Raw genomic sequence first — 92285 nt, 5'->3', positions numbered from 1 at the left:
GAGGGCATCGACATGGGCCCGTCCCCCACGGACGCCGCCCTGGCCGCCGACCTCGCGCTGCCGATCGAGGAGCTGGAGCTCACCGTTCGGTCGTACAACTGCCTCAAGCGTGAGGGCATCCACTCCGTGGGTGAGCTGGTCGCGCGTTCCGAGGCCGACCTCCTCGACATCCGCAACTTCGGTGCGAAGTCGATCGACGAGGTCAAGGCGAAGCTGGCCGGCATGGGCCTGGCCCTGAAGGACAGCCCGCCCGGATTCGACCCGACCGCTGCCGCCGACGCCTTTGGCGCCGACGACGACGCGGACGCGGGTTTCGTGGAGACCGAGCAGTACTGATCTCCACAGCCTCCGGGGTTCGCGTCGGCGGACCCCGGATCTCCGACAGGCAAACCCGCCTGCTCGGATACTGACCCCGGTACCTGACACGGCCAGGGCAGACACACAGGAGAAGAACAATGCCGAAGCCCACCAAGGGTGCCCGTCTGGGCGGCAGCGCCGCGCACGAGAAGCTGCTCCTCGCGAACCTCGCGAAGGCGCTCTTCGAGCACGGTCGTATCACCACCACCGAGGCGAAGGCCCGCCGTCTTCGTCCGTACGCCGAGCGTCTGGTCACCAAGGCGAAGAAGGGCGACCTTCACAACCGCCGTCAGGTGCTCCAGGTCATCACGGACAAGAGCGTCGTCCACACGCTCTTCACCGAGATCGGCCCGCGCTACGAGAACCGTCCGGGTGGCTACACCCGCATCACCAAGATCGGTAACCGCCGTGGCGACAACGCGCCCATGGCCGTCATCGAGCTGGTCGAGGCGCTGACGGTGCAGCAGAAGGCCGTGGGTGAGGCCGAGGCCGCCACCAAGCGCGCGGTCAAGGAGGCCGACGAGGCCAAGGCCGCGGAGACCACCGAGGCTCCGGCCGAGGAGGCCGCTGCCGAGGAGTCCAAGGACGCCTGAGGCTCTGCCTGACGTGAAGCGGGTTCGCCCTTCGGGGCGGGCCCGCTTTCACGTTTTTTCAAAGAGCACTGCCTTGAGAGGATTTCCACGTGAGCGATGAAGTACAGCCCGGGAACGTCCGGGTGCGCCTGGACATCTCCTACGACGGCTCCGACTTCCATGGCTGGGCCAAGCAGGCCGGCGGCAAGCGGACCGTGCAGGGCGAGATCGAGGACGCGCTGCGCACGGTGACGCGGTCGAGGGAGACGTACGAGCTGACCGTCGCCGGGCGGACCGATGCCGGGGTGCACGCGCGTGGGCAGGTGGCGCATGTGGACCTGCCCGAGGGGGTCTGGCGGGAGCACAACCAGAAGCTGCTCAAGCGGCTCGCCGGGCGGCTGCCGAAGGACGTGCGGGTGTGGGCCCTCAGGCCGGCGCCGAGCGGCTTCAACGCCCGTTTCTCCGCCGTCTGGCGCCGGTACGCCTACCGGGTCACCGACAACCCCGGGGGAGTGGATCCCCTGCTGCGGGGCCACGTCCTCTGGCACGACTGGGCGCTCGATGTCGACGCCATGAACGAGGCCGCGCGGCACCTGCTCGGCGAGCACGACTTCGCCGCGTACTGCAAGAAGAGGGAAGGGGCCACCACCATCCGGACCCTTCAGGAGCTGAGCCTCACGCGCGGGTCCGACGGGATCGTCACCGCCACCGTGCGCGCCGACGCGTTCTGTCACAACATGGTGCGCTCGCTGATCGGTGCGCTGCTGTTCGTCGGGGACGGGCACCGCGGCCCGGAGTGGCCCGGGAAGGTGCTGGCCGCGGGGGTGCGGGACTCCGCCGTGCATGTCGTACGGCCGCACGGGCTGACCCTGGAGGAGGTCGGCTACCCCGCCGACGAACTGCTCGCCGCGCGCAACAAGGAGGCGCGGAACAAGCGCTCGCTTCCGTCAGCGGGGTGCTGCTGAGCTACCGGTTCGCCGCCGCGGACGCCTGGGACTGGCCGCGGCGGTAGATCTGGTTGAAGGTGAACTGCTGCAGGTCGTCGCCGACGCGGAAGACCTTGGTGTCCTTGTTGGTGACGTCCTTGCCGTTGAGGAAGCCGCCGGTCGTGAAGTAGACGTAGCGGCCGACGGCGTTCGTGGTGGTCAGGCAGACCGCGGAGTCGCAGAAGTTCCCGATGCCCTTGCCGGGCAGGGAGCGCACCACGGCCTTCTTGGCGGCCTGCGCCTTGACCTTCGCGGCCTGTGCCTGGTCGTCGAAGACGGCGACGCCGACGGTGATCGCGATCCCGCCGCCGTTGGTGTAGGTCGCGCGGATCAGGCGGGTGCAGCGGTTGGCGTCGAGGATCTTCGGCAGAGTGCCGTTGGCGGCGGTGGCGCACTTCGTGGTGTCGTCCGTGGCGCCCTTCTTGTACACCGTGTCACCCATGGTCAGCTGCGTGCCCGGGAAGAGGCTGTCGGCGCTGAGCGGGGCGGTGTCCTTCTTGGCGCTGGAGATGAAGTCCTTCGGGTTCAGCGGCGGCGGGGCGCTGGTGGGGGCGAAGGACGGCGTGGCCGAGCCGCTCGGCACGGAGGCGCTGGCCGGCAGGTTGGTGGGGGTGCCGTTCGCGTTGTCGCTGCTGTTCGCCGAGACGACGGCCATGGCCACCGCGGTGCCTATGGCGACCGTGGCGACCGCGCCGCCGCCTATGAACAGCAGCTTGCGGCGCTTGTTCCGGGACTCCGAGGCCTCGGCGAGCGCGGCCCAGTCCGGGGTCCCGTCGTCGTCGCCGCTGCTCCAGGGCTGCTGGGAATGCGGTTTCCAGGGATCCCACTGAGACTGGGGTCCCCCCTGCCCGTAACTCATGGGGCGCATCTTAGACGGGGCGCGGAGGGTGCCGGAGCGTGTCCGGCGGCATGCCACGTTTGTCCGCCGGTGTGAGCGGGAAGAGCGTCGTTTTGACCCGTCCGGGGCGCTGCAGGTACGCTGCTTCTTCGTTGTGTATTGGCTTGCTCATTCTCACGGGACGGGCCCTTACACCGGTCCGCCGGGCCGATGACCAGCGACCAGCACGCGGTTTGCGTCACCGCGGTGCGGTCAAGGCTGTCGTGATCGTTTCGGTGACCTGTTCAGGACCATTCACTCGAAGCGAAGGCTACGAACCGTGCGTACGTACAGCCCCAAGCCCGGCGATGTGACGCGCCAGTGGCACGTCATCGACGCTCAGGACGTTGTCCTGGGCCGTCTCGCCACCACCGCAGCGACCCTCCTCCGGGGCAAGCACAAGCCGATCTACGCCCCCCACGTCGACGCTGGTGACTTCGTCATCATCATCAACGCCGACAAGGTGCACCTGTCCGGCAACAAGCGGACCCAGAAGATGGCGTACCGCCACTCCGGCTACCCGGGTGGTCTGCGCTCCGTCCGCTACGACGAGCTGCTGGACAAGAACCCCGAGAAGGCCATCGAGAAGGCCGTCAAGGGCATGCTCCCCAAGAACACCCTGGGCCGTCAGATGCTCTCCAAGCTGAAGGTCTACCGCGGCGAGAACCACCCGCACGCTGCCCAGCAGCCGGTTCCGTTCGAGATCACCCAGGTCGCGCAGTAAGTCCGGCCACCCCCTAAGACTGAAGAGAATCTGAGGAGAATCGTGGCCGAGACCACTGCCGAGCAGCCGATCGAAGAGATCGAAGACATCGAGAGCTACACCACCGAGTCCGAGGTTCCGGTGGAGGGTGAGTACACCTCCGAGTCCCTCGCCTCGCGCTTCGGTGAGCCCCAGCCCGCCGCCGGCCTGGGCCGCCGCAAGAACGCCATCGCCCGCGTCCGGATCGTCCCGGGCACCGGCAAGTGGAAGATCAACGGTCGCACCCTTGAGGACTACTTCCCGAACAAGGTGCACCAGCAGGAAGTCAACGAGCCCTTCAAGGTGCTCGAACTCGAGGGTCGTTACGACGTCATCGCCCGCATCGCGGGTGGCGGTGTCTCCGGTCAGGCCGGTGCGCTCCGTCTCGGTGTCGCCCGTGCGCTGAACGAGGCCGACGTCGACAACAACCGTGGCCCGCTGAAGAAGGCCGGCTTCCTGCGCCGCGACGACCGCGCGGTCGAGCGGAAGAAGGCCGGTCTGAAGAAGGCCCGCAAGGCTCCGCAGTACAGCAAGCGCTAAGCTTCGCTGCCTGCTCGTACGTATCACGGGCTCCGGCCCTACGTACTCCGAACGCCCCGGCGGCACGCCACTTGTGCCGTCGGGGCGTTCGTTTATACCGGTCAAGGGCGTATAACGACAAAAGACGCTCAGAGGCTGGTGTGATCGGATGACCCGGCGTCTGCCACCATGCATGGCAGCAAGGACGCTTCCTCAGGAGGACAAGTGGGACGACTCTTCGGTACGGACGGCGTGCGCGGTGTCGCCAACGCGGACCTGACGGCCGAGATGGCGCTCGGCCTGTCCGTGGCGGCGGCCCACGTGCTGGCCGAAGCGGGCACCTTCGCGGGCCACCGGCCGACGGCGGTGGTCGGGCGGGACCCGCGGGCGTCCGGGGAGTTCCTGGAGGCGGCCGTGGTCGCGGGCCTGGCCAGCGCGGGTGTGGACGTGCTGCGGGTCGGTGTGCTGCCGACCCCGGCCGTGGCCCACCTGACCGGCGCGCTCGGCGCCGACCTGGGCGTGATGCTCTCCGCCAGCCACAACGCCATGCCGGACAACGGCATCAAGTTCTTCGCCCGCGGCGGCCACAAGCTCGCCGACGAGCTGGAGGACAGGATCGAGGCGGTGTACGAGTCCCACCGGCACGGGGAGCCGTGGGAGCGGCCCACGGGCTCCGGCGTGGGGCGCGTACGGTCGTACGACGAGGGCTTCGAGCAGTATGTCGGCCATCTGCTGGCCGTTCTGCCCAACCGGCTGGACGGGCTGAAGATCGTCCTGGACGAAGCGCACGGCGCGGCCTCGGGGGTCTCGCCGGAGGCGTTCTCCCGGGCGGGCGCCGAGGTCGTCACGATCGGTGCGGCGCCGGACGGGCTCAACATCAACGACGGGTGCGGTTCGACCCATCTCGGCCAGCTGAAGGCCGCGGTCGTCGAGCACCGCGCGGACTTCGGTGTCGCGCACGACGGCGACGCCGACCGCTGCCTGGCCGTGGACCACACCGGCGAGGAGATCGACGGCGACCAGATCCTCTCGGTGCTGGCACTGGCCATGCGGGAGCGGTCCGCGCTGCGGGCGGACACGGTGGTGGCCACCGTGATGTCCAACCTCGGGTTCAAGCTGGCGATGGAGCGGGCCGGGATCCGGCTGGTGCAGACGGCCGTCGGTGACCGGTATGTGCTTGAGGAGATGAAGGAGCACGGGTTCGCCCTGGGCGGCGAGCAGTCCGGGCACGTGATCATTCTCGATCACGCGACGACCGGTGACGGCACGCTGACCGGGCTGCTGCTCGCGGCGCGGGTCGCGGAGACCGGACGCTCGCTGCGGGAGCTCGCCTCTGTGATGGAGCGGCTGCCGCAGGTGCTGATCAATGTGCCGGATGTGGACAAGGCGCGTGTGCGTACGTCTGCCGACCTGGCCGCGGCTGTTGCCGAGGCCGAGCGGGAACTCGGTGAGACGGGGCGGGTGTTGCTCCGCCCCTCGGGTACCGAGCCGCTGGTGCGGGTGATGGTCGAGGCCGCGGATATCGAGCAGGCTCGGTCCGTTGCCGGGCGGCTGGCCGACGCTGTGAAGTCGGCGTTGGGCTGAGATCCGGGTCCGGGGCGCCGGGAACTGTGCGTTGCGGGCCGCGGGTTCGTCGTGGTTTGTCGCTCCCCCAAGTTCTCGACTTCGCTCGAACCCGGGGGGACCCCATCGCGGCGGAGCCGCAAATCGACACAGTCCCGGGCCCCTGGGCAGTTACAGCTTGCGTAGCCTCAGGCGCTGCACCTTGTGGTCCTGGCCCTTGCGGACGACGAGGGTGGCCCGGCCCCGGGTGGGGGCGATGTTCTCGGTCAGGTTGGGCTTGTTGATGGTGCGCCAGAGGGTGCGGGCGTAGTCGAGGGCCTCCTCCTCGGAGACCTGGGTGTACTTGCGGAAGTACGAGTCCGGGTTCTGGAAGGCGGTCTGGCGCAGCTTCTTGAAGCGGTTGAGGTACCAGCGCTCGATGTCCTCGGCGCTCGCGTCGACGTACACGCTGAAGTCGAAGTAGTCGGCGAGGCCGACCCGGGTGCGGCCGTCCTTGCCCGGCAGGGCGGGCTGCAGGACGTTGAGGCCCTCGACGATCAGGATGTCGGGGCGGCGGACGACGAGCTTCCTGTCCGGGACGATGTCGTAGATGAGGTGGGAGTAGACGGGGGCCGTGACCTCGTCCTTCCCCGCCTTGATGTCGGCGACGAAACGGGTGAGGGCCCGGCGGTCGTAGGACTCGGGGAATCCTTTCCGCGACATCAGGCCGCGGGCCTCCAACTCCTTGGTGGGCAGCAGGAATCCGTCCGTCGTGACCAGCTCCACGCGCGGGTGTTCCGGCCAGCGGGACAGCAGGGCCTGCAGGAGACGGGCGACCGTGGACTTTCCCACGGCCACCGAGCCGGCGACGCCTATGACGAACGGGGTGCCGGACTGGGAGCCCTGCTCGCCGAGGAAGGTGTTCAGGGCGCCTCTGAGGCCGTCCGTGGCGCCGATGTAGAGGTTGAGGAGCCGGGAGAGCGGGAGGTAGATGTCCCGCACCTCGTCCAGGTCGATCACATCGCCCAGACCGCGCAGCTTCTCCACCTCCTCGGCGGTGAGCGGCAGCGGCGTCTTGTCACGCAGCGCGCTCCACTCGGCGCGGGTGAGGTCGACGTAGGGAGTCGCCTCCGGCCTGTGCCGGTGGGCGCTCCGGGGCATCGAGGAGACCGGTGAGATCACATTCCATTGTTAACGGAGTTTGAACTCCGTGGTGGGTGGGGTCCGTCACGCGGCCCTGTCACGCGACTCCGGCCACCTGGGCGTCGACCCCGGCGCACAGGGCGTCCAGAGCCGCTTCGACGCGCTCGTGGTCGCCGGTGATCAGCAGATCGGCCTGGAGGCTGGAGAAGGCGCTGTTGAGGAGGGTCGCGCAGGTCAGGGCGGCTGCGTCCGACAGGCCGCGGTGGACCAGGCAGGAGGCGACGAACTCGGCGTGGCCGCGCACGAAGCCGGGGTGCGGGAGGGTGAGCCGGCCGGACGCGGCGAGACCCTCGATCTCCCGGATGAGCCGGGTCATGCCGAGTTCGCCGGGGCTGAGGTTGCGGTGCCAGGCGGAGCGGACGACCTCGCTGACCGGGACCGCGGGGTCGTCCCAGCCGGTGGTGGCGCGCAGCGCCTCGTGCTGCCGCTCGTCCAGCCGCTGGAGTACGGCGGTGAGCAGGGCGTTCTTGTCGGCGAAGTGATGGGTCAGGACCCGGGTGCTCTGCCCAGGACCCTCGGCCGGCGTGCGCAGCCGGAGGATCCGCGATGCACGATCGGCGCCCGCGCGGTGCCGCTGCGGGTGCGCTGGGAGCCGAGGGAGCCGCGCGTACGGCCGTGTTCGCCGTTCGTATGGCTGTGGGAATTTCCGAATTCGGGCAGGAGGAAGCGTTTTCTGACGCCGAACGAGCCGTAGGCTGCGGCTCATGTGCGGAATCGTGGGATACGTAGGGTCGCAGTCGGCGCTCGATGTCGTGATGGCAGGGCTCAAGCGGCTGGAGTACCGGGGGTATGACTCGGCGGGCGTCGCCGTCCTCGCCGACAGCGGACTGGCCGCGGCGAAGAAGGCGGGGAAACTCGTCAACCTGGAGAAGGAACTGGCCGAACGGCCGCTGCCGACGGGCGCGACCGGCATCGGCCACACGCGCTGGGCCACGCACGGCGGCCCCACCGACGCCAACGCCCACCCGCATCACGACAACGCGGGCAGGGTCGCCGTCGTCCACAACGGAATCATCGAGAACTTCGCGCTGCTGCGGGCCGAACTGGCCGAGCGCGGCCATGAGTTGACCTCCGAGACGGACACCGAGGTCGTCGCCCATCTGCTCGGCGAGGAGTTCTCTCGCACCGCCGACCTGGCGGAGGCCATGCGGCGGGTGTGCCGGCGGCTGGAGGGCGCGTTCACGCTGGTCGCGGTGCACGCCGACGCGCCGGACGTGGTCGTGGGCGCGCGCCGGAACTCGCCGCTCGTGGTCGGTGTCGGCGAGGGCGAGGCGTTCCTGGCGTCCGACGTCGCCGCGTTCATCGCCCACACCCGCTCGGCGATCGAACTGGGCCAGGACCAGGTCGTGGAGCTGCGCAGGGACGGTGTCACGGTGACCGGCTTCGACGGCCGCCCGGCCGAGGTGCACAGCTACCACGTGGACTGGGACGCCTCCGCCGCCGAGAAGGGCGGCTACGACTACTTCATGCTCAAGGAGATCGCCGAGCAGCCCAAGGCGGTCGCCGACACGCTGCTGGGCCGTATCGACCCGTCCGGCTCCCTCACCCTGGACGAGGTCCGCATCTCCCCGTCCGAACTGCGCGAGATCGACAAGGTCGTCATCGTCGCCTGCGGTACGGCCTTCCACGCCGGCCTGATCGCCAAGTACGCCATCGAGCACTGGACGCGCATCCCCTGCGAGGTCGAGCTGGCCAGCGAGTTCCGCTACCGGGACCCGATCCTGGACGGCCACTCCCTGGTGATCGCCATCTCCCAGTCCGGCGAGACGATGGACACCCTGATGGCGCTGCGCCACGCCCGCGAGCAGGGCTCCAAGGTGCTGGCCATCTGCAACACCAACGGCTCGACGATTCCGCGCGAGTCGGACGCGGTGCTGTACACGCACGCCGGGCCCGAGGTCGCCGTGGCCTCCACCAAGGCGTTCATGACCCAGCTCGTGGCCTGCTATCTGGTGGCGCTGTACCTGGGCCAGGTGCGCGGCACCAAGTGGGGCGACGAGATCCAGGCCGTCATCAAGGACCTCTCCCGGATCTCGGAGGAGGTCGAGCGCGTCCTGGAGACGATGGAGCCGGTGCGGGCTCTGGCGCGGACCCTGGCCGCGAAGAACACGGTGCTGTTCCTCGGCCGGCACGTGGGCTACCCGGTCGCCCTCGAAGGCGCCCTGAAGCTCAAGGAACTCGCCTATATGCACGCCGAGGGCTTCGCGGCGGGCGAGCTGAAGCACGGCCCGATCGCGCTGGTCGAGGAGGACGTGCCGGTGGTGATCGTCGTACCGTCGCCGCGCGGCCGCTCGGTCCTGCACGACAAGATCGTCTCCAACATCCAGGAGATCCGGGCCCGCGGGGCGCGCACCATCGTGATCGCGGAGGAGGGCGACGAGGCGGTCGTCCCCTACGCCGACCACCTGATCCGCATCCCGGCCACCCCGACCCTGCTGCAGCCGCTGGTGGCGACGGTCCCGTTGCAGGTCTTCGCCTGCGAGCTGGCCACCGCCCGCGGCAATGACGTGGACCAGCCCCGCAACCTGGCGAAGTCGGTGACGGTGGAGTGACAAACCCCTCGGGGTGAGAAAAAGGGGCGAACGGCCGACCGCCGTTCGCCCCTTGAAGTCTTTGCTCAGTGGACCGAGAAGCCCCCGTCGACGAAGACCGACTGGCCCGTGACATAGGCGGAGGCGCGGCTCGCGAGGAAGACGGCCGCACCCTCGAAGTCCTCGGCGAGGCCGTTGCGGCCGGTCATCGTGCGCGCGGCCAGCGCCGCCACCTTCTCGGGGTCGCTGGACAGCCGCTGGTTGAGCGGGGTCATCACGAAGCCCGGCACCAGGGTGTTGACGGTGACGCCGTACGGCGACCAGGCCTCGGCCTGCGAGCGGGCCAGCGACTCCAGTGCGCCCTTGGAGACGCCGTAGGCCCCGCTCTGCACGAAGGCGCGGTGGGCCTGCTGTGAGGTGATGTGGATGATCCGGCCGAAGCCGCGCTCCGCCATGCCGGGCCCGAACCGCTGCCCCAGCAGGAACGGAGCCTGAAGGTTCACGGCCATGGTGGTGTCCCACACGTCCTCGCCCAGCTCGCCCAGCGGCGGCCGCAGGTTGATCCCGGCGGAGTTGACGAGGATGTCGGGCTCGCCGAACACACCGGCCGCCTCCTCGGCCGCCGCGCGCACGCCGGCACGCGTGCCGAGATCGCCCGCGACCCAGGCGGCCGTGCCGCCGGCGTCGGTCAACTCACCGACGGTTTCCTCCAGGTGTTCCTTGCCGCGGGCCACGACCACCACCCTCGCGCCGGCCCGCGCGAGCGCTTTGGCGATGGCCCGGCCGATGCCGGAGCTGCCTCCGGTCACCACGGCGGCACGGCCGTCCAGCGAGAACAGGTCGGAGAGGTAGGCCTGGGACGTCATGGGCGGAGCGTAGACGGCACGTACCGAGCCCGGCAGCGGGATTTCAGCAGGTGGACGGGGAGCGACCGTAGGCTGCCCGGCATGAGCATCATCGGAGTGGGGATCGACGTCGCCGAGATCGACCGGTTTCGCGCGTCGTTGGAGCGGACGCCCGGCATGGCCGAGCGGCTGTTCGTGGAACGGGAGCTGTTGCTGCCCAGCGGGGAGCGGCGCGGGATCGCCTCGCTCGCGGCCCGGTTCGCCGCCAAGGAGGCGCTGGCGAAGGCCTTGGGCGCACCGCCCGGCCTGCACTGGACCGACGCCGAGGTGTGCGTCGAGGACAGCGGACAGCCCCGCCTCCGGGTGACGGGCACCGTGGCAGCCCGGGCCGCCGAACTGGGCGTACGGTCCTGGCACGTCTCACTCAGTCATGACGCGGGGGTCGCCTCGGCCGTGGTGGTGGCCGAGGGCTGAGCGTTCCGGGTGTGGGCGGTGGGGGGTACGGGGCAGACTCGGTGCCATGCGTAGTGCGTACAGCGTGGAGACGGTGCGGGCGGCCGAACGGGCCCTGATGGCACGGCTGCCGGAGGGCGCGCTGATGCAACGGGCCGCGGCGGGGCTGGCCGCCGCCTGCGCCGAGTTGCTCGGCCGGGTGTACGGCAGCCGGGTGGTGCTGCTCGTCGGCAGCGGCGACAACGGCGGGGACGCGCTGTACGCGGGGGCGCGGCTGGCACGTCGGGGGGCCGGGGTGACGGCCGTACTGCTCGCGCCGGAGCGGGCGCACACCGGAGGGCTGGGCGCGCTGCGACGGGCGGGCGGCACGGTCGCCCCGGCCTCGGCCGATTCCGCCGTGGGGCTCATCGAGTCGGCCGATCTCGTCGTGGACGGGATCGTCGGGATCGGCGGCAAGGGCGGGCTGCGGCCCGAGGCCGAGGCCTTGGCCGGGGTCGTGGAACGGTCCCGTGCCGCCGTGGTCGCCGTTGACCTGCCCAGCGGGGTCGAGGCCGACACCGGTCAGGTGCGGGGGGCCGCGATCCGGGCCGACCTCACCGTCACCTTCGGCACCTACAAGCCCGGACTGCTGATCGATCCGGCGCGCGAGTACGCCGGGGTCGTACGGCTCGTCGGCATCGGTCTCGAACTGCCCGCCGAGGGTGAGCTGCAGGCCCTCCAACACGCCGATGTGGCACGGCTGTTGCCGGTGCCGGCTGCGGAGAGCGACAAGTACCGGCGCGGAGTCGTGGGTATCGCCGCCGGATCCGCGCGCTATCCGGGCGCCGCCGTGCTCGCCGTCTGTGGGGCGCTGCGCGGCGGAGCGGGGGCCGTACGGTACGTCGGGCCGGCCGCGGAGGCGGTCATCGCCCGCTTTCCGGAGACGCTCGTGTCCGACCGGGGACCGGCGAAGGCGGGGCGCGTACAGGCCTGGGTGGTCGGACCGGGCGCCGGGGACGACGCGGCGACCGTGGCCGAGGTGCTGGACACGGACGTGCCGGTGCTTCTCGACGCGGACGGGCTGCGGCTGGCCGAGCGGGACGCGGTGCGCGGGCGTACGGCGCCGACGCTGATGACCCCTCATGCCGGGGAGGCGGCCGCGCTGCTGGGAGTGCGCCGGGAGGAGGTCGAACAGGCCCGGCTGGCCGCGGTGCGGGAACTGGCGGCGGTGTACCGGGCGACGGTGCTGCTGAAGGGGTCCACGACACTGGTCGCCGGCGCGGGGGGCGGGGCGGTGCGGGTCAACGCCACCGGGACCTCCTGGCTGGCCACGGCGGGGAGCGGCGACGTGCTGTCGGGGCTCGCGGGGTCCTTGCTGGCGGCGGGGCTGTCGGCGCGGGACGCGGGGAGCGCGGCGGCGTATCTGCACGGGCTGGCCGGGCGGTTCGCGGCGGACGGGGCACCGGCGGGGGCGCATGACGTGGCGGCGCGGATCCCGGAGGCGTGGAGGGACGTGCGGGACTGAGTCCGTGCGGCGCCCTTCGCTGTAGCCGGGCGGGGGTTGGGTCGCCTGCCTGCGCTTGCGGGGTGCCTCTCCCGGAGGGACGCCGGCTCCATGGCACCGGGCAGAGATGCGCGCGTCCCCCCTCGCGCGCGGTGGCGCCCGGCCACTCCGGGTGCGGCGGCGCGTCGCCGCGGGGAGTCGCGCCAGCCGCACGCGGCGCGGGCGGCGCGGCCCAGACCCTTTCCGCCGGTCCGTACACGGCCGGCGAGCGGAGGGGGTAGGTACCCCCAGCGCCCGTCATCGCCGCCCCGGCGGCACGACTGCCCGCGGCCACGGCGCGGACGCGGGTGCGGCGGCCGCGACTTCCCAGGGGCGTGGGGACTGCGCGACCAGCCACGACGGCGCCGCAGACGAACAACTGCACCCCTCGGGTGACCCTCCCGCGCGGCACCGTCGATCCGGCGGAGCCGCACGTTTGGCTGATCGCATGATCAGCAGACGAATCGCGTCCCGCGGTGTCGCGGTACTGCTCGCCATGACGGCTGCCCTCACGACCGCCCACGCAGCGGCCGGCGCTCCCGCGCCGCCGGCTCCCGCCCCCGCCCCCGCCCCCGAACTCGACCTGGTCCCCGGTGTCGCTCCCGGGCCCGGCCAGCCCTGGCAGATCGACACGCCCGACCAGGCGCTGCCGCCGACGGTGTACACGCCGACCGAGTCGGAGGACGCCGTGGAGCCGAAGGACGCGGCGCCGGGGGCGTACGACCTCATCGAGTACGTGCCGCTCGACGACGCCGTCTCCAAGGTCAGTTGCAGCAAGAAGACCGGGCCCTATCAGCGGCAGGTGGAGCGCTGGCTGAAGCTGAAGGCCGACGGGAAGCAGTCGGCCGCCGACTGCGAGGCGATCCGCGACTTCCAGACGAAGCACAAGATCAAGCCCGCCAGCGGGTTCGCCGGTCCCGTCACCTGGTCGACGATGATGCTCATCGGTGCGAAGAAGGACCCGAACGCCGCCAAGAAGTGTCCCGTCCGGTCGTACAAGGTCGCCTGTGTCGATCTGGACCGCCAGCTCACCTGGGTCCAGGAGGACTCCAAGGTGGTGTTCGGACCGGTGCCCATGCGGAGCGGGCGCACGGGGCATCTCACCCGCAAGGGCTGGCACACCGTCTACTGGCGGCACAAGAACCACGTGTCGACCCTGTACGACGAGCCCATGCCGTATGCCCAGTTCTTCGACGGCGGCGAGGCCTTCCACGCCATCTACGGCAGCATTTACACCACGGTCGGCTCCTACGGCTGCGTCAACATGAAGCTCGATGACGCGCGCAAGCTGTGGGACGTCCTGAAGAAGGGCGACCACGTCTACGTGTGGGGGAAGCGACCGGGTAGCTGAGACTGGGACCGGGGCCCTCGGGGCCCTCTGAGAGACTGGGGGCGCGATGAGTGAGACTGCGACTGTGCCGACCGCCCCCCTGCGCGCCCGCGCCGAGATCGATCTGGGCGCCCTGCGGGCCAATGTGCGCGCCCTGCGCGCCCGGACGCCGGGCGCGGCCCTGATGGCCGTGGTCAAGTCCGACGGCTATGGCCACGGGGCCGTGCCGTGCGCCCGCGCGGCCCTCGCCGCGGGCGCGACCTGGCTCGGCACCGCCACCCCCGAGGAGGCCCTGGCACTGCGCGCGGCCGGGCTGCCGGGCCGGATCCTGTGCTGGCTGTGGGCGCCGGGCGGCCCCTGGCGGCAGGCGATCGAGGCCGACCTCGACATGTCCCTGAGCGGGATGTGGGCCCTGCGCGAGGTCGTCGCGGCGGCCCGCGAGGCCGGCCGCGCCGCGCGCGTACAGCTCAAGGCGGACACCGGGCTCGGCCGCAACGGCTGCCAGCCCGGCCCCGACTGGGCGGAACTGGTCGCCGCGGCCCTGCGCGCCGAGGCCGAGGGGCTGGTCCGGATCACCGGGCTGTGGTCGCACTTCGCCTGCGCCGACGAGCCCGGGCATCCCTCCATCACCGCCCAGCTGGAGCGCTTCCGGGAGATGCTGGCGTACGCCGAGGAACAGGGCGTGCGGCCCGAGGTGCGGCACATCGCCAACTCGCCCGCCGCGCTCACCCTCCCCGAGACCCACTTCGACCTCGTCCGCACCGGCATCGCCGTGTACGGCATCTCGCCCAGCCCGGAGCTGGGCACGCCCGCCGACTTCGGGCTGCGCCCGGTGATGACGCTCAGCGCCTCGCTGGCCCTGGTCAAGCACGTCCCGGGCGGCCACGGCGTCAGCTACGGCCACCACTACGTCACGCCCGGCGAGACCACCCTCGGTCTCGTCCCGGTCGGCTACGCGGACGGCATCCCGCGGCACGCCTCCGGCACCGGTCCTGTGCTGGTCGACGGCAAGTGGCGCACGATCGCCGGGCGGGTCGCGATGGACCAGTTCGTGGTGGACCTCGGCGGGGACGAGCCCGCGGCGGGCAGCGAGGCCGTGCTGTTCGGGCCGGGCGACCGCGGTGAGCCCACCGCCGAGGACTGGGCGCAGGCCTGCGGCACGATCGCCTACGAAATCGTCACACGCATCGGGACCCGGGTTCCTCGCGTCTATGTGAACGGGGAAGAACTCGGGTAAGCCGTTCGAGAGCGACCGGGCTCACCTGTGACACCCGTCGCAGACCCGCCTGCGACGCCCGTTGCACCGGCACCATCGGTTTCATCCGTTTCACCACCCAGGCGAACTGCAGTACGGCGAAGAGGAGCGGTACGTGAGCGAGAGCAGTGCGGAGGCCGTGGCGGACGCCGTCGCCTCGGCGGCCGCCGCCTCCGCCGCGGGGGCGGCCGGGAGCTGGCGCAGGGCGACCGGCATCGCGGGTACCGCGATAGGTGTGCTCGCCGCGGGCGCGGCGGCCGGCGTCGCCATCGAGCGGATGACGGTGGGCCGGGGCATGCGCAGAAAGGCCCGGCTGGCGCTGGACTCCGCGGGCCCCTACGGCACCCTGCGCGGCACCCCGGGCAAGGCCCAGGCCGACGACGGCACCGAGCTGTACTACGAGGTCGACGAGGTCGAGCCCGAGACGGGCCCGAACGTCTCACCGCGCAGGCGCAGGCTGTTCGGCCGTAAGGCGCCCGCCCCCGTCACCGTCGTCTTCAGCCACGGCTACTGCCTCAACCAGGACTCCTGGCACTTCCAGCGGGCCGCCCTGCGCGGGGTCGTCAGGACCGTGCACTGGGACCAGCGCAGCCACGGCCGGTCGGGGCGGGGCGTGGCCCAGACCCGGGACCGGGTGCCGGTCACCATCGACCAGATCGGCCGCGATCTGAAGGCCGTCCTCGACGCCGCCGTACCGGACGGGCCGATCGTGCTGGTCGGGCACTCGATGGGCGGCATGACCGTGATGGCCCTCGCCGCCCAGTACCCCGAGCTGATCCGGGACCGGGTCGTCGCCACCGCCTTCGTCGGTACGTCGTCCGGACGGCTCGGCGAGGTCAACTTCGGGCTGCCGCTGGCCGGCGTCAACGCGGTGCGCCGGATCCTGCCCGGCGTGCTGAAGGCGCTCGGACAGCAGGCGGAGCTGGTCGAGAAGGGCCGCCGGGCCACCGCCGATCTGTTCGCCGGGATCATCAAGCGGTACTCGTTCGCGGGCCGGGACGTCGACCCGGCCGTGGAGCGGTTCGCCGAGCGGATGATCGAGTCCACACCGATCGATGTGGTCGCCGAGTTCTACCCGGCCTTCACCGACCACGACAAGACCGGGGCGCTCGGCTGTTTCCGTGACATGCCGGTGCTGGTGCTGGCCGGCGTCCAGGACCTGGTCACGCCCAGTGAGCACAGCGAGGCCATAGCCGACCTGTTGCCCGACGCCGAGCTGGTCCTCGTCCCGGACGCCGGGCACCTGGTGATGCTGGAACACCCGGAAGTGGTCACCGACCGCCTCGCCGACCTGCTCACCCGCGCGGGTGCCGTGCCCGCAGGGGCTACGGTTATGGGCTATGGAAGCACCAGCAGCACCGCAGGACCCCGCTGAGACCCGGCTGACGATCACCTCGCCCGAGCAGATGCGGGAGCTTGGCCGCACGCTGGCCAAGCTGCTGCGCGCGGGCGACCTGGTGATGCTCAGCGGTGAGCTGGGTGCCGGCAAGACCACGCTGACCCGCGGGCTCGGCGAGGGCCTCGGCGTGCGCGGCGCGGTCACCTCGCCGACCTTCGTGATCGCCCGGGTGCACCCCTCCCTCGGCGACGGCCCGCCCCTCGTGCACGTCGACGCCTACCGGCTCGGCGGCGGCCTGGACGAGATGGAGGACCTGGACCTCGATGTCTCGCTGCCCGACTCGGTGATCGTCGTGGAGTGGGGCGAGGGCAAGGTCGAGGAACTGACCGAGGACCGCCTCCAGGTCGTCATCCACCGCGCGGTTGGAACCGCGGCATCGGGGGACACCCCAGAACCCACCGGCACCGACGAGGTACGGCATGTGACGCTGACCGGGCTGGGGGAACGCTGGGCCGAGGCCGGCCTGGCGTCGCTCACCGCCTGAGCGCGGCCTCCGTATCAAGATTCCGACAGGCAGCAACATATTGCGCAGGACGTCCCGGGCGTGGTCACATGGTACCCAGCCCGTAGTTAGGTGTACCTAACTACTCCCGCCCCCGCACCACAGGAGGCGTCCATGTCCGCAACCGGTCCCACCGGCGTCTCCATGCACGACCTGCTGGCGGCATGCGCGGCAGCGGAGGTGGTTTCCCGGCCCCCGCAGCGCCCCGAAGAGACGCCGGCGGAAGGGGAGCGACCAGCCACAACGGCCCCGCGGGCGGCCGGTGACCGGTCGACGCGCCCCCGAGTCGCCGCTTAGCGAATCACCATCACCCGCACCCCGATCGTCGCGAAGTCCCACATCGCGTCGCCGTTCAGCCGCGTCTCCCGGATCCCCCCGCTCCGCACCACCGGGTCGCCCGCGGAGTGCGCCGCGCTGCCCACCGCGGCGCTGAAGCCGACCGCCAGCCCGTCCACCTCGGTGAACCGCACGACATGCTCGATGGGGGTGCCGTCGGTGCCGGTGATCGCGTTCGAGCGGGACGTGACCCAGTACGTGCCCGGCGACGGGTCCACGCTGCCCGGGGAGACCCTGAAGGTGCGCTCCAGCTGGTTCGTGCGGCTCACCAGCCAGACCCGGTTGGCGCCCAGCGAGTACACGACCCGTTCCCCCGCACCGGATCCGCCCGGCAGGGCCGTCGAGGTGGGGTCGTAGCTCGGCGTGCTCGTGGCGGTCGTCGAGGGGGACGCGCTCGCCCCGGCCCTGCCGCCCAGGCCCGCCGGTACGGTCGCCTGGGCCTGGAGGGCGAGGAAGCCGACGGTGCCGAGGGCCGCCGCGGTGAGGCCGGCCACGATTCCCGAGCTGGACCCTGCCACGTGCGCTCACCTCTGACTCGTACTGTCTCGTGTGATATGTCGTACTTCGTACAGACGGTAGCAGTCAGTGACCGTACGACCCGGACGGCGATGCGTGAGCCGTCGGCGCCGTAGGCTGTTCGCGTGCTCTTGCTCGCTCTGGATACCGCAACGCCCGCCGTCACCGTCGCGCTGCACGACGGCACGGACGTCATCGCCTCGTCGAGTCAGGTGGACGCGCGCCGGCACGGAGAGCTGCTGCTGCCGGCCGTGGACCGTGTGCTCGCCGAGGCCGGACTCAGACTGGACGCCGTCACCGGCATCGTCGTCGGCATCGGGCCCGGCCCCTACACCGGCCTGCGCGTCGGCCTGATGACGGCCGACACCTTCGGCCTCGCGCTCGGGGTCCCGGTGTACGGCGTGTGCACGCTGGACGGCCTCGCCTACGCCGCCGACATCGAGAAGGGCCCCTTCGTCGTGGCGACCGACGCCCGGCGCAAGGAGGTCTACTGGGCGACGTACGCCGACTCCCGTACCCGGCTGACCGGCCCCGCCGTGGACCGGCCGGCCGACATCGCCGAGCGGGTCGCGGGCCTCCCGGCGGTGGGTGCGGGCGCGCTGCTCTACCCGGACACGTTCCCGAGCGTCCATGAGCCCGAGCACGTCTCCGCCGCCGCCCTCGCCTCGCTGGCCGTCGAGAAGCTGGCCGCCGGCGAGGAGCTGCCGGCACCCCGGCCGCTGTATCTGCGCCGCCCGGACGCCCAGGTCCCCAAGAACTACAAGGTGGTCACCCCGAAGTGACCGTACGACTGCGCGAGATGCGCTGGTGGGACATCGACCCGGTCCTGGAGCTGGAGAAGGACCTGTTCCCCGAGGACGCCTGGTCGCGGGGCATGTTCTGGTCCGAGCTGGCCCACGCGCGGGGCGCCGAGGCCACCCGGCACTATCTGGTCGCCGAGGACGAGCCCGCCGAGCCCGCCGAGCCCGCCGAAACGGGCGGGACCCGCCGGATCGTCGGGTACGCGGGCCTCGCCTCCGCCGGCGACCAGGCCGATGTGCAGACCATCGCCGTCGCCCGCGACCTCCAGGGCACCGGCCTCGGCGGACGGCTGCTGGAAGAGCTGCTGCGCGCGGCGACCGCGTTCGAGTGCCACGAGGTGCTGCTGGAGTGCCGGGTCGACAACGTCCGCGCCCAGAAGCTCTACGAGCGCTACGGCTTCGAGCCCATCGGGTTCCGCCGCGGTTACTACCAGCCGGGCAACGTGGACGCCCTGGTCATGCGTCTGATCACCAACCAAGCCACCGAAGAAGCAACCGAAGAGAAGAACCATGGCTGACGAACCCCTCGTCCTCGGCATCGAGACCTCCTGCGACGAGACCGGCGTCGGCGTCGTCCGTGGCACCACCCTGCTGGCGGACGCCGTCGCCTCCAGCGTCGACGAGCACGCCCGCTTCGGCGGCGTCGTCCCGGAGGTGGCCTCCCGCGCCCACCTGGAGGCGATGGTCCCCACCATCGACCGCGCGCTGAAGGAGGCGGGCGTCCGTGCGAAGGACCTCGACGGCATCGCCGTGACCGCCGGTCCCGGTCTCGCGGGCGCCCTCCTCGTCGGTGTCTCGGCGGCCAAGGCGTACGCCTACGCCCTCGGCAAGCCCCTCTACGGCGTCAACCACCTCGCCTCGCACATCTGCGTCGACCAGCTGGAGCACGGCCCGCTGCCCGAGCCGACGATGGCCCTGCTGGTGTCCGGCGGCCACTCCTCCCTGCTGCTGTCGACGGACATCACCTCCGACGTCCGGCCGATGGGCTCGACCATCGACGACGCGGCCGGCGAGGCCTTCGACAAGATCGCCCGGGTACTGAACCTGGGCTTCCCCGGCGGCCCGGTCATCGACCGGTACGCGCGCGAGGGCGACCCGGAGGCGATCGCCTTCCCGCGCGGCCTGACCGGCCCCCGTGACCCGGCGTACGACTTCTCCTTCTCCGGTCTGAAGACGGCCGTGGCCCGCTGGATCGAGGCCAGGCGCGCGGCCGGCGAGGAGGTCCCGGTCCGTGATGTGTCCGCGTCCTTCCAGGAGGCCGTCGTCGACGTGCTGACCCGCAAGGCCGTCCGCGCCTGCAAGGACGAGGGCGTCGACCACCTGATGATCGGCGGCGGCGTCGCGGCCAACTCCCGGCTGCGCGCACTCGCCCAGGAGCGCTGCGAGGCCGCCGGCATCCGGCTGCGCGTGCCGCGCCCCAAGCTGTGCACGGACAACGGCGCGATGGTCGCCGCGCTGGGCGCCGAGATGGTCGCCCGCAACCGGTCCGCCTCCGGCTGGGACCTGTCGGCCGACTCCTCCCTGCCGGTCACCGACCCGCACGTCCCCGGCAACCACGACCATGTGCACGAGGTCAGCAAGGAGAACCTGTACTCGTGACCGTCGCGTTGATGTGGGAGGCCCGGGCGGCCGCGGGCCGGGGCGAGGAGCTGCTCGCCTGGGTACGGGAACAGCCGCTGGCCGCCGAGCCGCTGCGCCGCGAGACCTTCCGGGCGCCGCAGGACCGGGTGCTGGTCATCACGTGGTGGGACGCGTCGTACGACGCCGAACTGCCCGAACTGCCCGAGCCTGACGGCGAGTTGGTGAACCGGGCCGTGCACCGCTGGCGGTTCGAGGCGGTGGCCGGCGGCTGAGGTTTGGCGTACCCGGCCCGACTGGGCTATGATCATCACACAGCGAACGGCCGGAACCGAGAAATCGGAAACCGCCCCCGGACGCAGTGCGTTGGTGGTCCAAGGAAAGACGTCCCGCTTCCTGCGGGGAGATGCAGGTGCAAGGCCTGCCCGGCGCTCCACTCGAAACCCGCCCCGGTTGTCCGGGGCGGGTTTCGCCGTTACCGGTGCCCGGCTCGTTGCGGCTGGACCGTCTCCGCCTCGGGACCCGCGAACTCCGGAGTGGCCGCCGTCCGCCGCTCCTTGAGCTGCGCGTAGGCCATCAGACCGAACAGCACCGCGAGCAGCACCACCGAGGAACCGAGTGTCCCCAGATCCAGACCGCCCTTGGCGACCGGCTTGGTCAGGAAGTCGCCGGCCGTGGCGCCCAGCGGGCGGGTCAGCACGAACGCGATCCAGAACAGGAGGACGTTCGGCACCGCCGGGACCTTCATCAGGGCGACCAGGACCAGCAGGACGCCGGTCACCAGGGACGCACCGCCCAGATAGCCGAGGCCCGAGCTGTCGGACAGGAAGTCGCCCATCGAGGTGCCGAGGGTGTTGGAGACCAGGATCGCCGCCCAGAACAGGGCCTCGCCCCGGAAGGTGACGATCTCGGTGATCTGGAAGGTCATCCCGCTCAGCTTCCAGCCGAGGAAGATCAGCAGCAGGAGGGAGATCAGGATCGCGGCGCCCTCCGGGTAGCCGAGGCCGAGACCCTGAGGGCCCCAGCCCAGTTTCGTCGCGCCGTTCGAGAGGAACTTCGTGCTGGCGTCCCGGTTCATGAAGTCGGACATCGTGGTGCCGGCCATGGAGGTCGACAGGATGACGGTCCAGTAGAAGAACGGGTTGTAGTGCGACGAGCGCAGCTGCACCACCAGCGTCACCACGAACACCAGGAACAGCGCGATGGTGGTGAGGAAATAGCCGAGCTTGAGCGTCTGGGCGAAGAGGTCGCCCGCGGTCTCGCCCAGGGTCGTCGCCGCGATCTTCATGATCCAGAACGCGAGGGTGACCTCAGGCAGCTTCTTCATGACGGACTTTGTCGTCGTCAAAGGTGCTCCTGCCGGGTGTGGGGGGTGATCAATTACGGCCCGACCCTGCCAGGGGCAATCTGAACGCATCCTGAACGCCCGAGTCCTGGGTCTTGCGGAAGGGGGCTTGCTGTGCTTCCGCCGTGGCTCAATACGTTCCACCCGCCCGCTGCCGTTCAATCAGCGCCCCGGGAGACCTCCACATCGCACCGCAGCCGCCGGTCCGCGCCCACCACCCGCACCGGTCCGGTCAGCCGGAGCCGGACCGTGTGCCGTACGTCCGTGCTCGACGCGGACAGCCGCAGCTCCAGCGCGCCCGGCTCCACCACCGGGGCGCCCGTGCGGTCCGTGAAGGCGGACAGGTCGGCGTGGAAGCGGAAGGTCAGCCGGCGGGACTCGCCGGGGGAGAGCGTGATGCGCCGGTACCCGATCAGCCGTACGTCGGGCCGGGTCACGCTCGCCACCGGGTCGTGCAGATACAGCTGGACGACCTCGGCGCCCGCGCGGTCACCGGTGTTGCGGACGGTCAGGGAGAGGTCGCAGGAGCCGTCCGTCGGGATCTCGGGCCCGGGGCCGCGGACGTCCTCCCAGACGAACGTCGTGTACGAGCGGCCGTGCCCGAACGGGTACAGCGGGGTCGGGTCCAGGCTGCTGACCTCTCCGGCCAGGCCCAGCGGGGGCTGGAGACAGGTCCAGGGCTGGCCGCCGGGCGCGCGCGGCACGCTCACCGGGAGGCGTCCGGAGGGGTTCACCCGGCCGGACAGCACCCCGGCCACCGCCCGGCCGCCCTCCTCGCCGGGGAAGAAGGCCTGGACGACCGCGCCGAGCCGGCCGTGCCCAGCGCATACGGCCGGCCGGTCAGCAACACGAGTATCACCGGGACGCCCGTCGCCACGACCGTGTCCAGCAACTCGGCCTGCACACCGGGCAGTCGGAGGTCGGCCACATCGCAGCCCTCGCCCGAGGTGCCCCGGCCGAACAGGCCCGCCCGGTCGCCGAGCACCGCCACGCACACGTCGGCCTCCGCCGCCCGGGCCACCGCCTCCGCGAAGCCGGCGGTGTCCGGGCCGGAGACTCCGCACCCCGGGGCGAACGTGACCTTGGCGTCCGGGAGTTCGGCGCGCAGTGCGTCCAGCAGCGTGGGGATCTCGATACCGAGCGGGACCTCGGGGTGGTGGGTGAGGACGTGGGAGGGGAAGGAGTAGCGGCCGAGCAGGGCGAGCGGATCCGCCGCGCGCGGGCCCACGACCGCGATCCGGGTGCCGTGGGCCAGCGGCAGCAGGCCGTCCGGGTTGTCCAGCAGAATCACCGACTCCTCCGCCAGACGCCGGGCCAGGGCGCGGTTGGCCGCCGAGTCCAGGTCGACCGGGCCCGCCGGCTCCGGCCGCCAGTCCGGGTCCAGCAGGCCCAGCTCGCACTTCTGCGTCAGGACGCGCCGGGCCGCCCGGTCCACCAGCGCCTGAGGGATCCGGCCCTGGCGTACGGCGGTGACGAGCGGGGTGCCGTAGCACTTCAGGGTCGGCAGTTCGACGTCGATGCCCGCGGCCAGCGCCAGATGCGCCGCCTCCGCCTCGTCCGCCGCGACCCGGTGCAGGGTCTCCAGGAAGCCGATGCCGTAGTAGTCCGCGACCACCGTGCCGGTGAAACCCCACTCCTCGCGCAGCAGTTCGTTCAGCAGGCGTGGATCGGCGGAGGCGGGCACGCCGTCGGTCTCGGTGTAGGCCGCCATCACCGAGCGGGCCCCGCCCTCGCGCACCGCCATCTCGAAAGGAGGAAGGGTTACGTCCGCGAACTCCCGTACGCCCGCCCGGACCGGGGCCAGGTTCCGGGCGCCGGCCGAGGACGCGTACCCGGCGAAGTGCTTGAGCGTGGCGACGACCCCGGCCGACTCCAGACCGCGTACGTACGCCGTGCCGATGGTGCCGACCAGGTACGGGTCCTCGCCGATCGTCTCCTCGACCCGCCCCCAGCGCGGGTCGCGGACCACGTCCAGGACCGGCGCGAGGCCCTGATGGACGCCGACCGCGCGCAGGTCGTGGCCGATGCGCCGGCCCATCTCCTCGACCAGCGCCGGGTCGAAGGCGGCGCCCCAGGCGAGCGGCACCGGGTACGCCGTCGCGCGCCAGGCGGTGAAGCCGGCCAGGCACTCCTCGTGGGCCATGGCCGGGATGCCGAAGCGGCCGGCCGCGGCGATCCGGCGCTGGGCGCGGGCCAGGGCCCGCGCACCGAGGGCCGGGTCCACGGGAGCGGTGCCGAAGGAGCGGGTCAGCTGGCCCGGACCGAGCGAGACCAGCTCATCCCAGCCGTGGTCGGCGGTCATCTCGCGCTGCAGGGGAGCGACCCCGTCGCCGTCCGTGGCGGCGCCCACCCATACGCCGTACAGCTGGGCGGCCTTCTCCTCCAGGGTCATCCGGGCGAGCAGATCGGCCACGCGGGCGTCGGCGGGCAGGGCGGGGTCGCGCCAAGGAGCGATGGTCATGGAACTCCCGTCCGGCTCTGCTGGGGTCTGCCTGACTCTGCTCGCGAATGTTTCGGCCTGTATCTCGAATGTTCCGGGGAACCTATGGCGCATGGGGGCCTTCGTCAAGGGGTGCGGCGGGGATACGATCGCCCGCATGAAGCCTTCGAAGCCCGCAGAGACGCAGACGGCGACCCTCGCCGAGATCGCCCGTGAGGCCGGGGTGTCGGCTCCGACTGTTTCGAAGGTCCTCAACGGCCGTGCCGATGTCGCCCCGGCGACCCGTACCCGCGTCGAGGAGCTGCTGCGCACCCACGGCTACCGGCGCCGGCGCGCCGAGACGTCCCGCTCGCCGCTGATCGACCTGGTCTTCCACGAGCTGGAGAGCGCCTGGGCGCTGGAGGTCATCCGGGGCGTGGAGAACGTGGCGCGGGCGGCCGGGCTGAGCGTCGTACTGTCCGAGTCGGCCGGCCGGCTCACCCCGGGCCGGACCTGGGCCGACCAGGTGGCCGCGCGCCGCCCGCACGGCGTGGTGCTGGTGCTGTCCGGGCTCGACGAGTCCCAGCGGGCGCTGCTGACCAGCCGCTCCGTCCCGTTCGTGGTGATGGACCCGGCCGGCGACCCGGGCCCGGACGTGCCGTCCATCGGCGCCACCAACTGGCAGGGCGGACTCGCCGCCACCCGTCATCTGCTGGAACTCGGCCACACCCGGATCGGCGCGATCAGCGGCCCGTCCCGGATGATGTGCAGCCGGGCCCGGATCGACGGTTACCGCGCCGCGCTGGAGACGGCCGGCCTGCCCGCCGACCCCTCGCTCGTCGCCGCCGGCGACTTCCACCACGACTCCGGCTACCGCCTGGGCCTGGAGCTGCTCGGCCGCCCCGGCCGGCCGACGGCCGTCTTCGCGGGCAACGACCTGCAGGCGCTCGGGCTCTACGAAGCCGCCCGCGAGCTGGGCCTGCGCATCCCGGAGGACCTCAGTGTGGTCGGCTTCGACGATCTGCCGGTGGCCCGCTGGGTCGGCCCGCTGCTGACGACCGTACGGCAGCCGCTGACCGAGATGGCCGAGGCGGCGGCCCGGCTGGTGCTGGAGCTGGGGAGCGAGCGGGAGGAGCGGGCGGCCACCCGGGTGGAGCTGGCGACCAGCCTGGTGGTGCGGTCGAGCACGGGCGTGCCCCCGGTGCTTCAGCGGTAGCTGTATTGACGGGCGCCGAGGACCGCCCCACACTGCTCCGAAGCCAGTCGGTCAAACAACCGAAACTTTCGGAGGGCACCCGCATGAGATCTCTGAGAACCGGCTCATCCCTCGCTTCGCTCGTGACCGGCGCCGCGCTCCTGTTCACGGCGCCCGCGGCGCATGCCGCCGACACCCCGCTGCGCGACCTCGCGGCGGCGAAGGGCAAGCTCATCGGCACCGCCGTCACCGGCCCAGGCTCACCGGAACCTACGGCGACATCGCCGGAGCCCAGTTCAGCCCGCTGACCCCCGGCAACGCCATGAAGTGGGGGACCGTCGAGCCGGCCCGGGGCAGCTTCGACTGGACCGAGGCCGCCCGGATCGTGGCCTTCGCCCAGGCCCACCACCAGCAGGTGCGCGGCCACACGCTGGTCTGGTACAGCCAGAACCCCGGCAGGCTGACGAACGGCAGCTGGACGTCCGCCCAGTTGAGCAGCCTGCTCCGGAACCACATCAGTACCGAGGTCGGCCGCTACAAGGGCAGGATCGCCGCCTGGGACGTGGTCAACGAACCCTTCAACGACGACGGCAGCTACCGCTCGACGCTCTGGTACAAGGGCCTCGGCTCCGGCTATGTCGCCAGCGCCCTGACCTGGGCCCACGCGGCCGACCCGAACGCGAGGTTGTACATCGACGACTACAACGTCGAGGGCGTGAACGCGAAGTCCGACGCCCTGTACAACCTGGTCAGGTCCCTCAAGGCGCAGGGTGTCCCGATCGGCGGCGTCGGCCTGCAGGGGCATCTGATCCTCGGCCAGGTGCCGAGCACGCTCCGGCAGAACATCCAGCGCTTCGCCGACCTCGGCGTGGACGTGGCGATCACCGAGTTGGACGTCCGCATGCAGCTGCCCGCCGACAGCGCGAAACTCGCCCAGCAGCAAGCCGACTTCAAGTCCGTCGTGGCCGCCTGCACGGCGGTCGCCCGCTGTGTGAACGTCACCATGTGGGGCTTCACCGACGCCGACTCCTGGGTGCCGGGCACCTTCCCGGGCTACGGGGCGGCGACCCCGTACGACGAGAACTACCGGCCGAAACCGGCGTACTACGGCATCGCACAGGCGCTGGGATGAGAATTTCCCTGAGCTGTGGGTGTCCCTGCGCTGACCGGAGCCATCCGGAGCCGGGCCGGAGCCGGCCGGGAAAAATCCGCGGGAAATTTCTCGCGAGGGTGTCGATCCCGGTGTCTGCCGTTCGACGCATGGGGTGAGCGGCCGGGGAACGGCCCCGCCGCCCCCACCGAAGGAGTCACCATGCCCCGGTATCTGTCGATCGTGCACATCGACGAGTCCTCCGCCCCCGCCGAGGGGCCCAGCGAGGAGCTGATGCAGCGGATGGGCCGGCTGATCGAGGAGGTCACCAAGGCGGGCGTCATGCTCGACACCGCCGGGCTGACACCGTCCGCGCAGGGCACCACGGTGCGCTGGCAGGGCGGCAGGATCTCCGTCACCGACGGGCCCTTCACCGAGTCCAAGGAGGTCATCGGCGGCTACGCGATCATGCAGTGCAAGGACAGGGCCGAGGCGCTGGAGTGGGCCAAGCGGTTCCTCCAGGTCCACGAGGACTACTGGACCGTGAGCTGCGAGGTACGGGAGATCGCCGAGGGCTGAGTGCGCGCTGGCCCCGTGGCCGCCGGGGGTGTTGCATGGTGGGCTGTGGAACCACAGCCCACCCCAGCGCGGCCCGGCATCCCCGGCTCTGCCGCGGCGCACGCCATCGAGACCGTCTTCCGCCTGGAGTCGCCCCGGGTCGTCGCCGGTGTCGCCCGGATCGTCCGGGACCTCGGCATCGCCGAGGAACTGGCCCAGGACGCGCTGGTCGCCGCCCTGGAGCGGTGGCCCCGCGACGGCGTGCCCGACAATCCCGGCGCCTGGCTCATGGCCACCGCCCGGCACCGAGCCGTCGACCTGATCCGGCGCCGCGAGACCTACGCCCGCAAGCTCGCCGAGATCGGCCGGGACCTGGAGACGGCCCCGCCCTCGTACGACGCGCCCGCCGACCCGGACGACATCGACGACGACCTGCTCCGGCTCGTCTTCACCACCTGCCACCCGGTGCTGTCCGCCGAGGCCCGCACCGCGCTCACCCTGCGCCTGCTCGGCGGTCTGACCACGGCCGAGATCGCCCGCGCGTATCTCGTCCCGGAGCCGACGATCGCCCAGCGCGTCGTCCGCGCCAAACGCACCCTGGCGAAGCAGAACGTCGCCTTCGAGGTGCCCTACGGCCCCGACCGCGAGGCCCGCCTCGGCTCCGTCCTCGACGTCATCTACCTGATCTTCAACGAGGGGTACGCGGCGACCACCGGCGACGACCTGCTGCGCCCCGGCCTGTGCGAGGACGCGCTGCGCCTGGCCCGAGTCCTGTCCGCGCTGATGCCCAAGGAACCGGAGGTGCACGGTCTGACCTCACTGCTGGAGTTCCAGGCGTCCCGCACGGCCGCCCGCACCGGCCCCGACGGCGCGCCCGTCCTCCTCAAGGACCAGAACCGCCGCCGCTGGAACCGCATGCTGATCGCCCGCGGCATCCGCGCCCTCGACCGCGCCGGCGCCACGGCGACCGGCGCCCCGGGCCCGTACGCCCTCCAGGCGGCCATCGCCGCGTGCCACGCGCACGCCCACGCCTACGAGGAGACCGACTGGCGCGCCATCGCCACCCTGTACGGCCTGCTGGCCGCCCGTGCCCCGTCCCCGGTGGTCGAGCTGAACCGCGCGGTCGCCGTGGCGATGGCCGACGGCCCGGCCAAGGGCCTCGAACTGGTGGACGCCCTGGCCGCCGAACCAGCCCTGCGCGACTACCACCTGCTGCCCAGCGTCCGCGCCGACCTGCTGGCCCGGCTCGGGCGTACGACGGAGGCGCGGGCGGAGTTCGAGCGAGCGGCCGGCCTGGCACGCAACGAGAAGGAGCGGGAACTGCTGCTGCGCCGGGCGGCGGAGACACCGGACAGGCCCTAGGCGGGCCGCCCCACGAGCATCGTCGGCGCCCCGGCGACCCGGGTGAGGAACACGGTCGCCGCGTTCGGCCCCTGCGGCTTGACCTTCTTCCGCAGTTCCTCCGGCTCGACGGCCGACCCACGCTTCTTCACGGTCAGCGTGCCGACCTCGCGCTCCCGCAGCAGGGCTTTCAACTTCTTGACGTTGAAGGGGAGTTGGTCGGTGATCTCGTAGGCCGAGGCATACCGGGTGGGCCGCAGCTCGTCGGCGGTGACGTACGCGATGGTCGCGTCGACCAGCCCGCCGCCGACCTCCTCGGCCACCTCGGCGACCAGATGGGCGCGGATGACGGCGCCGTCGGGCTCGTACAGATACCGCCCCACGGGCCGGACCGTGGGATCGGGCAGCCGCTTGCCGAGGAGCGTGCGCGGCCCGGGCAGCAGCGTGGCGCGTACGGGGCCCGCCCCGGTCCCGAACCACAGCACCGCCTCCTTCACGTCCCCGCCGTCCGAGATCCACTCGGCCTCGGCGTCGGCGGGCACGGCCTCGTGCGGAATGCCGGGCGCCACCTTCAGCGCCGCGTGCGGTGCCCCGCGGGCGGCCTCGATCGCCCAGGAGAGCGGCGGGGAACAGGCCTCCGGGTCGAAGATCCTGCCGCGTCCGCCGCGCCGGGCGGGGTCGACGAACACGGCGTCGTACCCGCCCGTGTCCACCTCCGTGACGTCCGCCTCCCGCACCTCGATCAGCTCGCCCAGCCCCAGCGCCTCGGCGTTCGCCCGCGCCACGGCCGCCGTCAGCGGATCCCGGTCCACGGCGAGCACCCGGATCCCGGCCCGGCCGAGCGCGATCGCGTCCCCGCCGATCCCGCAGCACAGGTCGGCCACGGAGGTCACACCGAGGCCCTTGAACCGCTCCGCGCGGTAGCTCGCCACGCTGGTCCGGGTCGACTGCTCGACCCCGTTCGGCGTGAAGAACATCCGCCCCGCGTCCGCGGCGGTGAACTTCGCCGCCGCCCGCTGCCGCAGCCGGGCCTGGCCGAGCGCGGCCGACACCAGCTCGGCGGGGTGGTCACGGCGCAGCCGGGTGGCGACGGCGAGTTCGTCCGCCGGGGCGGTGTCGCGGACCTCGTCGAGGAGGGCACGGCCTTCGGGGGTGAGGAGCAGAGCGAGGTCGTTCACCGGGTCATTGTGGGCCAGTCGGTGGATCGTGCGCCTTCCGGCGGCGGTGTCGGCCCAGGGGCCGGGCCCCGGGCTGGGAGGATCCGGCACCATGCGAGCGGTCGTACAAAACGATGAAAACGCTAAAAGATCGTGCCGTAACGGGTGTCGGAGGCGGTCGCGTCTCGGGCGTCTGGTAAGGGGCTGCGGAGCCGTCGCGCTGGCCTCCGCCGCCCTCCTCTCCGGCTGCGCGGGCCCCTCCGGGACCCGCCCCGTGCCCGGCCGGGGTGGCCCCGGGCAGCCGCCGAGCCCCCGGGTCCGCCAGACCGCCGAGCAAGCCCGGCTGGTCGCCGCCGCCCGGCGCTGGGGGCTGGACCGGGTGCCGCTGACGCCCCCGGCGCCGCCCGTGAAGAAGCCGGACATCACCGCCCGGACCGGCTTCGAGGTGGCCCACCAGGAGGACTGGGACCTGCCCCCGGTCTTCACCACGATCCCCACCAAGCAGAAGATCGTCTTCCTCACGATCGACGACGGCTCGGAGAAGGACCCCAGGTTCCTGCGGATGATGCAGGACCTGAAGATCCCGTACACCGCCTTCCTCAGCAACTACCTGATCGAGGACGACTACGGGTACTTCCGCAAGATGCAGTCCCAGGGCCACACCCTCGACAACCACACCCTGCACCACCCCTACCTGCCGGGCCTGTCCTACGAGGGGCAGAAGACCGAGATCTGCGACATGCAGGACATCATGGAGAAGCAGTTCGGCAAGCGCCCGACGGTCTTCCGCCCGCCCTACGGCAACTACAACCAGGACACCCTGCGTGCCGCCAAGTCCTGCGGCATCAAGTACGCGCCGATCTGGAACGACGAGGTCTTCGTCGACCACTGGGAGTACCGCGAGGACGACCAGAAGATGCGCCGCGGCGACATCGTCCTCACCCACTTCCGCGGCCGCTCCGAATGGAACGGCACGATGGTCGACGACATGCGCCGCTTCCTGAACAAGATCACGCGTGAGGGCTACGCCGTGGCCCGCCTGGAGGACTACCTGTGAGGCCGGGGAGGAGCCCGCGGACGGAGCGCGCGAGGACCGGCCGCGGGCGGCGCCCGTACCGGTCCCTGGGCGCGCTCCTCGCCTCGGCCCTCCTCCTCGCCGGCTGCGCCCAGTCCGTCGACCCCATCGAACGCCTCGGCAAGAAGGCCGCCGAGGGCGTACACCCGCACGGCCCCACCCCCGACCAGAGCTACCGCCGCTGGGGCCTGGCCGAGCCCCTCGCCCGCCCGCCGCGCCCCGCCGCCCGCGCCCTGGCCCTCGCCCCGCAGACCGGCGGCCGCGCCCTGCCCCGCGTCGTCGACCACGTCCCCACCCGCGACCGGGTCGTCTTCCTCACCTACGACGACGGCGCCGAGAAGGACCCCCGGTTCGTCGACATGGTCCGCGAACTCCGGCTGCCGGTCAGCATGTTCCTCACCGACAGCGCCATGGGCCCCGGCTACGGCCACTTCGCCCGCCTGCATCAGCTGGGCGCCGGCATCCAGAACCACACCCTCGACCACCGCACGCTGGCCGGACTGCCGTACGCCGCACAGCGCGCCGAGATCTGCGGCCAGCAGAGCAGGCTCAGATCCCGTCTCGGCGTACGCGCCCGCCTCTTCCGTCCGCCGTACGCCTCGTACGACACCACCACCCTGCGTGCGGCGGCCGACTGCGGCATCTCGACGGTCGTCCTGTGGCGCGCCGCGATGACCCCGACCGACGTCGTCTACACCCGCGGCAAACCCCACCTGCGCCCCGGCGACATCATCCTGGTCGGCCCGGACGAGACGACGGGAGTGCCCTTGCGGGAGCGCACGACCCTGGTGCTGCGGAGGGTGCAGCAGCGGGGGCTGACGGTGGGCCGGCTTGAGGACTACCTGAACTGATCGGTGCTGGTCGGCGTCAACCAGTGCCGCCACGAGCAACCCCGCGCCGGCAATCTTCGGCCGACGCGCCGCGGGCATTGGCACTCCGCTTGACCGAGTGCTAATCGCGGTCATAGTCTCGGCTCTGGCACTCCCCGAGTGAGAGTGCCAAAAAAGCGACGGGCAGGTCCGGCACCCGCGACGACGGATCGACCTGGTCGCCACCTCAGACAGTTAACCCCGTGAGATCTCCGAAGGGGGAGGTCGGATCGTGACGACCACCAGCTCCAAGGTTGCCATCAAGCCGCTCGAGGACCGGATCGTGGTCCAGCCGCTCGACGCCGAGCAGACCACCGCCTCTGGCCTGGTCATCCCGGACACCGCGAAGGAGAAGCCCCAGGAGGGCGCCGTCCTCGCCGTGGGTCCGGGCCGCTTCGAGAACGGCGAGCGCCTTCCGCTCGACGTCAAGGTCGGCGACGTCGTCCTGTACAGCAAGTACGGCGGCACCGAGGTGAAGTACAACGGCGAGGAGTACCTCGTCCTCTCGGCTCGCGACGTGCTCGCGATCATCGAGAAGTAGTCACCTCGAGCATTCCTTTGCTCTTGAGCTGCGCCCCTGGCCCCCGCGACCGATAACGAAGCCGGGCGTCCGGGGCGCAGTTGTCTTTCCACCCATTAGCTTTCCGAGAGGGCTCCCGCTGTCATGGCGAAGATCCTGAAGTTCGACGAGGACGCCCGTCGCGCCCTCGAGCGCGGCGTCAACAAGCTGGCCGACACGGTGAAGGTGACGATCGGCCCCCGGGGCCGCAACGTCGTCATCGACAAGAAGTTCGGCGCCCCCACCATCACCAACGACGGTGTCACGATCGCCCGCGAGGTCGAGATCGAGGACCCGTACGAGAACCTCGGCGCCCAGCTGGTGAAGGAGGTGGCGACCAAGACCAACGACATCGCGGGTGACGGCACCACCACCGCCACCGTGCTCGCCCAGGCGCTGGTCCGTGAGGGCCTGAAGAACGTCGCCGCCGGTGCCTCCCCGGCCGCCCTGAAGAAGGGCATCGACGCCGCGGTCAAGGCCGTCTCCGACGAGCTGCTCGCCACGGCCCGTCCGATCGACGAGAAGTCCGACATCGCCGCCGTCGCCGCTCTGTCCGCCCAGGACCAGCAGGTCGGCGAGCTGATCGCCGAGGCGATGGACAAGGTCGGCAAGGACGGTGTCATCACCGTCGAGGAGTCCAACGCCTTCGGTCTGGAGCTGGACTTCACCGAGGGCATGGCCTTCGACAAGGGCTACCTGTCGCCGTACTTCGTGACGGACCAGGAGCGCATGGAGGCCGTCCTCGACGACCCGTACATCCTCATCAACCAGGGCAAGATCAGCTCCATCCAGGACATGCTGCCGCTGCTGGAGAAGGTCATCCAGGCCGGCGCCTCCAAGCCGCTGCTGATCATCGCCGAGGACGTCGAGGGCGAGGCCCTGTCGACCCTGGTCGTCAACAAGATCCGCGGCACCTTCAACGCCGTCGCGGTGAAGGCCCCCGGCTTCGGCGACCGCCGCAAGGCGATGCTGCAGGACATGGCGGTCCTCACCGGTGCCACGGTCATCTCCGAGGAGGTCGGCCTCAAGCTCGACCAGGCCGGTCTGGACGTGCTGGGCTCCGCCCGCCGCGTGACGGTCACCAAGGACGACACGACCATCGTCGACGGCGCCGGCAAGTCCGACGACGTGCACGGCCGTGTCGCCCAGATCAAGGCCGAGATCGAGAACACCGACTCCGACTGGGACCGCGAGAAGCTCCAGGAGCGCCTCGCGAAGCTGGCCGGCGGCGTGTGCGTGATCAAGGTCGGCGCCGCCACCGAGGTGGAGCTGAAGGAGAAGAAGCACCGTCTGGAGGACGCCATCTCCGCGACCCGCGCCGCGGTCGAGGAGGGCATCGTCTCCGGTGGTGGCTCCGCGCTGGTCCACGCCTCCAAGGTCCTTGAGGGCAACCTCGACAAGACCGGCGACGAGGCCACCGGTGTCTCCGTGGTCCGCAACGCGGTCGTCGAGCCGCTGCGCTGGATCGGCGAGAACGCCGGCCAGGAGGGCTACGTCATCGTCTCCAAGGTCAAGGACCTGGAGAAGGGGCAGGGCTACAACGCCGCCACCGGCGAGTACGGCGACCTGGTCAAGGCCGGCGTCATCGACCCGGTCAAGGTGACCCGCTCCGCCCTGGAGAACGCCGCCTCCATCGCCTCCCTGCTGCTCACGACCGAGACCCTGGTCGTCGAGAAGAAGGAAGAGGAAGAGCCGGCCGCCGCGGGCCACGGCCACGGCCACGCCCACTGAGCCGAGCGCTCCTGAGCGAAGGCCCGGTTCCCCTTGCGGGGTGCCGGGCCTTCGCCCTGTTGGGGCACTAGTGCTCCAACTCGTCCAGCGCGCCCAGCTGTTGCATCAGCCCGAGCTGGTCGTGCTGCCACCAGGTCTCGGCGATCTTGCCGTCGCCGCGGAACCGGAACAGTGTCATCCCGGTCATGTCGACCTGCCGTCCGGTGGCCGGGATGCCCAGGAAGTCGCCCTTGTGCGTGGCGTTCCACGTCCAGCGCGCACAGGCCCGGTCACCCAGTGCGAGCACATCCTCGACGGTGAAGACGAAGTCGAAGGCACCGCGCCACATGCCGTACTCGATCAGGGCGTTGTCCAGCCCGATGGTGTCCTGCGGGTTCACCGGATCGTGGCTGTGGATGTCCTCGTCCAACAGGTCGTTGAGCGGCGGCAGTTCACCCGGGGTCTCAAGCGCCGCGAAGAACCGCCGTACGGTGTCCTCGGCCAGCCGCTCGTCCCGTACGACGTCCAGATCGGTGAACGTCGGCGTCTCGTCGCACAGGGCGGCCATCCCCTGGAAGATCTTGTCGGTCTCCGGGAAGCCCGAGTTCCGCATCGCCTCTTCGTAGGACGGGAACTCCACCACCTCGACGATGTGCGACGCGTCCGAGCGGTCCTTGCCGACCAGCGCGTGCGTCGCCGTCCGCTTCCCCTTGGTCTGCGCGACCCAGTCGTCCATGAGCCGGTTCATCTCGTCCAGCCGGCTCGTCCTGCACTCGATGAGCTGTACGAAGGTCATGACGCCGCCTCCCGGCCCCCCTGGCCCGGTTGTCCACCCTCATTTTCGCACCGGGGCGGCAGCGCCACCCGTCCGCTACTGCGGCCCGTACTTGCGCCCGGTACGGGAGGAGATCCCGCCCATCAGCCCGCGCGGGGTGACCTTCACCAGGCCCATCAGCGCCTTGTAGCGAGGGTCGGGGATCGACAGCGTCTTGCCGCGCGCCAGGTCGGCCAGGGCCGCCGCGACCAGCTTGTCGGCGTCGAGCCACATCCAGCCCGGGATGTTGTCCGTGCCCATCCCGGCCCGCTGGTGGAACTCGGTGCGCACGAAGCCGGGGCACAGCGCCATCAGCCGGACCCCGCTGCCGGCCAGGTCCTTGGCCGCGCCCTGGGTGAACTGCACGACCCACGCCTTGGAGGCGCCGTAGGTGCCCCGCGGCACGAAGGCGGCCACGGAGGCGACGTTGACGACCCCGCCCCGGCCGCGCTCGCGCATCGCCTCGGCCGCCGCCGAGGTCAGCCGGAGCACCGCTTCGCAGTGCACCTTGAGCATCCTCAGCTCGTCGGCCATGGGCACCTCAAGATAGCGGCCCTTGTTACCGAAGCCGGCGTTGTTGACCAGCAGGTCGACCGGGTTCTTCCGGTCGCCGAGGCGGTCGGCCACCGTCTCGATGCCCTTGTCCTCGGACAGATCGGCGGACAGCACCTCCACCTCGATGCCGTGCCGGTCGTGCAGTTCGGTCGCCTGTTCGCGCAGCCGCTTGGTGTCCCGGGCCACCAGGACCAGGTCGTGCCCGTCAGCCGCCAGCCGCCGCGCGAACGCGGCACCGATCCCCGCGGTCGATCCCGTAATCAGAGCCGTTGTCATGGCCCAAGGGTAGTGACCCGGAGCCCAGGCCCTGCCTGGCGCGTCCGCCGTCCGAGGGCCCGGGCGGCCGCTCGGCCGACGGCCTTTCAGCCCTCCTGCCGGGCCGCGTACTTGCGTGCCGCCGCCAGCGTCTCCGCGTGCAGTGCCTCGCCCGCCGCGAGCAGGCGCGGCAGCAGCTCCCGTTCGGTGGTGACCGCGCGGAACTGCATCGCGACCGTCACCCCGTGATCCGGCCGGTGCACGATCTCGATCGGGTCACCCGCCCGCAGCTCGCCCGGTTCGATCACCCGGAGGTAGGCGCCCGTTGCGCCCTTCTGCGTGAATCTCTTGACCCAGCCGCGCTCGCCCAAATGGCCCTGGAACGTGCGGCACGGGATCCGGCCCGAGGTCACTTCCAGCACCACGTCGGCGCCGATCCGCCAGCGCTCGCCGATCAGCGCCCCGGACAGGTCCAGGCCGTCCGTCGTCAGATTCTCCCCGAAGGAACCGTTGGCCAGCGATCTGCCGGTCTCGCGCTCCCAGTCGTCCAGGTCCTCGCGCGCGAAGGCGTACACCGCCTGGTCGTCCCCGCCGTGATGCCGCAGGTCGCAAACGGCGTCCCCGGCCAGCCCGCTCGCGCCCACGCCCTTGGGACCCGGCGCCGTCACCCGCACCGGCCCGTCGGCCGGCCGCTTGTCGATGCCCGTCACTCCGTCCGGCTGGTCCGTGTACGCCACCGGCTGCGGTCGGCCCAGATTGACCGAGAGAAGCTTCATGTCCGCACGGTACGACACCCCACCTCAAAGCGTCGAGCGAATATCACGCACCATCTCCAAGTTGGCCTTATGCTTGAAGGGTGATCGAGGCCCGTCATCTCCGCGTCCTGCGCGCCGTCGCCGCCACCGGTTCCTTCTCGGCGGCGGGACGTGAACTGGGCTGCACCCAGCCCGCCGTGAGCCAGCAGATGAAGGCCCTGGAGAGTTCGGTCGGCACCCCGCTGCTGGTCCGCAACGGCCGCGAGATGCGGCTGACCCAGGCCGGGGAAGCCCTGGTCAGGCACGCCTCCGGCATCCTCGCCGGGCTCACCGCGGCCGAGGAGGAGGTCGCCGCGATCGCGGGCCTGCGCGCCGGCCGGGTCCGGCTGGTCTCCTTCCCCAGCGGCAGCTCCACCCTGGTCCCCACTGCCCTGGCCGCCCTGCGAGCCGCCCACCCCGGCACCCGCGTCTCCCTGGAGGAGGCCGAGCCCCCGAAGTCCGTGGAACTGCTCCGTGAAGGCGACTGCGACCTGGCCCTCGCCTTCCGCTACGAGGGGGCGGCGGTCGCCGAGGACTGGGACGACCTGGTCGTACGGCCTCTGCTGACCGACCGTCTGGTCGCCCTGGTGCCCGAGCGGCACCGCCTCGGCCGTGCGGAGACCGTCGCCATCGGCGAGCTGGCCCAGGAGCCCTGGATCGCGGGCTGCCCGCGCTGTCGCGGCCAGCTGGTCGAGGTGTGCGAGGGGGCCGGTTTCACCCCGCGCATCGACTTCGCCACGGACGACTACCCGGCGGTGGTCGGCCTGGTCGGCGCGGGCCTCGGAGTCGCCGTCCTGCCGCAGCTGGCGGTGGAGTCGGTACGGCCCAGGGGCGTGCACACGGTCCGGCTGGAACCGGCGGTGCGCCGTGAGATCGTCGCCCTCACCCTGCCCGACCTGGCACAGGTCCCGGCCGTGGCGGCGACGCTGGAACAACTGGCCCGCGCGGCCGGCCGCGCCTAGAGGTACGCCTGGTACGACGGGCAGCATGCCCTGAAGGCAACACGCCCTGAAGGGGGAGTGCGCCCGGCGAGGGGTGGCGGCAGAGACGAGGGCACGCGCGTGGTGATGCGGCGTGCCCTGGTGGCGGGAAGGAGCGCATCCGGCGTACCGGAGGTTGCAGAAACGTTCCTTCAGTGGTTCGGGGCGATGTCCGCGCCGGTGGCCGAAGCCGTCACCAGGCGGTTGCGCGCACGCCCCATCAACTCCTCGCGCTCGTCCTCGGTCAGGCCGCCCCATACGCCGTACGGTTCGCGCACCGCCAGCGCGTGCGCCGCGCACTGCGCGCGGACAGGGCACCTCATGCAGACCTCCTTGGCCGAGTTCTCGCGAGCGCTCCGAGCCGCCCCGCGCTCGCCCTCCGGGTGGAAGAAGAGCGAGCTGTCCACACCGCGGCAGGCAGCCAGGAGCTGCCAGTCCCACAGGTCCGCGTTCGGTCCGGGAAGGCGGGAGAAATCTGCCATTACGTGACCCCTTGTAGCCGTTCTGAGCGGATACGGTGCCATCGACCGTACATCTCCGGTCTAAGGAGATGAAAATATGACTCATTGCGAATCTAGCCTCGGACACCAAGAAACGGGAAGAAAAGCGGCCAAATGGGGCATAGTTGTGATGAAAAGTTGAGGGTCTGTCGGCCATGTCTGCACCGTGTCGAGACCCTCACGTAGAGTGCCGAAGACGGCATGTAGCCCCGTAACTCTTTCGAGTGACCGTCGTTGAGAGTGCGGAGGCGGTTGAAAACACAAGCGCTCGGGCAGGCGTCCGAGACGGTCGACCGCACAGGTGACGATTCCGTACCAGCCTGGAGGCTCAAGGTGACGCGCATCAGCTGCGGAGGGCGGTCATGACATCCGTCCTCGTCTGCGACGACTCCCCGCTTGCCCGAGAAGCGCTCCGCCGCGCGGTGGCGACCGTGCCCGGCGTCGAGCGCGTGACGACGGCGGCCAACGGCGAGGAAGTCCTCCGCCGCTGGGGCGCCGACCGCTCCGATCTCATCCTGATGGATGTGCGCATGCCCGGCCTGGGCGGCGTGGAGACCGTGCGCCGACTGCTGTCCGCCGACCCCGGCGCACGCATCATCATGCTCACCGTCGCCGAGGACCTCGACGGTGTGGCCCTGGCGGTCGCCGCCGGCGCCCGGGGCTATCTGCACAAGGACGCCTCGCGCGCCGAACTGCGTGCCACGGTGACGCAGGCCCTCGCCGACCCGACCTGGCGGCTGGCCCCGCGCCGGCTCCGCTCGGCCGAGATGGGCGCCGCGCCCACGCTCACCGCGCGCGAGATCCAGGTCCTGGAGGGCATGAGTCACGGCCGCTCCAACGCCGAGATCGGCCGCGAGCTGTTCCTCTCCGAGGACACCGTCAAGACGCACGCGCGTCGTCTGTTCAAGAAGCTCGGCGCCTCGGACCGGGCCCACGCCGTGGCGCTCGGCTTCCGCTGGGGACTGGTCCGGTAGGCGGTGTCCAGCCCTGCGGGGCAGGCGGGACCGGCCGCCACCGGGCACCGCGCCCGGAGCGGGACGCGCGTCCGCCTGACCAGGCAGCAGCCGGGCGCCGCGTCGGCGCCCGTACCGCTCACGGAAGCAGACCCGGCACACCCCACGGGGTGTCCGGGCCGTCCGTCGACCCCCACCACGACCGGCTCACCCGCCCACGCCACGGCGCCCGGCTCTTCCCGGAGCCGGCGGGCCCGGGCTCGGCCGGGTACGGGCACGGGCTGCACGAGCACACCCCTCGGCTCCAGGGGTGCCGACGCGCCATGGCGGCGTGTCGACGTGCCCTGGCCGTGCGCGGGGTCGAAGTGCACTGTGGCGCGGGCGGAGGTGTCCTGCGGCTCCGGGGTGCGTCGGCGCGTCCCGGCCGTACGCGGGCTGACCGCGCGCGTCCCTCGGCTCCGGGAGCATGCCGGCGTGTCCGGCGGCGTGCGCGAGAGCGGCCGCGGACGGTCCTCGGCCGGGACGCCGTACCGCCGCGTCCCGGTCCGCCCGACCGGGCGCCGCACGCGCGCGTGCCGCGGGAGCGTCCTCGTCCGCCGCGGAGGTGGGTGCCGGTGAAATGCCTTGACGGGTGTTCCGGTTGCCCGTGGACGCGGCCGTGAGGGGCCTTCGAGGGGTGGACCCGGTCACACTCGGGGTGCCCCACGGATGGCCGTCGGCCGGGTGCGCGGTCGCACGCGGGCACGGAGATCCACATGATGAACACCCGTGGTCGGCGCCGCGCGACGAGTGCCGGGGCGCCCGCGGGAGGGCTGTTCGCGCCCCCGGCGTACGACTGCGTCGGACGCTTCGGCGGGCGTCGGGCAAGGCGGCCCGCCGGACGCGCGATGCTCGTTTCGGCGCGGATGCCGCATCCTTGAGATGTGGAGTCTCTCGGGGACAAGTCGGTCGAGGTGAAGGGGAGGGCGCAGGGGATGAGTGCCGGCGCGCCTGCTCATAACGCTTCGGTGCACAACCACGAGCACGATGCGACGGACCGGACGGCCGCAAGGCACCATGGACCGATGCGCGGTGACGAGGCGGGCACGGCCCACGGGGCGATCGGTGCGCTCGTGCATCGCGCCGTCGACGGGGACGAGCAGGCCACGCACGATCTGCTCGCGCATGTCCACCCGCTGGCGCTGCGCTACTGCCGCACCCGGCTGTCCCGGCTCCCCGGCGACGCGCGCCACTTCGTGGAGGACCTCGCCCAGGAGGTCTGTGTGGCGGTCCTGCTCGCGCTGCCCCGCTACCGCGACACCGGCCGCCCCTTCGAGGCGTTCGTCTTCGCCATCGCCTCGCACAAGGTCGCCGACCTGCAGCGCGCCGCCATGCGCCACCCGGGCTCCACGGCGGTGCCCTCGGACGAGATGCCGGAGCGGCCCGACGACTCGCTCGGCCCCGAGGAGCGCGCCCTGCTCAGCAGCGACGCCGCGTGGGCCAAGAAGCTGCTCGCCAACCTCCCCGAGAACCAGCGTGAACTGCTCCTGCTGCGCATCGCCGTGGGCTTGACCGCGGAGGAGACCGGGCAGATGTTGGGAATGTCACCCGGCGCGGTCCGGGTCGCCCAGCACCGAGCGCTGAGCCGCCTGAGGGCACTCGCCGAGCAGTAACCCCCTTGAGCGGAGCCTCTGAAGCTCCCTTTGTTGAACAGGCATGCTTCCGTTCCCGTACGAACATACGAAGCCTGAACTGACCCCCTACCGTGGAATTTGCTAGCGGTGCTTCCCGTTAGCATGGACATCCGCACCGATCAAGGCCATTTGGGGAAGGTGTCATGACTGCCAACGTCGACGGAGTGCCCGGTAAATTCGCGACACTCGGGCTGACCTACGACGACGTGCTGCTGCTGCCGGGCCCGTCGGACATGGCACCCGACGAGATCGACACCGCCTCGTACGTCTCCAAGAACGTGCGGGTCAACATCCCGCTGCTGTCCGCCGCCATGGACAAGGTGACCGAGTCCCGCATGGCGATCGCGATGGCCCGCCAGGGCGGCGTCGGCGTGCTGCACCGCAACCTCTCCATCGAGGACCAGGCCAACCAGGTCGACCTGGTGAAGCGCTCCGAGTCCGGCATGGTCACCGACCCCATCACCATCCACCCGGAGGCCACGCTCGCCGAGGCCGACGCGCTGTGCGCCAGGTTCCGCATCAGCGGCGTCCCGGTGACCGACGGAGACAAGAAGCTCCTCGGCATCGTCACCAACCGTGACATGGCCTTCGAGAGCGACCGCAGCCGCCGTGTGCACGAGGTCATGACCCCGATGCCGCTGGTCACCGGCAAGGTCGGCATCTCCGGCCCGGAGGCCATGGAGCTGCTGCGCAAGCACAAGATCGAGAAGCTCCCGCTCGTCGACGACAAGGGCGTCCTCAAGGGCCTGATCACCGTCAAGGACTTCGTCAAGGCGGAGCAGTACCCGAACGCGGCGAAGGACGCCGACGGCCGGCTGCTGGTCGGCGCGGCGGTCGGCGTGGCCGGTGACTCCTTCGAGCGCGCCCAGGCCCTCATCGAGGCCGGCGTCGACTTCATCGTCGTGGACACCGCGCACGGGCACTCCCGCCTGGTCGGCGACATGATCGCCAAGATCAAGTCGAACCACTCCGGTGTCGATGTCATCGGTGGCAACGTCGCCACGCGCGACGGCGCCCAGGCCCTGGTCGACGCGGGCGCCGACGGCATCAAGGTCGGTGTCGGACCGGGCTCCATCTGTACGACCCGCGTGGTCGCCGGCGTCGGTGTCCCGCAGGTCACCGCGATCTACGAGGCCGCGCTCGCCGCCAAGGAGGTCGGTGTCCCGGTCATCGGTGACGGCGGTCTGCAGTACTCCGGCGACATCGCCAAGGCCCTGGTCGCGGGCGCCGACACGGTGATGCTCGGCTCGCTGCTCGCGGGCTGCGAGGAGTCCCCGGGCGAGCTGCTGTTCATCAACGGCAAGCAGTTCAAGTCGTACCGCGGCATGGGTTCGCTCGGCGCGATGCAGACCCGCGGCGACCGCAAGTCCTTCTCCAAGGACCGCTACTTCCAGGAGGGCGTCGCCTCCGACGAGCAGCTGATCCCCGAGGGCATCGAGGGCCAGGTGCCCTACCGCGGCCCGCTGGCCTCCGTCGTCCACCAGCTGGTCGGCGGTCTGCGCCAGTCGATGTTCTACGTCGGCGGCAGCACCGTTCCGGAGCTTCAGACGAACGGCCGGTTCGTGCGGATCACCTCGGCGGGCCTGAAGGAGAGCCACCCGCACGACATCCAGATGACGGTCGAGGCGCCGAACTACAGCAGCAAGAGGTAGTTCTCAGGGACGGCAACGGCGCATCCACGCGCGCGTGAAGCCGTTCGAGGCGTGATCGAGGGCGGCTCCGGAGTATCCGGGGCCGCCCTTGTCGTAGCCGTCGGCGATACTGGGAGACGCTGAAACGCATCAGGGAAAGGCCAAGACGTGACTGAGATCGAGATCGGGCGCGGCAAGCGCGGCCGCCGGGCGTACGCCTTCGACGACATCGCCGTCGTCCCCAGCCGCCGTACGCGGGACCCGAAGGAGGTCTCGATCGCCTGGCAGATCGACGCCTACCGCTTCGAGCTGCCGTTCCTGGCCGCCCCCATGGACTCGGTCGTCTCGCCGGCCACCGCGATCCGCATCGGTGAGCTGGGCGGCCTCGGCGTGCTGAACCTCGAAGGCCTCTGGACGAGGTACGAGGACCCGCAGCCGCTGCTGGACGAGATCGCCGAGCTGCCCGCCGAGCAGGCGACCCGCCGCCTCCAGGAGGTGTACGCGGCGCCCATCAAGGAGGAGCTGATCGGCGCCCGCATCAAGGAGGTGCGCGACGCCGGTGTGGTCACGGCGGCCGCGCTCTCCCCGCAGCGCACCGCCCAGTTCTCGAAGGCGGTCGTGGACGCGGGCGTGGACATCTTCGTCATCCGCGGTACGACGGTCTCGGCGGAGCACGTCTCGTCCTCGCACGAACCGCTGAACCTGAAGCAGTTCATCTACGAGCTGGACGTCCCGGTGATCGTCGGCGGCTGCGCCACGTACACGGCGGCCCTGCACCTGATGCGCACGGGTGCCGCGGGTGTGCTCGTGGGCTTCGGCGGCGGCGCGGCGCACACCACGCGCAACGTGCTGGGCATCCAGGTCCCGATGGCGACGGCGGTCGCGGACGTGGCGGCGGCCCGCCGTGACTACATGGACGAGTNNNNGCCCGCCGTGACTACATGGACGAGTCCGGCGGCCGGTACGTGCACGTGATCGCGGACGGCGGTGTCGGCTGGTCCGGCGACCTGCCCAAGGCGATCGCCTGCGGCGCCGACGCGGTGATGATGGGCTCCCCGCTGGCCCGCGCCACGGACGGGCCCGGCAAGGGCCACCACTGGGGCATGGAGGCGGTCAACGAGGAGCTGCCCCGCGGCAAGAAGGTCGACCTCGGCACGGTCGGCACCATCGAGGAGATCCTCACCGGCCCCTCCCACACCCCCGACGGCTCGATGAACTTCTTCGGCGCCCTGCGCCGCGCGATGGCCACCACCGGCTACAGCGAGCTGAAGGAGTTCCAGCGGGTCGAGGTGACGGTCGCGGACAGCCAGCACCGCCGCTGACCCGCCCACGGGAGCAGTACGACGCGAAGGGCCCGGCCACCTTCAAGGGTGGCCGGGCCCTTCCGGCTGTTGGACGTACCTTGGTGCGGACGTGCCTTGAGCGCCCTTACGCGCCCTACGCGGCGGCCTTCTTGGCGCCGGAGAACGCGGCGAACGCGGCGATGGCGAAGAAGAGGAAGGTCATCGGATCGGCGTCGTCCTTCCACGCCTGCTGGACCAGGTCGAAGTGCTGGAAGAACACCTCGTTGAAGCCCCGGTGCACCGCGTCGGCGCCGATCATGGCCTCGCCGACCAGCTGGCCGAGGTACACCGAGCCGAGCGCGAGGATGACGCTCACGACGGGGAGGGCCGGGTTGCGGCCGCCCGCCTTGCCCGCCGCGATACCGACGACGAAGCCGACACCGACGGCCGCGTAGCCGATCTCGTGCTTGGTGGCGCCGATGACGACGCCGTACAGCGCGGCGGCGGCCAGGGCGGCGACGACCGCGGCGACCACACCGAGGACGACGTTGTTCCGGCCCGGCGCGGGCGGCGCCGGCGGCGCGAAGGCACCCGGCTGGGCGGCGTACCCGCCCGGCTGCGGCGGGTAGGGCGCGCCGGCCGGGGCCTGCTGGGCGTACGGGTTGCCGCCGGCCGGGCCGAACTGCGGCGGCTGCGGCGATTGCGGCGACTGTGGCGATGGAGCTGACTGGCTCATGACAGAAATCCCCCCGAGGTGGAGCACGGCTGAATGACGGAAACGGAAAACCCCCGCACACGCGTGTGCGGCGAGTCCGGGGGAGATTAACAGCCGGGGACGACAACGCTCCCGGCTGTTTTCCGTTCGTGATCAGGCTCAGAGCCGGTGCGCCGCGCCCGCAGGTGTGGCCCCCCGTGTGTCCAGCAGCAGCTGGGCCTTCACCGACAGGGCCTGCAGGTCGTACGTCCGGTGGTTCTGCAGCAGGATCGTCAGATCCGCGTCGGCGGCGGCATCGTAGAGCGCGTCCGCGCGCGGGACCGGGCGGTCCAGGACGTTCCAGGAGGCCACGAGCGGGTCGTGGTAGCTCACGGAGGCGCCCAGTTCCATCAGCCGGATCGCGATCTCCTGGGCGGGTGTGCCCTGCTGGTCGGCGACGTCGGGCTTGTAGGTGACGCCGAGCAGCAGTACGCGCGCGCAGCGGGCCGACTTGCCGTGCTCGTTGAGGAGGGTGGCGGCGCGCTGCACGACGTAGCGCGGCATGCGGTGGTTGACCTGCTGGGCGAGTTCCACCATCCGCAGGGTGCGGGTGGCGTGGCCGGTCAGGTCCTGCGGGACGCCGTGCCCGCCGACGCCCGGCCCCGGCCGGAACGCCTGGAAGCCGAACGGCTTGGTCTCCGCGCACCGGATGACGTCCCACAGGTCGACACCCAGCTCATGGCAGAGGACCGCCATCTCGTTGACGAGCGCGATGTTGACGTGCCGGAAGTTGGTCTCCAGCAGCTGCACGGTCTCCGCCTCGCGCAGTCCACGCGCGCGTACCACCTTGTCGGTGAGCCGACCGTAGAAGGCGGCGGCCGACTCGGTGCACGCGGGGGTGAGGCCGCCGATCACCTTGGGGGTGCCGGCGGGGGTGTGGTCGCGGTTGCCGGGGTCGACCCGGCTGGGCGAGTAGGCGAGATGGAAGTCCCGGCCGGCGCGCAGCCCCGAGCCCTCCTCCAGCAGGGGCCGCAGGAACTCCTCCGTCGTGCCGGGCAGCACCGGCGACTCCAGGATGACCGTGGTGTGCGGGCGCAGCCGTTCGGCGAGCGCGCGGGCGGCCGCCTCCACCTGCCCGAGGTCGAGTCCGCCGTCGGTGTCGCTCGCGGTCGACGGGCAGATCACGGCGGTGCGCACCCGGCCGAGCTGGGCCGGGTCGGTACCGGGCCGGAAGCCGGCCAGATGCATCCGGCGCAATTCGGCCGGACTGAGGGAGCCCGCCTCGGGCCCCGTGGTGAAGCCGAGCGTGGAGATGCCTGCGGCGACGGCGGCCTGGGCCAGCGGCAAGCCGTAGGAGCCGAGTCCGATGACGGCGAGGTCTGCGGGCATGCGTGGGCCGTCCTTCCCAGTAGCCGAAGCGGGACAGGTGCGCAACCGCTGTCGACAGGGTTGAGCGAGTGCTCTGCCAGACTAGGTACACATATGACAGTTATGTGTGATTGTGTTCGTGTGTCTTCCAAGGGTTGTGCATGAGTTGTCCACAGCGTGGGAGCCCGTGGTGGCTGAAGTCGGGCAACCCGGTCAGAATTTGGGCATGAGGAGGGGATGAACCGGGCTTCGCCCACCGGGTGCGGCCGACGCGAGCGGGTCTGGGACAGCGGGAGGCAGCGGTGAGGACAGCGACTCTGGGGCCGGCGCAGCGCGCCGAGGCACTGGCGGCGATGGCGGAGCGGGAGCTGGACGTGCTGGTGATCGGCGGCGGGGTCGTCGGTGCCGGTACCGCGCTGGACGCCGTCACGCGTGGACTGTCCACAGGGCTGGTCGAGGCCCGCGACTGGGCGTCCGGCACCTCCAGCCGGTCCAGCAAACTGATCCACGGCGGTCTGCGCTATCTGGAGATGCTCGACTTCGCCCTCGTACGGGAAGCGCTGAAGGAGCGCGGGCTGCTGCTGGAGCGGCTCGCCCCGCACCTGGTCAAGCCCGTGCCGTTCCTCTATCCGCTGCAGCACAAGGGCTGGGAGCGGCTGTACGCGGGGTCGGGTGTGGCCTTGTACGACGCGATGTCCATGGCGCGCGGGCACGGCCGTGGGCTGCCCCTGCACCGCCATCTGACACACCGTCATGCCCTGCGTGTCGCACCCTGTCTGAAGAAGGACGCCCTGGTCGGTGCCTTGCAGTACTACGACGCCCAGATGGACGACGCCCGCTTCGTGGCCACCCTGGTGCGCACGGCCGCGTCGTACGGCGCGAAGGTGGCCAACCGCGCGCGGGTGACCGGGTTCCTGCGCGAGGGCGAGCGGGTGGTCGGCGCCCGGGTGCAGGACGTGGAGGGCGGCGGGGAGTACGAGATCCGCGCCAAGCAGGTGGTGAACGCGACCGGCGTGTGGACCGACGACACGCAGGCCCTGGTGGGGGAGCGCGGCCAGTTCCACGTCCGCGCCTCCAAGGGCATCCACCTGGTCGTGCCCAAGGACCGCATCCACTCCACGACCGGCCTGATCCTGCGTACCGAGAAGTCGGTTCTGTTCGTCATCCCCTGGGGGCGGCACTGGATCGTCGGCACCACCGACACGGACTGGGACCTGGACAAGGCCCATCCGGCCGCGTCCAGCGCCGACATCGACTATCTGCTGGAGCACGTCAACTCGGTGCTCGCGGTGCCGCTCGGCCGTGACGACGTGCAGGGCGTGTACGCCGGTCTGCGCCCGCTGCTCGCCGGGGAGTCCGACGCCACCAGCAAGCTCTCCCGCGAGCACACGGTCGCCCATCCGGTGCCGGGACTCGTGGTCGTGGCGGGCGGCAAGTACACCACGTACCGGGTGATGGCGAAGGACGCGGTCGACGAGGCGGTGCACGGCCTGGACATGCGGGTCGCCGACTGTGTGACCGAGGAGACCCCGCTGCTCGGCGCGGAGGGGTACCAGGCGCTGTGGAACGCGCGCGCCCGGGTCGCCGCCCGCACCGGACTGCACGCGGCCCGCGTCGAGCATCTGCTGAACCGCTACGGCTCCATGGCCGAGGAGGTCCTCGACCTCATCACCGCCGACCCCGCCCTGGGCGACCCGCTGCCGGGCGCCGACGACTATCTGCGCGCCGAGGTGGTGTACGCCGCCTCGCACGAGGGCGCCCGGCATCTGGACGACGTCCTCACCCGTCGTACCCGTATCTCCATCGAGACCTTCGACCGGGGCACGCGCAGCGCCCGTGAGGTGGCCGGGCTGATGGCGCCGGTCCTCGGCTGGGACAAGGACCAGATCGAGCGCGAGGTCGAGCACTACGAGAAGCGGGTGGAGGCCGAGCGGGAGTCCCAGCTCCAGCCCGACGACCAGACGGCGGACGCGGCACGGCTGGGGGCACCGGACATCGTGCCGCTGTAGCCGTCGGTACCGGCCCGAAACGGCCGATTCCCCGTCCTGAAGCGGAGTCAAGGGTGCCGCTCCGTGGGGGGCTTCGGTCCTTTTGGTGTCCATCGTCCCGATAACCGGAACAGCAGGTTCATCGGGGCTTCCGGTGCGCGGAGGGCGGGCCGCGCCCAGGGGGCCCCTGGGCGTTGCGCACTTGTCGAGTGAGAGACAATGGAGGCTCTGTCAGGGCGGGTTGTATGAGGGGACGCATGTCGGAGGCGGAGCGGGCGGGTACCTCTCGTCAGGGGACTCGTCAGGACAAGAGCGAGCGTCGTCTCCTCGCCGGGCGGTACCGGCTGGGAGACGTGCTGGGCCGGGGCGGTATGGGCACGGTCTGGCGCGCCGAGGACGAGACGCTGGGCCGGACGGTCGCCGTCAAGGAGCTGCGGTTCCCGTCGAACATCGACGAGGAGGAGAAGCGGCGCCTGATCACGCGCACCCTGCGCGAGGCCAAGGCCATCGCCCGGATCCGCAACAACAGCGCGGTGACGGTCTTCGACGTGGTCGACGAGGACGACCGGCCGTGGATCGTCATGGAGTTGGTGGAGGGCAAGTCCCTCGCCGAGGTCATCCGCGAGGACGGTCTGCTGGAGCCGAAGCGCGCCGCCGAGGTGGGCCTCGCCGTCCTCGACGTGCTGCGCTCCGCGCACCGCGAGGGCATCCTGCACCGGGACGTGAAGCCGTCCAACGTGCTGATCGCCGAGGACGGCCGGGTCGTGCTCACCGACTTCGGTATCGCACAGGTCGAGGGTGACCCGTCCATCACCTCCACCGGCATGCTCGTCGGCGCCCCCTCCTACATCTCGCCCGAGCGCGCCCGCGGTCACAAGCCGGGCCCGGCGGCCGACCTGTGGTCGCTCGGCGGCCTGCTGTACGCGGCGGTCGAGGGCGTGCCGCCGTACGACAAGGGGTCGGCGATCGCCACGCTCACCGCGGTGATGACCGAGCCCCTGGAGGAGCCCAAGAACGCGGGCCCGCTCAGGGACGTCATCCACGGCCTGCTCACCAAGGACCCCGCCGAGCGGCTCGACGACGCCGGGGCCCGGGCCATGTTCCAGGCGGTGATCCGCGCGCCCGAGCCGGAGCCGATGGACGCCACACGGGTGGTGCCGCTGCCGGTGCCGCCGGGGTCGTCCGAGGGCAGCCGGGGCGAGGAGGCCGGGGAGAAGCTGCGCGGCGCGCTGCGTTCGGTCCGCAAGGCGGCCACCGCGGCGTCGGCGCGGACGAAGAACGGCGGGGACACGGCCGCGCCGACCGGACCGAGCGCACCGGCAGCACCGGGCGCACCGGGCGCGGGTGGGGCGGCGGGCACGGGCCGCACCGGCACCGGCGCGGCGCAGGCTGCCAGTCGCGGCGGAGCCCGCCCGGCTACTCCCGGCGGCGTCCGTTCGGCCGCTCCTGGCGGGGCGCGTCCGGCCACCCCCGGCGCCTCTTCCGGTGGGGCGCGGCCCGGGTCCGCGCCTGGGACGGGTGCCGGATCCGCCGCGAGACAGGCGGGGTCTGCTTCGGGTGGCGCCGGCGTTGCCGGTACGCCGAACTCCAGCACGAACAAGCCGAGTTCGGGCTGGCCCGTGGTGCCGCCGCCGGACCTGGACCTGCCGCCGCGGCCGGTGCCCAGGGCGCCGCTGACCGACGTCGTACCCAGGCGCACGCTGGTGATCATCGCCGTGGTGGTCGCCCTCGCGGTGCTCGGCACGGTCCTGGCCATCGCCCTGAACGGCAACGATGCCAAGGACGGCAAGAGCAGCGGGGCCAAGGCGGCGGCGAGCGCGAGCGCGTCCACCAAGCGGGACAAGGGCGACAAGGCCACGGGCAGCGGGCCGGGGACGGACGGGTCGAGCCCGTCGTCGGCCGGTGCCGGTACCGGTTCCGCCGTCGACGCGAGCGCCCCCACCGGTGGCTCCGGCTCGTCCGGTGCGAAGGGCGGCGGGAGCGCGCCGGTGGTGTCGACCCGCAAGGGCGGCCAGGGGTACTCGATCGGGTTGCCCAGGGGATGGTCGTTCAAGTCCAGCGACGACGCGGGCGACCGCTACACCGGTCCCGACGGGCAGAAGCTGCTCATCGGCTGGACCGACAGCCCCAAGGACGACCCGGTGGCGGACTGGAAGAACCAGGAGCGCTCCATGGTGCGTCCTCAGTACCGGAAGATCCGCATCGAGAAGGTGGACTACCGCGGCTGGAACACGGCCGACTGGGAGTTCACCTACGTGGACGCCGGCACCGGGTACCGCAGCATCGACCGGGGTTTCGTCGTCAACGGCCACCAGGGTTACGGACTGATGTACACGGCGAAGGCGGCGGACTGGGACAGCGCGCTGCGTGCGGACACCTGGAAGACGTTGACGCAGTCCTTCGAGCCCAGGGCGTAGGCTCCGGCCGCCGGTTTGGGTCGTGAGAATCCGTCATCCACGCGATGCGGGTTGCCTCCGGCACGTATCGTGAATGGTTGCGGACCGTACGCAGCCGGATGCGTGTGCGAAACGGGTCGCGAGGCGAACGGATGTGACCGACCGGGTGGCCGGGGGAGGCAACGTGGACGACTACGCGGGTCGGGTGCTGGCCGACCGCTACCGCCTGCCGTTGCCGCCCTCCGACGAGTACGAACTCACCGAGACCCGCGCCTTCGACACCTACAGCGGCCAGGAAGTACTCGTCCGGCAGGTGCCGTTGCCGGAGGTCGTCGAGGCGGAGGTGCTCGACGCGGAGGGACTGCCCGAGGGGTTCACCGCGCGTGAGCGCGGGACCCGGCGGACGCCGGACGCCCGGACCGCCACCCGGCGGCCCGCCGACCCGGCCGTGCGGCGCGCCGTCGAGGCCGTGCAGGCGGCGGCCCGCATCCCCGACCATCCACGGCTCGACCAGGTCTTCGACGTGTTCGCCGAGGGCGGGTCGCTGTGGATAGTGAGCGAGTCTGTGGCCGCACGCCCGCTGGCCGCGCTGCTCGCGAAGCAGCCGCTGTCGCCGTACCGGGCGGCCGAGGTCGCCGCCGACGTGCTCATGGCGCTCCGGGTGCTGCACGCCCATGGCTGGGTGCACCGCAACATCACCGCCCGTACGGTGCTGGTCTGCGACGACGGCCGGGTGATGCTGACCGGCCTCGCGGTCGGCGCCGCGGAGGAGGCACTGTGCGGGTACGACCCGGTGCCGGACGAGGGCGGCACGCAGGAGGGAACTCCGGGCGCGGCCGGGGCCGTGGGCGGAGCGGGGACGGAGAATGCCGGGCCGGGTGGCGGCCCGGGAGTGGCTCCCTTCGCCGGGGACCGGGGTGATTCCCGCGGTTCCGTGGGCCGGTCGGCCGGGGCCGCCGGAGCGGTCGCGGTGCCGTCCGCGGACGTCGATCCCGAGGCCGCCCGCCGCGCCGCGATCCAGGCGAGGGCGGCCGGCGGCCTGTCGGCGCCGGGAGCGAACGCGGTGCCCGGCGGGACCGGGGTGCCCGGCGGAACCGGGATGCCCGGTGCGGCGGGGCAACGGCCCCTGGAGACCGGCGCGGACATCCGGGCCGCACGCGCCGGGGCCATCGCCGCGTACCGCGCGGGTGCGCGTGCCGCCGCCCGGGTGCAGGAGTCCCGGGAGAACGGGCACCCCGCGCTGCCCGGTGGCCCACCGCCCGCCGAGAACGGCACCGGCGCCGGCCGGGCCGACGGTGCGCGGCAGTCGTCGTACCCGGGCGGACCCGGCACCACGACACCACCCGGGCGGACAGCCGACCCCTACGGTGTGCAGGGCACCCCGTGGCACGGCGCCGCACCCCGCACCGGTTCCGGCACCTCCCCGGCCCTGGACGGTGCCACGCAGCGCCCCGGACTGCCCCCGGCGGACTCCCCTCCCGGACACCCGTCGCCCCTGGGCGGCCGGACACCCGCCCCGCACCCCGGCACCGCCCACAAAACGGGCAACGACACCGCCCGCTGGGACGGAGCCGGAGAGCCCGCCGCGTCCCGGCGTGGCCCCGGGACGGCGCTGGCGGCCGAGCGGGCGCGGCAGGTGCGGATGACCGTCGTGGGGCCGGTCACCGAGCGGTGGGCGCCGGAGCAGGCCGGGCCCGTGCACGAGAACTGGCAGCTGGCGGCGCCGATCGGGCCCGCGACCGACCTGTGGGCGCTCGGCGCGCTGCTGTTCCGGTCCGTACAGGGGCATGCGCCGTACCCGGAGGAGTCGACGGCCGAGCTGGTGCAGCTGGTCTGCGCCGAGCCGCCCGCCTTCGCCGAGGAGTGCGGACCGCTGCGCCCGGTCGTGGAGTCACTGCTGCGCCAGGACCCCACCGAGCGCCTGGACTTCGAGGAGCTGAACGGCTGGCTGCGCTCGCTGGTGCGCTCCGCACCCGAGCCCGACGCCGGCACCCATGTCGTACCCGTGCCGTCCGCCGATCCGCGCCGGCTGCCGATCGTCCGCCGCCGCGGCGAGCTGGTGCGGCTGCGCCGCCGGCGCGCCGGGCTGCCCGAGACCCATCCGCACGGCCGGCACAAGCGGGCCCGGGAGGAGGCGGGCCCGTCGCCGCGCAGCCTCGGCCGGACCCTGCTCCTGCTGATCCTGCTCCTGCTGGCCGGTGCGGTCGCGTACGCGATGCTGTTCATGCCGAAGCAGGGGGAGAGCGGGGCCGCGGGCAGCGAGCGGACCGGCAGCGCGGGCGAGGCGAGTACCGCGCCCTCGCGCGGCCCGGAGCCCTCCACCGGGCAGAGCGCGCCCCAGAGCAGTGCTCCCGCCACCGACACCCAGACCGACGGCGACCCGTCCGTCGCCGACGGCTTCACCCTGCGCAAGGACCCGGAAGGCTTCCAGATCGCCGTGGCCAAGGGCTGGGACCGCACCCCGAAGAACGGCAGCGGCCAGGTGGTCTACGCGCACGGGGACTTCGAGCTGATCGTCGTACCCGGACGGGACGGCGCCGCGACGTACGGCAGTGACCCGATGGTCTACCAACGGGACAGGGAGAGCGAACTCCAGCCGTACCGCAGCTCCAGCTGGGCCACGGCCACCGGTCTGAGAACCATCGCGGTGGGCGGACGGACCATGGCCGAGGGGCAGTTCACCTGGACCGACGGACAGGGACAGGACCTGTTCGTGCGGAACATGGCGATCCTGCTGAACGGCCGTTACCACATCATCCAGGTCCGCGGCCCGGAGGCGCAGCGGGACGAGGTGACCCGGTTCTACGAGCAGGCCACGGCGACGTACCGCTACACGGGTTGAGCGCCCTGTATACCGGTGGGCCGGTCCTGGCCGGTTTCCGGTGGCGTCAACCGTCACAGTGCTGTCACCTTGGTACCCCGCTGGTTCCCTGTTGGCAGACCGGTCCTTAATCTGACCCTGTCAAGAGCATTGCGGGGCAACGTGAATCAGATGCAGGGCCTGCTCGTAGCGGGCCGCTACCGGCTTGCCGATTCCATCGGCAGCGGCGGCATGGGCCGGGTGTGGCGTGCCCACGATGAGGTGCTGCACCGGACGGTCGCCGTCAAGGAGTTGACCGCCGCGCTGTACGTATCCGACAGCGACCGGGCCGTTCTGCTGGCCCGCACCCGGGCCGAGGCCCGGGCCGCCGCGCGCATCAGCCACTCCGCGGTCGTCACCGTGCACGACGTCCTTGAGCACGACGGCCGCCCGTGGATCGTGATGGAGCTGGTCGAGGGCAACTCGCTGGCCGACGCGGTCAAGGAGCAGGGGCGGGTGGAGCCGAGGGAGGCCGCCCGCATAGGACTGTGGGTACTGCGGGCGCTGCGCGCCGCGCACTCCGCCGGTGTCCTGCACCGGGACGTCAAGCCCGGCAATGTGCTGCTCGGCCGTGACGGCCGGGTGCTGCTCACCGACTTCGGCATCGCCCAGATCGAGGGCGACTCCACCATCACCCGCACCGGAGAGGTCGTCGGTTCGGTCGACTACCTCGCGCCCGAGCGAGTGCGCGGCCACGACCCCGGCCCGGCCTCGGACCTGTGGGCGCTCGGCGCCACGCTGTACACGGCGGTCGAGGGCCGTTCCCCGTTCCGCCGCACCTCACCGCTGAGCACCATGCAGGCGGTCGTCGAGGAGGAGGCCGACGAGCTGCGCCAGGCCGGTGCGCTCGGCCCCGTCATATCCGCCCTGCTGCGCAAGGAGCCGGACCGGCGGCCGAGCATGGAGGAGGCCGAGCAGATGCTCGCCGAGGCCGCGGAGGGCCGGCGCCCGTCCACGGCCCAGGCGTTCGTGCCGACCCAGGGCTCGGGCGTGCACACCGGCGGGACGAGCACCTCGGGCTACGGCCCCTACAGCTATACGACGGGTGCCACTGTCCCCGGAGCGCTGGCGGGACCGGGCCGTTCCGCGACCGGGCAGACGGCCGTCGCCCCCGCGCCTCCCGGCCCGGCGCCGGTACGGCCCAGACCGAAGCCCCGGCGCCGGCTGCGCACCCTCGCCCTCGTCGTCGCCGTCGCGGCCGTACTCGGCGGGGGCGCGGCGGTGGCCTTCCAGGAGTGGGGCGGCCTGGAGCAGAACACCGGGTCGAGCGGGGGCGGCGCGGGCCCGGCGACGTCACCGTCCGCGAGCGGCAGCACCGTGCCGGGCCCCGAGGGCACGGTCCCCGACAACTGGGAGACGTACCACGACCCCCTCGGTTTCAGCCTCTCCCTGCCCCAGGGCTGGAAGCGGAAGGTCTATCAGAACCAGGGAAACCTCAAGCAGATCGACTACAGCCCGGACGGCGGCCTGCACTTCGTCCGAATCGCCGTCGACAGCTCGCCGGACTTCGCCAACGCCTACGAGCACCAGAAGGACCTGGAACAGCAGCTGCAGCGGCTGGTCGACTACAAGCGAGTGGCCATGAAGGCGAACATCTACCGCGACCGCAACGGCTCGCTGTGGGAGTACACCTGGACCGCGCTGAAGAAGGACCCGCCGCATGTCGCCGGTCCGCGGCACGCGATCGAGGAGACGTACTTCTCGCGCGCGGGCATCGAGTACGCCATCTACATGTCGACGCCGGCCGAGGACTGGGCGAAGACCAGCAAGCAGTTCAAGTGGGTACTGCAGAGCTGGCAGCAGCCGAACGACGGCTGACGCGACGGCCGATGGCGCCTGAGACGGCTGCCGGCGGCTGATACGGCCGAAAAACGCTGGTTGAACGGCCCGGCTTGGCCGATCGGCGCCCCGGAGCGGATGGGTCCGGTGCGGCATGATGGGGCGCATGGGGACCGAGAGCGCCGACTTCCGGGTGATCGCGGGCCGTTACCGCCTGGAGGCACGCATCGGGCGTGGCGGCATGGGCGTGGTGTGGCGGGCCACCGACCAACTGCTGGGGCGCCGGGTCGCGGTCAAGGAACTCCTGCCGGACGACTCGCTCTCCGAGGACGACGCGCGGCGCCGCCGGGACCGCACCTTCCGTGAGGCACGGGCGGTCGGCCGGCTGCGGCATCCGCACATCATCGTCGTGCACGACGTGGTGGAGCAGGACGGACGCCCCTATCTGGTCATGGAGTTGGTCGAGGGCGGCTCGCTCGCCGACCGGATCTCCCGGCAGGGCCCGGTCGACGCCGCCGAGGCCGCGCGGATCGGTGCCGCCCTGCTCGGCGCGGTGGACACCGCGCACGCGGCCGGTGTGCTGCACCGGGACATCAAGCCCGCGAACGTCCTGATCGAGTCCGGCACCGGCCGGGTCGTGCTGACCGACTTCGGTATCGCGCAGGTCGCGGGCGCCACCACGCTCACCGAGACCGGTTCCTTCGTCGGTTCGCCCGAATACACCGCGCCGGAGCGGATGTCGGGGCTGCGCACCGGGCCGGAGTCCGACCTGTGGTCGGTCGGCGCGCTGCTGTGCACGGTGCTCAGCGGTGAGTCGCCGTTCCGGCGGGACTCGCTCGGCGGCATCCTGCACGCGGTCGTCGCCGCGGAGATCCGGCCGCCCGCCGAGGCCGACCCGCTGCTTCCGGTCGTACGAGGGCTGCTGGAACGCGATCCGGACCGGCGGCTCGGCGCGGCGGAGGCCGAGCAGATGCTGCGTACGTTCCTGGAGACGGGCCGGACCCCGGAGGCCCCGGGCACGCCCGGCACGCCGGCTCCCGGACGCGGCCACCGGATCGGCGGGGGCCGTGTGCCGAGGCCCGGGGTGTCCGGGATGGCGGGGAGCCGTACGACGCCGGCCGACGCGGTGGGGAGCCGTACGCCGAACGCCGCCTACACGCCGGCCCAGCGGGACGTTCCGCACGGCGGACCGCAGTCGGCCACCGTGTCCGGAGCGGGGACGGAGGCCCCGGCCCGCACCTCCACGCGCGGTGTGCTGCTCGCGGCGCTGCTCGTCGCCGCGCTGGCGGGGGCCGGAGTCTCGGCGGCGGCGCTGCTGCTGAACGGGAGCGGGAACGGGGGCGGCGGCAGCCCCGGCGGTACGGCGACCTCCCCGGCGACCGGAACCGGCACGAGCCCGACCGCGCCGTCCGCCTCGCCTCCGGCACCCACCACGGCCGGCCCCACGACCACCGCGAGCCGTCCGACGGCCTCGGCCGACTCGCGTACCGCGCCCTCCGGTTACCGTACGGCCCGGGACCCGGCCGGCTTCTCGCTCGCCGTACCGCAGGACTTCACCCGCAGCCCGCAGGGCGAGCGCGTCTTCTACCTCTCGCCGGGGGGCACCTTCCGCCTCGGCGTCAAGGTCGCCGATCCCCAACCGGGGGGCCCGCAGGGCGTGATGGAACGCTCGGCCGCCACGGGGTCCGCCGCCAACCCCGGTTACCACGACGGCCGGGTCACCCCCGCCAAGCACGACGGACACCCGGCCGCGCTCTGGGAGTTCACCTGGGACGGCTTCAGCGCGGCGGAGGGCCCGCGCCACACCTACGACCTGTGCTGGGAGGAGGCCGGGCGGATGTACGACGTGTGGGTGTCGGCGCCGGTCGGCAAAGTGCGGGAGGCGCGGGAGTACTTCGACGTGGCGCTCGACACCTTCCGGGCGGAGGTCTGACGGCCGCTCGGTCACGGGTCAGTGACCGGTTGGCCATCCCGGTGGCCGGGTGCGCGCAGGGCGCGGTATGGATGACGCATGAGCAGTGACGGGGGAGTCGGCCAGGGGGCCGACGAGACGACGAGTTACCTTCTGCAACCGCCGAAGCAGCAGCCGGAAGCACCGCCGCGCGCCCTACCGCCCCGGCGACAGGAGACGGGCGACGGGCGGGTCATCGCCGGACGGTACCGGCTGCTCGGCAAGCTGGGCCACGGCGGGATGGGAACCGTGTGGCGGGCCCAGGACGAGATGGTGGACCGGGAGGTCGCCGTCAAGGAACCCCGCGTACCGGACGAGCTTCCCGAACAGGAACGCGCCAACGCCTTCGAGCGCATGCGCCGCGAGGCCCGCGCGGCGGCCAGCCTGGACCATCCGGCGGTGGTGAACGTCCACGACGTCGCGGTGGTCGACGATCGGCCCTGGATCGTGATGGAGCTGGTGCGCGGCCATACTCTTGGCGACGTCCTGCACGAGGGCACCCTCGGCGCGCGCGAGGCGGCCCGGATCGGCCTTCAGGTGCTCGGCGCGCTCGACGCGGCGCACGCGGCCGGTGTCCTGCACCGGGACGTCAAGCCCGACAACGTCCTGCTCGGCCGGTACGACCGCGTGGTCCTCACGGACTTCGGGATCGCCCAGATCGAGGGCGACACCCGGCTCACCGACACCGGGGGTTTCGTCGGCTCGCCCGAGTACATCGCCCCGGAACGGGTGCTGGGACAGCGGCCCGGCCCGGCGAGCGACCTGTGGTCCCTGGGGGTGCTGCTCTACACGGCCACGGAGGGCGTCTCGCCGTTCCGCCGCAGCAACACCCCGGCCACCCTCCAGTCCGTGCTCAACTCCACCCCGGCCGCGCCCGCGGCCGCCTCCGGCCCCCTTGCCGAGGTCATCGAGGGGCTGCTCCGCAAGGACCCCGCGCACCGGCTCCCGGCGGACCGGGTCCGCGCCCTGCTGGAGGAGGCGGCCAAGCCTCCGGAGTCTCCGGTCCCCACCCAGCGCGCCGAGTTCACCGCCCCCGACGCCACCCGCACCCGGCGGTTCGGCCGCGCCGGGTGGCTCGCCGTGGGCGCGGCACTGGTCGCGGCGGCGGTGGCGGCGTACCTGGTGCTCGCCGATCCCTTCGCGGGCCCGCTGCCCGACGGCTGGGCGAGGAAGCCGGAGGCGCAGCTGGGCGCCGGTGTCGCCGTGCCCGCGGACTACCGTGCCGTCCGGCCCGCCAAGGACGCCACCGACAAGAACTGGGTGACGTACGAGGACTGGAGCGGCGGCGTCTGGATCACGCTGGAGCTGGCCAGGAAGTCGCAGGACTCCCTGAACGAGATCAAGAACAGCGCGCGGTCCCAGATGTACGCCGACGACGAGAAGTTCCGCAGCCAAGGCGAGTACACCCTCGCCATGCCCGCGGGTGCGCGGACACAACCGGACGACACCGCGACGTACCACGGCAGGGAGGCCGCGAAGAACACCGCCGTGTACACGACCAACGACAGCCAGAACCCCCGCCCGCGCGAACTCCAGATCTTCTATTACCGGACCGCCGGCGGAGACATGTACAGGCTCACCGTCGGCTACCCGGGCAAGGGCGACTTCACGGCCCGTGGCCGGGAGGTGGCCAGGGCGGCGATCGCGAACCTGGACATCGACAAGCTCTGACCCCCCGCTTCGACAAGGGTGTGGTGCGCACGGTACTCATGTGACATGAGTGGAGACGGCGAACACCCGCCCGACGCACGTCTGATCGGCGGCCGCTACCGGCTCGCCGGGCGCCTCGGGTCCGGACCCACCGGGACCGTCTGGCGGGCCCGGGACGAACAGGCGCCGGGCCGCGAGGTCGCCGTCAAGGAGCCGCTGCTGCCCGGTGATCCGGTCGACGACGAGGACAGCGGCCGGATCGCCCACCGGCTCTACCGGGAGGCCCGCGCCGCGGCCCGGGTGCGCCATCCCTCCGCCGTCGCGGTGCGCGACGTCGTCACCGAGGGTCAAGTCCCCTGGATCGTCATGGAGTTGGTGGAGGGCGAGTCGCTGCAGGAGGCCCTGCGCCGCGGCCCCCTCGCGCCCGCCGAGGCCGCCCGGATCGGGCTCGCCGTCCTCGGTGCGCTGCGCGCCGCCCACGCCGTCGGCATCGTGCACCGGGACGTGAAACCGGCCAACGTCCTGCTGGAGTCCGGCACCGGGCGGGTGGTCGTCACCGACTTCGGGACCGGTGACGGACACCCGGGGGACGCGCCCGCCGGTTTCGTCGCCCCCGAGCGCACGGTCCCCGGCGCCGGCCCCGCCTCCGACCTCTGGTCCCTGGGCGCCCTGCTCCGCGCCGCCCTGGGGGGCACGGACCCCGGCCCGCTGAGCCCCCTCCTGGACCGCCTGCATGCCGCCGAGCCCGAGGCGCGCCCCGATGCGGAGCAGGTCACGGCGGAGCTGCGGACGTACCTGGGGCTGACGCCCGTACCGGACGAGGGATCCGAAGCGACACCCGCACCCGTGTCCACGCCCGCACCCGCACCCGCCTCCGGATCCCCGTCCGACCCCTCTCCGTCCCCGGCCCCCGACCCCCGCCGCCGCACCCCGCGCACCGCGCTCGGCCTGCTCCTGGCGAAAAAAGCCGGACTCGGATGATCGTCCCGCTCGCCACCGCCTCTACGCCCTGATCAGCACATTCTCTGCCAGTGATCACTGGCAGTGTGTGAGCACTCGGTGAATCCCCGTTACCGACGGGTACACAAAGCCTCCGCTCCGGCATACCCTGCGCGTCATGACGGACACGCAGGCCCCGGACAGTACCGGCACCAACCCCCTCGCGCCCGCACCCGAAGGCGCCCGCACCGCCGCCGACGTGGTCACCCCGGAACTGGTGGCCCAGCTCACCAAGGGTGTCGTCGGTTCCGGCCGTACGGCCAACCACACCCCGTTCACCGGCGAGAAGCTGGCGGACCTGCCCGAGTCCACGCCCGAGGACGTACTCCAGGCCTTCGAGGCCGCCCGCACCGCACAGGCCGTGTGGGAGAGGACCCCGGTACGGCAGCGGGCCGCGGTCCTGCTCCGCTTCCACGACCTGGTCCTGGAACGCCAGGCCGAGGTGCTCGACCTCATCCAGCTGGAGACCGGCAAGGCCCGTCTGCACGCGCACGAGGAGGTGCAGGCCGTCGCGGTCGCGGCCCGCCACTACGGCCGCAAGGCCCCCGCCTATCTGCGGCCCAAGCGGCACACCGGCGCGGTCCCCACGCTCACGAAGGTCACCGAACTCCGCCACCCGCGCGGCGTGGTGGGCCAGATCGCCCCCTGGAACTACCCCCTGGAGCTGTCCGTCGGCGACGCGCTGCCCGCCTTCGTCGCCGGCAACGCGGTCGTGATGAAGCCGGACACCGAGACCTGCCTCACCGCACTCTGGGCGCGCGACCTGCTGATCGAGGCCGGTCTGCCCGAGGGCGTCTTCCAGGTCGTGCTCGGCGAGGGCCCGGTCGTCGGCCCCGAGGTCGTCAAGCACGCCGACTACGTCTCCTTCACCGGCTCCACCCGCACAGGGCGCGAGGTCGCGCAAGGTGCGGCGGCCCGCCTGGTCGGCGTGTCCCTCGAACTCGGCGGCAAGAACGCCATGCTGGTGCTGGACGACGCCGACATCGAGAAGGCCGCCGCCGGTGCCGTACGCGCCTGCTTCTCCTCGGCCGGACAGCTCTGCATCTCCATCGAGCGGCTGTACGTCCACGAGTCGATCGCCGACGCCTTCCTGGAGCGCTTCGCCGCCCGCACCCGGGCCATGCGGCTCGGCAACTCCCTCGCCTACGGCGCCGACATGGGCTCGCTGGTCGGCGAGCGCCAGCTGAAGACCGTCGAACGGCATGTCGAGGACGCCGTGGCCAAGGGCGCGAAGGTGATCGCGGGCGGCAAGGCCCGCCCCGACATCGGCCCCTACTTCTTCGAGCCGACCGTCCTCGACGGCGTCGAGGACTCCATGACCGTGTGCGAGGAGGAGACCTTCGGCCCGGTCGTGTCGGTCTACCGCTTCTCCTCCGAGGACGAGGCGATCGAGCGCGCCAACGCCACGCCGTACGGCCTCAACTCCTCGGTCTGGACGAAGAACGCCCGGCGCGGCCGCGAGGTCGCCGCCCGCCTGCGCACCGGAACGGTCAACGTCAACGAGGGCTACGCACCCGCCTACGGCAGCGTCCAGTCCCCGATGGGCGGCATGAAGGACTCCGGCCTCGGCCGCCGCCACGGCTCCGAGGGCATCCTCAAGTACACGGAGGCCCAGACGGTGGCCCAGCAGCGGCTGCTGCCGATGGCTCCCTCGCTCGGCATGACGGACGAGGGGTACGCGCGCTTCATGAGCACGAGTCTCCGCCTGATGAAGGCATTCCGGTTCCGCTAGAAGCACCCGTCCAGAAGCACCCGTTCGGAAACACCCGTTCTCGACGAGGAGAGCACGTGTCGCAGGAGCAGTCTGTCCAGACCCGGGACGAGGACGGGTACGACTACGACGTCATCGTGGTCGGATCGGGGTTCGGCGGCTCGGTGACCGCCCTCCGCCTGACCGAAAAGGGCTACAGGGTAGGCGTGTTGGAAGCGGGCCGCCGCTTCACCCGCGAGGCCCTGCCCAAGAACTCCTGGGACCTGAAGAACTACCTCTGGGCCCCGAAGCTCGGCATGTACGGCATCCAGCGGATCCACCTGCTGGGCAACGTCATGGTCCTGGCGGGCGCAGGCGTCGGCGGCGGCTCGCTCAACTACGCCAACACCCTCTACGTACCGCCGAAGGCCTTCTTCGACGACCCCCAGTGGCGGCAGATCACCGACTGGCAGGAGGAGTTGAAGCCGTACTACGACCAGGCCCAGCGCATGCTCGGCGTACGGCTCAACCCGACCATGACCCCCTCCGACGTGCATCTGAAGGCGGCGGCCCAGCGGATGGGGGTCGGCGACACCTTCCATCTCGCCCCGGTCGGCGTGTTCTTCGGTGACGGCAAGGACTCGGACGGGTCGGCGAAGGCGGAGCCGGGCGGGCAGGTGGCGGACCCGTACTTCGGCGGGGCCGGACCGGCCCGCAACGCCTGTACCGAGTGCGGGGAGTGCATGACCGGCTGCCGGCACGGCGCGAAGAACACCCTGAACGAGAACTACCTCTACCTCGCCGAGAAGCGGGGCGCGGTGGTCCACCCCATGACGACGGTCGTGTCCGTCACGGACGACTCACGGGGCGGGTACGCGGTGGCGACCCTGCCGACGGACCAGAAGAAGAAGGGCCGGGGCCGGCTCTTCACCGCCCGCAGGGTCGTCCTCGCGGCCGGGACCTACGGCACGCAGACCCTGCTGCACCGTATGAAGGCCGGCGGCCAGCTGCCGTATCTCTCCGCCCGGCTCGGCGATCTGACCCGCACCAACTCCGAGGCGCTGGTCGGCGCCCAGACCGACAACCGCCGCTACCGCAAGGCGACCGGCCGGCCGCAGGCCGACTTCACGCGCGGTGTCGCCATCACGTCCTCGATCCACCCCGACGAGAACACCCACATCGAGCCGGTCCGCTACGGCAAGGGCTCGAACTCCATGGGCGGTCTGTCGATCCTCCAGGTGCCCTACGCCGAGGGATCCTCCCGGGCGCTGGCCTGGCTGGCGAACGCGGCCCGGCACCCGCTGCTGGTCCTGCGCTCCCTCTCCAACCGGCGCTGGTCCGAGCGGACCATCATCGGCCTGGTCATGCAGTCGCTGGACAACTCCCTGACGACGTACCTGAAGCCCGGCGGCGTCGGCAAGGGCCTGCTGACCGCCCGCCAGGGCCACGGCGCCCCCAACCCCAAGCAGATCAGGGCCGCCACGGAGGCCGCCTCCGTGCTGGCCGACGAGATCAACGGTTTCGCCGGCAGCAACGTCGGCGAGCTGATGGGCACCCCGCTCACCGCGCACTTCCTGGGCGGCTGCCCCATCGGCGACTCCGCGGAGACGGGGGTGATCGACCCGTACCACCGCCTCTACGGCCACCCCGGCATCTCGGTCGTGGACGGCGCCGCGGTCTCGGCGAACCTGGGCGTGAACCCCTCGCTGACGATCACCGCGCAGGCCGAGCGTGCGATGTCCTTCTGGCCGAACAAGGGCGAGGAGGATCCGCGTCCGGCGCCGGGTGCGGCGTACGAGCGGCTGAAGCCGGTGGAGCCGCAGGTCCCGGCGGTCCCGGCGGAGGCGTTCGGCGCTCTGCGCCTGCCGTTCCTGGGGATGCCGGCGGTACCGCCGAAGAAATGACGGTACCGCCGAAGCAATGAAGAGGGACCTGCATCCCCCTCCGAAGGCAGGTCCCTCTCGCTGTCTTTTCGACTCGGCAGGTTTGATCAGCGAGGACCTTCAACGGTTGCTCCAGCAGCACCTGATTTTCATGTGACGTGAGTCACGCACGCCTGGTAGGTGGGTCCCTCCGGTCATGACGAAGGGCCCCGCGGGACGGAGAGGCCGCGGGGCCCTTCTTTCAGTCAGCACCGACGTCAGGGCAGCGTCGATGCCTGGGGGCGGCGCCGGGGGGTGCGCCGCGGGTCCTGGGGTCCCGGTGCACAGGGGTGGTTCCCGCCGGCCGGCCCCGGGCGTCCCCGGGGCCGGCCGTTCTCTTGGGTGACCGGGCTGCTGTCCCCTGCCGTCCGGTCACATCCCTGGAGCGAGGTCCCACGGCGTACGGCACGACCCGTACGCCTCATCGCTCCAGTGAGCCACGCGTGGTTCTGTTCGGGCCCGCCCCTGGCTGGCACGGACACCCGGCTCAACGAAGGGAGACGCGGGCCGGTCACGCGCCGTACGGGTGAGACGTGATCGAACTCAGATGCGGCCCCGGCACAGTTCGAGCAGGGTCATGGCGAGGCCGGTGCCCGGCTTGCCGAGCGCGTCGCGGTAGCGGCCGAGGATCTCCATCTCGCGGGAGAGGTTCACTCGCCGGCCGCCGGAGGCGATACGGGTCTCCTGCACGACGGTGGACACGGCCATCCGTTCCTGGATGAGGCCGATGATCCGGTCGTCGAGCGCGTCGATGCGCTCACGGGCGTCGGCGATGGTCGCTTCCGCGGTGGTGGTGGTCACTTCGGGCTCCTTGATCGGGAAGGTGGATGCCCTGGGACGGCAGAACCCGGAAAACGACAGGCGCCCCGGGCCTTGTCGGCCCGGGGCGCCTGGGAAGTCGCTTGGCGGTTGGCTCAAGCAGCACGACCATGGCAGCCGGCGGGCCGGTTGCCATAGGTAAAGACGAAGGTCGAGTGCGTGAGCATGGAGTGCAGTATGCCACGGTGAAGTCCAGGGAAGGCCCTCCGGTCCACACCGTTAGACTCGATAGCACAGACCCTCGCCCGACCACCAGAAGGCACCCCGTGTCATCAGCGACTTCCACTGCCGCCACCCCCGACACCGTCCTGGTCGTCGACTTCGGCGCGCAGTACGCCCAGCTCATCGCCCGTCGTGTCCGCGAGGCCCGGGTCTACAGCGAGATCGTGCCGAGCACCATGCCGGTCGCCGAGATGCTCGCCAAGAACCCGGCGGCGATCATCCTGTCCGGCGGCCCCTCGTCCGTGTACGAGGAGGGCGCCCCCCGTATCGACCGCGCGCTCTTCGAGGCCGGCGTCCCGGTCTTCGGCATGTGCTACGGCTTCCAGCTGATGGCGCAGGCCCTCGGCGGCACCGTCGACAACACCGGCGCCCGCGAGTACGGCCGTACGGACCTGCACGTCTCCAAGGCGTCCTCCACGCTCTTCGAGGGCACCCCGGCCGAGCAGCACGTGTGGATGTCGCACGGCGACGCCTGCTCCGCCGCCCCCGAGGGCTTCACGGTCACCGCGTCCACGGACGTCGTCCCGGTCGCCGCGTTCGAGAACGACGAGCAGAAGCTCTACGGCGTCCAGTACCACCCCGAGGTCATGCACTCCACGCACGGCCAGCTGGTGCTGGAGCACTTCCTGTACCGCGGCGCGGGCCTGACCCCGTCCTGGACCACGGGCAACGTGATCGAGGAGCAGGTCGCCGCGATCCGCGAGCAGGTCGGCGACAAGCGCGCGATCTGCGGTCTGTCCGGCGGTGTGGACTCCGCCGTGGCCGCCGCCCTCGTGGCGCGCGCCATCGGCGACCAGCTGACCTGTGTGTACGTCGACCACGGTCTGATGCGCAAGGGCGAGACCGAGCAGGTCGAGAAGGACTTCGTGGCCGCGACCGGCGTCAAGCTCGTCGTCGTGGACGCCGAGGAGCGCTTCCTCACCGCGCTGAAGGGCGTCTCGGAGCCCGAGGAGAAGCGGAAGATCATCGGTCGCGAGTTCATCCGCGTCTTCGAGCAGGCGCAGGCCGAGATCATCGCGGACGAGGGTCCGGCGGTCGAATTCCTCGTCCAGGGCACGCTCTACCCCGATGTGGTCGAGTCCGGCGGCGGCACCGGCACCGCGAACATCAAGTCGCACCACAACGTCGGCGGCCTGCCCGAGGACCTTGAGTTCCAGCTGGTCGAGCCGCTGCGCAAGCTGTTCAAGGACGAGGTCCGGATGGTCGGCCAGGAGCTGGGCCTGCCGGAGGAGATCGTCCAGCGCCAGCCGTTCCCGGGCCCGGGCCTCGGCATCCGCATCGTCGGCGAGGTGACCAAGGAGCGTCTGGACCTGCTCCGCGACGCCGACGCGATCGCCCGCGAGGAACTGACCGCGGCCGGCCTCGACCGCGACATCTGGCAGTGCCCGGTGGTCCTGCTCGCGGACGTGCGCAGCGTGGGCGTCCAGGGCGACGGCCGCACCTACGGCCACCCGATCGTGCTGCGCCCGGTGTCCTCCGAGGACGCCATGACCGCCGACTGGTCCCGGCTGCCGTACGACGTCCTGGGCCGCATCTCGACCCGGATCACCAACGAGGTCCGGGACGTCAACCGGGTCGTCCTCGACGTCACCTCGAAGCCGCCGGGCACCATCGAGTGGGAGTAGGCCCTATGCGCGCCTGATCGTGCGCAGGGGCTCTGAGGGCTTCCAGACCTGGACGACCAGATACTTCTCGTCCTCGACGTAGGTCCGTACGACCTCCGTCAGCTCGGTGCGGAAGAGGTGGAACGGCTGCGGCGGTTCCACCTCTTTCACATACCGGTCCTTGGCCCGCCCGTCTTCGATCTCGTACGCCCGCCCGCTGATCCGCACGTCCCCGCCGGCCATGTCCGTGCCGTCGCCGGGGTTCGCCTGGAGCGCGAAGCGCGGATCGCGGCGCAGATCGAGGGCTTTCAGCGAGTCCGCCATCATGCCGAGCCACAGCTCACCGGCACGGAAGTCGGCCTCCAGGCCGGAGGTGCGCGGCGAGCCGTCCTTGCGCAGGGTCGCGAGGACATGGTGGCGGAAGGCGCCGAAGCGCTTCTCGGTGATCGCCGCCAGCTCGGGTGCGGCGGCGGTGAAGGCCGCCCAGTTCATATGCGTCATACCGGCCAGTCTCACCGGTAATCCGGACAACCTGTGTCGTGATTCCGTCGCGTACGCCATCTTTACAAAACAGCTCTGCCCTTTTGCGCTGACCGGCGGTAACTTCCGGCTCGTACGGCAATTCCCCCGCTGGAGGACCTATGCACGGGCAAACCCCGCCCCTGCCGCTGCCCACCGACCAGCTGCAGTTCGCCATGCCGCCGATGCACGACTCGGTCGAGGACGAACGCCGGCATCGCAAGGAGCGGCTCGCCGGCGCCCTGCGGATCTTCGGGCGGGCCGGGCTTGAGGACGGGGTATCCGGCCACATCACCGCTCGCGACCCGGAACACAGCGACTGCTTCTGGGTCAACCCGTTCGGGATGCCGTTCAAGCACGTCACCGTCGGCGATCTCGTCCTCGCCAACCAGGACGGGCAGGTCGTCGAGGGCCGCTACCACGTCAACCAGGCCGCGTTCACCGTGCACGCCCAGGTGCACGCCGCCCGCCCGGACGTCGTCGCCGTGGCCCACTGCCACTCGGTGCACGGCCGCGCCCTCGCCGCGCTCGGCGAGCTGATCGACCCCATCACCCAGGAGAGCTGCGCCTTCTACGAGGACGTGGCGCTCTACGACGCGTACACCGGCGTCACCGTCGACATCGAGGAAGGCCGCCGGATCGCCGACGCCCTCGGCTCCCGCAAGGCGCTCGTCCTGCGCAACCACGGACTGCTCACCGTCGGCGACTCGGTGGACGCGGCCGCCTGGTGGTTCCTGTCCATGGAGCGGTCCTGCCAGGTGCAGCTGATGGCGAAGGCGGCCGGCCGCCCCGTCCTCATCGACCACAAACTGGCCGTCGCCACCCGCGAACAGCTCGGCGGCGACCTGGTGGCCTGGATCAACTACCAGCCCCTGTGGCAGGACATCAGCCGCAGCGAGCCGGACCTGCTCAGCTGACCTGAGGCCTGGGGGGCGGCCGGACCTGCTCAGCTGAAACCTCTCAGCACGGCCGCCTTGGTCCGCGCGAACTCCTCGTCCGTGAGCACCCCGTCCCGGTGCAACTCGCCCAACTCCCGCAGCCGGCGCAGCAGTACGTCTTGGTGGTCGCTCTGCGCCGGTACGAGCGCCCGCTGCCGCTCCCGGCCGTCGCCGGCGCCGCCCGCGCGGGTGGAGGGATGCGGCAGCCGGGCGGTGACGGCCGTCGCGACCAGCGCGGTCAGCAGATCCCGCCGCACGTTGCCCCACAGATCCAGGGTGTAGGGGTCCCGCTCGGGCGGCAGCTTGGAGAACACCGTCTCCGGGATCACGAACCGCAGAAAGCCGTCCTCGAACCCGGAGTTGGGCAGCCACTCCACATGCACCAGATCGCACAGGGCGATGATCCGCGGGCCGGTCGCGCGTTTGACCCGGTCGGAGGAGTCGGCCCAGTCGATGCGCACCTGCGTGCCGTCGAAGGAGACCGTGCCGTCGGAGGACCGCACGGACACCGGTACCGGCGGGCCCGGCAGCAGATAGGCGGTCGTGGGCTCCTTGGGGATCCGGTCGAGGAGCAGGGCGTGCCGGATCTCCTCGGCGACGTACTCCGCGACCCCGCCGCGGTCCGCGGCCACCGTCAGCCGGTAGGGGTCGGCCGGGTCCGGCAGCCGCCCGCCCGTCGCCTGCAGCAGCGGATCGGCGCCCTCGCGCAGCCGCATCCGCAGCCGGCCGCGCTTGCGCTCGGGTTCGTAGACGACGTCCGAGACCGCTTCCAGCGGTACGGAGATCTCCCCGTACGTCTGCCGGAACAGCGGTACGCAGCGGTGCAGTCCGGGGGTGATCCGGATCGTGCTGCCGTCGAAGGCCCAGGTCCCGTCCCGCTGGATGATCTCGGCCATAAGGGAATTCTCGCAGCCGGGTCAACACGGTGGCCCGTAGTTCACCCGCCGTGACCCGGCCCGACGAATCCGGACGGCCTGCCGTAGGGCACAATTCGCTGTCGACGCAAGGGAGTTGCGCGGTGGCGAAGCCCTCTATCCCAGGGCCGCCGACCGGGCCGGTGAGTCGTGGGAAAGGAGGGCGCCGGGCGTGGCGGTGCAGGAGACGGGACTGGGCACGGATGTCGACGGGATGCACGGGGGCGGATGCACCTGCGGGGACTGTCCGCACGGCGCCCGTGAGGGGCACCGGCGGGCCGTCGCCGCGTTTCTGCGCCGGCGCGACGAGTTCGCGGCCGGGCAGGGACTGCCGGCGGCCGTGGCGCACTCGGCCTCGGCGTCCCGTCAGTGGGTGTCCGAGGAACTGACCCAGCGGGCGGAGGCCGTCGCCGAACGCGGCCGCGCGGAGGGTGCGGCAAGGCTCGCCCGGCTGTGGCGGCGCACGGTGTGCGCGGTGTGGGGCGCGGTCCTCGCGCTGCTGCTCGGCGAGGCGCTCACCGCCGTCGGCACGGGCTGGACCGGCGCGCGCACCGCGGCCCTGGCCGCTGCGCTCGTCGTCGCCGGCACGCTCAGCGCCGCCTCCTGGCTGCACCGGGCGCGTGGCGGGGTGCTGGCCCCGGTGATCGGCGAGGACAACCGGATGTCCACCTCCCGTACGGTGGCCGCCTGTTGGGTGCTGTTCGTCGGCTACGCCGTGCTGCTGCTGGCCGCCCGGCTGGCCGGCGCGTCCGGCCACGCCGAACGCGACGCGCTGATCTCGGGCCTCGACCTGGCGCGCGGTGCGGGCGTCGTGACCGTGCTCGCTGTGGTCTGCGGCATCGCCGTCCTGGTCCGGCGGGTGGTGAGCCTGCGGGTCCTCGCGCAGCGGCTGCAGAAGGTGCCGGCGCACCGGCCGCGTGCCGCCGACCTGCTCACCGACGACTCCGGCCGGGGCGCCTTCGCCGACATCCAGTACGTCGCCATCAGCGCCGTCGCCCTGCTGTTCGCCGCCGTACGCCTGGCCCGCCGCCCCGACCAACTGCCCGACCTGCCCTGGGGGCTGGGCGTGGTGGTGCTGATCTCGGCCGCGACCTACCTCGCCGGCAAGTACGCCGAGGGCGGCCGCCCGGTCGTCCTCTCCGTGGTCCGCGTCCGCGAACCCGGCGACCTGGACGGGCCGATCCGCACCGGTGACGACATCGAGATCCGCGGTGCCGGCTTCGTGCCACCCGGCGCCCAGGGCGCCGACCGGCTCTCCCGCATGGTGGTCCGCATCGGCACGGTCGATGTGCACGTGCCGCTGGTGCCCGTCGCGGGCGGCTTCAGCAACCCCACCGACACCGCTCTGACCGTGCCCGTTCCGGCCGATGTCGAGCCCGGAGCGGTGGAGGTGCAGGTGGTCACCGCGGCCGGGGTGGCCACCAACCGGTGCATCGTCCAGGTGACCGACTGAACCGTCCCGATGCCCGACCGAACCCTCCAGGTGACCGTCTGAAGGGCGCCGGCGCCCGGTGATCCCCGTACGCCGATCGCATCCGGCGCACCCTGCCCAGCCCCTCCTCGCGCCACGGGTCGCACGCGGACCCGAATTCCGGAAAAACGTCCGGGATGGGATTGAACTGCGCCCCCTGGTCGTACGTATGGTCAGGTGAGGGGTGGGTCGGCGGGCGAGAGGCGGTTGGCGATGATGACTCACGGTATGCGGAGCGACACGCACATGAACCGGCTCAACGGCCCGCGCGGCTGGCGCGACACCGCAGCCCAGTACGCCCTTCTGCCGCTCCGCGTCTTCCTCGGCGTCACCTTCGTCTACGCCGGCCTGGACAAGCTCACCGACAGCGCCTTCATGAAGTCCGGCGGTGCCGGGTCCATCGGCGACACCATGCGTGCCGCCCGCGACTCCGCGGCCATCCCGGCCCTGGTCGACCTGGCCCTGAAGGCCCCCGTGGGCTTCGGCTACGGCATCGCCCTCGGTGAACTGGCCGTCGGCATCGGCACCCTGCTCGGTCTGCTCGGCCGGCTGGCCGCGCTCGGCGGCGCGCTGATCTCGTTCAGCCTGTGGATGACGGTGAGCTGGGCGACGACTCCCTACTACTACGGCAACGACCTCGCCTACCTGATGGCCTGGCTCCCCCTGATCCTCGCCGGCGCCCCCTACCTCTCCGTCGACGCCGCCTGGCGAGCGCGACGCCGACAGCACTTGGGCGGCTACCGCTAGGCGCAAGGACGCCGCCCGGAACTGGGAACGGATCGTCTCGGTGGCGCGCGACCACGTCGGCGAAGGCACACCACTGCAGCTCAACGACATCGCCCGCCGGGCCCACCTCGGCGTCGGCACCGTCTGTCGCCACTTCCCCGCGGCCGAGGCACTCTTGGAAACCGTCGCCACCCCCACCATGGAAGCCTCACCGCCCAGGGCGAGCAGGCGCCGGCCGACGACGACCCCGGCCGCGCCCTGGCCGGCTCCCTGACCCGCACCGTCGAAGCGCAGGTCACCGACGCGTCCCTGGCCCCGGTCACCGCTGCGGCCACGGACACCCTGCCCCGCACCACCGAACCGAAGCGGACCCTGTCGTCGGTCGGCAGAGAGCTGCTGGAGCGGGCCCGCGACGCCGGAGTGGTACGCGCCGGCCTGACCGCCGCCGACCTGGTCCCGCTGATGTGCGGAGTCGCCCACGCCGCGAATGTCCACGGCGCCCCCGCAGCCCGTGTCGAAACCGCCCGCCGCTGTCCGGCCACGCTCCTGGAGGGCCTGTACGTCCGCCAGGGGCCGAACGCCGGCCAGGATCTGCCCGAACCGGGCCGGACCGCCTAGCCGCTCTCCGTGCCGCCCCGTCTGCGTATGCCCCGTGCCACCGTCGCCGTGGCACCGGCCAGGCACAGGCCGCCCACGATCAGCGGCACGACCGCGAACCACGGCGTCTCCCACAGCCCGCCCGCGTCTCCCGCGAAGACCACGCCGGTGGCGGTGAGGAAAAGCCCGGCGACCAGCCTCCCGGGCTGGAACTCATGACGCAGCACGACCGACCTCCACCTCTCCCAGGCCGACGCCGAGCTTGAGGTCCAGCGTGCCCGCGTCCTTGGCGCCCTCGGCCGGAGCCAGCGTCACGCTCTTGTGCCTGTCCGGCTGCACGTCCACGTCCTTCCCATTCCCGTTCTCCCCGGGCAACCGGATGTCGCCCGCTCCCACATCGATCTTCATCCGCACGGTCACGTCCGCCGGCACGATCACCTTCAGCTGTCCCGCACCCACGTGGGCGTCCGTGGCGACCGTCCTTCCCCTGCCCGGACGCACCCGGCTCAGGTCGAGGGTGCCGCGCCCGGTGCCGAGGTCGTACTCCGGCCGCACCTGCGCCGTTGCGGCGGGCGTCCAGGAGGTGTCCCTCCAGTGGGTGGTGATGTCCTTGGGCATGGCCGACGCCCCGGCGAGCAGAGCCGCCGTGACGATTCCCAGGAACACCGTCCCGGCTCCCGTACGCCCCAGGAACGCGCTGACCATGAGGCCCAGCCCGAACACCGCCAGCGCGCACGCCAGTCCGGTCTGCAGGCTGGTGCCCAGCGGATGCGTGTCCCAGGTCAGCCCGGTGCCCAGGCCGCCCGCCATCAGGGCGAGCAGGAACACCCAGCCGCCGATCCAGCGCGGCCCGCGCGGTCTCGGGGGCGCGGCGGGCCGCGGCCGTATGGAGCCGGGGTGGGTCCAGGGGGTGGCGATGCCGACGTCGATCACCGAGGTGAGGTCCCGGTCACGGCTGTCGCCGGGCCCCCACAGATATCCGGTGCCGCCGACGTGGGTGCCGTCCTTGACGATCGGATCCCGCCACCACGACGGGTAGATGGCGACGACCGGCGGCGCCTGGGCCTCCGGCGGGGCGTCGGCGGCGGCCTGCGCGGCCAGCGGGTCGGGATCGGGGGCGCCTCGGCGCCGCGACCAGTACCCGGTGCCCGCCAGCAGCAGGGAGAGCACCGCGGCGAAGGCCAGCACCCCGCCGTTTCTCAGCATGGTCAGGAAGACTCCGCAGCCGACCAGGGCGAACAGCACGGCGGCGAGTGCCTGGCCGTCGACCCGGCCGGTCAGCAGCTTGCGGACCTCGTTCTCCTCCTCGTCCTCGTACGGCACGAGGAGCCAGGCGAAGCCGTAGAAGATGAGGCCGATGCCACCGGTCGCGGACAGCACGGCCAGGGTGACGCGGAAGATCACCGGGTCCATGTCGGTGTGCCGGCCCAGGCCCGCGCACACGCCCGCGATCATCTTGTGCCGGCGGTCGCGCCGGAAACGCTCGGGGGCCTCGGCGGCCGGCTGGTCCTGGTCCTGCCGCTGTTCGTCGGCATGTGTGTCGGTGCCGGTGCCGGCCGCTCCCGTCTTCCCCGTCGCGGCGGGCGCGGCATCCGTCGGTCCGGTGCCCGGGGCCGGGCGCGGGCCGGGGCCGGGTCCCGGACCCGTCGCGGCGTGCTCGTGATCCGTCATGTGTCCATGGTGACCGCCCGGCCGCCGCCGCGGCAGTCGGGACGACCCTGGGCGAACCCTGAAATCGGCCCTGAGACGGTGCGGGGAACCGTTCGAGCGGCACCGGACCGCCCCGGTCCGGCGCTCCCCGACCCGGCTCCGCGGAAGATCAGGGGCGTCTCGGGGACCGACCCTGATGCCTGGCCCTGCCGGCCATGTGACCATCGTTGGCATGCCGGAAGCCGCAAGCCTGCCAGTCGACGACCCGCGGCCGCCGCGCAAGCTCTACCGCAGCAGCGACGGACGCTGGCTCGGCGGAGTGGCGCGGGGCCTCGCTGGGCATCTCGGGCTGCCCGTCATCTGGGTCCGGCTAGCCTTCGTCGGCCTGTTCATGGCCAACGGCCTCGGCGCGCTGCTGTACGCGGCGTTCTGGTTCTGGGTCCCGCTCGGCGTCGGCGGTGTCGGGGAGCAGAAACAGCCGCTCGTCGGCACCGCGACCACCCCGGACGGCCGCCGCAGACTCCTGGCCCGCAGACCCGAAAAGGGCCAGATCGTCGCGCTGCTGCTCATGGTCATCGTGTCCATGGTCTTCGTGGGCAGCGTCAATCTGGGCGGCGCGGCCAAGGCGTATCTGCTGCCCGCCGTCCTCGTCGCGGCCGGTGTCGCCCTCGTCTGGCGCCAGGCGGACAACGCCCGCCGGGCCCGCTGGGCCGAGGTCGGCCGCCGGCGCCGCACCCTCACCCTGCTGCGCGCGGCAGGCGGTGTCCTGCTCGTCACGGCCGGTGTCTCCGCCATCTTCGTGTTGCAGGGCTCGGCCGCCCATCTCGGCGCGGTCCTCCAGGCGGCCCTCGTCGTCCTGGTCGGCATCACGCTCCTCGCCGGCCCGTATCTGGTCCGCATGACCCAGGACCTGTCCGAGGAACGCCTGATGCGCATCCGCGCCCAGGAGCGCGCCGAGGTCGCCGCCCACGTCCACGACTCCGTGCTGCACACCCTGACCCTGATCCAGCGCAACGCCGACAACGGGAACGAGGTGCGCCGCCTGGCCCGCGCCCAGGAGCGCGACCTGCGCACCTGGCTGTACAAGCCGGAGGGCACCGGCAAGGACGAGGCCGACGAGCCGGACACGGTCGCCGAGGCGGTGCGGCGCAGCGCCGCCGAGGTGGAGGACAAGCACGGGGTGCCCATCGAGGTCGTCATCGTCGGTGACTGCCCGCTCGACGAGAGGACCGGCGCGCAGATGCAGGCCGCGCGCGAGGCGATGGTGAACGCCGCCAAGTACGGTGGCGAGGGCGGCGCCGTACAGGTCTATGCCGAAGTCGAGGGAAGGACGGTCTTCGTGTCCGTGCGTGACCGTGGCCCGGGCTTCGACCTCGACTCGATACCCGCCGACCGCATGGGCGTCAGAGAATCGATCATCGGCCGCATGGAGCGCAACGGCGGAACGGCCCGGCTGCGGCCGGTGCCGGGCGGCGGCACGGAGGTCGAGCTGGAGATGGAGAGGGCGGAGAAGACGTCATGAGTGACGCGACCGAGACGAACGGCACGGCGGGAGCCGCCGGGACGGCCGGTTCCGGGGCTGCCGGAGACGGCGGGCGGCACGTACGGGTGGTGCTCGTGGACGACCACCGGATGTTCCGCACCGGAGTCCAGGCCGAGATCGGGCAGACCGCCGAGACCGGGGTCGAGGTGGTCGGCGAGGCCGCGGACGTCGACCAGGCGGTCACGGTCATCACCGCGACCCGGCCCGAGGTGGTCCTCCTCGACGTCCATCTGCCGGGCGGCGGCGGTGTCGAAGTGCTGCGCCGGTGCGCGGCGTTGACCGCGGACACCGAGCGGCCCGTCCGCTTTCTCGCGCTGTCCGTGTCCGACGCGGCGGAGGACGTGATCGGCGTGATCCGCGGGGGTGCCCGCGGCTATGTCACCAAGACCATCACCGGCACCGACCTGGTGGACTCGATCTTCCGTGTCCAGGAGGGCGACGCCGTCTTCTCCCCGCGGCTGGCCGGGTTCGTCCTGGACGCCTTCGCCTCCACCGACGCTCCGCCCGTGGACGAGGACCTGGACCGCCTCACCCAGCGCGAACGCGAGGTGCTGCGCCTGATCGCCCGTGGCTACGCCTACAAGGAGATCGCCAAGCAGCTCTTCATCTCGGTGAAGACGGTCGAGTCCCATGTCTCGGCGGTCCTGCGCAAGCTCCAGCTGTCCAACCGCCACGAACTGACCCGCTGGGCGACGGCCCGCCGCCTGGTCTGACCCCTACGGGCCCCGCCCCTACACCACCCGGGTCGCCCCCGCGAACGGCATCAGATCGACCGAGGCCAGCCGGACCGGGGCCGACGGGTTCGGGGCGTGGATGATCTGCCCATTGCCGACGTAGATGCCGACATGGCTGACCCCGGAGTAGAAGAACACCAGGTCCCCGGGCTGGAGTTCGGAGCGGGAGACGCGCCGGCCCGCGTCGATCTGGGCGTAGGTGGTGCGGGGCAGGGAGATACCGGCGGCGCGGTAGGCGGCCTGGACCAGGCCCGAGCAGTCGAAGGCGTTCGGGCCGGTCGCGCCCCACACATAGGGGCTGCCGAGCTTGGCGTAGGCATAGGAAATGGCCGCCGCGGCACGGGCGTTCGGGGCCATGGCCGGCCCCGTCTGCTCCAGCCCCTGCCGGGTGTCCGACGCCGACCGGGAGGCACGACCCGGCGCGGCGCCGTCACCGGTCACCTCGGCCCGCTGCCGCGCGGTGAGCCCAGCCAGCAAGCGCCGGGCCTCGTCCAGCTTGGTGGTGATGGTCTTCTTCTGCCGTTTCAGCTGCGCCTGCCGTGACCGCAGTGAGGTCAGCTCGACGCGCGCGGCGCCCCGCAACTGCTCAATTTCCCGAAGCTGTTCGCGCACCTGCGACACGGCGGCGGCCTGCCGGTGGCCGACCCGCTCCGCGAACGCGGCGTCGTCCAGATACCGGTCGGGGTCGCCGGACAGAGCGAGCTGTACGGCCGGAGCGAAGCCGCCGTCGCGGTACTGCGCCGTCGCGAACGAACCGAGCGCGCCCCGGGCGGAGTTGAGACCGTCCTGCTTGCGGGCGGTCTCGTCCCGCAGCGCGTTCAGCCGCCGCTGCGCCGAGTCCGCCTCCTCCTTCGCGCCGTCGTACTTCTCGGTCGCCGCCTCGGCCTCCTGGTAGAGCAGGTCCACCTTGGCCTTCACCTGCGCCGGCGTCAGCTGTGGCCCGGCGTGTCCCGTCCCGTCGAACCCTGTCGCGGTGGCCGCGCCCGCCAGGGCGAGAGTGACGGCCGTCCGGGCCGTAGGCCCACCGGTCGCGCGTTGCCGGGGCTTGCGGTGCGCTGCCACCTGGACCGTCACGTCCTTCCGTACGTCACGTCCGGCGGCGGCCCGCACAGGGGAAACGGGCCGCCGCCGGACCTTTCTCGGCGGTGGTGGCCGACTGCCGCCCCTGGCCCGGGCGGCGGTGGGGAGCCGGTCACCTGGGGGAGGACGCTAGGCCCGCCTGTGACGAGCAGGTAACGGAGTGTACGGAACTGGCCCCGACAGACCGGGATGTGACCGTATGTGACCGTGCCGTCGTCCTGGAGTCGTCGTCTTCACACAGCGTGGTGACCGAAGCGCGCAAAGCGTGCCGGGCGGGAAGCGTGGGATGCTATGGGGCGCATATATGCGAGTCGCGGCGTAAGATCGTCGCGCTCTGTGCCGGGCCCGGTGACACGAGGCACGTGGGCCTCTGGTTAGGCTCCGGCCCCATGGACGTACTCATCCATCTCTTCGTCGGCCTGCACATCATCGGCATCGCCGCGCTGCTCGGCGGTTTCCTCACCCAGATGAAGGCGATGGGCCAGGGCACGGCCCGGTTCGTGCCCGGGATGCTGCACGGCGCGCTGACCATGCTGGTCACCGGCGTGGCCCTGGTCGGGCTCAACCAGGCCGACCACCACCACGTCAACACGTTCAAGATCGGCGTCAAGCTGGCGCTGCTGATCGTGATCCTCGGGCTGGTCTATGTGAAGCGCGACGAGGAGAAGATCGACAAGGGCGCGTTCGGGACGGTCGGCCTGCTGACCGCGGCGAACATCTTCATCGCCGTGCTGTGGACCTGACGGTCATCCGTCCCCGCCACCGGCAGATGCAGGCCCACCGCCAGGACGCCGGTCGCCAGCACGGCGGCCCCGGCTGCGGGAAGCCGGTCCGCCGACCACGCGCGCAGCCCTGAGATGCCGGGCATGCGTTGATGCCAGGGAGCCGAGGGATGCCTGCCCGGGAAGGGCACGCGCGCGTGGGGCGCAAAAACACCGGCACGCGCGCGTGGGCGTAGGAAAACGCAGCACGCGCGCGTGGAGCGTGAAAGGCCGGGACGTACCCCGGGCCCGGCGACGGTCAGCCCGGTCGGACCACGCTGTGGATGATCGATTCGCCGCCGTAGTAGATCGACTCCTCGCGGACGTACGCGCCCGGCTTCGGAGCGTGGATCATCATGCCGTTGCCTATGTAGATGCCGACGTGGCTGATGTCGTCGTAGAAGAAGACCAGGTCGCCCGGCCGCGCATTGGCCAGCGAGACCGTGGTGCCGGCGTTGACCTGGTCGTACGTGGTGCGCGGAAGCGTGACGCCGGCGGCCCTCCAGGCGGCCTGGCTGAGACCCGAGCAGTCGTAGGAGTCCGGCCCGGTGGCGCCCCACACATACGGCTTGCCGATCTGCGAACGGGCGAAGGCGATCGCCTTCTCGGCCTTCGTGTCGTACGAGCCGGACGTCGAGGAGCCGCCCGAGCCGGAGCCCGTCGACGAACCGGAACCAGAACCGGAACCAGAAGCAGACCCGGATCCGGATCCCGTGGACGAGGACGACGACGAGCCGGCCGCCTGCTGCTGCTCCGCCTGCTGCTTCGCCAGCTCGGCCGCCTTGCGCGCCGCCTCCTCCTGCTGCTTCCGCTCGATCTCGGCCAGCCGCGCCTTCTCCTGGGCCGTCAGCTGCGACAGCAGCTCGCGTGCGGAGGCGAGCTTCTTCTGGACGGTGGACTTGGCGGTCTGCAGGTCGTGCTGCGAACTGGTCAGAGTCTGCAGGCTCTCCGCGGCGTCCCGCCGTTCCTTCATGGTCGCGGCCTGCTCGCCTATGTAGGCGTCGACCGCGCTCTTCTCCCGCGAGGTCAGCCGGTTCATCAGCTGGCTCTCGTCGAAGTAGTCCTGCGGGTTGTCCGCGAGCAGGAAAGTGGCCGTGGGGGGTGCGGCCACGCCCGAGCGGTACTGGGCCGCGGCGAAGGAACCCAGTTCCTCGCGGGCCTTGTTGAGGCGGTCGGTGCGCCGCGCGACCTCGTTGCGGAGGGCGTCGACGCGCCCGCGCTGTTTGCCGGCGCGCTCCTTGGCCGCGTCGTACTTCTCGGTGGCCGACTCCGCCTGCCGGTAGAGGTCGTCGACCTTCTTCTCGACCTCCTCCATGCTCGGCTTGGTGTGATCGGTTCCCGGAGCGGCCTCGGCGGTCTGCGAGAGCACGGCCATGGAGGTGAGGGCGGCGGTGGCGAGAGCGGGGGTGCGGAGGCCCGCCCCGATGGTCCCGCCGGGGCGTGGCTTGCGATGCGACGCCAAGGGAGGCGCCTCCTTCCAGTGGGCCGCCTACCGGGTTAGCTGTCGGGTTCGGGCGGTGGTTCGGAAGGGTTGCCCTACGGCGTCGTCCCGGGCGGGAGTCGGCCGATTCACCCCGGGATCGGTGGGTCCCCGGCTCCGGGCGCCACGCGGGCACGCCGGACTCGGCGGAGGCCGTGCGGCCCGGCGAGGCTCGCCGGTAGGGGTCGTACGGCCCGGACGCACGCTAGCCAACTCGTGTGACTCCTGTGAAGGTTGGTGCGCGATATGTCCGATACATTTTCGTGACCTGACGCGAGTTTCGCAGCTGTGTCATGGGGTGGTTCCGCAGCGTAAGCGGAGGGCGGCCCTTCGGACGCGAGGACCGACCCTCCTCGAAACCCGGCCATGTTCCGGGGACGGCGACCGGTTGTCGGTGGGGCGCCCTAGACTCGGAGAGCGATGAGCAGCCTCTTTGACGACAGCTTCCTGGCGGACCTCCAGGCCCCTCGTGGGCGCGAGGAGGAGCACCCGCCACCGCCCGAGGACGATCACGCTCCGGAGCCGCTTCCGGACGATCTGTTCGGCGGGAAGTTCGACGTGCCGCCGGACCGGGACGCCTACTACCGCGACGGCGCCCCCCGTCCCGCGATCGACCCGGCGGCCCTCCTGGAGGGGCTGAACGAGAACCAGCGCGCCGCGGTCGTGCACGCCGGCTCCCCGCTGCTCATCGTCGCCGGCGCCGGCTCCGGCAAGACCCGTGTGCTCACCCACCGCATCGCCCACCTGCTCGCCGAGCGGAATGTTCACCCGGGCCAGATCCTCGCGATCACCTTCACCAACAAGGCCGCCGGCGAGATGAAGGAGCGCGTCGAGCACCTCGTCGGCCCGCGCGCGAACGCGATGTGGGTGATGACCTTCCACAGCGCGTGCGTGCGCATCCTGCGCCGGGAGAGCAAGAAGCTCGGCTTCACCTCGTCGTTCTCGATCTACGACGCCGCCGACAGCAAGCGCCTGATGGCCCTGGTCTGCCGGGACCTGGACCTCGACCCCAAGCGCTTCCCGCCGAAGTCGTTCAGCGCGAAGATCAGCAACCTGAAGAACGAGCTGATCGACGAGGAGGACTTCGCCGCCCAGGCCACCGACGGCTTCGAGAAGACCCTCGCCCAGGCCTACGCGCTCTACCAGTCGCGGCTGCGCGAGGCGAACGCACTCGACTTCGACGACCTGATCATGACGACGGTCAACCTGCTGCGTGCCTTCCCGGACGTCGCCGAGCACTACCGCCGCCGCTTCCGGCACGTCATGGTCGACGAGTACCAGGACACCAACCACGCCCAGTACGCCCTGGTCCGCGAGCTGGTCGGCACCGGCGCACGCGCCGACGAAGCCGGCACCCCGCCCGGTGAGTACGACATCCCGCCCGCCGAACTCTGTGTCGTCGGTGACGCGGACCAGTCGATCTACGCCTTCCGCGGCGCGACAATCCGCAACATCCTCCAGTTCGAGGAGGACTACCCGAACGCGACGACGATCCTGCTGGAGCAGAACTACCGCTCCACGCAGACCATCCTGTCCGCCGCCAATGCGGTCATCGAGCGCAACGAGTCGCGCCGCCCGAAGAACCTGTGGACCAACGCCGGCCAGGGCGCGCGGATCACCGGCTACGTCGCCGACACCGAGCACGACGAGGCCCAGTTCGTCGCCGACGAGATAGACCGCCTGGTCGACGCGGGCGAGGCCAAGGCGGGCGACGTCGCGGTCTTCTACCGCACCAACGCCCAGTCCCGTGTCTTCGAAGAGGTCTTCATCCGCGTCGGCCTGCCCTACAAGGTCGTCGGCGGCGTCCGCTTCTACGAGCGCAAGGAGGTCCGGGACGTCCTCGCCTACCTGCGCGTCCTCGCCAACCCCGAGGACTCCGTCCCGCTGCGCCGTATCCTCAACGTCCCCAAGCGGGGCATCGGCGAGCGTGCCGAGGCGATGGTCGACGCCCTCGCGCAGCGCGAGAAGATCAGCTTCCCGCAGGCGCTCAAGCGCGTGGACGAGGCCTACGGCATGGCGGCCCGCTCCACCAACGCCGTCAAGCGGTTCAACACGCTGATGGAGGACCTCCGTACGATCGTCGAGTCCGGCGCGGGACCGGCCACCGTCCTGGAGGCGGTGCTCGAACGCACCGGCTATCTGGCCGAGTTGCAGGCCTCCACCGACCCGCAGGACGAGACCCGCATCGAGAACCTCCAGGAACTGGCCGCCGTGGCCCTGGAGTTCGAGCAGGAGCGCGAGGAGGGAGAGGCCGGCACGCTGGCCGACTTCCTGGAGAAGGTCGCGCTGGTCGCCGACTCCGACCAGATCCCCGACGAGGACGAGGACGGCTCCGGCGTCATCACCCTGATGACCCTGCACACCGCCAAGGGCCTGGAGTTCCCGGTCGTCTTCCTGACCGGCATGGAGGACGGCGTCTTCCCGCACATGCGTGCCCTCGGCCAGACCAAGGAACTGGAGGAGGAGCGGCGCCTGGCGTACGTCGGCATCACGCGCGCGCGAGAGCGGCTCTACCTCACACGCTCGGCGATGCGCAGCGCCTGGGGCCAGCCGTCGTACAACCCGCCCTCCCGCTTCCTGGAGGAGATCCCGCCCGTCCATGTGGAGTGGAAGCGGACGGGAGCGACGGCGCCGGTGTCCTCCGGACCGGCCTCCGGGATCGCTGCCTCGCTGTCCTCGACCCGCTCGCGCTCCTCGGCGTCGGGCGCGTCCGGGTTCGCCACGCGGCGCACGGCGGAGAAGCCGGTGGTCGCGCTGGCCGTCGGGGACCGGGTCACCCACGACCAGTTCGGGCTCGGCACGGTCGTCGCGGTGAAGGGCACGGGAGCGAACGCGGAGGCGACGGTCGACTTCGGCGACACCAAGCCGAAGCGCCTGCTGCTGCGGTACGCGCCGGTCGAGAAGCTGTAAGGCAGAGGGCCCTCGCCGTCGGCAAGGGCCCTCTGATGCTCAGGTCGGATCGAGTCCGTGGCTCCGCAGCCACGGCAGCGGGTCTATCGCCGCCCCGCCCGCGGGGCGCACCTCGAAATGGAGGTGCGGGCCTGTGGAGTTGCCCGAATTGCCCGAGAAGGCGATCGGCTGGCCGGCCTTGACGCTCGTACCGGAGGAGACCTGGTAGCTGGACAGATGGCAGTACCAGGTCTCCGTGCCGTCCTTCTCCGTCACGATCATCATGTTGCCGTAGGCGCTGTTCCACTTGGTGGAGACGACGCCGTCGGTCGCGGCCATCACCGTGGTGCCGTAGGAGACCGGGAAGTCGATGCCCGTGTGCACGGACATCCAGTTCACGCCCGCCTGGCCGAAGTAGGCGCTGAGCCCCTTCTGCGTGACCGGCAGCACGAACTTCGGGCGCATCCGCTCCTTGAGTGCGGCCGCCGCGGCCGCCTTCTTCTTCTCCTGCGCCTGCTGGTTCTTGAGGTCGAGCCGCTCCTGCGTGCGGCTCGCCCGGTCGGCGAAGTTCTCGGCGCCGGCGGACAGGGTCGTGAGCTGGGAGTCCAGCTTGCTGTTGGCGGCGGACGGCTTGACCGCTTGCGCGTCCGAGGCGGAGGCGGTGGTGTCCTTGCTGTCGTCGGTCAGAGCGCCGACCGAGGCGGCGGCGATGCCGGCGACCCCCATCACACAGGCCGAGGGCACGGCGACGGTCAGCAGCGCGGAGCGCTTGGCGGGCGTACGACGGCGGGAACGCGCGGCACCGCGCGAGCCGGCGCGGCCCGCCGGAGCCGGAGCGGCCTCTTCCTGGTCGTCCAGCAGATCGGTCGCGGCGGGCAGTAGGCCCGTGGCACCCGACTCGTCGTCCCCGGACGGCTGTTCACCGAAGACGCTGTCCTCGTACGACGTCCCGTCCGCGTACAGCGCATGGTCCTCGTACGGCACCTGCTGCTCGTACGGCACCTGCGCGAAGGCGCCGGTGGGGTACTGGCCGAACGGTTCGGCAGCCTGCGCGGGCACGGCCTGGCCACCCGAGTTCCACTGCGTGGCGTCGTACGTGCCCGACTCGAAGGTCTGGGTGCCCCACTCCCACTGCTGGGTCGGCTCGGCGACACCGGACTGGTCGGGCTGCAGCCACGCGGTCGCGTCCCACTGGCCGCTGATGTCATTGCCCGTCGCCTGGGCGGGGACCGTCCAGGCGGTCGTGTCGTGGACGCCGGAGCCGTAGGTGGCATGGTGGGCCGCGTACGGGTCGTAGTGCGGGGTCGGGCCGGTCTGCCACTGCGTGGTGTCGTACACGCCGGTGTCCTGCTGGCCGGGCAGGCTGCCGAAGAGCGGATCGGTGGAGAAAGAGCCGGTGCTGTCCGGAAAACCGGTGGTGCCGTAGCCGCCGTATGTGGTGAGGTCACCGTAGGGGGCTTCATGGCTTCCGTACGGCGCGTAGTGCGCGGCGGAGGCGTCGGAAGCCCGGGCCGGGGTCGTCATGATCCCCGACGGGTGACGGTCGTTCACCAACTTCTCTTTCGCCTCGACAACAGGGGCTGCCAGAGCAGTGCGGCGACTGTACCCGCCGGTACCTGGGCGCGACAATCTTCAGCTGGTTTCGCGTTGAGGGGAAACGGGCATTCGGCGGTGTTTCGGGGGTGCCGGACACGAGTTTGGCCGAGAGTTCGATTGGCGTTCGATGTGTGACGGCTGTTCGTCACCTGTACGTCACGCTACCGTCAGACCGCCGGCCGTCCGATCCCCGTGGCGCGCGGCGTCGAGAGCCTCGCGTATCCCGGCCGCCACCGCGGGGTGGACGGGCAGGGCGAGATGTCCGATGCCGGTGACCCGCACGTTCTGCGCGTCGAGATCGGGGTGCTCCAGGCAGGCCGTCTCCAGCGGCACCATCACGGCGTCCAGGTCGCTCCAGAAGCTGACGAACCGCGTACGACAGCCGGGCGCGGGCCGGTTCAGCTCCTCGATCACCCCCGAACCGGGCCGCATCTGGCGCACGATCGGATGGGCGTTGGCCAGCGGTGCCGCGCTGGTACCGGAGTGCGGCGTACCCAGCGTGACGAGCGTGCGCACCCGCAGGTCGCCGCCCTGGCGCTGCACGTAATAGCGGGCGATCAGCCCGCCGAGGCTGTGCCCCACGATGTCGACCCGGTCGCTGCCGGTGCGCTCGCAGATCTCCTCGATGTGCCGGCCGAGCAACTCGGCGGCGGCGCGGATGTCGCAGGTCAGCGGGGAGTAGTTGAGCGATATGACGCGCTGCCCGCCGTGCTGGGCGAGGTTGCGGCGCAGTAACACGAACACCGAACGGTTGTCGATGAAACCGTGCAGCAGCACCACCGGCGGGCCGGAGCGGACCGGCAGCTGGGCGGTGCCGCCCTGGGGGGCCGGCGCGAGGGAGTGGCGCTCCTGGGTGAGTCCGGTCGGATACAGCAGGAGATGGCCGGCCAGGATCGCGGCTTCGAGGGCGGTCGCCTTCAGCAGCGCAACGGACAGTCCGGTCAGTCTGCCGGGCCACAGCCGACGGCAGAACGGGAGGAAGAGCGGCAGTACCCCGGTGACCTTCATGGCCGACCTCCAGTCGGCACACCCGAGGACGGCTCGATCCCCCGTGTGCCCTCATGTCCCATCATGTGATTTCCCCCTCGCTGCGCACCGTAAAACTGCCGGTTGCGGGATGCTGGAGATAACGTTCGTTCACTTCGCGGCGGTGGCGGGACGCGCCAAAAGTGCGGTACTTGTCGTTACGGACGGAAGCGATCGCTTCCGGGGTCGTTTGATGGAGGCAGTGATGGGTGTGGCAGCCGGTCCGATCCGCGTGGTGGTGGCCAAGCCGGGGCTCGACGGCCACGATCGCGGGGCCAAGGTCATCGCGCGCGCCCTGCGCGACGCCGGTATGGAGGTCATCTACACCGGGCTCCACCAGACGCCGGAGCAGATCGTCGACACCGCCATCCAGGAGGACGCCGACGCGATCGGCCTGTCCATCCTCTCCGGCGCGCACAACACGCTGTTCGCCAAGGTGATCGACCTGCTCAAGGAGCGTGACGCCGCGGACATCCTCGTCTTCGGCGGCGGCATCATCCCGGAAGAGGACATCGCGCCGCTGAAGGAGAAGGGCGTCGCGGAGATCTTCACGCCGGGTGCGACGACCGCGTCGATCGTGGAGTGGGTGCGGGAGAACGTCCGTCAGTCGGCCGCGTCCGGCGGCTGAACCGACGGTTGGGTGAGCGGGGGCTGGTCCGGCGCCAACTCGCGGGCCATGTCCGCCCGCAACCGCAAGGTGGTGACCAGCCGCTGGAACGCCTCCGCCCAGTACCCGCCGGCCCCCGGCGCGGCGTCCTCCCGTTCGTCGGGTATCGCCAGCAGCCCCTCCAGCCGGACGGCCTGCGCGGGATCCAGGCAGCGCTCGGCCAGCCCCATCACGCCGCTGAAGCTCCACGGGTAACTGCCCGCGTCGCGCGCGATGTTGAGCGCGTCGACGACAGCACGGCCCAGCGGCACGGCCCAGGGCACCGCGCACACCCCGAGCAGTTGGAACGCTTCCGACAGACCGTGTGTCGCGATGAACCCTGCTACCCAGTCCGCCCGTTCCACAGGTTCCAGGGCGGCCAGCAACTTCGCCCGCTCGGCCAGCGACACCGCGCCCGGCCCGCCGGCCTCCGGCGCCGACGGCGAACCGAGCAGCGCCCTCGACCACTCGGCGTCCCGCTGCCGTACCGCGGCCCGGCACCAGGCCGCGTGCAGCTCGTCCCGCCAGCCGTCCGTCACCGGCAGCGCCACGATCTCGCGCGCCGTCCGGCCACCGAGCCGTCCCGGCCAGGTGCCGAGCGGGGCGGACTCCACCAACTGCCCCAGCCACCATGACCGTTCCCCTCTGCCCGCAGGGGGCGGGCCCACCACACCGTCGCGTTCCATACCGGAGTCGCACTCGAGCGGTGGTTCCACCACGATCGCCGGCGCGTCCTCCGTACGGTCGAGGGCCACGCACGCCGCGGCCCGTACGGCCATGCGCGCGGCGAGCGCCGAAGCGGGCAGCGCCGACAGCAGTTCCGCCGCCGTGGCCCGCACATTGCGGCTGCGGTCGCCCAACGCCTGTTCCAGGAATGGCTCGTCGGCGGCGGACAGGCCCGTACGCAGCGAGTCGAGGAACATCAGCCGGTCCTCCGCCCGTTCCGTGGGCCAGGTCGACGCCAGCAGTTCACGCGCGCGTGCGGGCGTGCCGGTGCGCAGCGCGCCCAGCAGGGCCGCCCGCTCGGCGAACAGTCCCTCCTGCCACAGCCGGCGCACCGCCTCGGCGTCCTCGGGGTCGGGAAGTGCGGCGCCGCCGCCGGGGGCCGCGCGCAGGGCGAACCGCCAGTCCGCGTTCAGCCGGGCCAGCCACAGCGCGCGCGGGCCCGCGAACGACAGCGCGGCAGGGCGCAGGTCCGTACGATCCCGGGCCGCGTCCAGCAGGGCGGGCAGTGTCTGCGGGGGTGCCGCGTACCCGTGCGCGTTGGCCGTCGCGAGCCACTGCGGGAGCAGCTCCATGAGGTCCGGTGAGCTGCCCCGGCGGCCACCGGTCCCGCCGCCGGAGCGGTCGGCCAGCAGCGTGGCAAGCCTGCGGGCCGCGGCGGCGGGCAGGGCCGGGCGCGGATCCCCGGGCGCCGGTTCCGGCCGCCGGGCCGCGTGTGCGGGTCGTAGCCCGGCCCGCCGCCGTACGGTCGCCATGGCGGCCTCGTCGAGCAGCGCCAGGGGGGCCTCCCGGCCGGATCCGCCGTAGGCGGCGGGGCGTCGGTCGGTGCCGAGGAGAGCGGTGGTGACCAGGTCTTCCCAGGAGCTGAGGGCAGCAGCGGTGGCCGCGTCGGTGGAGGATGTCCCGTTCATCGCGTTCCCTTCCCTGCGTCGGTCCGGTTGCCGGTGTCGCCTTGTCGGCGTCGTCTTCCTGGAGGAGCCGTCAGCACAGCGGTACCGCCTCGCCCGTGCTCCGTGGCCAGGCCGTGAGCGGGGTGAAGCCGCGGTGGCCGCACTCGCCGAAGACCGTGACCGGGGCGCCGCCGGACAGCGCGACCAGACGCCACAGGCCGGGGCGGGAGCGGGCGGCCCGGGTCAGCGGCAGGGCGCGGTCCGTGTCGGCGTCGGCCAGCTGCCACAGGTCGCCGTCCGGGACCGGTACCACCCGGTCCAGCGTCACCGGGACCGATTCCAGCCAGGGGTCGTCGCGCAGCGCCTTGCCGTACTGGGCGGCCGCCTCGGCCGTGGTCGTGCCCGGTGGGCGGAACCCGGCCGGTGCGGGCGGGGCGAACCGCTCACCCAGGGCGGACCGGGACTGACCGGCACCCGGAAAGGAGGACAGCTCCGCGTCCAGGGCCAGCCCCACCGGCAGGGACAGGTCGGGAGCCCGGCCGGCCGCGCCGTAGGACAGCAGCAGCCGGGTGCGGCCCGACGCGGCGCCGTGCAGCCATATCCGGCGCGTCGTCAGTTTCGGGTCCACCGAGTCGTACTGGGCGAGGACCAGCCAGTGGTCGCGGACCGGCGCTCCGTCCGCCGTGGCGGGCAGGCCCAGCCGGGAGCGGACCGTGGCCGCGAGGGCGTCCGGCAGCCGGTCGCGGCGCAGCCAGCCCTGGTCGAGCAGGTGCAGCAGCGCGCACTCCTCCAGCAGCCGGGCCGGCCAGCCCGCGCCGGACGCCGGGATCGCCCCCAACTCCCGTATACGTGCGGCGAGTCCCGGTGCCTGTGCGTCGACCATGCGGGCCGCCGTCTCGTCCCACAGGCCGTACCCCGCCTGCTCGGCCGTGGCCAGGCCGCCGCGCAGCAGGTCGGCGAGGCGCTGCTCCAGCTCCGTCGCGCCCGCGGTGACCCGCTCGGCCCGGCGTTCGGCCCGCCGTCGCGCCGCCTCGGGATCGGCGGCCCCGGATCCCGAACTGCCCTCGCCCCGTGCCCGTTTGCCCTCGGTGCGCTCGCGTCTGCTCGCGAGCCACTGTTCGGCCCAGTCCGGCGGCTCGGCCGACGCCGGCACCGAGCCGTCGTCGGCCGCCCACAGCAGGAGCAGTCCGAGCGCGTGCTTGCACGGGAACTTACGGCTCGGGCAACTGCACTTGTACGCCGGCCCGGCTGTGTCCGCGAGATCGACCACCGTCTGATACGGCCTGCTGCCACTGCCCTTGCACAGCCCCCACACCGTCCCCTCTCCGCTGCCCGCCTCGGACCACGGACCGGCCGTGCCGAGCTTGCCTCCCGCTTTGCGTGACGCGGCGTCAGGCGCCAGTGACAGCACCTGTTCCGCGCTCCAGCGCACCCCCTGCTCAGTCATGCCACCGACGGTAGGTCCCGCCACTGACAATCGGCCGGGAGCGGGCATTTATGCAGGTCAGAGCGATTGTCAGTGGCGTGGTGCACGGTGGATGCCAGATCCGAACCGGCCGAGCTGGAGGGGGCCTCAGCCATGTCTGCCATGTCTGCCACGTCTGCGTCTGCCACATCCACGTCCGTGCGACCGACCACCGCCGAACCGAGCGACGGCGAAAGCGCACAGGCGCTGCGCCCGCACGCCGAGCACGCCTTCGCCGCCGAACTGACCGCGCTCGCCGCGCAGGACGACCGCCCGCGCCCGGCCCGCTGGAAACTGTCGCCGTGGGCGGTGGCGACGTATCTGCTCGGCGGCACCCTGCCGGACGGCACGGTGATCACACCCAAGTACGTGGGCCCGCGCCGGATCGTCGAGGTCGCGGTCACCACGCTCGCCACCGACCGCGCCCTCCTGCTGCTCGGCGTACCCGGCACCGCCAAGACCTGGGTGTCGGAGCACCTGGCAGCCGCCGTCAGCGGCGACTCGACCCTGCTGGTGCAGGGCACGGCCGGCACCCCGGAGGAGGCGATCCGCTACGGCTGGAACTACGCGCAGCTGCTCGCGCACGGACCGAGCCGCGACGCCCTCGTGCCGAGCCCCGTCATGCGCGCCATGGCCGAGGGTATGACGGCCCGCGTGGAGGAGCTGACGCGTATCCCGGCCGATGTACAGGACACGCTGATCACGATCCTTTCCGAGAAGACCCTGCCCATTCCGGAGCTGGGCCAGGAGGTCCAGGCGGTCCGCGGGTTCAACCTCATCGCCACCGCCAACGACCGGGACAGAGGCGTCAACGACCTGTCCAGCGCGCTGCGCCGCCGCTTCAACACCGTGGTGCTGCCGCTGCCGGAGAGCGCCGACGCAGAGGTCGGCATCGTCACCCGCCGCGTCGACCAGATCGGCCGCTCCCTCGACCTGCCGGCCGCGCCCGACGGCATCGAGGAGATCCGGCGAGTCGTGACCGTCTTCCGCGAGCTGCGCGACGGCATCACCGCCGACGGCCGCACCAAACTGAAGTCGCCCAGCGGCACACTCTCCACGGCCGAGGCGATCTCCGTCGTCACCAACGGCCTCGCCCTGTCCGCGCACTTCGGTGACGGCGTCCTGCGCCCGGGCGATGTCGCCGCCGGCATCCTCGGCGCCGTCGTGCGCGACCCGGCGGCCGACCGGGTCGTCTGGCAGGAGTACCTGGAGACCGTCGTCCGCGAGCGCGAGGGCTGGACGGACTTCTACCGCGCGTGCCGGGAGGTGAGCGCATGAACGACACGCGCTGGCCCAAGGCCCATGACTCCGGGCCGCTCCTCCTGGGGGTGCGGCACCACGGTCCCGGTTCCGCCCGCGCGGTGCGCACCGCGCTCGACGCCGCCCGGCCGGCCGTCGTCCTGATCGAGGGCCCGCCCGAGGCCGATGCACTGATCCCGCTGGCCGCCGACCCGGACCTGCGACCTCCGGTCGCCCTGCTCGCCCATGCCGTGGACGAGCCAGGACGCTCGGCCTTCTGGCCCTTCGCCGAGTTCAGCCCCGAATGGGTGGCGATCCGCTGGGCCCTGGAGCATGGCGTCCCGGCCCACTTCATCGACCTGCCGGCCGCGCACACGCTCGCGTGGGAGGAGAGCGAGAAGGAGAAGGAGGCTCCCGCCGGGTGCGGACCGCCGGCCGGACCCGGTGCCGAGGAGACCGCCGCGGATCCGCAGAAAGACGACGACAGCCGGGACGCCGACAAGAACCGGGACACCGACCAGAGTCGGGACACCGACCAGAGTCGGGACACCGAGGAGCAGGTCCGGGTCGACCCGCTCGCCGTTCTCGCCGAGGCCGCCGGATACGACGATCCCGAACGCTGGTGGGAGGACGTCGTCGAGCACCGGGGCCCGGGCGAGCGGGACCCTTACGCCGCGTTCGCCGCGCTGGCCGATGCCATGGGCGCGCTCCGCGAGCGGTACGGAGCGGGCGGGCACGCCCGGGACCTCGTCCGCGAGGCGCACATGCGGCTCCGACTGCGCGCGGCACGCAAGGAGTTCGCGGACGAGGTGGCCGTGGTCTGTGGCGCCTGGCATGTGCCCGCGCTGCGCGAGAAGACCACCGTCGCCGCCGACCGGGCTCTGCTGAAGGGGCTGCCCAAGGTCAAGACCGACCTGACCTGGGTGCCCTGGACCCACCGCCGGCTCGCCCGGTCCAGCGGATACGGCGCGGGCATCGACTCGCCGGGCTGGTACGGCCATCTGTTCCACGCCCCGGACCGGCCGGTCGAGCGGTGGTTGACCAAGGTGGCCCGGCTGCTGCGCGAGGAGGACCGGGTCGTCTCCTCCGCCCATGTCATCGAGGCCGTCCGGCTCGCCGAGACCCTGGCGGCGCTGCGCGGCCGCCCGCTGCCCGGGCTGGGCGAGACCACCGACGCGGTGCGCGCGGTGATGGGCGAGGGCTCGGACGTGCCGCTGGCGCTGGTGCACGACCGGCTGGTGGTCGGCGATGTCCTCGGCGAGGTCCCGGAGTCGGCGCCGGCGGTACCGCTGCAGCGCGATCTGGCCCGGCAACAGCGTGCGCTGCGACTCAAACCGGAGGCACTGGAGCGCGAACTGGAGCTGGACCTGCGGGGCGACACCGACGCCGGCCGCAGCAGGCTGCTGCACCGGCTGCGGCTGCTCGGCATCGGCTGGGGCGAGCCCGCGCGGTCCCGGGGGAACACGGGCACGTTCCGGGAGACCTGGCGGCTGCGCTGGGAGCCGGAGCTGTCGGTGCGGGTCGCCGAGGCGGGCGTGTGGGGGACGACCGTACTGGCCGCTGCGCAGGCCAAGGCCGAGGCCGACGCGACCGGCGCGGGCGCCCTCGCCGACGTCACCGCGCTAGCCGAGCAGTGCCTGCTCGCCGGTCTGCCGGACGCCCTGCCGGTCGTCATGCGGGTACTTGCCGACCGCGCGGCGCTCGACGCGGACGTCGGCCATCTCGCCCAGGCCCTGCCCGCCCTGGTCCGTTCCCTGCGCTACGGCGACGTACGCGGCACGGACACCCGTGCACTGGCGGGTGTCGCCGCGGGTCTCGCCGAGCGCATCTTCGTCGGCCTGCCCCCGGCGTGCGCCGCGCTCGACAGGGACGCGGCGGACGAGATGCGCGGCCACGTGGACGCCGTGCACACGGCAGTGGGGCTCCTGACGGAGACGCTGTCCGGTGCCGGTGCCGGTGCCGGTGCCGGTGCCGGTGCCGGTGCCGGTGGCGCTGTCGGTGGCGGCGGCGCGGGTGCGGTGGAGCGCGTCGGTGCCGGGGGTCGGGGCGGCCCGGGCGTGGGTGCCGGTGGGCAGGAGCCCGCCGACGCCGGTGCGGGTGCCGGTGTCGCTGCGCCCACCCGTGCCGTCCCAGCCGCACGGCTGCCCGCAGCCACGCACGACGGCACCGGTGCCGGGCAAGGTGATCTGCGGGACCGTTGGCGGGCCGTCCTGCGGACCTTGTCGTTGCGGGACAGCGTGCCCGGTGTGCTTCGGGGGCGGGCGGTGCGGCTGTTGCTGGACGACGGCGCGTTGCGGTCCGAGGAGGCCGCGCGGTTGATGGGGCTCGCGCTGTCGCCGGGGACGCCGCCCGCCGACGCGGCCGCCTGGATCGAGGGCTTCGTCGGCGGCGGGGGAGGGCTGCTGCTGGTGCACGACGAGCGGCTGCTCGGCCTGGTGGACAGCTGGCTGACCGGGGTGCCGGCGGCGGCGTTCACGGACGTACTGCCGCTGCTGCGGCGCACGTTCGCGGCGTATGAGCCGGGGGTGCGCAGAACGCTCGGTGAACTGGTCCGGCGCGGACCGGGAGATGGGGCGGCCGGGCGGGCCGCCCACGGCGCCGTGCCACCCGGCTTCGCCGCCGAGCCGGACACCGAGCGCGCCGACGCCGTACTGCCGGTGCTGCGACTGCTGCTCGGACTGGACGACCTGTTCGAGACGACGGACGACAACAGCCTTGCGGAGGTGGGCGCATGAGGAGCGAGTCGATGCCGCCGGACACGGACGATCCGGTGCGGGAGCGGCTGCGGCGCTGGCGGCTGGTGCTCGGCGGCGACCAGGCCGACGGCACCGGATGCGCGCTGTCCGGCCGGGACGCGGCGATGGACGGCACCCTCGCCGCGCTCTACGGCAAGGAGGACAAACCGCAGGCGGGCCGGGACCGTTCAGCGGGACTCGGAGCCTCGGCACCGTCCGTGGCCCGCTGGCTCGGGGACATCCGCACGTACTTCCCGGCCTCCGTCGTCCAGGTCATGCAGCGCGACGCCATCGACCGGCTCGGCCTCGCCTCACTCCTGCTGGAGCCGGAGATGCTGGAGGCGGTGGAGGCGGACGTGCACCTGGTCGGCACGCTGCTCTCGCTGAACAAGGCGATGCCGGAGACGACGAAGGAGACGGCTCGCGCGGTCGTGCGCAAGGTCGTCGAGGACCTGGAGAAGCGGCTCGCGACCCGTACCCGGGCCACCCTCACCGGCGCCCTCGACCGCAGCGCGCGCATCAGCCGGCCGCGCCACCACGACATCGACTGGAACCGCACCATCGCGGCCAACCTCAAGCACTACCTGCCCGAGTACCGCACGGTGGTGCCGGAACGGCTCGTCGGATACGGGCGCGCCGCGCGGTCGGTGAAGAAGGAGGTCGTGCTCTGCATCGACCAGTCCGGGTCGATGGCCGCGTCGGTGGTCTACGCGTCCGTGTTCGGCGCGGTCCTCGCCTCCATGCGGTCGATCAGCACCCGGCTGGTCGTCTTCGACACGGCGGTGGTCGACCTCACCGACCAGCTGGACGACCCGGTCGACGTCCTCTTCGGCACCCAGCTTGGTGGCGGTACGGACATCAACCGGGCGCTCGCCTACTGCCAGTCCCAGATCACCCGGCCCGCCGAGACCGTGGTCGTGCTGATCAGCGACCTCTACGAGGGCGGCATCCGCGACGAGATGCTCAAGCGGGTGGCGGCGATGAAGGCGTCCGGGGTGCAGTTCGTGGCGCTGCTCGCGCTGTCGGACGAGGGCGCGCCCGCATACGACCGGGAGCACGCGGCGGCGCTCGCCGCGCTCGGTGCACCGGCCTTCGCCTGTACGCCCGGTCTGTTCCCCGAGGTCATGGCCGCGGCACTCGAGAAGCGGCCGCTGCCGATACCGGACACCGTGTGACGCCGGGCACGAAAGAGGAGGGGAACGGGAAAAGAGGGATGCAGAAGTAGCGATGCAGAAGAGGGGAAAACGGACATGAGTACCCATGGGGAAGGGGGGGTTGCGCCGCCTCGGGCGTGCCGTGCAAGGATCGGTGGAGCCCGTGCCGTGCCGATCCGAGGATGTCCGTCTCCTTGACCTTCCCAGCAGCCTTCCTTGGTATCGCCGTGCGCATGCTGCGTACGGCGGCGGGACGGCGTGCGCTCCAACTGGCGCTGCTGGTGGGCGGACTGTTCGCGCTGGGATTCCTCTGCGGTGAACAGGCGCACGCGGCCGACGGAACCCCGCTGCCGGCGAAGGTGACTTCGGCGCGGCCCGGAGAGACCGGCCATGAGAACCCGGTACGGGTGGTCCGCACGGTCACCGAGCGCGTGGCCGCCCCCGTGCGCAAGGTCGGTGAACAGTCCGTCACGCCCGTGCGCGACGTGGTGACCACGGTGTCCCGGTCCCTTGAGGCCGCGGCCGCCCGAGCCGTCGAGAAGCCACGGACATCCGAGCCCACCCTGCCGTTGCCCGACCTGACCCAAGTCCCGGACGCGCCCGTCCAGCTGGCGTCGGAGCCGCAGTCGGCGGCGCCTCGCCCGCAGGGGCACGGTGACGCGACGGTGTTCGCCCCGGTGGGGCAGAAGCAGCGGCACGCCGGCGCCCGGGCCCACGCTCACGCGGACCGTTCCGCCGTCGGCGCACCGGCGCCGGTCGCCTGGTACGGCCCGGGGGCCATCTCCGTGCCGCAGCCCGTGACGCACACCCTGGCCCGGCACGGCACCGCCGCCGTGGGTGCCCCCGGCCGGCCCGCGCCCACCGGGGACCCGGACGGTCTGCTCGGCAAGCAGGCAGCCGACGGCAATGTGTCCCGTCACGGCGACGCGTACGCCGTCGCCCTGGA

General features: G+C 71.9%; 77 protein-coding genes, 3 pseudogenes and 1 riboswitch (1 of these 81 only partly in view). Of the genes and pseudogenes, 55 read left to right on the top strand and 25 right to left on the bottom strand.

The features are described 5' to 3' along the window. The 3 genes from AV521_RS13875 to truA form a co-directional block, all read left to right on the top strand. Positions 1-336 (top strand): DNA-directed RNA polymerase subunit alpha C-terminal domain-containing protein (locus AV521_RS13875; protein WP_305965164.1); only part of this gene is annotated, 336 nt, incomplete at its 5' end. A gap of 119 nt (positions 337-455) precedes the next feature. Then, complete coding sequence (gene rplQ, locus AV521_RS13870) at positions 456-950, top strand: 50S ribosomal protein L17 (RefSeq protein ID WP_076088003.1); 495 nt, start codon at positions 456-458, stop codon at positions 948-950. Positions 951-1039: 89 nt separating this feature from the next. Further along, complete coding sequence (gene truA, locus AV521_RS13865) at positions 1040-1894, top strand: tRNA pseudouridine(38-40) synthase TruA (RefSeq protein WP_076088001.1); 855 nt, start codon at positions 1040-1042, stop codon at positions 1892-1894. A gap of 1 nt (position 1895) precedes the next feature. Here the strand turns inward: truA and AV521_RS13860 are convergent, their stop codons facing one another. Further along, positions 1896-2774 (bottom strand): hypothetical protein, encoded by an 879-nt coding sequence (locus tag AV521_RS13860; protein WP_076088080.1) that lies wholly within the window; start codon positions 2772-2774, stop codon positions 1896-1898. Positions 2775-3072: 298 nt separating this feature from the next. On the opposite strand from AV521_RS13860, the gene rplM reads away from it, so the two are divergent. The 3 genes from rplM (at position 3073) to glmM (ending at position 5637) form a co-directional block, all read left to right on the top strand. After that, complete coding sequence (gene rplM, locus AV521_RS13855) at positions 3073-3516, top strand: 50S ribosomal protein L13 (protein ID WP_076087999.1); 444 nt, start codon at positions 3073-3075, stop codon at positions 3514-3516. Between the two features lie 42 nt (positions 3517-3558). Beyond that, positions 3559-4074, top strand: a complete 516-nt coding sequence (gene rpsI / locus AV521_RS13850) for a 30S ribosomal protein S9 (protein ID WP_023547363.1) — start codon at positions 3559-3561, stop codon at positions 4072-4074. 204 nt (positions 4075-4278) lie between these two features. Then, on the top strand, positions 4279-5637 hold the full coding sequence (glmM, locus tag AV521_RS13845) for a phosphoglucosamine mutase (protein ID WP_076087997.1): 1359 nt from the start codon (positions 4279-4281) through the stop codon (positions 5635-5637). Between the two features lie 150 nt (positions 5638-5787). Here the strand turns inward: glmM and coaA are convergent, their stop codons facing one another. Continuing rightward, on the bottom strand, positions 5788-6756 hold the full coding sequence (coaA, locus tag AV521_RS13840) for a type I pantothenate kinase (protein WP_076088078.1): 969 nt from the start codon (positions 6754-6756) through the stop codon (positions 5788-5790). A gap of 79 nt (positions 6757-6835) precedes the next feature. After that, positions 6836-7504, bottom strand: a complete 669-nt coding sequence (locus AV521_RS13835; RefSeq protein WP_179023065.1) for a TetR/AcrR family transcriptional regulator — start codon at positions 7502-7504, stop codon at positions 6836-6838. On the opposite strand from AV521_RS13835, the gene glmS reads away from it, so the two are divergent. Then, positions 7503-9350, top strand: coding sequence for a glutamine--fructose-6-phosphate transaminase (isomerizing) (glmS, locus tag AV521_RS13830; RefSeq protein ID WP_076087995.1), 1848 nt, complete (start codon positions 7503-7505; stop codon positions 9348-9350). The genes AV521_RS13835 and glmS overlap by 2 nt on opposite strands. 65 nt (positions 9351-9415) lie before the next feature. On the opposite strand, the gene AV521_RS13825 is transcribed toward glmS, so the two are convergent. After that, positions 9416-10195: an SDR family NAD(P)-dependent oxidoreductase gene (locus AV521_RS13825; protein WP_076087993.1), complete on the bottom strand. Its 780-nt coding sequence runs from the start codon at positions 10193-10195 to the stop codon at positions 9416-9418. An 81-nt stretch (positions 10196-10276) separates the two neighbouring features. On the opposite strand from AV521_RS13825, the gene AV521_RS13820 reads away from it, so the two are divergent. From AV521_RS13820 to tsaE, 6 genes are all read left to right on the top strand, one after another. Then, positions 10277-10648 (top strand): holo-ACP synthase, encoded by a 372-nt coding sequence (locus AV521_RS13820; RefSeq protein ID WP_076087991.1) that lies wholly within the window; start codon positions 10277-10279, stop codon positions 10646-10648. A 46-nt stretch (positions 10649-10694) separates the two neighbouring features. Continuing rightward, the gene (locus AV521_RS13815) at positions 10695-12131 is read left to right on the top strand and encodes an NAD(P)H-hydrate dehydratase (RefSeq protein WP_179023063.1); all 1437 of its coding nucleotides are present in this window, start codon (positions 10695-10697) and stop codon (positions 12129-12131) included. 466 nt (positions 12132-12597) lie between these two features. Continuing rightward, positions 12598-13500 carry a L,D-transpeptidase family protein gene (locus AV521_RS13810; protein WP_076087989.1) on the top strand — a complete coding sequence of 301 codons (903 nt, stop codon included), beginning with the start codon at positions 12598-12600 and terminating at the stop codon, positions 13498-13500. A 46-nt stretch (positions 13501-13546) separates the two neighbouring features. Further along, entirely contained in the window at positions 13547-14716 is a 1170-nt protein-coding gene (alr, locus tag AV521_RS13805) for an alanine racemase (RefSeq protein WP_076087988.1), read from the top strand. 133 nt (positions 14717-14849) lie between these two features. After that, on the top strand, positions 14850-16109 hold the full coding sequence (locus tag AV521_RS13800) for an alpha/beta fold hydrolase (protein WP_076087986.1): 1260 nt from the start codon (positions 14850-14852) through the stop codon (positions 16107-16109). After that, on the top strand, positions 16075-16617 hold the full coding sequence (gene tsaE, locus AV521_RS13795) for a tRNA (adenosine(37)-N6)-threonylcarbamoyltransferase complex ATPase subunit type 1 TsaE (protein ID WP_076087984.1): 543 nt from the start codon (positions 16075-16077) through the stop codon (positions 16615-16617). Before AV521_RS13800 ends, tsaE begins: the two co-directional genes overlap by 35 nt. Before the next feature lie 311 nt (positions 16618-16928). Here the strand turns inward: tsaE and AV521_RS13790 are convergent, their stop codons facing one another. Next, complete coding sequence (locus AV521_RS13790; RefSeq protein ID WP_076087982.1) at positions 16929-17489, bottom strand: hypothetical protein; 561 nt, start codon at positions 17487-17489, stop codon at positions 16929-16931. 123 nt (positions 17490-17612) lie between these two features. On the opposite strand from AV521_RS13790, the gene tsaB reads away from it, so the two are divergent. From tsaB to AV521_RS13770, 4 genes are read left to right on the top strand one after another with little or no spacing between them, the layout of a single operon-like run. Next, positions 17613-18269 (top strand): tRNA (adenosine(37)-N6)-threonylcarbamoyltransferase complex dimerization subunit type 1 TsaB, encoded by a 657-nt coding sequence (tsaB, locus tag AV521_RS13785; protein ID WP_076087980.1) that lies wholly within the window; start codon positions 17613-17615, stop codon positions 18267-18269. A 17-nt stretch (positions 18270-18286) separates the two neighbouring features. After that, positions 18287-18805: a ribosomal protein S18-alanine N-acetyltransferase gene (gene rimI / locus AV521_RS13780; RefSeq protein WP_076088073.1), complete on the top strand. Its 519-nt coding sequence runs from the start codon at positions 18287-18289 to the stop codon at positions 18803-18805. Continuing rightward, entirely contained in the window at positions 18798-19886 is a 1089-nt protein-coding gene (gene tsaD / locus AV521_RS13775) for a tRNA (adenosine(37)-N6)-threonylcarbamoyltransferase complex transferase subunit TsaD (protein ID WP_076087978.1), read from the top strand. The genes rimI and tsaD overlap by 8 nt, the downstream gene beginning before the upstream one ends. After that, positions 19883-20140 (top strand): hypothetical protein, encoded by a 258-nt coding sequence (locus tag AV521_RS13770; RefSeq protein WP_076087976.1) that lies wholly within the window; start codon positions 19883-19885, stop codon positions 20138-20140. The genes tsaD and AV521_RS13770 overlap by 4 nt, the downstream gene beginning before the upstream one ends. Positions 20141-20340: 200 nt before the next feature. Here AV521_RS13770 and AV521_RS13760 read toward each other — a convergent pair whose 3' ends face one another. Both AV521_RS13760 and AV521_RS13755 read right to left on the bottom strand, forming a co-directional pair. Continuing rightward, on the bottom strand, positions 20341-21192 hold the full coding sequence (locus AV521_RS13760) for a hypothetical protein (RefSeq protein WP_076087974.1): 852 nt from the start codon (positions 21190-21192) through the stop codon (positions 20341-20343). Positions 21193-21368: 176 nt separating this feature from the next. Further along, positions 21369-23671: pseudogene (locus tag AV521_RS13755) on the bottom strand (glycoside hydrolase family 3 N-terminal domain-containing protein). A gap of 136 nt (positions 23672-23807) precedes the next feature. Between AV521_RS13755 and AV521_RS13750 the strand changes: the two are divergent. The 4 genes and pseudogenes from AV521_RS13750 to AV521_RS13735 all read left to right on the top strand — a co-directional run bounded on the left by AV521_RS13750 (position 23808) and on the right by AV521_RS13735 (position 27834). Continuing rightward, on the top strand, positions 23808-24845 hold the full coding sequence (locus AV521_RS13750) for a LacI family DNA-binding transcriptional regulator (protein WP_076088071.1): 1038 nt from the start codon (positions 23808-23810) through the stop codon (positions 24843-24845). 83 nt (positions 24846-24928) lie between these two features. Then, positions 24929-25953 (top strand): annotated as a pseudogene (locus AV521_RS13745) (endo-1,4-beta-xylanase); the annotation flags it as partial. 183 nt (positions 25954-26136) lie between these two features. Further along, positions 26137-26493, top strand: a complete 357-nt coding sequence (locus AV521_RS13740; RefSeq protein WP_076087972.1) for a YciI family protein — start codon at positions 26137-26139, stop codon at positions 26491-26493. Positions 26494-26538: 45 nt separating this feature from the next. Further along, positions 26539-27834: an RNA polymerase sigma factor gene (locus AV521_RS13735; RefSeq protein WP_079249239.1), complete on the top strand. Its 1296-nt coding sequence runs from the start codon at positions 26539-26541 to the stop codon at positions 27832-27834. On the opposite strand, the gene AV521_RS13730 is transcribed toward AV521_RS13735, so the two are convergent. Next, the gene (locus AV521_RS13730) at positions 27831-28991 is read right to left on the bottom strand and encodes a class I SAM-dependent methyltransferase (protein WP_076087970.1); all 1161 of its coding nucleotides are present in this window, start codon (positions 28989-28991) and stop codon (positions 27831-27833) included. The genes AV521_RS13735 and AV521_RS13730 overlap by 4 nt on opposite strands. A 91-nt stretch (positions 28992-29082) precedes the next feature. Between AV521_RS13730 and AV521_RS13725 the strand changes: the two genes are divergently transcribed. From AV521_RS13725 to groL, 4 genes are all read left to right on the top strand, one after another. Beyond that, positions 29083-30027, top strand: coding sequence for a polysaccharide deacetylase family protein (locus AV521_RS13725; RefSeq protein WP_076087968.1), 945 nt, complete (start codon positions 29083-29085; stop codon positions 30025-30027). A gap of 65 nt (positions 30028-30092) precedes the next feature. Continuing rightward, complete coding sequence (locus AV521_RS13720; protein WP_076088067.1) at positions 30093-30896, top strand: polysaccharide deacetylase family protein; 804 nt, start codon at positions 30093-30095, stop codon at positions 30894-30896. Between the two features lie 250 nt (positions 30897-31146). Next, entirely contained in the window at positions 31147-31455 is a 309-nt protein-coding gene (groES, locus tag AV521_RS13715; RefSeq protein WP_020132158.1) for a co-chaperone GroES, read from the top strand. 123 nt (positions 31456-31578) lie between these two features. After that, positions 31579-33204: a chaperonin GroEL gene (gene groL / locus AV521_RS13710; protein ID WP_076087967.1), complete on the top strand. Its 1626-nt coding sequence runs from the start codon at positions 31579-31581 to the stop codon at positions 33202-33204. A gap of 67 nt (positions 33205-33271) precedes the next feature. Here groL and AV521_RS13705 read toward each other — a convergent pair whose 3' ends face one another. The 3 genes from AV521_RS13705 to AV521_RS13695 form a co-directional block, all read right to left on the bottom strand. After that, positions 33272-33979: an ester cyclase gene (locus tag AV521_RS13705; protein WP_076087965.1), complete on the bottom strand. Its 708-nt coding sequence runs from the start codon at positions 33977-33979 to the stop codon at positions 33272-33274. A gap of 75 nt (positions 33980-34054) precedes the next feature. Further along, entirely contained in the window at positions 34055-34828 is a 774-nt protein-coding gene (locus AV521_RS13700; RefSeq protein ID WP_076087963.1) for an SDR family oxidoreductase, read from the bottom strand. Positions 34829-34914: 86 nt separating this feature from the next. Continuing rightward, positions 34915-35583, bottom strand: coding sequence for an MOSC domain-containing protein (locus AV521_RS13695; protein ID WP_076088065.1), 669 nt, complete (start codon positions 35581-35583; stop codon positions 34915-34917). A gap of 80 nt (positions 35584-35663) precedes the next feature. On the opposite strand from AV521_RS13695, the gene AV521_RS13690 reads away from it, so the two are divergent. Beyond that, the gene (locus AV521_RS13690; RefSeq protein WP_076087961.1) at positions 35664-36563 is read left to right on the top strand and encodes a LysR family transcriptional regulator; all 900 of its coding nucleotides are present in this window, start codon (positions 35664-35666) and stop codon (positions 36561-36563) included. Between the two features lie 170 nt (positions 36564-36733). Here AV521_RS13690 and AV521_RS13685 read toward each other — a convergent pair whose 3' ends face one another. Beyond that, complete coding sequence (locus AV521_RS13685; RefSeq protein ID WP_076087959.1) at positions 36734-37063, bottom strand: WhiB family transcriptional regulator; 330 nt, start codon at positions 37061-37063, stop codon at positions 36734-36736. Between the two features lie 380 nt (positions 37064-37443). Between AV521_RS13685 and AV521_RS13680 the strand changes: the two genes are divergently transcribed. The 5 genes and pseudogenes from AV521_RS13680 to AV521_RS50725 form a co-directional block, all read left to right on the top strand. Continuing rightward, a complete protein-coding gene (locus AV521_RS13680) occupies positions 37444-38055 on the top strand; it encodes a response regulator transcription factor (RefSeq protein WP_003948568.1) in 612 nt (203 codons plus the stop codon). Between the two features lie 1043 nt (positions 38056-39098). After that, the gene (locus AV521_RS13675; protein WP_023547329.1) at positions 39099-39686 is read left to right on the top strand and encodes a sigma-70 family RNA polymerase sigma factor; all 588 of its coding nucleotides are present in this window, start codon (positions 39099-39101) and stop codon (positions 39684-39686) included. Positions 39687-39850: 164 nt separating this feature from the next. Next, positions 39851-41359, top strand: coding sequence for an IMP dehydrogenase (guaB, locus tag AV521_RS13670; protein WP_076087957.1), 1509 nt, complete (start codon positions 39851-39853; stop codon positions 41357-41359). 147 nt (positions 41360-41506) lie between these two features. Beyond that, positions 41507-42260: pseudogene (locus tag AV521_RS13665) on the top strand (GuaB3 family IMP dehydrogenase-related protein); the annotation flags it as partial. A gap of 4 nt (positions 42261-42264) precedes the next feature. Next, positions 42265-42660 (top strand): IMP dehydrogenase (locus AV521_RS50725; protein WP_256725540.1); only part of this gene is annotated, 396 nt, incomplete at its 5' end. Positions 42661-42775: 115 nt separating this feature from the next. On the opposite strand, the gene AV521_RS13660 is transcribed toward AV521_RS50725, so the two are convergent. Beyond that, positions 42776-43357, bottom strand: a complete 582-nt coding sequence (locus AV521_RS13660; protein WP_076087955.1) for a hypothetical protein — start codon at positions 43355-43357, stop codon at positions 42776-42778. 138 nt (positions 43358-43495) lie between these two features. Continuing rightward, positions 43496-44704 carry a nucleotide sugar dehydrogenase gene (locus AV521_RS13655; RefSeq protein WP_076087953.1) on the bottom strand — a complete coding sequence of 403 codons (1209 nt, stop codon included), beginning with the start codon at positions 44702-44704 and terminating at the stop codon, positions 43496-43498. Positions 44705-44985: 281 nt separating this feature from the next. Between AV521_RS13655 and AV521_RS13650 the strand changes: the two genes are divergently transcribed. The 9 genes from AV521_RS13650 (at position 44986) to AV521_RS13610 (ending at position 61900) form a co-directional block, all read left to right on the top strand. After that, entirely contained in the window at positions 44986-46692 is a 1707-nt protein-coding gene (locus tag AV521_RS13650; RefSeq protein WP_076087951.1) for a glycerol-3-phosphate dehydrogenase/oxidase, read from the top strand. A gap of 236 nt (positions 46693-46928) precedes the next feature. Then, entirely contained in the window at positions 46929-49088 is a 2160-nt protein-coding gene (locus AV521_RS13645; RefSeq protein WP_179023059.1) for a serine/threonine-protein kinase, read from the top strand. Positions 49089-49251: 163 nt separating this feature from the next. Next, positions 49252-51909, top strand: a complete 2658-nt coding sequence (locus tag AV521_RS13640; protein WP_079249244.1) for a protein kinase — start codon at positions 49252-49254, stop codon at positions 51907-51909. 150 nt (positions 51910-52059) lie between these two features. After that, positions 52060-53745, top strand: a complete 1686-nt coding sequence (locus tag AV521_RS13635; RefSeq protein WP_076087946.1) for a serine/threonine-protein kinase — start codon at positions 52060-52062, stop codon at positions 53743-53745. 127 nt (positions 53746-53872) lie between these two features. Next, positions 53873-55639, top strand: a complete 1767-nt coding sequence (locus tag AV521_RS13630; protein WP_076087944.1) for a serine/threonine-protein kinase — start codon at positions 53873-53875, stop codon at positions 55637-55639. Between the two features lie 78 nt (positions 55640-55717). Further along, positions 55718-57328 (top strand): serine/threonine-protein kinase, encoded by a 1611-nt coding sequence (locus tag AV521_RS13625; RefSeq protein WP_076087942.1) that lies wholly within the window; start codon positions 55718-55720, stop codon positions 57326-57328. 45 nt (positions 57329-57373) lie between these two features. Continuing rightward, a complete protein-coding gene (locus AV521_RS13620) occupies positions 57374-58288 on the top strand; it encodes a serine/threonine-protein kinase (protein WP_076087940.1) in 915 nt (304 codons plus the stop codon). Positions 58289-58424: 136 nt separating this feature from the next. After that, positions 58425-60038: a succinic semialdehyde dehydrogenase gene (locus AV521_RS13615; RefSeq protein WP_076087938.1), complete on the top strand. Its 1614-nt coding sequence runs from the start codon at positions 58425-58427 to the stop codon at positions 60036-60038. Positions 60039-60094: 56 nt separating this feature from the next. Continuing rightward, on the top strand, positions 60095-61900 hold the full coding sequence (locus AV521_RS13610) for a GMC family oxidoreductase N-terminal domain-containing protein (RefSeq protein WP_076087936.1): 1806 nt from the start codon (positions 60095-60097) through the stop codon (positions 61898-61900). Positions 61901-62461: 561 nt separating this feature from the next. On the opposite strand, the gene AV521_RS13605 is transcribed toward AV521_RS13610, so the two are convergent. Then, positions 62462-62719: a chorismate mutase gene (locus AV521_RS13605; protein WP_023547313.1), complete on the bottom strand. Its 258-nt coding sequence runs from the start codon at positions 62717-62719 to the stop codon at positions 62462-62464. 284 nt (positions 62720-63003) lie between these two features. Here AV521_RS13605 and guaA point away from each other — a divergent pair, with 284 nt between their 5' ends. Beyond that, positions 63004-64584: a glutamine-hydrolyzing GMP synthase gene (gene guaA, locus AV521_RS13600; protein WP_076087934.1), complete on the top strand. Its 1581-nt coding sequence runs from the start codon at positions 63004-63006 to the stop codon at positions 64582-64584. 3 nt (positions 64585-64587) lie between these two features. Here the strand turns inward: guaA and AV521_RS13595 are convergent, their stop codons facing one another. Beyond that, positions 64588-65055, bottom strand: coding sequence for a pyridoxamine 5'-phosphate oxidase family protein (locus AV521_RS13595; RefSeq protein ID WP_076087932.1), 468 nt, complete (start codon positions 65053-65055; stop codon positions 64588-64590). A 149-nt stretch (positions 65056-65204) separates the two neighbouring features. Here AV521_RS13595 and AV521_RS13590 point away from each other — a divergent pair, with 149 nt between their 5' ends. Continuing rightward, positions 65205-65999: a class II aldolase/adducin family protein gene (locus AV521_RS13590; protein WP_076087930.1), complete on the top strand. Its 795-nt coding sequence runs from the start codon at positions 65205-65207 to the stop codon at positions 65997-65999. 29 nt (positions 66000-66028) lie between these two features. On the opposite strand, the gene AV521_RS13585 is transcribed toward AV521_RS13590, so the two are convergent. Beyond that, positions 66029-66916 (bottom strand): DUF4429 domain-containing protein, encoded by an 888-nt coding sequence (locus AV521_RS13585; RefSeq protein WP_076087928.1) that lies wholly within the window; start codon positions 66914-66916, stop codon positions 66029-66031. 190 nt (positions 66917-67106) lie between these two features. On the opposite strand from AV521_RS13585, the gene AV521_RS13580 reads away from it, so the two are divergent. The 4 genes from AV521_RS13580 (at position 67107) to AV521_RS52655 (ending at position 69749) form a co-directional block, all read left to right on the top strand. Continuing rightward, the gene (locus AV521_RS13580) at positions 67107-68387 is read left to right on the top strand and encodes a hypothetical protein (protein ID WP_076087927.1); all 1281 of its coding nucleotides are present in this window, start codon (positions 67107-67109) and stop codon (positions 68385-68387) included. A gap of 234 nt (positions 68388-68621) precedes the next feature. After that, the gene (locus AV521_RS13575; protein WP_076088061.1) at positions 68622-69152 is read left to right on the top strand and encodes a DoxX family membrane protein; all 531 of its coding nucleotides are present in this window, start codon (positions 68622-68624) and stop codon (positions 69150-69152) included. 40 nt (positions 69153-69192) lie between these two features. Next, positions 69193-69405, top strand: coding sequence for a TetR family transcriptional regulator (locus AV521_RS50720; protein ID WP_256725538.1), 213 nt, complete (start codon positions 69193-69195; stop codon positions 69403-69405). Then, positions 69390-69749 (top strand): hypothetical protein, encoded by a 360-nt coding sequence (locus AV521_RS52655; RefSeq protein ID WP_371917034.1) that lies wholly within the window; start codon positions 69390-69392, stop codon positions 69747-69749. The genes AV521_RS50720 and AV521_RS52655 overlap by 16 nt, the downstream gene beginning before the upstream one ends. On the opposite strand, the gene AV521_RS13565 is transcribed toward AV521_RS52655, so the two are convergent. Both AV521_RS13565 and AV521_RS13560 read right to left on the bottom strand, forming a co-directional pair. Next, positions 69746-69955: a hypothetical protein gene (locus tag AV521_RS13565; RefSeq protein ID WP_023547305.1), complete on the bottom strand. Its 210-nt coding sequence runs from the start codon at positions 69953-69955 to the stop codon at positions 69746-69748. The genes AV521_RS52655 and AV521_RS13565 overlap by 4 nt on opposite strands. Next, the gene (locus AV521_RS13560) at positions 69942-71399 is read right to left on the bottom strand and encodes a PspC domain-containing protein (protein WP_076087925.1); all 1458 of its coding nucleotides are present in this window, start codon (positions 71397-71399) and stop codon (positions 69942-69944) included. Before AV521_RS13560 ends, AV521_RS13565 begins: the two co-directional genes overlap by 14 nt. Positions 71400-71574: 175 nt before the next feature. On the opposite strand from AV521_RS13560, the gene AV521_RS13555 reads away from it, so the two are divergent. Both AV521_RS13555 and AV521_RS13550 read left to right on the top strand, forming a co-directional pair. Further along, entirely contained in the window at positions 71575-72900 is a 1326-nt protein-coding gene (locus AV521_RS13555; RefSeq protein WP_076087923.1) for an ATP-binding protein, read from the top strand. Then, the gene (locus tag AV521_RS13550; protein ID WP_076087921.1) at positions 72897-73634 is read left to right on the top strand and encodes a response regulator transcription factor; all 738 of its coding nucleotides are present in this window, start codon (positions 72897-72899) and stop codon (positions 73632-73634) included. The genes AV521_RS13555 and AV521_RS13550 overlap by 4 nt, the downstream gene beginning before the upstream one ends. 18 nt (positions 73635-73652) lie before the next feature. Here the strand turns inward: AV521_RS13550 and AV521_RS13545 are convergent, their stop codons facing one another. After that, positions 73653-74717: a C40 family peptidase gene (locus AV521_RS13545; RefSeq protein ID WP_107480908.1), complete on the bottom strand. Its 1065-nt coding sequence runs from the start codon at positions 74715-74717 to the stop codon at positions 73653-73655. 407 nt (positions 74718-75124) lie between these two features. Between AV521_RS13545 and AV521_RS13540 the strand changes: the two genes are divergently transcribed. Further along, positions 75125-75478: a hypothetical protein gene (locus AV521_RS13540; RefSeq protein ID WP_076087917.1), complete on the top strand. Its 354-nt coding sequence runs from the start codon at positions 75125-75127 to the stop codon at positions 75476-75478. A 277-nt stretch (positions 75479-75755) separates the two neighbouring features. Here AV521_RS13540 and AV521_RS13535 read toward each other — a convergent pair whose 3' ends face one another. After that, a complete protein-coding gene (locus AV521_RS13535; protein ID WP_076087915.1) occupies positions 75756-76958 on the bottom strand; it encodes a C40 family peptidase in 1203 nt (400 codons plus the stop codon). A 7-nt stretch (positions 76959-76965) separates the two neighbouring features. Further along, positions 76966-77135, bottom strand: a riboswitch (cyclic di-AMP (ydaO/yuaA leader). A gap of 261 nt (positions 77136-77396) precedes the next feature. On the opposite strand from AV521_RS13535, the gene pcrA reads away from it, so the two are divergent. Then, complete coding sequence (gene pcrA / locus AV521_RS13530; RefSeq protein WP_076087913.1) at positions 77397-79886, top strand: DNA helicase PcrA; 2490 nt, start codon at positions 77397-77399, stop codon at positions 79884-79886. Positions 79887-79925: 39 nt separating this feature from the next. Here pcrA and AV521_RS13525 read toward each other — a convergent pair whose 3' ends face one another. Next, complete coding sequence (locus AV521_RS13525; RefSeq protein WP_076087911.1) at positions 79926-81416, bottom strand: M23 family metallopeptidase; 1491 nt, start codon at positions 81414-81416, stop codon at positions 79926-79928. Between the two features lie 201 nt (positions 81417-81617). After that, positions 81618-82469 carry an alpha/beta fold hydrolase gene (locus AV521_RS13520; RefSeq protein WP_076087910.1) on the bottom strand — a complete coding sequence of 284 codons (852 nt, stop codon included), beginning with the start codon at positions 82467-82469 and terminating at the stop codon, positions 81618-81620. Positions 82470-82692: 223 nt separating this feature from the next. Here AV521_RS13520 and AV521_RS13515 point away from each other — a divergent pair, with 223 nt between their 5' ends. Then, complete coding sequence (locus AV521_RS13515) at positions 82693-83115, top strand: cobalamin B12-binding domain-containing protein (protein WP_076087908.1); 423 nt, start codon at positions 82693-82695, stop codon at positions 83113-83115. Here the strand turns inward: AV521_RS13515 and AV521_RS13510 are convergent. Both AV521_RS13510 and AV521_RS13505 read right to left on the bottom strand, forming a co-directional pair. Beyond that, positions 83091-84767, bottom strand: a complete 1677-nt coding sequence (locus AV521_RS13510; protein WP_076087906.1) for a DUF5691 domain-containing protein — start codon at positions 84765-84767, stop codon at positions 83091-83093. The two genes, AV521_RS13515 and AV521_RS13510, sit on opposite strands and share 25 nt — an antisense overlap. Before the next feature lie 70 nt (positions 84768-84837). Then, positions 84838-86193 (bottom strand): SWIM zinc finger family protein, encoded by a 1356-nt coding sequence (locus AV521_RS13505; protein ID WP_076087904.1) that lies wholly within the window; start codon positions 86191-86193, stop codon positions 84838-84840. A 141-nt stretch (positions 86194-86334) separates the two neighbouring features. On the opposite strand from AV521_RS13505, the gene AV521_RS13500 reads away from it, so the two are divergent. The 4 genes from AV521_RS13500 to AV521_RS13485 form a co-directional block, all read left to right on the top strand. Continuing rightward, positions 86335-87489 carry an AAA family ATPase gene (locus tag AV521_RS13500; protein WP_076087903.1) on the top strand — a complete coding sequence of 385 codons (1155 nt, stop codon included), beginning with the start codon at positions 86335-86337 and terminating at the stop codon, positions 87487-87489. Beyond that, a complete protein-coding gene (locus AV521_RS13495; protein WP_076087901.1) occupies positions 87486-90185 on the top strand; it encodes a DUF5682 family protein in 2700 nt (899 codons plus the stop codon). Before AV521_RS13500 ends, AV521_RS13495 begins: the two co-directional genes overlap by 4 nt. Then, on the top strand, positions 90182-91360 hold the full coding sequence (locus AV521_RS13490) for a VWA domain-containing protein (RefSeq protein WP_256725535.1): 1179 nt from the start codon (positions 90182-90184) through the stop codon (positions 91358-91360). Before AV521_RS13495 ends, AV521_RS13490 begins: the two co-directional genes overlap by 4 nt. A gap of 173 nt (positions 91361-91533) precedes the next feature. After that, positions 91534-92285: the 5' portion of a hypothetical protein gene (locus AV521_RS13485; protein ID WP_076088059.1), read on the top strand. The gene runs 100 nt beyond the window's last position; the window shows 752 of its 852 coding nt (coding positions 1-752); its start codon is at positions 91534-91536; its stop codon lies beyond the right edge, outside the window.

The organism is Streptomyces sp. IMTB 2501, from assembly GCF_001953885.1.
Classification (GTDB): Bacteria; Actinomycetota; Actinomycetes; order Streptomycetales; family Streptomycetaceae; genus Streptomyces.
The sequence above is the reverse complement of the archived record's forward strand: the minus strand, read 5'-3'. Positions and strand labels throughout refer to the sequence as shown.

Bases quoted from the DNA above. Each gene is read 5' to 3' on its own strand.
- rplQ (WP_076088003.1), top strand. From the start codon at position 456: ATGCCGAAGCCCACCAAGGGTGCCCGTCTGGGCGGCAGCGCCGCGCAC.
- AV521_RS13860 (WP_076088080.1), bottom strand. From the start codon at position 2,774: ATGAGTTACGGGCAGGGGGGACCCCAGTCTCAGTGGGATCCCTGGAAA.
- coaA (WP_076088078.1), bottom strand. From the start codon at position 6,756: ATGCCCCGGAGCGCCCACCGGCACAGGCCGGAGGCGACTCCCTACGTC.
- glmS (WP_076087995.1), top strand. From the start codon at position 7,503: ATGTGCGGAATCGTGGGATACGTAGGGTCGCAGTCGGCGCTCGATGTC.
- AV521_RS13835 (WP_179023065.1), bottom strand. From the start codon at position 7,504: ATGAGCCGCAGCCTACGGCTCGTTCGGCGTCAGAAAACGCTTCCTCCT.
- AV521_RS13825 (WP_076087993.1), bottom strand. From the start codon at position 10,195: ATGACGTCCCAGGCCTACCTCTCCGACCTGTTCTCGCTGGACGGCCGT.
- AV521_RS13820 (WP_076087991.1), top strand. From the start codon at position 10,277: ATGAGCATCATCGGAGTGGGGATCGACGTCGCCGAGATCGACCGGTTT.
- AV521_RS13815 (WP_179023063.1), top strand. From the start codon at position 10,695: ATGCGTAGTGCGTACAGCGTGGAGACGGTGCGGGCGGCCGAACGGGCC.
- AV521_RS13810 (WP_076087989.1), top strand. From the start codon at position 12,598: ATGATCAGCAGACGAATCGCGTCCCGCGGTGTCGCGGTACTGCTCGCC.
- alr (WP_076087988.1), top strand. From the start codon at position 13,547: ATGAGTGAGACTGCGACTGTGCCGACCGCCCCCCTGCGCGCCCGCGCC.
- tsaE (WP_076087984.1), top strand. From the start codon at position 16,075: ATGGAAGCACCAGCAGCACCGCAGGACCCCGCTGAGACCCGGCTGACG.
- rimI (WP_076088073.1), top strand. From the start codon at position 18,287: ATGCGCTGGTGGGACATCGACCCGGTCCTGGAGCTGGAGAAGGACCTG.
- tsaD (WP_076087978.1), top strand. From the start codon at position 18,798: ATGGCTGACGAACCCCTCGTCCTCGGCATCGAGACCTCCTGCGACGAG.
- AV521_RS13760 (WP_076087974.1), bottom strand. From the start codon at position 21,192: ATGAAGAAGCTGCCTGAGGTCACCCTCGCGTTCTGGATCATGAAGATC.
- AV521_RS13750 (WP_076088071.1), top strand. From the start codon at position 23,808: ATGAAGCCTTCGAAGCCCGCAGAGACGCAGACGGCGACCCTCGCCGAG.
- AV521_RS13740 (WP_076087972.1), top strand. From the start codon at position 26,137: ATGCCCCGGTATCTGTCGATCGTGCACATCGACGAGTCCTCCGCCCCC.
- AV521_RS13725 (WP_076087968.1), top strand. From the start codon at position 29,083: ATGCGAGCGGTCGTACAAAACGATGAAAACGCTAAAAGATCGTGCCGT.
- groL (WP_076087967.1), top strand. From the start codon at position 31,579: ATGGCGAAGATCCTGAAGTTCGACGAGGACGCCCGTCGCGCCCTCGAG.
- AV521_RS13705 (WP_076087965.1), bottom strand. From the start codon at position 33,979: ATGACCTTCGTACAGCTCATCGAGTGCAGGACGAGCCGGCTGGACGAG.
- AV521_RS13700 (WP_076087963.1), bottom strand. From the start codon at position 34,828: ATGACAACGGCTCTGATTACGGGATCGACCGCGGGGATCGGTGCCGCG.
- AV521_RS13695 (WP_076088065.1), bottom strand. From the start codon at position 35,583: ATGAAGCTTCTCTCGGTCAATCTGGGCCGACCGCAGCCGGTGGCGTAC.
- AV521_RS13685 (WP_076087959.1), bottom strand. From the start codon at position 37,063: ATGGCAGATTTCTCCCGCCTTCCCGGACCGAACGCGGACCTGTGGGAC.
- AV521_RS13680 (WP_003948568.1), top strand. From the start codon at position 37,444: ATGACATCCGTCCTCGTCTGCGACGACTCCCCGCTTGCCCGAGAAGCG.
- AV521_RS13675 (WP_023547329.1), top strand. From the start codon at position 39,099: ATGCGCGGTGACGAGGCGGGCACGGCCCACGGGGCGATCGGTGCGCTC.
- guaB (WP_076087957.1), top strand. From the start codon at position 39,851: ATGACTGCCAACGTCGACGGAGTGCCCGGTAAATTCGCGACACTCGGG.
- AV521_RS13660 (WP_076087955.1), bottom strand. From the start codon at position 43,357: ATGAGCCAGTCAGCTCCATCGCCACAGTCGCCGCAATCGCCGCAGCCG.
- AV521_RS13655 (WP_076087953.1), bottom strand. From the start codon at position 44,704: ATGCCCGCAGACCTCGCCGTCATCGGACTCGGCTCCTACGGCTTGCCG.
- AV521_RS13645 (WP_179023059.1), top strand. From the start codon at position 46,929: ATGTCGGAGGCGGAGCGGGCGGGTACCTCTCGTCAGGGGACTCGTCAG.
- AV521_RS13635 (WP_076087946.1), top strand. From the start codon at position 52,060: ATGCAGGGCCTGCTCGTAGCGGGCCGCTACCGGCTTGCCGATTCCATC.
- AV521_RS13630 (WP_076087944.1), top strand. From the start codon at position 53,873: ATGGGGACCGAGAGCGCCGACTTCCGGGTGATCGCGGGCCGTTACCGC.
- AV521_RS13625 (WP_076087942.1), top strand. From the start codon at position 55,718: ATGAGCAGTGACGGGGGAGTCGGCCAGGGGGCCGACGAGACGACGAGT.
- AV521_RS13620 (WP_076087940.1), top strand. From the start codon at position 57,374: ATGAGTGGAGACGGCGAACACCCGCCCGACGCACGTCTGATCGGCGGC.
- AV521_RS13615 (WP_076087938.1), top strand. From the start codon at position 58,425: ATGACGGACACGCAGGCCCCGGACAGTACCGGCACCAACCCCCTCGCG.
- AV521_RS13595 (WP_076087932.1), bottom strand. From the start codon at position 65,055: ATGAACTGGGCGGCCTTCACCGCCGCCGCACCCGAGCTGGCGGCGATC.
- AV521_RS13590 (WP_076087930.1), top strand. From the start codon at position 65,205: ATGCACGGGCAAACCCCGCCCCTGCCGCTGCCCACCGACCAGCTGCAG.
- AV521_RS13585 (WP_076087928.1), bottom strand. From the start codon at position 66,916: ATGGCCGAGATCATCCAGCGGGACGGGACCTGGGCCTTCGACGGCAGC.
- AV521_RS13575 (WP_076088061.1), top strand. From the start codon at position 68,622: ATGACTCACGGTATGCGGAGCGACACGCACATGAACCGGCTCAACGGC.
- AV521_RS13560 (WP_076087925.1), bottom strand. From the start codon at position 71,399: ATGACGGATCACGAGCACGCCGCGACGGGTCCGGGACCCGGCCCCGGC.
- AV521_RS13555 (WP_076087923.1), top strand. From the start codon at position 71,575: ATGCCTGGCCCTGCCGGCCATGTGACCATCGTTGGCATGCCGGAAGCC.
- AV521_RS13550 (WP_076087921.1), top strand. From the start codon at position 72,897: ATGAGTGACGCGACCGAGACGAACGGCACGGCGGGAGCCGCCGGGACG.
- AV521_RS13540 (WP_076087917.1), top strand. From the start codon at position 75,125: ATGGACGTACTCATCCATCTCTTCGTCGGCCTGCACATCATCGGCATC.
- pcrA (WP_076087913.1), top strand. From the start codon at position 77,397: ATGAGCAGCCTCTTTGACGACAGCTTCCTGGCGGACCTCCAGGCCCCT.
- AV521_RS13520 (WP_076087910.1), bottom strand. From the start codon at position 82,469: ATGAAGGTCACCGGGGTACTGCCGCTCTTCCTCCCGTTCTGCCGTCGG.
- AV521_RS13515 (WP_076087908.1), top strand. From the start codon at position 82,693: ATGGGTGTGGCAGCCGGTCCGATCCGCGTGGTGGTGGCCAAGCCGGGG.
- AV521_RS13510 (WP_076087906.1), bottom strand. From the start codon at position 84,767: ATGAACGGGACATCCTCCACCGACGCGGCCACCGCTGCTGCCCTCAGC.
- AV521_RS13505 (WP_076087904.1), bottom strand. From the start codon at position 86,193: ATGACTGAGCAGGGGGTGCGCTGGAGCGCGGAACAGGTGCTGTCACTG.
- AV521_RS13500 (WP_076087903.1), top strand. From the start codon at position 86,335: ATGTCTGCCACGTCTGCGTCTGCCACATCCACGTCCGTGCGACCGACC.
- AV521_RS13495 (WP_076087901.1), top strand. From the start codon at position 87,486: ATGAACGACACGCGCTGGCCCAAGGCCCATGACTCCGGGCCGCTCCTC.
- AV521_RS13490 (WP_256725535.1), top strand. From the start codon at position 90,182: ATGAGGAGCGAGTCGATGCCGCCGGACACGGACGATCCGGTGCGGGAG.